The organism is Streptomyces sp. NPDC056231 (assembly GCF_048270745.1).
GTDB lineage: Bacteria > Actinomycetota > Actinomycetes > Streptomycetales > Streptomycetaceae > Streptomyces.
In genome coordinates this window covers 1-111,794 of the sequence record NZ_JBLVKW010000002.1, presented here as the reverse complement: position 1 = coordinate 111,794, position 111,794 = coordinate 1, and the positions used below count along the sequence as shown (strand labels likewise).

The window sequence follows — 111,794 nt, the reverse complement described above, 5'->3', positions numbered from 1 at the left end:
GGCCGGGTAGCCCCGCTCCGCGTAGCTGACCTGGGAGAGGACCCGGTACGGGCCGTCACCGGGCAGTACGCAGCCCTCGCTGTCGTCCTCGTTGAAGTGCGGGCAGATCCGGGCACCCGACTCGTCGGTGATCCAGGACAGGCTCTCGCCGTACACGGTCGTCTTGACCTTGTTGGTGATCCGCTCACCCGGTTTGCCCGCGAACGGCTGGCACTGGATCGCGTTCGCCCCGGCCGCCGAGCCGACGACGGGTGCGGTGTCCCAGGCGGTGCCGATCTCCGGGGCGCAGCCCTTGGTGGTGCCGAGGGGCACGACGGCGACGGTGGGCTTGCCCGGTTCGGACCAGTTGTTCGTCAGCCGGAGCGTGAAGTCGCCCGCGCGGGGCAGCCGGCACCAGCCGGCGCCCCACTCGGGGTCGTAGCAGTCGATCTCCGTATCGCCGTCGTAGACATGGGCGTACGTGTTCGCCGCGCTGTCGCTGACGACGACCTTGTGCAGGCCGGGCGCCTCGGCCGTGAAGGCAAGGCAGACCGTCCCGTCCGCAGGGATGGTCACGGTGCCTTCCGCCGGGGCGGCCTCACCGAAGCCGGAGAGCGGCAGAACGGAACAGTCCTCCTCGCCCGATGCGGCTGCCGTCGCCGCGGGGGCCGCCGCACCGGCGTACGCCTGGGCGGCGGTCGCGGGGATCAGCAACGAGACCAGGACCGACAAAGTGAGCAGCAGGGCGGTGTACGCCGCGGATCTCGCGGCCGTACGTGGATGGTTGGACATTCCGTTCCCCCCGGACCGGTGAAGTAACGGGTGCGCGCCGGGACTTCACGGACGACGCGCGAGCGCGCTGCGGTCCCAGGCGCACACCACATGTGTGCGGTGTGTAAAGAATGCATGCGATGATCGCACAGATACACCACCGGACAGATACCCATTCCCGCGGGGTGCCGGTGGGCCCACTCCGCGAGGCTCCCCGGAAATCCTTGGGCGGAGCACGACGGCCCCGTCGGAGGGTGGAGGCGGCCCTAGTCTCCCAGCACCGTCTGCATCACGCGCTTCGCGATCGGCCCGCCGAGGCGTCCGCCGGAGATGTCCGAGCGGGAGATGTCCCTGTCCGTCGGGTCGATGAAGCATCCACGTTGTCCTAGCCGATTCGGCAAGGACACCAGGTTCTGGACCACCGTCGCTCCCGCTCACTTCACAAGAACGAAGATGGCTGCGAGCGGACCGTAGGCAACCGCAAGCGCGCAGAGGAGCCGCTTCCACTCGAAGGACCATTTGAGCAGGGCCTGCCCCTCGCTGGTGCTGCCCTGCGCCTGGAGCGCTTTGAGGTGGGCTTCTCGGAGCAGCCGAAACGCCCTTTGGTGGGTCGAATAGCCAGTGAAGGCTCCCAGCCGCGACCCGGTGCGCCACGACCCGGTCGGCCGCGTCGCGGTGGCTCCCGACGTAAAGGCTTTAAAGGCATGGGGAAGAAGGACCTTCCCAACCAAACCCGTCCCCCCGCCTCAACCAGAGGCCCGTCACTCGCACGGGTGAGGTTTGCCAACTGAGCTGGAGTTCCCACCGGTTGGCTGGCATATGCTCGCCGCGACAACCACAGACATGCGTCGGCCCCCGGCCGGGACTGCAATCCCGATCGAGGGCCTGACCACCGAGGAAGAGAACCGCTTCCCGATGGATACCCAGCAGATTAGCGTGCCCTCGCACGCCCCGTCCCGCGTACCCGGGAGCGCCGCGCCGTCGTCCGGTGTCGTGCACATCAACTCCCGGCACACCAGCCGCTTCACCGTCGTCGGTAACCACCTCGCCCAGCACCGCGAGCTCTCGCTCCTCGCGATCGGGCTCGGCCTGCACATCCAGTCGCTGCCCGCCGGAGCGAAGGTCGGCATCAAGGTCCTCGCCGAACGCTTCCCGGACAGCGAGGCCCGCATCGCCGCCGCCCTGCGCGAGCTGGAAGCCCACGGCTACCTCCGGCGCACTCGGGAACGCCTCCCCGACGGCCGCGTCGTCACCCGCACCTGCTCGTACAACCAGCCGGGCGCCACTCCGCACGCACCCCCGGCACCCGAGCCACAGCCCCGACCGAGGCCACGCCCCGGACGCCCTTCTCCCGCGCCCGAGCCGTGTACGGCGCTCAAACCGGTCGCGTCGCCCGCACCCGTATCGCAACTGCCTGCCCCCCTGGCCCCCAACCGGCCCGCAGCGCCGCCCTCGCCGTTCCCCGCACCCCACGCCACCGGCACCGAGCTGCTCCGCACCGCCGCCGATCTCCTCGCCGACCTGCGTCGGGACACCCCGCAACTGGTTCTCTCCGAACGGGACGTCGACCACCTCGGCCCGGCCGTCGCCGCTTGGCTCGAACGCCAAGTCACCCCCGAGACCATCAGGCGCGCTCTGACCGCCGATTTCCCCGTGCCCCTCAAGCATCCCGCGAAGCTGCTCAGTCACCGCCTCGCCGCGCTCCTCCCCCCGCCGCTCCCCCTCGCCCCGATACGCCGAGAGGTGACGACCTTCCAGACCTGCGACGGCTGCGAGCGCGCCTTCCGCTCGCCTGTCCCCGGCCGCTGCCGGGGCTGCCGGACCGACGCCCCCCACCCGCCCAGATGATCGATTCCAAGGGGTAGGTGATCGCACGGGTCAGCGACCGAGCGATGTGAAGTAGCGGGCAGCCATGTGGCTGGTGGGACATCCGCCACGGCGTCGGCCCGCCTCAGAGGGCGGTCGGTGGGCGCCCGCGCTCGCCTTCGGTGCTCCGGTGCGTGAGCAGGTCGCCCGGCTGGCAGTCGAGGACCTCGCAGATGCGGGTCAGCGTGGTGAAGCGGATCGCGCGGGCCCGGCCGTTCTTCAGGATGGACAGGTTCACATTGGTCACGCCGACCCGGGAGGCGAGCTCCGCGAGGGTCATGCCGCGCTCGCTGAGCATGCGGTCGAGATGGACTTCGATCGCATGGCTGTCGTTGTCGTCCGGCGCCATCACACCGTCCCTTCCAGATCCTCCCGCATGGCCACCCCGGCGCGCATGATGCGGGCGAGCGTGAGGATGCCCAGAGCGGTGAAGACGAGTGAGTAGGGTGTCTGCAAGGTTCCCAGCCAGCTTTCCGCATTGAAGGTGTGGTCCTGGGCCAGGGTCGCCAGGAGAGCCGCGCGCGCACCGGCTTCCACCACTTCTGCGACCAGGCAGCCGAGCAGCAGCCACCAGCCTGCAACCCGCAGGTGTTTCACGGTCCGTGCGGTGAAGACTCCCTCGCGGGACGCGTCCTGTATCAAGCGGTTGAGCAGGAACAGGATGCCCAGGACCAGCAGCACCGAAGGGAAGCCGCCGAGGAAGTCGAACAGCCGCTGGGCACTGTCGACGTGATCGGTGCAGTACGACGGGCGGGCCATGACCTCGACTCCCGCAAGGGGCCGGAACATGCCGGTGAACCCGTCCGCGCTGAAGTCCGAGCGGGACTCGGCACACACGTACGGACCGCCCCACGGCAGGCCCAGCCTGGTGCCGACCAGGGGTCCCACAGCGCCGACGACGAGGCCCACGAGAAGCAGTCGATAGACGCCCCGGACCACAGTGGCGATCGGCTCCAGCAGCCTGGCCTCGGCACGGTCGTCATGCGAATGGGAGCTCTTTACCTCAGCAGACACCAGCAACCGCCCCTCATATCGAATATCGATGTTATCGAAGAACGATAAGGGCAACTGCACCCGTGGTCAACATCCCTGAGCACCCGTCAACTCGCATCGCGAGCAGAGGGCCTGGTCGCACATCTTCCGCGTGGACTTCGTCGGCTACGCCCCGACGGCGAACGGATCGAGCAGGTCTACGGCGACATCGAAGCGTTCGATCCGCTCAGGGAGTTCACCAGGATCCGGATGTCGTCCGGGGTGTCAGTTCCCTACCGCTGACGTGAGGAGGGAGGCGAGCAGGGGCAGGTCAGCGCGCTCCAGGGAGTCGAGGACGGTCCGGTTGGCCGCGGGCTGGATCGGTACGGTGGAGGGCACGGCCAGCACCGTGCACCCGGCGGCCTCGGCCGCGGCGACCCCCGTGGGCGTGTCCTCGACGACCACGCACGCGTGCGGTTCGACCCCCAGGGCGGCGGCCGCGGCGAGGTAGGGGTCGGGCGCGGGCTTCGTGCGGGCGGTGTCCTCGACTGCGAGGGTCAGAGCGAACCGGTCCTCGCCCAGCGCCTTGTGTACCAGGTCGACGACATGGCGCGGCGAAGCGGAGACGATCGCCGCGGGCACGCCTGCCGCGGCGAGTTGGTCCAGCAGGCGCAGTACGCCCGGGCGCGGGACGATCTCGCGGGCGACACGGGCGGCGAAGGCGGCATCCAGCTCGGTGGCGAGCGTGGCGAGGTCGGGGGTTGCCGGGCCGCCGGTGTGGTGCAGGTGGGCGGCGGTGTGTGCGGCGGGGCGGCCCAGCACATGAGGCATGTCCGCGTCGGTCAGTGGCCGCCCGATCCTGTCGGCGACCTGTTCCGCCGCGGCCCACCACAGCCGTTCGGTGTCGACGAGTGTGCCGTCCATGTCGAACAGGACGGCAGCGGGAAGACTGGGCGCTGCGATGCGATGGTTCAAGGTGAGTTTCTCCGGTGTGTGGCGAACGGGCAGAGGCGCGGACAGCCCTTGGGTGTCAGGTGGGTTGGTCCGAATTGACGGCGTCGTCCGGCTGGGCGCCGGCGGGACCGTCAGCTCCCGTCGCGGCCGCTGTTTCCTTGGCGGTGGCGGTCCACGAGCACGGGGCGGTCCGGCAGTGTCAGCGTCACCGCCGCACCGACCGGGAGCGTGGTCATGGCGTGGGTCGGCACATCGGCCATCACCTCGCCGCCGCCGGTCAGCCGCACGGTCAGCCGCGTCGTCGCGCCCAGGAACGCCGCCCCCACGATGCGGGACGTGCCCTTGCCGTCCGCCGTGACCTCGATGGCCTCCGGCCTTACCAGGACGTCCACTTCACCCGTTCCACCGGCGGCCTCGGCGGCGCCCGGGAGCCTCCCGTGGACGGGCAGCGTGCGGCCGAGCGCGTTCACGGTCCCGTCGTCGACCCCGGCCCGGGCCGGGATCCGGCTCATCACGCCCACGAACTCGGCGACGAACGCGGTCGCAGGGCGTTCGTACAGTTCTGCCGGAGGCGCGCACTGCTCCAGTTTCCCGGCACACATCACCGCGACCCGGTCGGCCATGGAGAGGGCCTCCTCCTGATCATGTGTCACGAACAGGGTGGTGATGCCCAGTTTCTGCTGGAGGCGGCGGATCTCCTCACGGAGCGTCAGGCGCACCTGTGCGTCGAGCGCCGACAGCGGCTCGTCGAGCAGCAGTACGCGTGGCCGCAGCGCCAGAGCCCGTGCCAGGGCGATCCGTTGCTGCTGACCTCCGGACAGCTGATGCGGAAACCGACCGGCGTGCTGCGGCAGTCCGACCAGCTCCAGGAGTTCGGCGGCGCGGGCCCGTCGCGTGGCTTTGCCGACGCCGCTCATCCGCAACCCGAAGGCGACATTGTCCATGGCAGTCAGGTGGGGAAAGAGGCTGTAGGACTGGAAGACCATGCCCGCGTCGCGGCGGTGCGCGGGGACGCCCGTGATGTCCTCGCCGTCCACGAGCAACGTGCCCGAGTCGGGCCGCTCGAATCCGGCCAGGGTCCGCAGCGCGGTGGTCTTGCCGCAACCGGACGGGCCTAGCAGCGCCACGAGCTCGCCCGGCTCGACCGTCAGGTCCAGGCCGTCCAGCGCCGTCGTGGCGCCGAAGGAACGATGCAGCCCGCGGAACTCGACGGTGGCGCCGGTCCGCGTTCGGCTGTTGGTTTCGGGATCGGTCATCAGGTCGGTCATGAGGTCTCCTTTGGACGGCGGGCGCGTCCGGCTGTGGCGATGATCAACAGCAGCACCCAGGTGACGAGCAGGCCCATCACCGAAACGGCCACCGACATCTGGGCCTGCGATCCGCTGATGGCGAGGATCCACACGGCGAAGGGCTGGTAGCCGAGGATCGCGGCGACGGTGTACTCGCCGAGCACCAGCGCCAGGGTCAGGAACGCCGTGTTGAGCAGCGCTCCGCGCAGGTTGGGCAGAACGACATGCAGAAGGGTGCGCGGCCATGACGCCCCGCAGGCCCGGGCGGCCTCGACGAGCACCCGCAGGTCGATCGCCGCAAGCCCGGTGTCGAGCGTGCGGTACGCCAGGGGAAGCGCCATCAGCGTGTACGCGAGAACCAGGACGAGGGGGAATTGCGGATTCTGGAGTGCGACCAGGGCTTGGAAGAGCGGCGTGCCGACGAAATGATCCGATCCCCAGCCCAACACCGCGCTGAGTCCGGCGACAAGGGCCACGGCAGGTACGACCAGCGGCAGCAGACACACGATCTCGACGAGTGTGCGCAGGCGTGGTGCTGCCAGCCGGACCGTGACCAGAGCGGGCACGAGCAGACCGAGAACGAGCACGATGGTGGCGGCGGCCAGCTTCAGGGTCAGAGCCAGACTGTCGGTGAAGCCGCCGGCGGTGAGGATGCCGGTGTAGGCCTCGAAGCCGATGCCTTGACCCGGGACGCCGGCCCCGATGCTGAAGGCGACGGCGCACGCGAGCGGGACGAGGAAGTACGCACCGGTGAGCATCAACACGGCGGCGCGCCCATATCGGAGCGTGATCAGGCGAGCCATCGCGCGCTCCTTCGCTGCAGCGGCAGTTGAACGGCCATGACGAGCCCCGCGACCAGCACCATGTCGACACCGAGCGCGAGCGCGATGTTGCCCTGGCCGACCAGGACGTTCCCGGACAGCGCGTCCGCGATCTGCATGGTGACCAGCGGTACCGAGCTGCCGACCATCGCTGCGGCGGTCGCGTAGGCGCTGAACGCGGTTCCGAACAGCAGCACATAGCCGCCGAGCAGCGATGGCATGAGGACCGGCAGCGCGACATGTGTCCAGTACTGGAAGGCGTTCGCGCCGTTGTTGCGGGCGGCTTCCCGCCACTGCCGTCGCAGCCCGTCCAGAGCCGGGGTGAGCGTGAGCACCATGAGCGGCACCAGGAAGTAGAGGTAGACCAGGGTCAGACCCCAGAAGCTGTACAAGCTCCAGCCGTGGCTGAGCAGGTTGAACCGGCTCGTCAGGACGCCGGCGTTGCCGAGCGTGGCCACGAACGCGAACGCGAGCGGCACACCGCCGAAGTTCGCCAGTACGCCCGATGCGGCCAGGACCGCCTCGCGCAGTGCGCGGAAGCGCGAGGTCACGACCACATGGGCGATCGGCAGGCCGACGATGGTGGCGATCAGCGCGGAGACGGCGGAGAGCTTGACGCTGCCGAGCAACGCGGTCAGGTAGGGGCCCTGCAGCGAGGAGCTCATGTTCGCGCCGGTGAGGCGGGCTCCTCCCGGCGCGGACTCCGGTGTCGTGAAAGCGCCGTAGACCATCGTCCCGAGAACCAGGCCGAACACCACGGCGGTGAACACGAGCAGCGGCGCGGCGCCGAGCCACCCCGCCGAGCGCGGAACGCGCCGCCAGGCCGACCCGGGTCCGGCCCTGTTGCCGTAGGCGCGGGTCCGGCTGTCGCCCCTGGCCGTCTGAATGGCGCTCATCCGGCGACTGCCTGGGCCCAGCCCTGGACGACGGCCTGCTTGGCCTTGCTGATCTGGCCCTCGGTCGGGAAAACGTTCGTGCCGTTGCCAGGTGTCGGCGGGAGTTTGGCGGCGAGGGCCGTGTCGAGGGTTCCGGACTGCTGCATGGCCGGCATCAGCACCGGGCGGGCGTGGCCCTTGAGCCACAGGTTCTGGCCCTCGGGGCTGTACAGGAACTCCTGCCACAGGCGGGCCGCGGCCGGGTGCGGAGCCCACTTCACGATCGCCTGCGAGTAGTACTCGGAGTACGCGCCGTCGGTCGGGACGCTGACCTTCCAGTCGACGCCCTTGGCGCGGAGATCGTCCGCGTAACCGGTGTTGAGGTAGTCCCAGGTGATGCTGATCGGCGTCTCGCCCTTCTGAATGGTCGCAGGGCTCGACTCGACCGGGTTGAAGTTGCCGGCCTTCTTCAGGTCGGCGAAGAAGTCCAGGCCGGGCTTGATGTCGTCGAAGGAACCCTTGCGGGCGAGGGCCGAGGCGTACACGGCGCCGAAGGCCGAGCCGGACTTCGTGGGGTTGCCGGTCAGCGCGACCTGACCCTTGTACTGCGGATCCAGCAGGTCGGCGAAGGTCTTGGGGCACTTCTTGACGCGGTTCGCGTCACAGCCGATCGAGGCATAGCCGCCGAAGTCGTTGTACCAGCGGGCCTGGGCGTCCTTCTGTGTCTTCGGGATCTGGTCGAACGCGCTGACCCGGTACGGCGCCAGCACGTTCTGCTCGGCCGCGCTGACGGCGAAGGCGCTGCCCACGTCGATGACGTCCGGAGACCGGTCCTGGCCCTTGCGGGAGGTGGCCGCGGTGATCTCGTCCTGGCTGGAGGCGTCGGGGTTCTCGACCTCGACCTTGATCCCGTACTTCTTCTCGAAGGTGTCGATGATCTCGCCGTAGTTCGCCCAGTCACGGGGAAGGGCGATGGCGTTCAACTTGCCCTCCTTCTTCGCGGCGGAGACGAGGGCGTCCATGCCGCCGAAGTCCTTTGCCGAGGTGGCGGTCGCGGCCTTGCTGCCGCCACCGTTGGCCTCATTTGCGCTGGTCACGCCGCATGCACTGAGTCCGAGCGCGGCGACGGCGAGGGAGCAGGCAAGGCCCGCCGAGCGAAAGCGGTGCAGTCTCACAGGGGTCTCCCGAAAGGGCAGAAGTTGGCTGTACAACTTGGCCCATTACGTCGGGGAGCTGTGTATGGAGAGTGAACGCCGAGGGACGGGCCGATGAGCCTCTCGGGAAGACACGCGCAGACCACGCAGCGAGAGCGCCCGGCCGGTTGGCCGGGCTCGGCAAGCGGATAGGGTCACGTCAGAGCGCCGATGGGCGGCCGAGAGAGGGAGAACGACATGGCGGTCGCGGGGGGCGGCACCACCGGAGCCCGGTATCGACAGTTGGCGGCCGACTTGCGTGAGGCCATAGCCGCCGGCTCCTTCGGATCGGACGGCCGGCTGCCCAGCGAGGAACGGCTCGCCCAGCAGTACGGCGTGTCACGCGGCACCGTCCGTCAGGCGCTGGCGGTGCTGCGCGCCAACGGCCTGGTCACGTCCAGACGGGGCACGCGGCGCGTCGTGCTCGGCACCGCACGCACCCAGAGCTTCTTCGAACTGCTGAGCTTCACCCGCTGGGCACGCGCGCTCGGCGAGGAGCCGGGCGGCCGCACGATCGACATCGAAATCTCTCCGGCCAACCCGTCGGAGTGCGAGCAACTCGGCCTCGAGCCCGGGGCGCAGGTCTACCGGGTGCTCCGGCTGCGGACGCTGTCGCGTGTCCCGATCATGATCGAGCGGACCCTCTACCCCGAGCACATCGGTGCCGTGATCGCCCGCCTTGAGCACGACGCGATGTCACACACCGAGTCGCTGACGGAGGAGGGCGTGGTGTTCGCGGACACGGAACACACCATTGACCTCGTCCACGCCGACGCCGACGATGCGCGCCTGCTCGGCTGCGCTCCCGACGCGCCACTGATGCGAGAGCGGCGGCGGGCCACGGACCAGGCGGGCAGACCGTTGCTGTGGTCGGACGACCGCTTTGTGCCGGGCACGATTGCCTTCACGGTGCACAATTCAGTGGCGACGACGGCTCTGCTGCGCCGCCGCGGCTGACCGATCGTCCCAAAGGCGGCCCGACGGGCGGACGACGCTGCCTTCGGAACACGCCCTAGCCTCCCAGCACCGCCTGCATCACGCGCTTCGCGATCGGCGCGCCAAGGCGTCCGCCGGAGATGTCCGAGCGGGAGATGTCCATGTCCGTCGGGTCGATGAAGACCGCGACCGCCACCGACTGCCCGTCGGCCCTCTTGCCGTAGGAGACGAACCAGCCGTACGGCACCTCGTCGTTCACGTTCACGCCGCGCTGCGCCGTGCCGGTCTTGCCGCCGACCGTGACCCCGTCGATGAGGGCCCGCTGCGCGCTGCCTTCCTTCGCGGTGAACTCCATCATTTCCTGGACCTTCTTCGCCGTCTCCTCGGACACGGCCTGGCTCTTGAGCTTCGGCTCGTGCTTCTCCAGGATCGTCACGTCGGGGCCGCGCAGCTCTTCGACGAGGTAGGGCTGCATCAGCTTGCCGTCGTTGGCGAGAGCGGCGGTCACCATGGCCATCTGCATCGGTGTGCTGGTCAGGCTGCCCTGACCCATGCCGGTCAGCGCGGTTCCGGGCTTGTCCAGGCCGGTCGGGTAGAGGCTCTTGGTGGCGAGCATGTCGCCGAACTCGTCCGAGTAGACATCGGAGTTGAAACCGAACTTCTCCGCTGCCTCGCGCATCTTGTCCGCGCCGACCTTGGACGCCGCGTCGAGGAAGACGTTGTTGCAGGAGTGCTGCATGGCCGTCTTCATCGATGCCTTGTTGCAGACGGCGTCACCCGCCTCGCTGCTGATCTTGTTCGAGGAGAGCGGCAGGGGGTACGGGGAGACCGCGTCGGACGCGGCGTCGACATCCGTGACCACGCCGTTCTCCAGGGCCGCGGCCGCCGTGAGGATCTTGAAGGTGGAGCCGGGCGGGAAGGTCTCGCGCAGTGGGCGGTTGGCCAGCGGCTTGCTCTTGTCCTTGACGAGCGCCTGGAACCGGTCGCCCTCCTTGAACGTGTTCCCGGCGAAGACCGACGGGTCGTACGAGGGGGTGGAGACGAGCGCCAGGACCTTGCCCGTACGCGGATCGAGCGCGACGACCGCGCCCCGGGCGCCGAGATCGGTCAGTCCCTTGTAGCCGGCTTCCTGCGCCTTGGGGTCGATGGTGGTGATCACATCGCCGCCGCGGCGCTGCTCACCGGTGAGGATGTCCTTGGCGTGCCGGAAGGCGAACCGGTCGTCCTGGCCGCTGAGGACGGAGTCGTACGTCTTCTCCAGGAGGGACATGCCCTGTGCCTGGGAGGCGTAGCCGGTGACGGGGGCGTACATCGCGCCCTGCTTGAAGGTCCGCTGGTACTTGAAGTCCGTGCCGTCGACCGCTTTGGAGCCGGTGATCGCCTTGCCGCCGACGATGATGTCGCCGCGCGGAGTGGCGAACTGGGCGATCTGCACCCGACGATTGTGCTTGTCGGTGGAGAGTGCCTCGCGCTGGAAATACTGAAGCCAGTTCGTCCGCAGCAGCAGGGCCATCACCAGCAGCCCGCAGAAGATGGCTATGTGCCGCAACGGCCTGTTCATCGTCCCCCGCTCCCCGAAGCCGATTCGATCTTCAACAGTGGAAGATGCGCATGCCGGGCGAATGGTTGCACCGGGGGCGGGCCCGCGGAAGGGGGCGCGGGCCCGCCCGGCCGGGGTTGTCGATCATTCCCGATCACCGGCCCCCGAGAGACATGGCGCGCCCGTCCTCCCGGAGGTGCGCAGCGGACATCACCCGAGCGGTCCCCGCCCGCGGTACCGTCCCGGCCCTGCCTCGGTCACAGATACTGTGCGTGCTCGTCGAGGCTGCGCAGGACCTCCGCCTCCCCTGCCGGAGGAAGCTGCGGCACCGCCCTCGGAGGCTGTCGGGCCACGTCTGGTGGCGCGACAGCCTCTAACGTTGTCCACTGTGAGCTTCGCGGACGCCGCACCCGGCAATGACGGCGGCACGGACCGGGCCGACCTGACGAAGACCGTGCGCGGCACCCTGCCGACCGGGGCGCCCGACGTCGTCTATCTGCCGGTCGATGTGCCTCGCGGCGTACGGGAGATCGCCGTCTCGTACACGTACGTGAAGACGCCCGTCCCGGCCGGCGCCCAGGGCAACGCCCTCGACATCGGCATCTTCGACGAGCGCGGCACGGAACCGGGCGGGCGCGGGTTCCGAGGCTGGTCCGGCGGGGCGCGTGCCGGCTTCTTCATCCGGGCGGACGAGGCGACGCCCGGCTATGTCGCGGGTCCGGTACGGGCCGGGATCTGGCACATCGCGCTGGGCCCGTACACCGTCGCACCGGAGGGTCTCCCGTACGAAGTGACGATCACTCTCCGTTTCGGCGAGGCCGGCACCACTCCGGCGCCCGTGTACCCGCCCGAGCACGCCAGGGGACGCGGCCGCGCCTGGTACCGCGGAGACTGCCATCTGCACTCCGTCCACTCGGACGGCAAGCGCACCCCCGCCGAGATCGCCACTGCCGCGCGCGCCGCCGGGCTCGACTTCATCAACAGCAGCGAGCACAACACCCATACCGCGCACGGCGCCTGGCAGGGGCTGTGGGGCGACGATCTGCTCATCCTGACGGGCGAGGAGATCACCACGCGCAACGGTCATGTGATCGCGCTCTCCACCGAACCCGGCACCTTCGTCGACTGGCGCTACCGGGCCCGCGACAACCGCTTCGGGCACTACGCGAAGGCCGTCCGCCGGGCGGGCGGTCTGGTCGTCCCCGCCCATCCGCACGCCACCTGCATCGGCTGCCACTGGAAGTTCGGCTTCGGCGAGGCGGACGCGGTGGAGGTGTGGAACGGGCCGTACACCCCGGAGGACGAGATCGCGCTCGCCGAGTGGGACAACTCCCTCGTCGCTGCCGCCCGCGCGTCGAAGCCGTGGATCCCGGCGATGGGCAACAGCGACGCACACCGCGAGCCGGACACGGTGGGGCTGCCGCAGACCGTCGTCCTCGCCGAGGAGCTCTCGCGCGACGCGATCCTCACGGGCATCCGGGCCGGGCACTCGTACATCGCCGAGTCGTCCTCGATCACCCTCTCCTTCGGCGTTTCGGACGGGCGCGGCAGGCACGCGGGGATCGGTGAGCGGCTGCGGGCCGACGCGGACACCCCGGTCACCGTACGGCTGGAGGCCACCGGGGTGCCCGGCTGCACCGCTCACTTCGTCACTGACCAGGGCACGCTGCTCAGCTCCACGCTGCCGGAGTCGGGCTCGGGCACGGTGGAGTGGCGTACGACCCCGATGTACGCCGCCTATGTCCGCGCCGAGGTCCGCCACCCGGCCACGGTGCCGAGGCTCCCGGGGGCACTGGCGGCGCTCACCAACCCGGTGTTTCTGGACATCTCCTAGCTTTTGCCGCGAGGAATTCAGGTTGGCCTCAACTGAATTCGAGCCCTGGGTCACTGGCGCACGGCTTGCCCGTCACGCCGCTCCGGCTGTCGGTGCCGGTCCTGCACCTTGGTCCGGTACAGCCAGAGCAGCACCCCGGTCGTCAGCACCGCCAGGGCGACGCTGAGCTCTTTGTAGCCGCCGTACCCGGTGACCGAGAAGCCGGTCGCGCCGACGACCAGCACGACCGACATCGATGCGGCCAGCAGCCAGGCCAGGGGGACGAAGAGCCGGTGCAGCCGGATCGGCCGGGGCAGGTCCGGCCGATCCCTGCGCAGCAGCGCGAACCCGGAGATGGCCAGGATGTGCGTGAGGATGTAGCCGAGGTTCCCGGTGACCAGGATGGCCAGCGGGGTCTTCAGCACCACCAGCACCAGCACATTGATGACGAGGGCGACCACCAGGGCACGGGCCGGGACGCCACGCCGGTCAAGGACGCCCATCTGCCGGATCGTCGTGCCTTCCTTGCCCATGTTGAACAGCACCCGTGAGCCGTCGGCCAGCCCGGTGATCATGATGAGCAGCAGTGAGGCGATGAGGAAGACGGTCATCAGACCGCCCGCCCCGCCGACGAGTTGACGGAATGCACCGACGTAGAACGTCGTCGGCTCCTCACCGATCTTCTGCTCCCCCAGGTATCCGGAGAGTGCGAGCGGCAGCAGGATGAACACGCCGAGGGAGAACAGCACTCCGGCGCGCAGGGCCCGGGAGGTGTCGCGGACGGTGTCCTTGTACTCGGGGGCGAAGGTCGCGCAGACCTCCACGCCGAACGAGGTCCATGCCATGACGTACAGCCAGACGAGCGCCTCCCGGACACCGCTCAGCCCGTGCAGGCCCCAGTGGAGTCCGGCCGTGGACCATTCGCCGCTGAAGAACGGCACCACCAGGAAGACCATGAGCGGCACCATCAGCATGCCGCCGGTCAGGTAGATCACCCACATCGCGACATGCAGCCCGATCATGGCGGCGCAGAACAGCAGCACGATGACGGCCAGGCCGACGACGATGGGGAAGCTGAGCTGTGCGGGCCCGAATTCAACAGTCCAGGTCTGGCCGGGGAACCACTGGGCCTGGACGAACGAGCCGATGATGCCCGCGTAGATGGCGAGCGACGTCGTCCACGGGAACCAGTAGCCGACGCTGGCCAGCGGACCGACGACCGGGGCACGGGACTTCCAGCCCTCGGTGGCGTAATGGGCGATGCCTCCGGACGATTCGGGGAACATCGCGGCGAGCTCGGTGTAGATCCAGTTGGTGGCCGTGGCCAGCACCATGGAGACCGCCCACAGGGCGATGGCGCCCCAGGCGCCGAGACCGCCTATCGACGCGCCGAGCGAGGCGACAAGGGCGGCGGGCATCGTCAGCGACATGGCGAAACCGTCGTACCAGCGCATGCGTTTGGCGAGGGCGGGCTGCTTCTGCCCGGTGCCTGCGGTGTCCTCGGACGTTGTGGCGAGGTGGGACATGGGTGACCCCTTGGGAGAGCGCACGGAGTGCGGGGAGGGGAAAGGGGGCCGACGGTTCCGGTGAAACACCGGAACCGTCGGCAGGGTGCGAGGAGGCGTGTCCGTCCGTCTCAGAGGTCGAGGACGAGCCGTGCCCCGCGGCAGCGGGATACGCAGATCAGCATCGTGGTGCCGGCTTCCTGTTCCTCCGGCGTGAGCAGTGCGTCGCGGTGGTCGGGGACCCCGTCGATCACCGCGGTCTCGCACGTGCCGCAGATGCCCGCCTCGCAGGAGGACGGCACCTCGCCGCCCGCGGCCCGGATCGCGTCCAGGACGCTGGTGCCTGCGGGCACGTGCAGATCCAGACCCGTGCGGGCCAGCCGCACCTCGAAGGCATGGTCGCCGTCCGGAGATCCGGCCGGTTCCGGGGCGGTGAAGCGTTCGGTGTGGACCGGGCCCGTGTGCAGTGCGCGCACGGCGTCGAGCAGGCCACCGGGGCCGCACGCGTACACCGTCGCGTCCGGCGCCGTGGCCAGGTATCCGGCCAGGTCAGGCCGGCCCGCCTCGTCCTGCGGGACGACGGTGACCCGGTCCGGCGGGAGCTCGTCCAGGAACGCCATCGTGGCGCGGGACCGGCCGCCGTACAGCATCCGCCAGGGCTTGCCGAGTGCGGTGAGGCGGCGGGCCATGGCCAGCAGCGGGGTGATCCCGATGCCGCCTGCCACCAGAAGGTAGTCGGGGGCGTCGACCAGTTCGAAGTGGTTGCGGGGCTCCGAGACCGCGACCATGGCCCCGGCCCGGATCCTCTCGTGCACCGCCGCCGAACCCCCGCGCCCGTCCGGCACGCGCAGCACGGCGATCCGGTAGTGGCCGGTGTCATCCGGGTCCGAGCAGAGCGAGTACTGCCGGACGGTCCCCGGCTCCACATGGAGATCCACATGAGCGCCGGGTGTCCAGGACGGAAGCGGGGCACCGGAGGGGTCGGCGAGCGTCAGGGACAACACCCCGTCTGCGGCGGCCACCGCCTCCCGTACCTCCAGCAGCCGGGTACCGGCCGGGGCCGCCACGTCACACACGCGGCTCATGGGGCCACGCCGCCCGCCGCCTCGACGTGCCGCGCCGTGCGGTTCATCAACTCGTTGAACGCGCGACGGTAGTTGAGGGTGAACAGATCGGCGGGGACGGAGAACTCCGGCACCTCCGCGTCCCAGGGCACCTCGCGCGGCGAGAGGTTCTCGACGACGGGCATGTCCTCCAGGTAGACCATTTCCTCGACCCGCAGGCACTCCTCCAGGGAGTCGCCCTTGAAGTCGCGGTCGTTGGCGACTGCCCAGAAGATCTTGACCTGCTCGTACGACACCGGGGACGGGAAGCCGGCGACGACCCGGAGCCCGGCCTGCTCGTAGTGGTAGCTGATACTGGCGAATCCGGGGGCCGTGCAGTGGTACGCCATCATGCAGTCGCCCTGGTTCGCCCAGTCGCCGTCACCGGCGTCCAGCGGGCGCTCCATGTGGACGTCGACACCGTCGCGCCGCACCTGGAGCGGTTCGACGACCTCCGGGGTCGGTCCCATCGACACCTGGTGGACGAACGGAAAGTGGGCGACGTCGCGGAAGTTCTCGATCGCGGCCGCGACACCGGTCGGCGAGTTCAGCGGGTCGGCGGCCAGCCAGACCAGGTCGTGGCCGTGCCACTCCTCGGGGTCGTACAGCTCGACGACCGGCTCCTCCAGCACCGTCCACACATGCCCGAACCGCTCCACGGCCGGGTAGCTGCGGATCGCCGCCTTCGGCGGGATCTTCGACTGGTCGGGCAGCGAGGGCACATACGTGCAGCCGCCGTCGGCGCCGTCGAACCGCCATCCGTGGTACGGGCAGCCGATCGACCCGCCGGTGACCTTGCCGAGCGACAGATCGGCGCCCCGGTGCGGACATCGGCGGGCGGTGACCCGGGCGGTCCCGTCGGCGTCACGGAAGACCACGAGCTGCTCGCCGAGCAGCACGGCGGGTTCCGGGGTGGCCAGGTCGACGGAGCGGGCCACCGGGAACCAGGAGTGGCGCATGGCGCGCTCGGCCTGCTCCCGTTTGGTCAGCGGAGCGGTGGTGAGGGGAGTGGACATGAGGGATCGTCCTGATTCGCGAGGGAGCCGCACGAACTACGGCCCGGGCAGATGGGGGTTGGGGCGGCTCAGATGCCGACGAGGAGGGCGCCGCCGTTGACGGGGATGGTCTGGCCGGTGACGAACGCACCGGTGTCGGCGGCCAGGAAGGCGACCGTCTCGGCGATCTCGTAGGGCTGGGCGAGTCGGCCGACGGGGACGGCGGCGACCTCGTCCGCGTAGTTCTCCGGCGGCACCATCCGGGTGGCGACCGCGCCCGGGGTGACCGCGTTGACGGTGATCCGCTCGGCCGCGAACTCCTTGGCGAGGGTCTTCATCAGGCCCAACTGCCCGGCCTTGGAGACCATGTAGCCGTAGGAATGCCCGTCGGGGACCTGGCCCCATTGGGAGGAGACGAACACGACGCGGGCGGCGGCGCTGCGGCGCAGATACGGCAGGGCGGCCCGGGTCAGGTACAGCGGGGCGCGGATGTTGACGGCGAGGAGCCGGTCGAAGTCGGCGTCGTCGGTGTCGGCGAGCCCGGTCATCGAGAACATCAGGCCGGCGTTGTGGACCAGGATGTCCAGCCCCCCGAGCGCCGCGGCAGCGGACTCGATCAGGGCGTCGGCGCCTTCGCGGGAGGTGATGTCGGTGGTGAAGGTGCAGGCCCGGCCGCCCGCCTGCTCGACGGCGGCGGCGGTCCCCGCCAGCTCCGCCGCGTCCAGGTCGGCGAGCGCGACCGTGGCCCCGCGGCCGGCGAGGGTCAGCGCGTGCGCGCGGCCCATGCCCCGTGCCGCACCGGTGATCAGTGCGGTCCGCCCGGTCAGATCGTGTACGGAGCCGGGGGCGCGGACCTCCCCGTGCACGGCGGCGCTCATGCGGCGGCCTCGGGGTGCGGCTCGGTGACGTACAGCATGTTGCCGTCGGGGTCGTAGAACGGCCGGTAGCGGTACCAGACGCCGCTCGGGTGCTTCCAGACGATCTGCTGGTCGGTGACCCACTCGACCTTGCCGTCCAGTTCGGCGACGGCCGCGTCGAGGTCGTCGACCTCGAAGGCGAAGGAGTCGAGGCCGGGCGCGTTCTCGGCGTTGACCTCGGTGCGGCGGGGGGCGTGCTCGCCGGTCTCGGACGTGAAGAGGTAGAGGGTGACGTTGCCCAGGTCGATGGCGGCCCAGCCCTCCTCCGGCTCGTACGGCAGGTGGAACGGAAGCCCGAGGACCCCGTGGTAGAAGTCCGCCAGCCGCGGCACGTCGTGGCTGAGGATGTCCATGTTGTCGATGCGCTTGAGCTGCAACACGCTGATCACTCCTTGTCGTTCGTTGCGTGATGGGTGCACGGGGGCCCGGGGAGCACCCGCAGGGCGCGGGCTCCCGTGTCGAGGAAGACGGTCGCCAGGGTCCGGAACTCGTGTGGGCCGGGCGCCGCGGGATGGACGCACACCCCGCCGGTGTGGTCACGGAGTGCGGCCAGTGCCTCGTCCGCGGTGAGGTCGGCGCCCCTGCCGTGGAGCCGACGGCGCAGCACCTCGTACCGGACGAGCGTGTCCGGGTCGGTGACGGGTTCGGTGTCGCCGTCCGCGCCCGGCCGGGTCAGGAAGTGGTTGGTGTGGATCAGCAGCCCGTCCGGGTCGGGCAGTGCATGCCCGATGCCGCCGGGTCGCAGCTCCGCCGAGATCGCTGTCTTTCCGGCTGCTTGCCCGCCGACCACGGTGAGGGTGGTGGATCCGGTGGCGCCGGCGGTCGCCGCGCTCCCGGCGATCCGCAGAGCGTCGGTGACGGTGTCCGACTCGTCGAGCAGCCGCCGCGCCACGACATGGACGGGAACACCCATCCCTGCGCCGTCATTGCCGTGGTGCAGGATGTTGAACAGGCAGCCCACGCCCCGGTCGTTGATGCCGATCTTGCCGACCACGCCGAACTCGGTGAGGGTGCGGGTGCGGCGGCCGTCCGGGTGCGGGATCTCCCACTCGACCCAGCTGTCCGCGAGGGACTCGTACCAGTCCCAGTTCTGCCCGGCGACCGGTTCCTGACCGGGTCCGCCCAGCGCCACCACGGTCGTGCACTCGCCCCGTCCGGGCCCGCGCCGCCCCGACGCCAGTATCTCCGTGCGGGCGTTGAGTGCGGCCACACGGTCCACCGGCAGTCCGGCGCCCTCGGCGATGCCCCGGATCTCCTGCGCCAGCTCGGGTGCCCAGGCGTGGATGCGGGTCAGGGCCCGCGCACCGGCGACGTCCGGATCCGCGACTCCGGCGCGTGCGAAGAGCGCCAGATACGCGTCGGCCGTCGCCCGCACCCGGTCCCGCCAGTGCGCGCCGAACTCCCGTCCCCGCGCGTGCGGTCCGAGGACCGTCGAGGTGAACCGGTGGTGTCCGTGCGGCCCGGCGCCGACGCCCGTCATGACGCCTCCAGCAGCGGCCGCACATGGGCGGCGACCTCTGCGAGCGGCGCCTGCCAGGTTCCGCCACGACGCCCCATCTCCTCGACCAGCCGCTCCAGTTCGGCGAACCGCTGCGGGCGGCCGATGACCTCCGGATGCATGGTGTACGTGACGTGCCGCCGCTCTGCGTGCGCCGACGCGAACTCCGTCAGCCAGGAGCTGTACAACTCGCCGGGGGCCGCGGTGTTTCCGCCGGTGTCGATGTTCCAGCCGTAGCGGGGCCAGTCGTCCAGGGACCAGTGCACCGGCAGCTCCAGCAGCGAACGCCCCTGCCAGGTCTCCCAGTACGGGCGGTCGTCGCCCATGCAGGAGGAGTCGTACGCGAACCCGTGCTCCACCAGCAGATCGAACGTTTCCGGGGTCAGCTCCCAGGAGGTCGAGCGGTACCCGGCCGGGACCGGGGCTCCCACCCGGTCGAGCGCTTCGAGCCCGCGCTCGATCTCCTCGCGCTGCTCCTTCGCGCCCGCCTTGTCGCTGCGCAGGTGCAGATGCCCGTGGTGGGCGACCTCGTGCCCGCCGTCGAGGATGGCGCGGACGGTGTCGGGGTGGAGTTCGGCGGTGTGCCCGGGCACGAAGAACGTGGCCCGGACGGAGTGGGCGGCGAGCAGCCGCAGAATTCTGGGCACCCCTCTGACCACCCCGTACCGCCCCTCCGAGAGGGTGGTCAGCCGGCGGGCGTACGAGGGGCCCTCGCCGAGCCAGCCGGCCTCGGCATCGACGTCGAAGGTGAGGGACACCGCCGCGTCGGCACCACCGGGCCAGGCGAAATCAACGGGTTCGGAGAGCTCTTTGACCGGCTCTGCCAGATGCATCGTCACGACTCTCTTCCGTACTGCGCAACCACCACGGACAACGACGGGCAACTACGCATTGCGCAGCACTTCAATGGAATAGCTACGCGTTGCCACGTGCGAGTCAGCGTACGATGCGCAATCCACCCCTCACAAGAGGATGAGCGCCACGTAATCCAGAGGAGAATCGGCCGTTTCTACGCATTGCCTGCCGCTGGTCGACCCACAGCTGCGCAATGCGCGGCAGACCGTCGCCGCCGGAATGCCTAGGATCGACACCATGACCGACCTGGACGACCTCGATCACGCGATCATCGCGGCCCTGGAAGAGGACGGCCGCCGCGCCTTCCGCGAAATCGCCCGCTCGCTCAATGTCTCCGAGGGGACCGTGCGGGCCCGCTACCGGCGGCTGGAGGAGACCGGCGTACTCAAGATCGCCGCCTTCGCCGACCCGGGCCACCTGCGCACCGGCCGACTGGCGCTGCTCTTCCTCCGGGTCGCCCCCGCCCACCACGACGCGGTGGTGGCGGCACTCTGCCGTCACCCGGAGATCAGCTACGTCTCCACGATGCTGGGCAGAGCCGACGTCTTCGCCCAGGTTCTCGTCCAGGACGACAACGAGCTGTGGAGGTTCCTGCAGAACCAGGTGCGCCCATTGGAAGGGGTGCTGGACACCGAGGCGGTGCTCGAAGTGGCCGTCCACAAGCTGTGGTTCAACGGCCGGGTGCCGCTGTCACCGACCTCCACGCCATGAATCGCCACGCATCGCACTGACCGGGGAACGAATCCCCGGCCCGGCTCCTCTGTGGGGTGACGCATCCCGTCACCCGTCCTTCGCAGAGGAGCCGTCATGCGCCCGCCCCGCCCCACCGCGCTCGCCGCCGCCATCGCCACGGTCCTGACCACGGACGCCCTGCTGCACCTCTTCTGGTCCACCGGCTCCACCTGGCCCGCGCAGGACGTCACGACGCTCTCGTACGCGGTACTCGGCGCCGACGTGCCGTTCACCCCGCCGGTCCTGCTTCCCCTGGCCACCATGCTGCTGACCGGATCCGCACTGGTCGTGGCCCGCGCCCGGCTCGGCCGCCACCACCGCCTCGGCCGACTTCTGCAGGCGGCGACACTGGCCGTCGGCTGCGGTACGGCGGTCCGCGGACTGGCGTGCGTCGCCTGGGCGTTCGGCGTACGGGCGGGTCTCGACGACGGGGCGGGAGACACGTTCTACTGGCTCAACGCGGCGCTGTACACACCCCTGTGCCTGGCCATGTCCATGGCCGCGTTCCGCCTGGCGGCGACGAATGACCCCACGGAGAACGAGACCGCGACGGAGGAAGCCCCCGCCCGTGTCCGATGACCACGACCGCGCGGTGCTGCTGGTGCGCGCCGCCCAGCGCGGCGACACGATCGCCATGAACGAACTCCTCGACCTCCTCAGCCCGTACGCGGGCCGCATCTGCACGCCCATCGCGCTCGCCGACGGACCGGACGCCGTGCAGGAGACCCTGGTCGCCGTCTTCCGCGGTCTGCGGACGCTGAAGGAACCGGCCGCGCTGTACGGCTGGGTACGCGCGATCGCCTGCCGCGAAGCGGTCCGTGTCGCCCGCCGCACCGCCCGCGCCGTCCCCGCCGACCTCACCTCGCTGCCCGGCCGCGGCGACCCGCAGCTGGCCGCCGACATCGACGACACCCTCGCCCGGCTCTCCCCCGAACACCGCGCGGTCCTCGTCCTGCGCGACATCGAGGGCTTCGACGAACAGTCCGCCGCCGCACTGCTCGGTCTGCGCGTGGGCACCGTGAAGTCACGGCTGCACCGGGCCCGGGACTCCTTCAGGAAGGCATGGTCGTCATGACCGACAACCACCCCGCCCCGGGCCCCGTCCCCTGGCCCACCGCAACCGCCCTCGACCCGGTCCGCCGGCTGCACGCCCTCGCGGCGGGCGTCCGCGGTGCCCGCGTCACCACCCGCGAGATCGCCGCCCCGTACGACACGATCGCCCCGCTCCTCGCGGACCTGGACGGCGAACTGGCCCGCCTGGTCCCGGACATGCGCGGCCTGCGCCTGACCCGTGCGGACGGCGACCACATCGAGGCCGTGGCCGTGGGCCGCCTCGGCCTGCGGGCCCGCTTCGACGGCATCCGCCGCCCCGGCTGGGTATGGCTGCAGAGCCGCTTCCTCCTGATCGGCATGGCGGCCGCTCCGTCCGCCACCGCTCCGGATCACACCCTGGTGGCGTTCACCGGCGGCGTACGCGTCCCGGGCCGCGCCGCTCTGCTGCCCGTGGCCGTGGGGCGTGTGGGGCGTCGGGTGCTGGGACGGCTGGAGGAGCGGGTGGTGGGGTGACCGCTCAGTCCTCGACGACGAGCGACGGGGTCTCCCTCGTCAGCACCTCGCCACGGAAGAACGAGGGGCTCCTGCGCTGCATCGCCACCATCAGCACCACGCCGAGCAGCAGCAACCCCACACCGATCACGAACACCGAACCGACCCCGAAGACCGACGAGCCGGAGCCGTACGCCGGGTTCCACATGTCGTAGAGGGTCTTGCCGAAGACGGCGGTGAGCAGGATGCCGCCGAGGACCGGGAAGAGGCCCTTGAAGACCAGGTCGCGGGCGGAGCGGGTGAGTTCGGCGCGGAAGTACCAGGCGCAGGCGAACGCCGTCAGCGCGTAGTAGAAGCAGATCATGAGGCCGAGCGCGTAGATCGTGTCGACCAGAACGTGCTCGCTGACCAGGGTCATGACCGTGTAGAAGACACCGGTCGCGACGCCCGCCGTGACGGTTGCCTTCCCGGGCGTCTTGAAGCGCGGGTGAACCCGGGCGTACGAGGCGGGCAGGGCCTCGTACGTGGACATGGCCAGCACCGTGCGTGCCACGGGGATGAACGTGGTCTGGAGACTCGCCGCGGCCGAGGCGAGGACGGCGACGAACAGCAGGACGCCGAGGCCAGGACCCATGATCGGGCCGGCCAGTGCGGCGAAGACGTTGTCGGAGGTGTCCGGGTTGGCCAGGCCGAGACCCGTGGTGCCGGAGCCGACGGCCATCTGGGCGGCGACGCCGGTCGCCAGGTAGGAGCCGACCAGGACGACCATCGCGATGAGTGCGGCGCGGCCGGGGGTCTTCTCGCTGCCGGTCGTCTCCTCGTTGGCGGTCAGGCAGGTGTCCCAGCCCCAGAACATGAAGATCGACAGCGACAGGCCGGCGGTGAATGCGGCGAAGGACTGCACCGCGAACGGGTTCAGCCACGACCACGAGAAGTGGACCGACGACGCGAAGTCACCGCTCGCCCCCTTCTGCACCGCCATCGTCACGAACAGGGCGAGGACCACGAGTTGGAGCCCCACCAGTGCGTACTGGATGCCCTTCGTGGCGGTCATCCCCCGGTAGCTGATCGCTGTGGCGACCGCGATCAGGATGAGGCAGGTGAGGATGTGGACGGCCTTGTTGTCGTCCAGGGCGGCGATCGAGTCGCTGCCGGTGATCTCGCCCGCGAGCAGCCAGAAGTACGAGGTCGCCACGCCTGCCAGGTTCGACAGCACGATGATCGTGGCGATGACCAGGCCCCAGCCGCACATCCAGCCGACGCGCGGGCCGAATGCCTTCACCGTCCAGGTGAAGGAGGTGCCGCAGTCCGGCATGACCTTGTTGAGTTCGCGGTAGGCGAAGGCGACCAGCAGCATCGGCAGGAAGCCGGCCAGGAAGACCGCGGGCATCTGGACGCCGACCTCGCCCGCGGTGGAGCCGAGGGTGGACGTGAGGCAGTAGACCGGGGCGACGGTCGAGATGCCGATGACCGCACTGCCCATCAGACCGACGGAGTTGCCGCCCAGGCCCTTGCTGCGAACACCACCGTCGGCCGAGGAGGCTCCCCGGCCCGTGTCTCCGGCCTGCGGCCGCACGTCCAACTGAGTCATAAAGAGGACGGTATGCGCTGCGATATCCACATCCGGAGTGTGAGACTCCGGTGCCTCATCCTTCGATTGACTGGTCAATCATCGCCAAACGGAGATGAATTGAATGTGAACTTCCCAGATCGCCACTCAATTGATGGCCCTGCTCGATTGGATCGCTGTACGAGAACCGCAGCACCGTCCGATTTATGGTGATTCGAAATTTTCCCGCGATTGTCCGATATCCGAACGGCCGCCCCGTCCTGATGCTCAGCCCGGCCAGACGATCGCCTGAAGTTCGCTGTACGCATGCAGCGCGTACGAACCCACGTCACGCCCCACCCCGCTCCTCTTGAACCCGCCGAACGGGGCCTCCATGTTCCGGCCGATCGTGTTCACCCCGACCCCGCCCGCACGCAGCCGGCGCGCCACCCGGAAGGCCCGCGCCACGTCCCCGGACCAGACGTAGTCGATCAGTCCGTAGTCGCTGTCGTTGGCGAGTGCGATGCCTTCCTCCTCGTCGTCGAAGGGGACGACCACGACGACCGGGCCGAAGATCTCCTCCCGGACGACCCGCATGTCGTTGGTGCAGTCGGCGAGCAGCGTCGGTGCGACATAGAAGCCGCGGTCGCGTCCTGCCGGCCGCTCGCCGCCCGTGACGACCCGGGCGCCCTCCTTCCGGCCCAGTTCGACGTACGACTCGATGCGGTCGCGGTGGGCCGCGGAGATGACCGGTCCGACGACCGTCCCCTTCGCCGCCGGGTCGCCGACCGGAAGACGGCCCGCGTACGCGGTGAGCCTCCCGATCAGCGCGTCGTGGACGCCCCGCTGGACGAGGACCCGCGTCGGAGCCGTGCAGATCTGGCCGCTGTAGAAGGAGAACGTCGTACCGATGCCCGCCACCGCCGCGTCCAGGTCGGCGTCGTCGAGGACCACCGCGGCGCCCTTGCCGCCCAGCTCCATCAACTGCCGCTTCATCCCGCGCCCGCACACCTCGGCGATGCGCTGCCCGACGGCCGTGGAGCCGGTGAAGCTGACCATGTCGACGTCCGGGGAGTCGACGGCCGCCTCGCCCGCCGCGGGGCCCGAACCGGTGACGACGTTGACGACGCCCGCCGGTACGCCCGCCTCCGCGAGCGCCTCGGCCATCCGGTAGACGGAGAGCGGGTCCTGCGGTGCGGGCTTCACAACGACCGTGTTGCCCATGGCGAGCGCGGGGGCGACTTTGCCGGCCGGGTTGGCCCACGGGTTGTTGTACGAGGTGATGCAGGTGACGACGCCGACCGGCTGGCGTACGGCGAGTGCGCCGAAGACACCTGCCCTGCCCATCGGTCCGGCCTCGTTGATCTGCGGGGGGACCGCCTCCTCGACCGGCTCCAGGGCGCCCCTCGCGTACCGCCGGAAGCGGGCTGCGCCGACCGCGACCTGCATGGACCGGGCCGTTCCCGTCGTCGCGCCGCTCTCCGCCCGGGCGAGTGCGGTGTGGGCGGCGAAGTCGCGCTGGATCAGATCGGCGGCGCGGTCGAGGATCGCCGCGCGCTCCTCGGGGCGGGTGCGGGACCAGGCGGGGAAGGCTTCGCGGGCCGCGGCGGCCGCCGCGTACACCTGTGCGCGGCTCGCCTCGGGCGCGAGACCGACGACGTCCTCCGTGGCCGGGTTGATCACCTCGTAGTGACCGTCGTCGGGTTCGGTCCACTCGCCGCCGATGAAGAGGCGCTGGGGTGTGGTCACCGGGTGCTCACCGTCCGGGTGTCGCGGCCGGAGCGGAGCACCGTGCCGGGGACCGCGCCGGTCACCTTGTCGTCGCGCAGCGTCTCCACGCCGTTGACGCGGACCGACACGATGCCGATGGCCTTGGAGTCGAGGCGCGGGCTGTCGCCGGGCAGATCGTGCACGAGGGTGGCGGGCCCGGCGTCGATGCGCTCGGGATCGAAGAGGACGAGGTCGGCGTGGAAACCCTCCTGGATCCGGCCGCGGTCGCGCAGCCCGAAGAGCCGGGCGGGGTCGTCGGTGAGCATTTTGACGGCGGCGGGCAGGGAAACGAGTTTCCGGCCGCGCAGGCAGTCCCCGAGGAAACGGGTGGTGTACGGGGCTCCGCACATCCGGTCCAGATGGGCGCCCGCGTCGGAGCCTCCGAGCATGACGTCCTCGTGTTCCCAGGTCCGCTGCCGCAGCGCCCAGGAGTCCGGATCGTTGTCGGTGGGTATGGGCCACAGCACCGTACGGAGTTCGTCGGCGGCGCAGATCTCGACGAGGCAGTGGAAGGGGTCCTGGCCGCGCTCGGCGGCGATGTCGCGGACGACGCGCCCGCTGAGCCCCTCGTTCGCCGCGCTGTATGTGTCGCCGATGACGTACCGGCCGAAGTGAGCGAGACGGCGGAAGACTCCTGCCTCCTTGCTGTCCGCGCGGCGGAGCATCTCGGCGCGGGTGCCGGCGTCGCGGAGTCGTTCGATCCGTTCGGGGACGGGGAGGGAGAGGATCTCGCCCCAGCCGGGGATGAGGTTGAGGGCACAGAAGGTGCCGAGTGACATGTTCATGGGGGTGAGGATCGGCATGGTGAGGGCGACGATCCGGCCGCCCGCGCGGCGGGCCCGTTCGCTGGGAACGAGCTGGCGCGGTACCCGTTCGGGGACGGCCGCGTCGATGGTGAGGACGTTCCAGTTCAGGGGGCGTCCGGCGGTCGCGGTCATGTCGACGAGGAGGTCGATCTCGTCGTCGGAGAACTGGTCGAGGCAGCCCGCGACGATCGCTTCGAGCTGGGTGCCCTCGTGTTGGCCGACGGCACGGGAGAGCGCGAGGAGTTCCTCGGGGAGGGCGTGCCGGGAGGCGACGGGCCTGCCGTCGCCGTCGGAGTGGGTGGCGGACTGGGTGGTGGAGAGCCCCCACGCCCCGGCGTCCATGGCGTCGTGGAAGAGGCGCAGCATCGCGTCGAGCTGGGCGGGGGTGGGCTGCCCGCCGACCGCGTCGGCGCCCATGACGTGCCGTCGCAGGGCGCAGTGACCCACCATGAACCCGGCGTTGACCGCGATGCGTCCTTCGAGGGCGTCGAGGTACTCACGGAAGCTGGACCAGGACCAGTCGACGCCTTCCTCCAGCGCCTTGAGGGCCATGCCCTCGACCTTGGACATCATGCGGCGCGTGTAGTCGGCGTCCTCGGGCCGGTCGGGGTGCAGCGGGGCGAGGGTGAAGCCGCAGTTGCCGCCGGCGACGGTGGTGACGCCGTGGTTCATGGACGGGGTGGCGTACGGGTCCCAGAAGAGCTGGGCGTCGTAGTGGGTGTGAGGATCGACAAAGCCCGGGGCGAGCACGAGTCCGGTGGCGTCCTCCGAGGTCACGGCCTCCTCGGCGAGGGTGCCGGGCTCGGCGATGACGGCGACGCGGCCGTCGCGGATGCCGAGGTCGGCGGTGTACGGGGGAGCGCCGGTGCCGTCCACGACGGTCGCTCCGCGGATGAGGTGGTCGAGCATGGCGGGTTCCCTTCTGCGGTGGGTGTGCAGCCGGGGTGCGTACGACCGCGGTACGCACCCCGGCTCGCGGAGCGACGGTCCGGGAAGACGCCGCTCGTGTGGGGGCGGGGGTGATCCTGCGGGGCTGCCCCCACCCGCCAGCCGGGGAGGAGGCCCGGCTCCGGCAAGGGCCGGGTGGGCGAACGGGCCCGCGCCGGGCGCCCCCGCCTAGGGCGTGTTTCGACAGTGGTGTCGTCCGCCCGTAGGGCGTGCCGGGCGGGACTTTCGAAACACGCCCTAGGCCGCCTCGCGGAACCGCGTCGTGCGGTGCACGGGATCCGTATCGATCTTCGGAATCACGTGCTCACCGATCAGCCGGATCGAGTTCATCGTGTCCTCGGGACTGATTCCGATCGGCAGCCCGAAGCTCAGCTGATCCGCCCCGGCCTGCTCCCACCGCCTGCACTGTCGCAGCACCTCGTCCGGATCCCCGCAGATCATCAGCTCCTCGGCGATCAGCAGCTCGATGATCTCCTCGCTGTACTCGGGCAGCAGCTCCGGCCACTCCGGAATGCCCTCGGGCCGCGGGAACGTGTCGTGGTAGCGGAACAGCAGCGACTGAAGGTAGTTCAGCCCGCCGCCGACCGCGATCTCGACCGCCTTGGCGTGCGTCTCGGCACAGATGGCCGTGGACGTCACCATGACGTTGTCGTTGACGAAGCCGCCGACCGGCTCCGCGTCCTTGACGGCCGTCTTGTACGACTCGACGACCCACTCCATGTCGGAGACCTTCTGCACGCTGAAGCCCAGCACGCCGAGGCCCTTCCGGCCCGCCATGGCATACGAGGACGGCGACCCCGCCGCGTACCACATCGCCGGGTGGGACGTCCCGTACGGCTTCGGCAGGATCTTGCGGGGCGGCAGCGACCAGTGCTTGCCCTGGAAGCCGACGTACTCGTCCTGGAGCCACATCTTGGGAAACTCGGCGATGGTCTCTTCCCAGAGTTCCTTGGTGTGGTTCATGTCGGTGATGCCCGGCATGAACCCGAGGATCTCGTGGCTGCCGGCCCCGCGCCCCGAGCCGAACTCGAAGCGTCCTTCCGACAGATGGTCGAGCATGGCGACCTTCTCAGCCACCTTCACGGGGTGGTTGACGGGGGCGAGGGGGTTGAAGATGCCGGATCCGAGGTGGATCCGTTCCGTGGCGTGCGCGAGGTATCCCAGGTACACGTCGTTGGCCGAGAGATGCGAGTACTCCTCCAGGAAGTGGTGCTCGGAGGCCCAGGCGTACTTGAAACCGGACCGGTCCGCCTGGATGACGTACTCGGTCTCCTCGATCAGCGCCTTGTGCTCCGCCTCGGGGTCTACCTCGGCGCGCGCGGCGGGCACGTACCCCTGTACAAACAGCCCGAATTCCAAGGGGGTTCACCGTCCTCAATCATTTCTGACACACCGTCAGATCGTGATGCGACCGACTGTTCCACCGGCCACCCGGCCCGTCAATACCTGATGCACCGTCAGCCCATGGTGCCCTCAGAACAGACTGACCCCGGCCAGCCAGCCTCCGTCGATGACGAACGGCTGCCCGGTGATGTACGAGGAGTCCTCCGAGGTCAGGAAGAGCGCCAGGGCCGCAACCTCCTCCGGCTGTCCGATCCGCCCCAGCGGCACGAGCTTCCGGTAGAGCTCCGCCACCGCCGCCCGGGACCCCTCCGGGTCCGCGGCCGGATCGAGCGCGGCCGGGTTCGTCATCGCCGTGTCCACGGCCCCCGGGCACACCGCGTTGACCCGTATCCCCTTGCCCGCGAGCTCCACCGCCGCGACCCTGGTCAGCCCGAGCACGGCATGCTTGGTCGCGGCGTACGCGCCGACGAAGGCCATGCCGGTGAGCCCGGTGTACGAGGCGGTGTTGACGATCGTCCCGCCGCCCGCGGCCTCGATCTCCGGCGCGACGTTCTTGATCCCCAGGAAGGCGCCCACCTGATTGACCTGCACCACCTGCTGGAACTCCTCCAGAGGGGTGGTCACCAGCTCGTTGAACCGGAGAATCCCCGCGTTGTTCACCAGCCCGTCGATCTTCCCGAAGGCGCCCTTGGCGGCGGCGACCGCGCCCTGCCACTCTTCCTCCCGGCTCACATCGAGATGCACGAACCGGGCGGCCCCCTCCCCCAGCTCCTTCGCCAGCGCCTCCCCCAGGTCGTCGAGCACATCGGCGATCACCACCCGGGCGCCCTCCGCGACGAAGAGCCGCGCCTCCTGCTCGCCCTGCCCGCGCGCGGCGCCACTGATGAGGACGACGCGCCCATCCAGCTTGCCCATGTCCGTACTCCTCACTGCTGGTCGAGGTAGGGAGCGACATCGGCGGCGAACGCCGCCATCTGATCGGTCAGTTCGCTGCGGCTCCGGCTGCGGAACCGCACCTGGATCTGGTGCACCCCCATCGCCCCGTACGCGCGCAGGGACTCGGCGAGCGCCTCGGGCTTCCCGCTGAGCGTGCGCCGCCCCACGGCCCAGCCCGGCTCCCCCACGTACAGCGGCTCGGTGATGGCACCGACGACCAGTGGTGCCTCGATGCGGGCCTCCTCCCGCAACGCCCGCACCCTGGCGATCTGCCGCGGCAGCCGGTCCCTGGGATCCCCCTGCGGCAGCCACCCGTCGCCCCGCAGCGCGGCCCGGCGCACCGCGGCGGGCGAGGAGCCGCCCACCCAGACCGGAACCCGCTCCTGCGCGGGCCGCGGCCGCTGCCCGAGTCCGGTGAACGAGAACCGTTCCCCGGCGAACTCCGGGTATTCCTCCGGCCCGAGCGCCGCCCTCAGTGCGTCGATGGTCTCGTCGAGCACGGCGCCGCGCCCGTCGAAGTCCGCCCCGAGCGCCTCGAACTCCTCCCGCACATGCCCGGCCCCGACCCCGAGGATCAGCCGGCCGCCGGACAGATGGTCGAGCGTGGCGTACTGCTTGGCGGTGGCGAGCGGATGACGCAGTCCGACGACGGCGACATGACTCATCAGCAGGACGTGCTCGGTGATCCCGGCGAGAAAGCCCAGGGTGGCCACCGGGTCGTACCAGACGGTGCCCATGACATCGGCGAGCCGCCGCGGAATCGCGACATGGTCGCAGCTCGCCAGATAGGCGAAGCCGGTGCGGTCGGCGGTGCGGGCGATCTCGGCGAGATCGCCGGGCCCGGCCGAGGCCTCCCATGCTTCCGTGTAGATGGTGCTCTGCGACTGGACCGGGAGCTGCATCCCGTACGACAGCCGCCCGGTGGGCAGTATCGGCACCGGGTCGCCTCCCTTCCTCCACTTCCGCCCCGACCGGATCCAGATCTGACGCTTCGTCATTTTCGAGGCGGCTGCCATCGTCATACCTGACGATGCATCAGACAAGAGAGGGGGAGAAGAACGGCGGATCCGTCACCCCGACCGGCCGCCGGACCGCCGTGGAGCACGGTTGAACCCGGGACTGACCTCCATCCTCAAGGACCTCGGCTGAGGCCGGCGGTCCGTGAGTGTCAGAGGTGCGCGGTACGGTTCCCACCACTCGCCCCGGACCGAGGAGGAGCCATGTCGACCAGGTGGACCGTGACGCTCGACTGCGCGCAGCCGAGCCGGCTCGCGGAGTTCTGGGCGCTCGCCCTCGGCTACGTGCCGACACCTCCGCCCGCCGGTTTCGGCAGCTGGGAGGAGTGGTTCGCCCACCACGGCGTCCCGGAGGAGGAGTGGGACGACGGCGCGTACCTCTGCGACCCGGACGGCGTGGGGCCGACGCTGTCCTTCCTCAAGGTGCCGGAGCGGAAGGTGGCGAAGAACCGGGTTCATCTGGACGTACAGGCCGGCGGCGGCAGGGACACGCCGTGGGAGGAGCGGTGGCCGCGCGTCGTCGAGGCGGTCGAGCGCCTTACCTCAGCGGGTGCGACGGTGGTGCGTGAGCACGACATGGACGGCAGGCCCGATCACGTGGAGATGGCCGACCCGGAAGGCAACGAGTTCTGCGTGCTCTGACTCCGGCTCCGTCACTCCGTGTGTGATCCACCGGACTCCGCGCGCTGACCCGATCCGCGCACACGCTCGCCGGGATGGTCCCGCCCGCCCCCTCCCGGGGACGGACGTGACCATCCATCGGGCCGTCAGCAGTTCGGAATGACCGTGCCGTTGTTGTCGCGCGCCTCGTCGTTGCCCCAGCGCGAGAGGTAGTACGCGGAGACGTACGCGCCGCGACCGTTCTTGCCCGCGTAGACCGTGTCCAGGTCGGTCTTCAGCCACCAGTGGTTGTAGGCGCTGCCCGAGCCGACCTGGGCGCCCCACACCTTGCAGTAGACGTAGTTCGTGCCCGCGTTCAGTACGCCCTGTGCGTCAGCGGTGTCGGCTGCGGCGTAACCCGTCGCATTGGCGAACGTGTCCACCCAGTATTTCCCGCCACCACAACCGTTGTCGCTGGTCAGGTACTTGCTGTTGTACGAGCCGGGGTACGGGGCCAGCGACCGGCCGTTGATCGCGATGGTCTGGCCGACACCGTTGTACAGCTGCTCGTAGTGGATGTGGGCGCCGGAGCTGTTGCCGGTCGTGCCCGTCACGCCTATCTGCTGGCCCTGGTTGACCGAGGCGCCGTCGGCGACGGAGTAGGAGGCGAGGTGGAAGTAGTAGGTCTGCCAGCCGCCGCCGTGGTCGATCACGATGTAGTTGCCCGCGCCGCTGGGCTGGGAGTAGCGGTGTGCGGTCCCGCCAGAAGAGGCGAGGACCGGGGTCCCGGCGGTGGCCCCGCCGTCCGTGCGCACGAAGTCGAGTGCCGATCTGACCTCCGCCGAATGGTGGCTGTAGGTCCAGGTCTGCCCGCAGGGGAACGGTGCCTTGAAGTTCGGCGCCGCTGCGGCGGGAGTTGCGGTGAGCAGTCCTGCGAGCAGAGCCACAAGGGCCAGCAGGGCGATACGTAGGGATCGCATACGTCCTCCGAGTCGAAATCCGGGCGTGGAGTGCGGTGCGGAGCATCAATCCGGGTCGAACGGGCTCAAGAGTGCCGGAGTTTCAGCCGTCCCCATAGACCCACCGGGCCCCCGGCAGACGGGACTTTCGGAACACGCCCTACGGGGCGGCGTCCGGTGACCGGAGCCCCGTCCATCCGTACCCGCTGACCGCCCGGCTGTTGGGCTTCCCGAGGGCCGTCGCGCACGGCAGGCGGACGGCCGCCTGCTGCCTGGCCGAAGCCGGCGATCCGGGCCGGATCCTTTCCGTACGCGCCGGCTTCAAGGCACCGGTCCTGCTCCCGGCGACGGTGACGTACGCGGCGCAGGGCTCAGGCACCGCCTTCCGGCTCCGCAGCGGCAGCCGGGTCCACCTCAGGGAGTCGACGACGCGGGACAGCCGGGGACCGGATTCGTGACCGTCCGCCGCTGCCTCTGACCGGCGGACTTGTCCGGCGGCAGCCACGGGCGGCCGTGCATGAGGTTCTCCAGCCCCGCCCAGGCAAAGTTCATCAGCGTGGCCGCGGCCTCCTTCGCCGAGACCCCCGGGGTGTCGTTCGCCCAGCCGGCGAGCGACTCGGCGGCACCCACGAGGGCCTGCGCCAGACCCGCCACGTCGCGGTCCGGGAGTGCCGGGTCATGGTGGGCCTCACGGGCCGCGGCACCGATCAGACCCGTCACGAACGCGACGATCTCGTCGCGCATCACCATCACCTCGGTGGCGAACGGTTCCCCGTGCGCACGCGGCTGCCGGTGCAGCACCGCCCAGCCGTCCGGGTTCTCCGCGGTGTGCGTGAAGAACGCCCGCAGCCCGGCCCACAGTTGCCGATCCGCCGGAAGCCCCGGCTCCACCCCTGACCGCACCGCTGCGACCAATGCTTTCGCCTCGCGCTGGATACAGGCGGTGAAGAGCTCCTCCTTGGAATTCAGATACAGATAGACCAGCGGCTTGGACACCCCGGCCAGCTCCGCGATCTCGTCCATCGAAGCGGCCCGGTATCCGCACCGCCCGAACGTCTGTACCGCGGCGTCCATCATCTGCTGCTCGCGCACGGCACGCGGCATCCGCTTGCCCTTCACAGCATCCACGTCCGGCTTCCTCCCGCCCCCACCGTCCTACTTCTCGGTAAGAGTACGGCGCGGGCCCCTGGCCCGTCGTACGGAGAGGATTTCCGCGGCCGCCGAGTGGCCGGTTATGGCCCCGACGAAATTCGGGTCTTCCGGAGCAGGGAACCACCTACGGCCGGACAGCGGTTCCCCGTGCGCGTGATGCTCCCGCACGGCCGGATCCGCAGCGTCTTCCCGTCGCGTCGCAGACGCATGTGCCGCTCAGAGCCCGAGTGCCACGTGCGTGCGGTAGTGGGGGCACCGGGTGAAGTCGTCGTGCTCGCAGTCCAGCGCGCACTCGACCAGGTCCAGCGAGGCCTGCACGTCAGCGATACGGGTGCGCAGCCGCGCCGCCTCACCGACGAGCACCGCCCGACGCTCGGCGGGGTCCGCGGCGGAGACCAGAACCCGGATCGCATCCAGGCCGAGACCCGCCCGCTTGGCACGGACGACGACCGCGACCCGGGTGAGGTCGTCCGTGCCGTAACGCCGTCTTCCCGCACCGTCCCGGGCGGGCGTCACGAGCCCCACCGCTTCCCAGTGCCGCAGCACGTGCGCGGGCAGCCCGAAGCGTGCCGCCGCGTCCCCGATGCTCAGCAGAGTCCCCGCCTCGCTTGACTTCATGCCGACATTAAGTCGCAGCCTGGCGGCCATGGACAAGTCCCGGACCACACCCCCGACCGCGCCCGTGCCGGCATCCCCGGCCACGCCTTCCACCACCTCATCCACCACGGCTCTCGCCGCGCTCCTCGATGCGGCCGAGCGGATCCCGGGCGCCGCCGCGCTCCGGCGCCACAGCTACGAACTGCTCCGGGCAGGAGCGGACACCACCGTCGTCGACATCGGCTGCGGGACCGGAACCGCGGTCGCCGAGCTGTCCGCGCGCGGTGCCCGGGTCGTCGGCGCGGACCTCGACGCGCGGATGGTCGCCGTCGCCCGGGAGCGGCTCCCCGGCGCGGACATCCGGAGGGCGGACGCGTATGCCCTCCCCTTCCCCGACCACAGCCTGCACGGCTACCGCGCCGACAAGGTGTTCCACGCCCTCGCCGACCCCGCCGCCGCACTGCGCGAGGCGCGACGCGTACTGATCCCCGGCGGGCGGGCCGTCCTCATCGGACAGGACTGGGACACCTTCGTCATCGACTCCGACGACCCCGCACTCACCCGCACCGTCGTGCACGCGCGGGCCGGTACCGTGCCGAGCCCCCGGGCCGCCCGCCGCCACCGGAATCTGCTGCTGGACGCAGGCTTCGATGACGTCGTGGCGGAGGTGCGCACGGCAGTCCTCACCGACGCCGCGGCGCTGCCGATGCTCACCGGACTGGCAGCGGCGGCCAGGGACACGGGCGCCCTCACCGCCGGGGAGGCCTCGGCCTGGACCGCGGACCAGCGCGCACGCGCCCGAACCGGGCGGCTGTTCCTCGCCCTCCCGCTCTTCGTCGCCGTGGGCACCGCTCCCTGAGAGGCCGGCCCGCGCCCGCGCAACGGCGAGCGCCCCCGGTCCGTCGGCTGACGGACCGGGGGCGCTCGGCGGAAGCCGTGCTCGTCACGCGGCGACCGGCACGCTCACCTGCTGCTCGGCGTCGCGCACCTCGACGTCGTCGATCGGGGAGGACGAGGCCGAGTGGTACGCGTCGAGGTCGAGGATCTTCTCGCGGGCCGAGACGATCACCGGGACCAGTGCCTGGCCGGCCACGTTGGTGGCCGTACGCATCATGTCCAGGATCGGGTCGATGGCCATCAGCAGACCGACACCCTCCAGCGGCAGACCCAGCGTCGACAGCGTGAGGGTCAGCATGACCGTCGCACCGGTGAGACCGGCGGTGGCCGCCGAGCCGATCACCGAGACGAACGCGATCAGGATGTAGTCACCGACACCCAGCTGCACGTCGAAGATCTGGGCGATGAAGATCGCCGCCAGCGCCGGGTAGATCGCGGCGCAGCCGTCCATCTTCGTGGTCGCCCCGAACGGGACGCTGAAGCTGGCGTACTCCTTCGGGACGCCGAGACGCTCGGTGACCTTCTGGGTGACCGGCATCGTGCCGACCGAGGAGCGGGAGACGAAGGCCAGCTGGATCGCGGGCCAGGCGCCCTTGAAGAACTGGACCGGGTTGACCTTGGCGACGGTGGCGAGCAGCAGCGGGTACACACCGAACAGCACCAGGGCGCAGCCGATGTAGATGTCGGCGGTGAACGTCGCGTACTTGCCGATCAGGTCCCAGCCGTAGTCGGCGATCGCATAGCCGATGAGGCCGATGGTGCCGATGGGGGCGAGCCGGATGACCCACCACAGGGCCTTCTGGAGGAGCTCCAGGATCGACTCGCTGAGGGCGAGGATCGGCTGGGCCTTCTCGCCGAGCTGGAGCGCGGCGATACCGGCGACGGCTGCCATGAAGACGATCTGCAGGACGTTCAGCTCGGTGAACGGGGTGATCACGCTCGTAGGGATGATGCCGGTCAGGAAGTCGAGCCAGGAGCCCGCGCCCTCCGGCAGCTTGCCGTCCTTCGGGGTCAGGCCGGTGCCCGCACCCGGGTTGGTGATCAGACCGATCGCAAGGCCGATGGCGACTGCGATCAGCGAGGTGATCATGAACCAGAGCAGCGTGCGGGTGGCCAGCCGGGCGGCGTTGTTGACCTTGCGCAGGTTGGTGATCGACACCAGGATCGCGAAGAAGACGAGAGGCGCGACGGCCAGCTTCAGCAGCTGGACGAAGATGTGGCCGACCTTGTCGAGCGTGGTGTAGAGCCAGCCGATGTCCTGGCTGCGGGCGAGCCACCCGAGCAGCACGCCGAGGACGAGACCGGCGACGATCTGGGCCCAGAACGGGACCTTGGGTATACGGAAGCCGGAGCCGGACGGCTTGCCGGCGGTGGCGGACGCGGGATTCGCGGACACGGACACACTCCTGATGTGACGCATCGGGGCGCACGGGAACGAGACGGGGGACGGGGGTGCGGCGCCCGCGCCAGGGGCGGCGCCGCTGCATGGTGCCGGTTCGACGTTGCGGCTAACAGACCGCGGACATACAGCGGCAGAGATCGACATGCAGGCGCGCCACGAGCGGAATGCTCGCCGAACGGCGGGGGCGCACAGCTGTCTTCATGCCGAACACGTTAACACTTGAACTTTGAGAGACTCAAAGGTCTTCTTTGGGAAACCATGGCCTGCCCGGCCCCGGAAAATGACGAAACCCCAGTACACGAGCGGGAAGCTCGGTTCTGGGGTCCAGAAGAAGATCTCTGCGGCTGTGAGGAACCTTACGTGCCCCACACCCGACACCCGCGCGGCCCTCGCGGGCTCCACGCGCTCGCTATGCGGCGTCGTCCTCCTGGCCCTGGTTCGCCGCCAGCCGCGCCTTGGCGCGGTCGATCCTGGGAGCGATCTGCGCGGACATCTCGTCACGCTGCTTGCGCAGCAGGACGTAGCTGAGGGGCGCGGAGAGAACCAGGGCCAGCAGGATGACCCACATGACGTTGGATCCGCCGAGCCCGGAGGGCAGCAGACCGTAGGTGACAGCCACGGCGACGACGGCGAGACAGCCGACGAAGATGCTGAGACGCATCAGGGTGTACCGGATCGTTGCGCTCGGCTTGGCAGCGGACACGGCTGGCCTTCTCTCTACGTACGGCAATCCTGCCCGACCAGTGAAGCATGCCCCGATATCGATCGCTTCGGCGGGCAGGTTCAGCCCGATGACCCCTGCGGTCAGCCCAGCGGGAGCAGCATGATGACGTCGTCGCGGTCGTCCCCGTCGGCGACCCGGATCCCGCCCGGCACCCGCCCGACCTCCTGGTAACCGCACGACCTGTAGAAACGGTCGGCGCCGGTGCCGCCCCGGCAGGTCAGCCGGATCGCCTCGATGCCCTCGAACCCGCGGGCCGCCTCCGCCACGGCGGACATCAGGCCCCGGCCGTAGCCCTTGCCCTGGTGCCGGGGGTGGACCATCACCGTGTAGATCCAGAGCCAGTGGGTCATCAGCCGGTGCGTGTTGTGGGTGAGGAAGGCGGTGGCGGCGACGGCGCCCTCCTCGTCGTACCCGACCAGCAGCCGGGTGTGTCCCTCGGCCATCGAGACGAGATGCTTGACCAGTTCGGGCCGGATCTCCTCGGTGGTGACGGGTGGTATGAAGCCGACGGCTCCGCCCGCGTTGGAGACATCGGCCCAGAGCGCGGTGATGCCGTCCCGCAGCGCGCCGTCGAACTTGGGGTCGAGCTCGAAAGTAAGTGCCATAAGGGCAGGTTACCTATTACCGAATGAGTGGCTCAAGAACCGTCCGGTACGCGAGAAAGCCCCGGCCGGGAACGGCGGCCGGGGCTTTCGTACGAAGTGGTGCGCAGGGACGTGCCGGACGTCAGACGCGCATCGGCTGCGGCGCCTCGCGACGCTCCGCGTCCGGCCCCGGGTACTCACGGATGATCTCGTACCGGGTGTTGCGCTCGACGGGGCGGAAGCCCGCGTCCCGGATCAGGTCCAGCAGGTCGTCACGGCCGAGCTTGTTCGGCGTGCCGTAGTTGTCCGCATCGTGCGTGATCTTGTACTCGACGACCGAGCCGTCCATGTCGTCCGCGCCGTGCTGCAGCGCGAGCTGGGCGGTCTGCACGCCGTGCATCACCCAGAAGACCTTGACGTGCGGGACGTTGTCGAAGAGCAGACGCGAGACCGCGAAGGTCTTCAGCGCCTCGGCGCCGGTCGCCATCGTCGTCCGCGCCTGGAGCTTGTTGCGGACCTTGCCGTCCTTCATGTCCACGAAGTCGTGCTGGTAGCGGAGCGGGATGAAGACCTGGAAGCCACCGGTCTCGTCCTGCAGCTCGCGCAGTCGCAGCACATGGTCGACGCGGTGACGCGGCTCCTCGATGTGCCCGTACAGCATCGTCGCCGGGGTCTTCAGACCCTTCTCGTGCGCGAGGCGGTGGATGCGCGACCAGTCCTCCCAGTGAGTGTCGTGGTCCACGATGTGCTGGCGGACCTCCCAGTCGAAGATCTCCGCGCCGCCACCGGTCAGCGACTCCAGACCGGCCTCGATCAGCTCGTCGAGGATCTCGGAGGCGGAGAGCCCGGAGATGGTCTCGAAGTGGTGGATCTCGGTGGCGGTGAACGCCTTGAGGGAGACCTGCGGCAAGGCTTCCTTCAGCGCACTGAGGGAGCGCGGGTAGTAGCGCCACGGGAGGGTGGGGTGCAGCCCGTTGACGATGTGCAGCTCGGTGAGGTTCTCGCCCTCCATCGCCTTCGCAAGGCGGACGGCCTCCTCGATGCGCATCGTGTACGCGTCCTTCTCGCCCGGCTTGCGCTGGAACGAGCAGTACGCGCACGAGGCGGTGCATACGTTCGTCATGTTGAGGTGCCGGTTGACGTTGAAGTGCACGACGTCACCGTTCTTGCGCGTGCGCACCTCGTGGGCGAGGCCGCCGAGCCAGGCCAGATCGTCCGACTCGTAGAGGGCGATGCCGTCCTCACGGGTCAGCCGCTCCCCCGCACGGACCTTCTCCTCCAGCTCGCGCTTGAGCCCAACGTCCATGCGGCTGCCTCCCAGATGTCTCTGACGTGCTGTTCGTTCCACCGGATTCCGCCGTGACACCGGCAGAAACCCCCGGTCCCCCGGGGGCTCCACCACGTTACGCCTACGACTCCTCGGGCAGTTCCCCGACCCGGTTCTCCCACTTGGTGGAGAGCACGATCGTCGTACGGGTCCGGGAGACGCCCTTCGTGCCGCTGAGCCGGCGAATGGTCTTCTCCAGGCCGTCGACGTCACCGACCCGCACCTTGAGCATGAACGAGTCGTCGCCCGCGATGAACCAGCAGTCCTCGATCTCGGCGAGGTCCTTGAGCCGGCGCGCGACGTCCTCGTGGTCGGCGGCGTCGGAGAGCGAGATGCCGATCAGGGCCGTGACCCCGAGCCCGAGCGAGGCGGCGTCGACAGTGGCGCGGTAGCCGGTGATGACACCGGCGGTTTCCAGCCGGTTGATGCGGTCGGTGACGCTGGGCCCGGAGAGCCCGACGAGCCGCCCCAGCTCGGCGTACGAGGCCCTGCCGTTCTCCCGCAGGGCCTGGATGAGCTGCCTGTCCACCGCGTCCATATGACTGAAACCTTCCATTGTTCAGCAGTACCGCGAGTCTACGTGTAGAATCTAAGGCATACAGAGCTCACGCCCTGTAAATCTTTCAGATATTCCAAAAAGTGCTTTCGAATCCTCAGGAGTGAAAACACCGTGTACACGATCGAGATGGCCTACGCCCGGATGCGCGAGCTGCAGGACCTGGCCAACCGCTCGCGTGCCCACCAGCCCGCCGCCGCGCACCGGGTCGACAAGACCCGCACCCCGCGCGCCCCGAAGAAGCGCTGAGTCCCGCCGGGACGAACCCGGCCTCAGTCACGGGAGCCACCGAGCTTCCCCTCCCACCGGCGGTACAGCTGGTGCGGCACCCCTGCCGCGTCCAGCACCCGCCCCGCGACGAAGTCCACCAGATCCTGGATGTGCGTCGCGCCCGCATAGAACGCCGGAGAGGCGGGCAGCACCACGGCGCCCGCCTCGTCCAGGGCCACCAGATGCTTCAGCGTCTGACCGTTCAGCGGAGTCTCGCGCACCGCGACAACCAGCTTCCGCCGCTCCTTGAGCGTCACGCTCGCGGCCCGCTGCAGCAGATCCTTCGAGAGTCCGAGCGCCACTCCGGCCACACAGGCCGTCGAGGCGGGAACGATCAGCATCCCCTTCGCCGGGTACGACCCCGAGGACGGCCCGGCCGCGAGATCACCGGCTGCCCAGTGCCGTACGCCGTCGAGCTCCGCATCACCCAGCTCGAAGGTGTCCGGCTTCCCGTCCGCGCCGCGCGCCAGCCAGCTCCGCAGGTCCTCCTGCCAGCGTGCGTCGCGGAAGGCGATCCCCGTCTCGTCCAGCAGCGTCAGCCGCGAGGCCCGGCTCACCACCAGGTCGACGCTCTCGCCCGCAGCCAGCAGACCACGCAGCACGGCGGCGGCGAATGGTGTGCCTGAGGCACCCGAAACCCCGACAATCCAAGGCTGCCGCTGCTGCTGACTCACTGAAGTCCCGGATTCCACACCCCCGAGCCTATCCGGCACGGGAGTTGCGGAACCGAGCGAGGGGCTCCGCGCGTTCCGACTGATGAAGGACAGGCCGTCGACGGCCAAGGACAGGGGGCGGCCGTGACCGGTACCCGTACAGGCACCTCCGCGCGGGCGACAACGGCCGGCGCGCTGATGCTGGGCTGGATCGCACTGCTGTGGGTGCTCGAAGGCATCGACACGGCGACCGGCCAGGCACTCGACACCTACGGCATCACCCCGCGCGAGCCGGCCGAACTCCTCGACATCGTGCCCGCCGCGTTCCTGCACAGCGGGTGGGAGCATGTCGCCTCCAACACCGTCCCGCTGCTGGTCCTCGGCTTCATCGCCGCCCTCGGCGGGATACGCCGGTTCGCCGCTGTCGTCCTCACCGTCATCGTCGTCAGCGGCTTCGGCGTCTGGCTGACCGCGCCGCCGCACACCGTCACGCTCGGCGCGTCCGGCGTCGTCTTCGGCCTCTTCGGTTATCTGCTGGTCCGCGGCTTCGTCGACCGGAGGCCACTCGACGTCGTGGTGGGTGTCGTGATCGCCGCGGTCTACGGCTCCCTGCTGTGGGGAGTCCTGCCGACCGACTCCGGGATCAGCTGGCAGGGGCATCTGTTCGGGCTGATCGGAGGGGTGGGCGCGGCGTTCGCGTTCCGCCGCCCGCGCGGTAGCACCCGCCCCGCACCCCCCGCCTTCACGGTGTGAGGCCGCGCACCAGCAGGTCCAGCAGGGCGCATGCGAACAGCGCGATCCCGATGAATCCGTTGACGGAGAAGAACGCCCGGTTCAGCCGGGACAGATCGTGCGGCCGCACCACGCGGTGCTCGTACACGAACGCCACGGCGACGATCACCATCCCGATCCAGTAGAGCAGCTCCGCACCCGTCGCCAGGCCGAACCAGACCAACAGCCCGGTCGTCACCGCATGGCAGACCCGAGCCCCCCACAGCGCGGCCGGGATCCCGAAGCGGGCCGGGACAGAGAACACGCCGTGCGCGCGGTCCGCCTGGACGTCCTGGCAGGCGAAGATCAGGTCGAAGCCGCCGATCCAGATGCCGACCGCGAGGCCGAGTATCACCGCGTCCCACGACCAGCTGCCGGTGACCGCCAGCCAGGCCCCGATGGGCCCCATGGCCTGCGCGATGCCGAGGATGGCGTGCGGGAAGTGGGTGAACCGCTTGCCGTACGGATAGACGACCATCGGCACGACGGCGATCGGCGCGAGCGCCAGACACAGCGGGTTCAGCAGCGCGGCGGCGCCGAGGAAGACGACGACCGCGACGAGCGCGCCCGTCCACGCCGACCTCACGGAGACGGCACCGGTGACCAGCTCACGGCCGGCGGTACGCGGATTACGGGCGTCGATCTCGCGGTCGATGATCCGGTTCGCGGCCATGGCGAACGTGCGCAGCCCGACCATCGCGATGGTGACGAGCAGCAGACGCACCCAGTGGATGGTCTCGTCGAGGTGGAACATCGCGGTCAGCGAGGCGATGTAGGCGAAGGGCAGCGCGAAGACCGAGTGCTCGATCATCACGAGCCGCAAGAACGCCTTGACCCTGCCGGTCGGTTGCGCGGGCCCGGGGCCCAGCGTCGCTTCGGCCGCACTCACAGCCCGTACTCCTTCCATCGGCGGTCGACCTTCGCCGCCGTCTCCGGGTCGGACTCGACCATGTCAGGCCAGCCGCCGTCCCGGGTGTAGCCCTCCTCGGGCCACTTCTTCGTCGCATCGATGCCCGCCTTGCCGCCCCAGAACTGCTGGTAGGAGGCGTGGTCGAGATGATCGACCGGGCCTTCGGTGACAGTGAGGTCCCGGGCGTAGTCGGTGTTGCCGAGCGCCCGCCAGGCGACCTCGTGCAGATCGTGGACGTCGCAGTCGGAGTCCACGACGACGATCAGTTTGGTCAGCGACATCATGTGCGCGCCCCAGATGGCACTCATCACCTTCTGGGCGTGCTTCGGGTACTTCTTGTCGATCGAGACGATCGCGCAGTTGTGGAAGCCGCCCGCCTCCGGAAGGTGGTAGTCCACGATGTCCGGCACGATGATCTTGAGCAGGGGCAGGAAGAACCGCTCGGTGGCCCGCCCCAGCGGCCCGTCCTCGGTCGGCGGCCGGCCCACCACGATCGACTGAAGCAGCGGACGCTTCCGCATGGTCACGCAGTCGATGGTCAGCGCGGGGAACGGCTCCTGCGGCGTGTAGAACCCGGTGTGGTCGCCGAACGGCCCCTCGGGAAGCATCTTCCCGGGCTCCAGCCACCCTTCGATGACGACCTCCGCCTGCGCCGGGACCTGCAGCGGCACGGTCTTGCAGTCGACCATCTCGATCCGCTTGCCCTGGATGAACCCGGCGAACAGGTACTCGTCGATGTCCCCGGGCAGCGGGGCGGTGGACGCGTACGTCACCGCGGGCGGCGCCCCGAACGCGATCGCGACGGGCAGCCGCTCCCCACGCTTGGCGGCGACCTGGTAGTGGTTGCGGCTGTCCTTGTGGATCTGCCAGTGCATCCCGATGGTGCGCCGGTCGTGGCGCTGGAGCCGGTAGAGCCCCAGGTTCCGTACGCCGGTCTCCGGGTGCTTGGTGTGGGTGAGCCCCAGGTTGAAGAAGGAGCCGCCGTCCTCGGGCCAGGTGAAGAGTGCGGGCAGCCGGTCCAGGTCCACGTCGTCGCCGGTGAGGACGACCTCCTGCACGGGGGCGCTGTCCGACTTCACCTTCTTCGGCGGCACGTGCACCATCGAGCCGAGCTTGCCGAACGCCTCGCGCACTCCGACGAAGCCGTGCGGCAGCTCCGGCTTCAGCAGGCCGCCGATCCTGTCGCTGATATCGGCGTACGACTTCAGCCCGAGCGCCTTCAGCAGCCGCCGGTCGGTCCCGAAGACATTCATGGCCAGGGGCATCGACGAGCCCTTGACGTTCTCGAAGAGCAGGGCGGGGCCGCCCGCCTTGTTCACCCGGTCGACGATCTCGCCGACCTCCAGGTAGGGGTCGACCTCGACCTTGATGCGCTTGAGCTCGCCCTCGCGCTCCAGCGCCCGGAGGAGGGAACGAAGATCGTCGTAAGCCATGCGGTCCAGTATCGGCCACCGGCTACCCTGGGCCCGTCACCGGGGCGGGACAGTGCCCCGCCATCTCTCCGCGGGGGGACCCTTCCACCATGTTCCGGGCCTTGATCTATCTCCTGCCTTTTGCGCTGACGATCTACGCGTTCATCGACTGTCTGAACACCCCGGAGGACGAGGCCAGGCACCTGCCGAAGATCGCCTGGGTCTTCATCATCCTGCTCTTCTGGGTCGTCGGCCCGATCGTGTGGCTGGCCGCCGGCAAGCTGCGTCAGGCACCCGCCGGAGGCCGTACGCCCTCCGAATGGCACCGCAATCACCGCCACGAGTGGGTGGCGCCGGACGACAATCCGGAATTCCTGAAGGCGCTGAAGGAAGAGAACAAGAAGGACGAGTCGCTCCTCAAGGACTGGGAGGCGGATCTGCGCCGCCGCGAGGAGGAGCTCAAGCGCCGGGAGAGCGGGGCGGGTCCCGAGGGGTCCGCTCCGCCCGCCTCGTAGCGCGCAGGCTCACAGATACAGCGGCCGCCCCGGCCGTTCGAGCACGGGCAACCGTGCTGTCCGCTCCTGCGGGCTGAGCGCTTCTAGGGCCGCGTGCACCACGCGCATCGATCGGCGGTCCGGGGGCGGCGACCACCCGGGGGCACCGCCCCCGCGCACCGACCACCAGGAGAGGACGCGCATGAACGACACGGCCATGCTCGCCACCGCCCTCGCAGAGGCCCGCGCCGGTCTCGCCGAGGGCGGCATCCCCATCGGCGCGGCACTCTACGCCGCGGACGGCACGCTCCTCGGCAAGGGCCACAACCGCCGCGTCCAGGACGGAGATCCGTCTGCGCACGCGGAGACCGCCGCCTTCCGCGCGGCCGGCCGGCAGCGTTCGTACCGCGGCACGACCATGGTCACCACGCTCTCACCCTGCTGGTACTGCAGCGGCCTGGTCCGCCAGTTCGGCATCTCCCGGCTGGTCATCGGCGAGGCCGCCACCTTCCACGGCGGCCACGACTGGCTGGCCGAGCACGGTATCCAGGTCGTACTGCTCGACGACCCCGAATGCACCGCCCTGATGCGGGAGTTCATCCGCGACCACCCCGACCTCTGGAACGAGGACATCGGCGCCGAATAGCGTTCGAAAATCCTCACCCTCCTCCCACACGCCGCCGATATCCTGGTGTTGACGATGTGACGCCGTGCCGCAACGTCACGGTGCGGTACGCGTCGCTCGCGCACCCGGACGCCTGGGCGGCGGGGAAGCCCCCGGCTCAGAACTGCTTGCAGCCGTCCTCCGCACCGTAGCTCTCGCGCAGTTCCCGCCATCGGGCCAGGGTCCACCGCGACCAGTCGGCGGGGTGCCCGTCCAGGGCGTCCACCAGGTACTCGAAGTGGTTGTGCCAGCCCGCCAGGCAGTCCAGCCGCAGCGCATCATCGCCGTGGAACTCGTTGCTGAAGCGCAGGAGCACGTGTTCGCCGCGCGGCGGTTCCAGGTGGAAGCGGATCCGGCCGTGCACCCCTTCGAGGGTGTACTCGGCGACGCGCTCGACGTCCCAGGCGGTGACGGTGCCGGAGGCGACCGTGGCGTTCCCGTCCGGGTCGGTATTGAGCCAGCGCAGTGTGATCGCCCCGCCGATGCGTGGCTCGAACGGGTCGGCGGCCGCGAGCCAGCCCCGCAGCCCCTCGGAACTGGCAACGGCTGCCCACACCCGTGGGACGGGGTGGGGCAGCCGGAGCACGAACCGCAGGAGGTGGTGGTCACCGTGGGTCTCGGCGGTACCACGTTCGATCACGGGGAGTGCGTCGGTCATGGTTCCAGCGTGGCCCGGTGGGGCGCGTTCCGCACCCGTACGCGGGAACGGTCAGACGCCGGCGTAGGAGTGCTTGCCGGTGACGAAGATGTTCACGCCGTAGTAGTTGAAGAGCCAGCAGCCGAACGCGATCAGCGCCAGGTAGGCAGCCTTGCGGCCCTTCCAGCCCGCGGTGGCGCGGGCGTGCAGGTAGCAGGCGTACGCGACCCAGGTGATGAAGGACCAGACCTCCTTGGGGTCCCAGCCCCAGTAGCGGCCCCAGGCGTCGCCCGCCCAGATCGCGCCCGCGATGATCGTGAACGTCCAGAGCGGGAAGACGGCGGCGTTGATGCGGTACGAGAACTTGTCGAGGGTCGCCGCGGCGGGCAGCCGGGACAGCACGGAGTGGGCGAAGGAGCCGGGCTCGGTGCCGTTCGCCAGCTTGTTCTCGTAGCTGTCGCGGAACAGGTAGAGCAGCGTGGCGACCGCGCCGATATAGAAGACGGCGCCGCAGATGATGGCGGTGGAGACGTGGATCCACAGCCAGTACGAGTGCAGTGCGGGCACCAGCTGGTCGCTGGAGGTGTACAGCACGGTGGTCGCGATGCCGAGGTCCAGCAGGACGGTGGTGACCAGCATCAGGCCCATCCAGCGGACGTTCTTCTTCAACGCCATCAGGATCAGGTACGCGGCGACGGCCACCGTGGAGAAGGTGATCGAGAACTCGTACATGTTGCCCCAGGGGGCACGCTGCACGGACATCGCGCGGGCGATGACACCACCGGCCTGGACGAGGAAGGCGACGACGGTCAGGGAGACCGCGATCCGCCCGTACAGGTCACCCTTGAACGTGCCCCCGGCGGCACCGGGGCCGTCCGGGACGTCCCGCGAGCCGGCGGCGGACCTCGTGATGATCTTCGGCCGGTCCAGTACGGCGGTGGCGCGGCCCTTCTGCGCGACCTGGACCTGGATCTTCGCCGAGGAGGCGGCGGCCTCGTCCCCGGTCAGCGCGGCGGCGGTCCGGCCGACCTTGCTGCGGCTGCCGAACACCCACTCCGCGATGTGCGCGAAGAAGGCCAGGGTGTAGACGGCCATCGACGAATAGATCAGCACATTGCTGGTGTGTGCCAGATTCTCGTTGGTTGCGGCGGCGAGATTCACTTCTCAGCCCCTTCGGCAGGTTCTTCGGAAAGTGCTTCGGCAGTTGCGTCGTCGTGCGCGGTGGGCGCCATGTCATGGAGGGTGACCGCGAGATCACTCAGCTCCTCGGGAAGCTTCGCGGACTCGCTGCGGCCCAGCCCCGCCATCTCCACGACGGTGACGCCGTCCGCTCCCCGTACGGCCCGGACCCAGACCCGGCGCCGCTGGATGAACAGCGATCCGGCCAGACCGGCGATGGCCCCGATGGCTCCGGTGAGCGCCCAGCCGCTGGCGGGCTGCTGCGAGATCTGGAAGCTGGCCCACTGCTCGACGCCTTCGAAGGTGATCGATCCGGCGCCGTCCGGCAGCTTCATCGTCTCGCCGGGCAGCAGCCGCTGCTTCAGCTTGTCGCCCTTGCTGTCCTTGAACGCCCACATCTTCGAGGTGTTCAGCTGGTACACGTTCTGCGGGAGTCCGGAGTCGACACCGAGGCTGCCGTGGTAGCCGTTGAGGGCCAGTACCGGGAAGTCCGCGGCCGGGAACTGGGAGAACATCGTCCCCTTGCCGTTGCCGGCGAACGTCGGCACGAAGAACGCCTGGAAGCCCAGCTGGTCCCTCTTGCCGGTCCCGTCCTTGTAGCCGTCCATCACCTTGATCGCACCGGTCGAGGTGACGTTCGAGTCGATCGGCAGCAGCGGCACGGCGGCCTTGTAGACCTCCTTGCCCCTGCCGTCCTTGACGGAGACGACCGGGGCGTAGCCGTGCCCGATCAGATAGACCTTGGAGCCGTCGACCACCAGCGGCTCGTTGACCTTGATGACCGCCTTCTTCGGCTTGCCGTACGCACCCTCGGCGTACGTGACGTGGGCCTCGTACTTGCGGGGCGTGCCGATCTGCGGGCCGCTGCGCTCGTACGTGCCGACGAACTTGTCGAGAGTGAAGCTGAACGGGGCGAGCGAGTCGGGGTCGTACAGCGAACCGGACTTGAAGTCGTCGTACTGCGTCAGCGTGTTGGAGAAGCCGTCGCCCTCGACGATCAGCTTGCCGCCCTCGGACTTGAAGAGCTGCCCGGTGGCGAAGGCCACCAGCATGACGATCAGCGCGATATGGAACATCAGGTTCCCGGCCTCGCGCAGATAGCCCTTCTCCGCGGCGACCGCATCGCCGTCCACGTGCGCCCTGAAGCGCCGCTTGCGCATCATCGCGAGCGCTGCCTCGCGGACCTGCTCGGGTTCGGCGTCGGTGCGCCACGTCGTGTAAGCGGGCAGCCGGGTCAGCCGCTTGGGGGCGCCCGGCGGCCGGCTGCGCAGCTGGCCGATGAACTGGCCGGTGCGCGGCACGATGCAGCCGATGAGCGAGATGAACAGCAGGATGTAGATCGCGGAGAACCACACCGAGCTGTAGACGTCGAAGAACTGGAGCTTCTCGTAGATCGGCGTGACGGTGGTGTGGGCTTCCTTGAAGGTCTGCACCTTCAGCTCGTCCACGCTGTTCTGCGGGATCAGCGAGCCGGGGATGGCCCCGAGCGAGAGCAGGAAGAGCAGGATCAGCGCGACCCGCATCGAGGTGAGCTGGCGCCAGAACCAGCGCGCCCAGCCGATGACGCCCATGGCGGGCAACGAGGCCAAGGCCTCTTCGCGCGGGGCGGTGGAGAGCTGCGAGCCGGCCGCGCCGAGCTCGGCCGCGTTCTCCCGCTCCTGCCGGCTCTCACGCTCGCGCTCGTTCGCGCGCTCTTCGGCCGCGTTGGTCTTGGTGTTGCTCATGGAACTCAGATCCCCACCGTGAAGCCGTCGGACCAGCCCTGCAATTCCTGCATCATGCTGCCCCACACACCGGTCAGCAGGAGCAGCCCGGTCACGATCATCATGACGCCGCCGATCCGCATGACCCATGCGTAGTGGCGCTTGACCCAGCCGAACGCGCCGAGCGCCTTGCGGAAGGCGACCGCGGCGAGCACGAAGGGCACACCGAGCCCGAGGCAGTAGGCGATGGTCAGTATCGCCCCCCGTCCGGCGGTGCCCTGGTCCATCGCGAGGATGCTCACCGAGCTGAGCGTCGGGCCGAGGCACGGGGTCCAGCCGATCCCGAACAGGGCGCCCAGCAGCGGTGCGCCCGCCAGCCCGGTCACCGGCCTCTTATGGATACGGAATTCGCGCTGCGTCATCCACGGCATCAGGCCCATGAAGAAGATCCCCATCAGGATCATCAGCACGCCGAGGATCCTGGAGAGCGTGGTGCTGTGCGCCTGGAGCGTCTGGCCGAAGAAGCCGAAGAGCGCGCCGCCGGAGACGAACACGGCGGTGAAGCCGAGCACGAAGAGCGAGGCTCCCGCGACCATGCGCCCTCGCCTGGCCTGCGCCAGATCAGTGCCGCTGACGCCGGTGACGTACGAGAGATAGCCGGGCACGAGGGGCAGAACACATGGCGAGAAGAACGAGACGAGCCCGCCGAGTACGGCGATGGGCAGGGCGACGACCAGCGCCCCGTTCATCACGGTCTCGTTCTGCCCCGGAAGTGTGGCAAGGGTGAGCACGGAATCACTTCTCCGCGATCAGCGGGTCGATCATCTTGTGCAGCTTGACGTCGTCGAGGGCGACGAGCGTGCGGGCCGCGATCTTCCCGTCCCGGTCGATGACCACGGTCGAAGGAATGGCCTGCGGGTTCAGCGTGCCCTTGGGGAAGCGCAGGATGAGCTTCCCGATCGGGTCGAAGAAGCTCGGGTAGGTGATGCTGTTGTCCTTCTCGAAGTTCACCGCCGGGCCCTTCGTGGCGTCCCGGGTGTTGATCCCGATGAACTGGACGCCCTGGCTCGCGGTCTCCTTCGACACCTTCGCGAAGTGCTTGGCCTCCAGCCGGCAGGGGCCGCACCACGAGCCCCATACGTTCAGCACGACGACCTTGCCCTTGTAGTCGGCGACGTCGAGGGGCTTGCCGTCCAGTGTCGTGCCGTCGAGCTTCGGCGCGTCCTGGCGGTCCGCCTTGGCCACGGTGGAAATTCCGCCACTGCCGGTGACGAAGTGCGAATTGCCGCCACCGCCGGCCTTGTTGCCGTCACCGCCGCAAGCAGTCAGGGTCAGCGCCAGTGCGGCGGCCGCTGCGGGGGCGGCGAGCAGGGTGAAGCGGCGTCGGGGTGCGCGGCCAGAGCTCATGTGAAAAGTTTCGCATGGCTGTTCCGGGGATCTTGCTCACCCCCCTCGGTGCCCGTAAAGCCCGTTGTCAGGCCCGTTTAAAGAAGGCGTTCCAGCCACCGTCGGGCGACTGGCCGACCTCCAGCGTGCGAAGCTTCGCGAGCACGGCCGGATCCTGGACGTCGAGCCAGTCGACAAACTGCCGGAAGGACACGAGCCGCACATCCGGCTTCCCGGCGATCCTTTTGAGGGTCTCTTCCACCGCATCCATATAGATGCCGCCGTTCCACTCCTCGAAGTGGTTGCCGATGAAGAATGGTGCTCGATTCGACCCGTACGCGCGGTGGAAGGCGGCGAGGTACGACCGAGTGGCCTGGGTGCGCCATTCCGGATAGCGCGACGGCATTCCCCGGGTGGTGTTCCGTGACTGGTTCGCGAGGATGTTGTAGTCCATCGACAGCACTTCGAAGGTGTGCCCGGGGAACGGCATGCCCTGCAGCGGAAGGTCCCATATGCCCTGGCGCTTCTCGGGCCAGACCTGCGTGCCGCCGGGCGAGCTCGCGTCGTAGCGCCAGCCCAGTCGGCGCGCGGTGGGCAGCAGATTGTTCTGGCCGAGCAGACAGGGGGTGCGGCCGCCGACGAGTTCCTTGCGGTAGTCGAAGGGCAGCGGGTCGAGATCGGTCCAGCCGGTATTGGTGCGCCATTCGGTGACGAAGGAGACCGCCTGAGCGATCTCGTTCTCCCACTGCGCGGACGTCCAGTGGGCGACCGATCCGGAACCGGCGCAGAAATGCCCGTTGAAGTGCGTGCCGATCTCATGACCGTCGAGCCAGGCCCTGCGTATGTGGCCCAGCGTCTCCTTGATGTGGGCATCGGTGAGATAGCCGATGTCGGAGGCGCCGATGCGGTTGTTCGGCGGCCGGTACAGGGACTTCTTCGACTCGGGCAGCAGGTAGATCCCGGAGAGGAAGAAGGTCATCGCCGCATCGTGTTCCTTGGCGAGTTCGAGAAAACGCGGGAAGAGCCCGGTGCCGACTTCACCCGCCCCGTCCCAGGAAAAGATCACGAACTGCGGCGGGGTCTGGCCGGGTTCCAGCGGAACCGGCGCGGAAGGCTGGTTCGGCTGCTCCCCGGTGTCCGCGGTGGAACCGTCCCCGATCTCGCGGACATCCACTTCCGCGGCACCGTCCCCCTCTGCCTTGCCGCCCGCCGTCTCCCCGGGGCCGGGTCCCGGCCGGCCGCGTTCGGAAGAGTGCCGGGAACCGCAGCCCGCCATCCCGATGGCAGCCGCGCCCCCCAGTCCGGCTCCGAGCAGGCTCCTTCGGCTGATGTCGCGCATGACGTCCCCATCTGCGGTCGTTCCGACCCAACTGCATACAAACTGGCGAAGGCTTAGATGCGCGGAACAACGCGGGGGTTCCGCCGTCTAACACACAATTCTGTGCGTGCCCAGACCCCACTCCTGACGTGGCCTTGTTCATGACCCGAACGCACCACGGGCCCCGGCCGACACATCGGCAGGGGCCCGTGCGGGTCGAGAAGTCCCGGCTACGCGCCGAACGCCTTGGACTTCCCCTTCACCGGCTTCGCGCCGGCCAGCAGGTGCGCAGGGACCAGATCGCGGGCCGGCTCGGTGTAGCCGACCGAGACGATCTTGTCGCCCTGGTACGTGAAGCTGGTCAGCGAGGCCAGCGTGCACTGCCGCTTGCGCGGGTCGTGCCAGAGCCGTCGTCGCTCGACGAAGCTCCGGACGATCCAGATCGGCAGCTGGTGGCTGACGCAGACCGCCTCGTGCCCACGGGCCGCGTCGCGCGCTGCGTCGAGTGCGCCCATCATCCGTACGACCTGCTCGATGTACGGCTCGCCCCAGGACGGGCGGAAGGGGTTGGTGAGGTGCTTCCAGTTGTCCGGCTTGCGCAGCGCACCGTCGCCGACCCCGAAGGTCTTGCCCTCGAAGACATTGGCCGCCTCGATCAGCCGCTCGTCGGTGGCCAGGTCGACGCCGTGCGCCTTGGCGATCGGCGTCGCCGTCTCCTGGGCGCGCTCCAGCGGAGAGGCGACAACATGGGTGATGTCGCGCTTCTCCAGGTGCTCGGCCACCCGGTCGGCCATCCGCCGGCCGAGCTCGGAGAGGTGGTAGCCGGGACGGCGTCCGTAGAGCACGCCCTCGGGGTTGTGCACCTCCCCGTGCCGCATCAGATGAACGACAGTGATGTCCTGACGCGCGCTGTCTGCACGGCTGGTACTGCTGGTCTCGCTCATGAGGTGGCCTCCGAGGCGGCGCGGGCGGCAGCGGGCAGGGCGGCGGCGATCCGCTCGACGGCCTGCGTGTCGTGGGCGGTGGAGACGAACCAGGACTCGAACGCGGACGGCGGCAGATAGACGCCCTGCGACAGCATCGAGTGGAAGAAGGCGGTGAAGCGGAAAGCTTCCTGCTTCTTGGCATCCTCGTAGTTGCGCACCGGCTGGTCCGTGAAGAACACGGAGAACATGTTGCTCGCCGCGGACACCGTGTGCGCGACGCCCTCCTTGGTGAACGCCTCGCTCACCAGGGACCGGATCTCCGCGGAGACCGCGTCGACCTTCGCGTACGCCGCGTCGTCGAGCAGCCGCAGCTGGGCGAGACCGGCGGCGGTGGCGATCGGGTTCCCGGAGAGGGTGCCCGCCTGGTAGACGGGGCCGACCGGGGCGAGGTGCGCCATCACGTCGGCGCGCCCGCCGAAGGCCGCGGCCGGGAAGCCTCCGCCCATGACCTTGCCGAAGGTCATCAGGTCGGGCCGCACGCCGTCGACGCCGAACCAGCCGGCCTTCGAGGTCCGGAATCCGGTCATGACCTCGTCGGAGATGTACAGCGCACCGCCCTCGGCGCAGAGCTCCTTGAGCCCGGCGTTGAAACCGTCCAGCGGCGGCACCACGCCCATGTTGCCGGGCGAGGCCTCGGTGATCACACAGGCGATCTCATTGGGGTGCGCGGCGAACGCGGCCCGCACGGCCTCCAGGTCGTTGTACGGCAGCACGATCGTGTCGCCGGCCTGCGCGCCGGTGACGCCCGGGGTGTCCGGCAGTCCGAAGGTCGCGACCCCGGACCCGGCGGCGGCAAGCAGCGCGTCGACGTGCCCGTGATAGCAGCCGGCGAACTTCACGACCTTGGCCCGGCCGGTGAATCCGCGGGCCAGCCGGATCGCGGACATGGTCGCCTCGGTGCCGGAGGACACCAGCCGCACCTGCTCCACAGGCTCGATCCGGGCCACGATCTCCTCGGCGAGCGCGACCTCGCCCTCACCGGGCGTACCGAACGAGGTGCCGCGGGCGACAGCCTCCTGGACTGCGGCGATGACCTCGGGGTGGGAGTGGCCGAGGATCATCGGCCCCCACGAGCACACGAGGTCGACGTACTCACGGCCGTCGGCATCGGTGAGGTACGGACCGGTGCCGGACACCATGAAGCGGGGCGTACCGCCCACGGCCCGGAAGGCGCGTACAGGAGAGTTCACGCCGCCGGGCGTCACGAGGGACGCGCGGTCGAAAAGCGTCTGCGAAACTGGGGCGTCATAGGGAAAGCTCACACATGCCATGGTGTCAGAGCCTCCGGCGATCTTGCGGACAGGTGTTTCACACCAAGCCCGCGGGGGAGGTCACTGGCACGATGATCAGGTTGCGCGGCGGGGGCTTTGTCTCCTAAGTAGTCGGGTGGATGAGATATGCATCGCGGTGGCGAAGTGGGCGAAGGGACCGGCGACCTGGGGCCCGAGCCTGCCCGCCGGGGTCGGCACCGGCGTGAGGCCGAGCGTCGGCAGGGCATACAGGCCGGCAGTGCGCAGTCCGGAAGCGGGAGTGGAGGCCGGGTGGGGGTGACGTACAAATACTTCGGGGCCCCCGACGGGGCCACAGCCGCACGGGTGCCCATTTCCATGCGCCCCGAGGAGCTCGGCGGCGACGAGCTGGGCATGGGCGGCATGTTCACCAAGATCAAACCGGAGACGGTGGCGGCCATGGTCCTCACCGGAATCCAGGGCATACCCCTGCACAGGGTCCCCCCGCTGGAACTGGTCGTCCTGCACCCCGACTACGCCGTGGTCAAACTTCCCATGACGGTCGTCGACCCGCTGCGCGGAGTCGGCGAGGAATCGGTCGGCGCCGCGGCCTTCATCTGGTCCACGGTCCCGGACCGCGGCGGCCCGCGCGACGCGTTCAACGTCTACCAACTGCTGCACGAGTGGCAGGATTTCAGCCATCGTCTGCATGATGCGGGGCATCAGGCGTACTGCCTGGTCTGGCCCTGAGCCGGGGCCGGTCTGCGGCGCGCCCACGGCGCTCGGCAACGGCACCCGGTACACATCGCCCAGGGACGGGGATGCTCTGCACGTGTGGACTCCGGACAACCGGAGGGTGTCCGGTTCACGCCCGCATCCGGCCATTCTTTGACCGAAGACCGATCTTCAGCCGGCCTGCCGCATGCCGATGCCCGCCAGGGCGTGTTTCGAAAGCCCCGTCTGCCGGGCGGACGACGCTGCTTTCGAAGCACGCCCTACAGCTCACGTGGTCGCGTACGGGGCTCGATATCGAGGAGCCTGCCATGGGTGACACGCCGCCGGCCCTGGCCATCCCCTTGCTGGTCTTCGCCGGCGGGATCTACGCAGGCTGCGAGAGCTGGTGGCGGCGCCGGCACCCGGCGCCGCCGTCGCCGTACACCCATCAGGCGGCCCGCCTGGCCGAGCGCGAGATGACCGAGGCGGCGAGGAAGATCGTCGAGGAGGCGTACGCGACGCTCAGTGCGCTCTACGGCTCCGCGGGAGCACCGGAACCGGCCGCGCAGTAGCCGACGTCGGCGGAAAACATCGGCTCCGCAAGCGCCCCGGGCGTCCCCGGGGTCACGCCCGGGGCGGCTGCCAGCCCGGGTCACGGCCGGTCGTACCCAGCATCCGCTCAAAAGGGCCAGCACTGTCCGGTACGGGGAAGGGTTCGCCGTACACCTTCGCCTTCCGCGCGTTCGGAGCCATGTCGGCGACACCGGGCCCCAGTTCGCTCACCACGGCCTCGTCCGGAACGAATTCCTGCCCGGTGGCGCGCGCCAGGTCCCATGCGTGCACGGTCAGATCGCCCAGCACCATCTGCGCGACGGTTCTGGCGGGGAACCCCATGGAACCCGCGGTCCCCTCGTCCGCACCCGGCGCGCCCCACGCCGCAACGAGCTTGGCCGTCTCCTCGCCGAAGCGGCTGCGCCAGTCGCCGGTGACCACGGTCGGCTTCGCGCCGAAGTCCGGCTCCTCCCTGGCCGCCAGGGCCTGGAAGTTGACGACCACCTGGAAGAGGTGGTCGACCAGGGCCCGCACGTCGTACTCCGTGCATGGCGTGGGGTCGTCCAGCTGGCCGTCGTCGATCCCGCGCACCACAGGAATCGCCCGCTCCGCGGCCATGTCCAGCAATTCACTGATCTTCTTCATCCTTCAACCGTGCATCCGGCAACCGCCCGCGTCTTGAAGAAACGCGACAAGGATGATTCGAACTGTTGTACGTCATAGGATCGCTGTCATGTCAGGTCCTCGACGCGACAACCGGGGCATCGTCGACGCCCCCGAACTCTTCTCGCACGTGCATTTCCGCCGCCGCGAGCCCGCTCCCGGGCTGCGGACGCAGGTGGCGTTCTACTGGCTGATCGACTGGGACCTGCCGGAGCCGTACACCTCGCACGTGGTGCCGCACCCTTCGGTCAACCTGGTCTTCCAGCACTACGAGGGCACCGGCGAGGCCGCCTTCGCGGAGGTCGCGGGCATCGGGCTCCAGCTCTTCAGCCAGAAGCTGGAGGGCCGGGGACGGGTCTGCGGGGTGAAGTTCCGGCCGGGCGGCTTCCGGCCGTTCGCACCGGACCACCCGGTGTCGCGGTGGTCGGGCCGACGGCTCATGGCGGACGAGGTCCTCGCCGTACCCGCACCCGTGACGGCCGTGCTGGACCCGGCCGAGGAGGACGCACGGGTCGCGGCGCTGGACGCCTACCTGCTGGCGCTCGCCCCGGAACCCGACCCGCAGGCCGAGCGCGCGGTGGCGCTGGTCGAGCGCGTCCGCACGGACCGTACGATCCGCCGCGTCGACGAACTCGCCCGCGCCGAAGGGCTGTCGGCACGGTCGCTGCAGCGGCTCTTCGCCACCTATGTGGGCGTCGGCCCCAAGTGGGTGATCCTGCGCTACCGCATCCACGAGGCACTGGAACGCGCCGAGACCGACCCCGAGGTGGACTGGGCCACGCTCGCGGCGGAACTCGGTTACAGCGACCAGGCGCACCTGGTCAGGGACTTCACGACGACGCTCGGAGTGCCGCCGACGGCACTCGCCCGGCGCTGATTGTCAGCGCCACGTCCTACTGTTGCCACATGGAGCACACTCCCCCGTCATCGGCATCTCCCGTGCGGATCGAGCCCTGGTCGGACGGCGACCTGGAGCTCCTGCGCCGGGTCAACGCGCCGGAACTGATGGATCATCTGGGCGGTCCCGAGTCGGAGGAGCAGCTCATGGTGCGCCACGGACGCTATGTGGAGCTGAGCGCGGACCGGACGGGCCGGGGCAGGATGTTCCGGATCACCCTGGCCGACGGAAGCGGGGGCGAGGCCGTGGGGACGATCGGCTTCTGGGAGCGCACCTGGCAGGGCCAGGAAGTGTACGAGACGGGGTGGGCCGTCCTCGCCGGCCACCAGGGGCAGGGCATCGCCACGGCCGCGACCAGGGCCGTCGTCGAGCAGGCGCGCGCCGAACGCAAGCACCGCTATCTGCACGCCTACCCGTCCGTCGACAACGGCGCGTCGAACGCGGTGTGCCGCAGGACGGGCTTCATCCTGGTCGGCCAGTGCGACTTCGAGTACCCGCCCGGCCATGCGCTGCTGACGAACGACTGGCGACTGGACCTCACTCCGGAGCTCGGTTCCGGGTCCGGCCCCGGGATCAGTCCGAATTCCGGGCCAGAGGCTTGTTGAAGCTGAACGCGACGATGTCCAGCCGCTCCCGCAGATAGAAGCGGTGGGCATCGGTGCGATGCGTGCCCGAGTCCAGACTCAGGTCCAGGCAGCCGGCCTCCCGGGCACGCTGCTCCAGATACCCCAGGAGCCGGTGGCCGACACCGGTGGACCGGGCGTGCTCTGCGGTGACCAGATCGTCGACGTACAGCTTGCGGATCTGGCTGGTGTTGTCGACGATCCGCCATCCGGCCGCGCCCACGCATGCGCCGTCGCCGTCGTGGACGGCGGTGAAGCGGAGCCCCTGCGGGTACCCCTTTTCGTACACCTCGCGGAAGAGGTCCTCCGTCAGATGCGGACGCAGTTCACGCAGCACGGGAAGTAGGTCCGTGATCAGTCGGGGGTCGCCGGGTTCGAGGTCGGTGATCTTCATGCGGGAACTGTAGGCGCAGCCCCGGGAGCTTGCGAGGGGGATCCGGCAACCACTCTCATGGTCGACAGCCCATCAACCATGAGAACCGATTCACCGAGCGACGGGGGACCCGATGCTGCTGGCACACATCAGCGATCTGCATCTCGACGGAACGGCCCGTGCCACGGACCGCGCGAGCAGGGTGGTGAACTACCTCAACTCCCTGGCCCGGCAGCCGGACGCGGTCCTGGTCACCGGCGACATCGCGGACCACGGCGCACCCGAGGAGTACGCCGAGGCGGCCCGCCTGCTGGCGGCGCTGACCGCGCCCGCGTTCCCGTGCCCCGGCAATCACGACGACCGTTCCGCATACCGAAAGATCCTGCTGGCCGAAGAAGCGGGAGGGGGGACGGGCGACGGCACCGCGCCCATCAACCGGCTGCACCACGTGGCCGGTTACGCCCTGCTGCTCTGCGACTCGACGATCCCCGGCGAGGACCCGGGCCGGTTCGACGACGAGACCCTGGAGTGGCTCGCGCACACGCTCGACGAGCTGGGCGACACCCCGGCCATTCCCGCGTTCCACCACCCCCCGGCCGCCGTCCACCACCCGTACCTGGACTCGACGAACCTGACCAACGCGGCACGGTTCGCCGAACTCCTCGCCGCGCGCTCCGTCGACAGCGTTCCGGCGATCCTGACCGGCCACGCCCACACCCCGATGGCATCGACGTTCGCCGGGCGGCCTCTGCTCGTGGCACCCGGAGTCGTGTCGACGCTGCGGCTGCCCTGGGAGAGCGGCGAGGGGCTGATCGATCCGGAGGCGCCGCCCGGGGTCGCCTTCCATGTCCTGGACGAGGGCGACCCGGGCGCGGGTGGCCGCGTCACCACGCACTACCGCGTCGTGCCGTAACCGGCAGCCCTCAGCCCGGCGTGACCCGCGGGCCCGCCCAAAACGTTTGACGGGCGGGCCCTCCTCTTGAATAGTTATCTGCGTGACACAGCTTATGCGTTACACATAAAACGACTCAAGGAGCTCACCCCTCATGCTCACTCTCGTCACCGGAAGCCGCGGCCGCGTCGGTTCCGCACTCGTTTCGCTCCTGCACCGCGACGGCCACGCCGTGCGCGCCGCCTCCCGTGACCCCGCCCGGCTCGACCCGCCCGCCGGAGTGGCGGCCGCGGCATGCGATCTCACCGATCCCGCCACCTTCGCCCCCGCACTGGACGGCGTCGGCTCCGTCTTCCTGTACGCCGAACCGGCCGGGATCGACTCGTTCCTCACCCGGGCGGAAGCAGCCGGAGTCCGGCACATCGTGCTGCTCTCCTCCAGCTCGGTACTCGGCCCGGACGCGCAGGAGAACCCGATCGCCCGCCCCCACCACGCGGTCGAGCAGGCGCTCGCCGCCTCACCTCTCACCACGACCTTCCTGCGCCCGGGCGCCTTCGCGGCCAACGCATACCAGTGGTCCGCGGCGATACGGAGTCACGGCGTCGTGGACCTGCCCTTCCCGCGCAGCCACACCAGCCCGATCCATGAGGCGGACATCGCCGAGGCCGCCCTCGCGGTCCTCACCGAGCACGGGCTGCAGGGCTCGGCGTATCACCTGACCGGCCCCGAATCGCTCACAGCCGCCGAACAGATCGGCCTGCTGGCGGCGGCTTCGGGACGCCCCGTCGCGGTCAACGCCGTGAGCCGGTCGGCCTGGAAGGAATCCGTGACCTCGTACCTCCCCGAGGAGGTCGCCGAGGGGCTGCTCAGCTACTGGGCGTCAACGGACGGTTCACCCGCCGAGGTGACCGGCGAGACCGAGAAGCTGACCGGCCGACCGGCCCGTACGTTCGCCGCCTGGGCCGAGGAGCACGCCGACGCGTTCCGCGCCTGAGAGGCTGTCGGGCTGCCTTCGATCGCCCGATCAGAGGCAGCCCGACAGCCTCTGAGCCGGGCCATCCGCCTCCGGCTGCCCCTCGCCCGTGAATTCCCTGGCTCACGCAGACCGCCCGGTGTCATGCTGACGAAGTGAACGGACCGGAGATCCACCTCGAAGTCGACCCTGAACTGCGGCTCTTCGTTGCCCATGAACGCCGCAACGGACGCACGTCAGTGACCACCGACGGCGCCTCGACACTCGGCCATGTCGTGGAATCGCTCGGCGTCCCGCTCACCGAGGCCGGCCAACTGCTCGTGGACGGCCGCCCCGTCCCCGTCTCGCACATCCCGGGCGCGGGCGAACTGGTGGAGGTGCGCGCGGTGGCGCGCCCCCAGCGCGTCGAAGGCGCGCCGCTGCGCTTCCTGCTCGATGTCCACCTCGGCACGCTCGCCCGGCGGCTGCGGCTGCTGGGCGTCGACGCGGCATACGAGAGCGAGGACCTCGGCGACCCGGCGCTGGCCGCCCTGTCGGCGAGGGAGCAGCGGGTACTTCTCTCCCGGGACCGGGGACTGCTGCGGCGGCGGGAGATCTGGGCGGGGGCGTACATCTACAGCGACCGTCCGGACGATCAGCTGCGGGACGTGCTGGAGCGGTTCGCACCGGAGCTGGCCCCGTGGACCCGGTGCACGGCCTGCAATGGGCCGCTGACTGACGCGGACAAGGAATCCGTCCGGGAGCAGCTGGAGCACGGCACACAGCAGTCGTACGACGTCTTCGCGCAGTGCACGGGGTGCGGCCGGGTGTACTGGCGCGGCGCCCACCACTCCCACCTGGAGACCATCGTCGCCGACGCAGTGCTCGAGTTCGGCGCCCGGGATCAGGCCGGTCCGGTCCGGTAGGGCTGTCCGGCGAGGCACGGCCGGACCTCATCCGCACGGCACACCTGACGAATCGCCCTACGACCCGCCTTGCGCCGCATCGAACTCCCCGCTCCGCAGCCGCGCGATCTGGCCCGCACCGAGCTCGACCGTCCGCCGCATATGAGCGATGAGGAGTGCCACCTCGTCGTCGTCATACGCCTCGAACATCGCCGCCCAGTCCCCACTCAGCCTCTCCCAGACCGCACCGAACTCCGCCATCCGCTCCGGCACGGTCGCAACGAGCACCCGCCGTCGGTCCGCCGTGTCGCGCTCACGTGTCACATACCCGGCCCGTTCCAGCCGGTCGACGAGCCGGGTCGCCGACCCGGTGGTGAGCCCGGTCAGCTCCGCGATACGCCCGATAGTGACGGATTCCGCTTCGAGGCCGAGCAGGTTGAGGCACTGCAGATCGGTCGGGTGGATCCGCAGATGGTCGGCGACGGCCTGATTGAAGAGGGCGTACGCAGCCATATAGCGGCGCGACTCGGTGGACAGCTCGGCCAGCAGAGCATTGCGCCGGACCGGGGACTTCTGCGGCATGCAGAGAGTGTACGAAGCAGATGCTGCCCCCGCGTCATCCCCACGGGCCCCGACCACCGCACCCACTACGGCTGCTCGGCGGTCAGATAGCGCTGGACGGTGGGTGCGAGCCAGGCGATCACCTCGTCACGAGGCATCGAGACAGCGGGGGCGATGCGCAGGACGTAGCGGGCGAGCGCCATCCCCAGGATCTGGGACGCGACGAGCGCTGCGCGGCGCGGGGCCTCGGCGGGGACCGGACAGACACCGGCAGCCACCGGACCGAGCTGTTCCGCGAAGACGGCCCGCATGCGCTCGGCCCCCGCGTCATTGGTGACACCGACCCTGAGCAGACCTGTCAGCACGTCGTCCTGCTCCCAGCGGTCCAGGAAGTGCGCGACCAGCACGGCCCCGATGTGCTTCCCGGGCAGCGCCCCGAGCTCCGGCACCCGCAGGTCGATCACGGACGCGGCCGCGAACAGCCCTTCCTTGCTGCCGTAGTAGCGCATCACCATCGACGGGTCGATGTTCGCGTCGCGTGCGATGGCCCGGATGGTGGCGCGCTCATAGCCATCGGCGGCAAACCGCTCACGGGCGGCTTCGAGGATCGCGGCCTTCGTCGCGTCCGAGCGGCGGGGGGATCCGGGGGCTTTCGTCGTCATGCCAACAATCGTAGGCCAACAAGTGTTGACACACCAGTCGCGCCGGTTCTAGATTTATCAACAAGCGTTGACCCACGCCTGTTGGCCAACAATCGTTGGTATCGGATGACCGTTGGCGAACGGCTTCAGGAGGTCGCCATGACCAGCAAGCCCCGTACCCGCACGAACACCGGCCCCACCCCTGACACCGTCGATGTACTCGTCGTGGGTGCAGGACCCACCGGAATGCTGCTCGCCGGCGACCTCGCCGCACGCGGCCTGTCGGTCACCGTCGTCGAGCGCCGCCCGCAGAGCACCAGCAACATGACGCGCGCCTTCGCCGTCCACGCCCGCACCCTCGAAGCGCTCGACACCCGCGGTCTCGCCGACGAGCTGGTCAAGACGGGCTCCGCCCTCACCGGGCTGCGGCTCTTCGGCCGCCTCTCGCTCGACCTGTCCCGGCTCGCGTCCCGCTTCCCCTTCCTGCTGATCACCCCGCAGTACGAGGTCGAAAGCCTGCTGAAGCGCCGCGCGCTGTCCGCGGGGGTGGACTTCCGGTACGGCACGAGGCTGACGGACCTGCGCCAGTCCGCCGACGCGGTCACTGCCGAGGTGGAGAGCGCCGACGGGGCGCAGACCATACTCTCGGCCCGCTACGCCGTGGGCACCGACGGAGTGCGCAGCGCCGTGCGTGAGGCGCTCGGACTGCCCTTCCCCGGCAAGTCCGTGATCCGCTCCATCGTCCTCGCCGACGTCCGGCTCACCGAAGCGCCCGCCGGCCTGCTCACGGTCAATGGTGTGGGGGACGCCTTCACCTTCATCGCCCCCTTCGGCGACGGCTGGTACCGCGTCATGGGCTGGGACCGCAGGCACCAGGCCGCCGACAGCGACCCCGTGGAGCTGGACGAGCTGCGCGAGATCGCCAGGCTGGCCCTCGGCAGCGACCACGGCATGCACGACGCCCGCTGGATCTCACGATTCCACAGCGATGAGCGCCAGGTGCCCGCCTACCGCGTGGGCCGGGTCTTCCTCGCCGGAGACGCCGCCCATGTCCACTCCCCCGCGGGCGGGCAGGGCATGAACACCGGACTGCAGGACGCCGCCAACCTCTCCTGGAAGCTCGCCGCCGTCCTGCGGGGAGAGTCGCGGGCCCCGGAGGCACTCCTCGACAGCTACCACGCCGAGCGGCACCCGGTCGGCACCAAGGTGCTGCACAGCAGCGGTGCGATGATCCGTCTCGCCATGGCCCGCACCCTGCCGCAGCGAGCGGTCCGCACGGCCGTCGCCGGCCTCCTGGCCAGGGTGCGGCCGGCCGGGGACAAGGCCATGGGCCTGATCTCCGGCATCGGCATCGCGTACCCGGCGCCGCGCGGCTCCCACCCCCTCACCGGCAAGCGGGCCCCGGACCTGGGACTGGTGGAGGGCCGCCTCCAGGAGCTGCTGCGCGACGGCACATTCGTCCTCGTCACCCCCGCCGACACCCCCACACCGACGTCCCGGACCCCGCTGGTGCACGCCCACTGGACGAGCGACCGTGCGACCACGCTGCTCGTCCGCCCCGACGGCTATGTCGCCTGGGCGAGCGACCGGCCCGACCCGGCGGCGCTGCAGACCGCTCTCGCCCGATGACCTCCGGCCGGTCGGCGCTCCGCGCACGTCACGCGCCCGCCGCGCCCGCCGCGCCGGCCCCTCGCGGCGCCAGGAGCTCAGAAGACGTACTCGTCATCGGTGGCGGGCGCCAGCACCTCATACCGGTTGTTGCCGGGGTTCCGGTCGGTCGCACCACCGTTCCAGGCGGTGTCGATCCGTACGACCACCTCGTTCGGCCGTCCCGCGAGCTGCAGCTCGAGCGCGAGCTGACGGCCCGCCGACCCGTCCGCCCTCAGCGGACCCGTCCGGCACAGTACGGATCGGGCGCTCGCCTGCAGACACTCGACCGGCATCTCCTGCCGGCCGCTGAGGGGCACCGAGAAGCGGAACCGTACGGTCACGCTCGCCAGATTCGACGGGCCGTGGTTCTCGCTGCGCAGCCAGATCCCGAGCCCCCTGCCCCACAGCGAGACATGCCCGTGGTGCGAGACGTCCGCCTCCCGCGCCACCCGCCGGTCCACCGGCGCCGGCACGGGCCCCGTCGCGACCGCCTGCCCTGCCCCCCATGCCGCTGTCGACACTGTTGCCGCCATCGCCGCTGCGGCGGAGACCGCCAGCCGAGCCTTACGCGTGACTACCATGCCCCGAAGATACCGATCGCCACGAATTATCCGTATTTACACACCTGTTCCGCGCTCCACTCCACCCGCTTGCCCCACCCGTCCGAACCCACCCGCCCCGCATGAAACGCTGCTCCCATGGTCGTCGCCCGCTCTGTCGCACTCTTCGCCGTTGCCGCGCTCTTCGAGATCGGCGGCGCCTGGCTCGTCTGGCAGGGCGTGCGGGAACACCGGGGCTGGATCTGGATCGGCGCCGGAGTCATCGCCCTGGGTGTGTACGGCTTCGTCGCCACGCTGCAGCCGGACGGCGAGTTCGGCCGCATCCTCGCCGCGTACGGCGGTGTCTTCGTCGCGGGCTCGATCGCCTGGGGCATGGTCGCCGACGGCTACCGCCCCGACCGCTGGGACGTCACCGGCGCGCTGATCTGCCTGGCCGGCATGGCCGTGATCATGTACGCCCCCCGGAACCACTGAGAAGCACCGCCCCACCCGCAAGGCCGACACCCGCCACCGGCCGACAACCAGCCACACCGACAGCCCCACCGAGCCGACAGCCCCATCGATCGGGCGCCGACCGCCGAGAACGGCCGAACTCCGGCGGCGTCGCTCCCCTTCGCCCCGGACGCCGCGGGAAACGCGGCCGCCGGACGCCGCATACAGCGCGGCCGCCGAACGGGACCTCGCGCCGCCTGCCTATCCTGACCCCGTACCGATCAGCTGTCCGAGGAGTCGAGTCCGCATGGCCGCCACCCCCATCGCCGTCATCACCGGAGCGAGCAGCGGCATCGGTGCCGCGACCGCCCGGCAGCTCGCCGCCGCCGGCTACCGCGTCGTCCTGACCGCCCGCCGCAAGGACCGCATCGAGGCGCTCGCCGCCGAGATCAACGAGGCGGGCCACGAGGCCACGGCGTACGCCCTGGACGTGACGGACCGCGAGGCGGTCGACGCTTTCGCCACCGCCTTCCGCTCTCTCGCCGTCCTCGTCAACAACGCGGGCGGCGCGCTCGGCGCGGACCCGGTCGCCACCGGCGACCCGGCCGACTGGCGCCAGATGTACGAGACGAACGTCATCGGCACGCTCAACGTCACCCAGGCCCTGCTCCCCGCCCTCACTGCGGGCGGCGACGGCACGATCGTGATCCTTTCCTCGACGGCGGGCCTGTCCACCTACGAGGGCGGCGGTGGCTACGTGGCCGCCAAGCACGGCGAACACGTCCTCGCCGAAACCCTCCGCCTGGAGATCGTCGGCACCCCGGTCCGCGTCATCGAGGTCGCCCCCGGCATGGTCAAGACGGAGGAGTTCGCCACCACCCGCTTCCGCGGCGACACCGAGAAGGCCGCCAAGGTCTACGCCGGCGTCGACGCCCCCCTCACCGCCGACGACGTGGCCGACACGATCACCTGGGCCGTCACCCGCCCCAGCCACGTCAACATCGACCTCCTGGTGGTCCGCCCCCGCGCCCAGGCGTCCAACACCAAGGTCCACCGCACGCTCTGAAGCCATCGGCCCGCACGGAAGAGCCCCGGACCACCACCACAGGGTCCGGGGCTCGTCTTCGTAGCGGCGTCAAGGGCGCTCAGCCCTTCACGCACACCACCTGCTTCAGCTTCGCGACGACCTCCACCAGGTCCCGCTGCCGCTCGATGACCTGCTCGATCGGCTTGTACGCACCCGGGATCTCGTCCACGACACCGGAGTCCTTACGGCACTCCACACCCCGTGTCTGCTCCTCCAGGTCCCGCGTCGAGAAGCGCCGCTTGGCCGCGCTGCGGCTCATCTTCCGGCCGGCCCCGTGCGAGGCCGAGTTGAACGACTTCGCGTTCCCGAGCCCCTTCACGATGTACGAGCCGGTTCCCATCGACCCCGGGATGATGCCGAAGTCACCCGAACCGGCACGGATCGCCCCCTTGCGGGTGACCAGCAAATCCATGCCCTCGTACCGCTCCTCCGACACATAGTTGTGATGGCAGGAGATGACCGGTTCGAAGGTGACCCGGGCCTTCTTGAACTCCTTGCGGACGACGTCCTGGAAGAGCCCCATCATGATCGCGCGGTTGTGCTTCGCGTACTCCTGGGCCCAGAACAGGTCGTTCCGGTACGCCGCCATCTGCGGGGTGTCCGCAATGAAGACCGCCAGGTCACGGTCGATCAGGCCCTGGTTGTGCGTCAGCTTCTGTGCGACCCCGATGTGGTACTCGGCGAGCTCCTTGCCGATGTTCCGGGACCCGGAGTGCAGCATCAGCCACACCGAACCCGACTCGTCGAGGCAGAACTCAATGAAGTGGTTTCCGGATCCAAGCGTTCCCATCTGCTTGGTGGCACGTTCATGACGGAATTTAACCGCATCCACAATCCCGTCGAACCGCCCCCAGAAGTCGTCCCAACCCGCGGCCGGGAAGCCGTGCAGCCGGCCGGGGTCCACGACGTCGTCATGCATGCCCCGGCCCACCGGAATGGCCTGCTCGATCTTCGACCGAAGCCGCGACAGATCGCCCGGAAGGTCATTGGCCGTCAGGGAGGTCTTCACCGCGGACATGCCGCACCCGATGTCCACACCCACCGCCGCCGGACAGACCGCACCACTCATCGCGATCACCGAACCGACGGTCGCACCCTTGCCGTAATGCACGTCGGGCATGACGGCCAGCCCCTTGATCCAGGGCAGCGTGGCAACATTCCGCAGCTGCTGCATCGCACCGTCCTCGACCGAAGCCGGGTCGGCCCACATGCGGATGGGGACCTTCGCCCCCGGCACCTCTACGTACGACATAGTCCCTCGATTCCCCCGAAAAGCCTGAAAGCGCAAAACCGGTGCCAAGGTCGGCAAAAGAGTCGGCCGACCGGCAATCACAGCGGCGCGTGCGATACACATTGTGTCCACCAGCCGCCACCGAGCGGCAACTTCTTTTCGCTCGAAGGGAGCCCGGATCGTGCGACGAATGGCGTACGTACCCGGCGTCGCACTCCTCGGAGTGCTGACCGCCGGCTGCACCGGCGGCACCGGTACCGAAGGCCCCGCCGCCGACAGCAAACCCGGCAGCCCGAGCATCGCCGCCGCTCCGGCGGGCAAGTACCACACGCTTCCCGAGCCCTGTCGCTCCATCACGCGATCCACGCTGAAGGACCTGCTTCCGGGCATCGCCGATCTGCCGGAGAACCAGCAGGAGAAGGCATTCACGGGCACGGCCGCCGTCACCTATGACACCGACCGCCGGGTCGGCTGCCAGTGGAAGTCGGAGGCCGCGGCGTCGTCCCGTTCCGTCGTGCTCGACTTCGAGCGTGTCGTCTCGTACGACACCTCGGTGAGCGACGAGGACCGTGCCCGCGAGGTGTACGGGACGAAGGAGACCGCGGCCCACTTGCCGTCCGGCACCTTCGCCCCCGGCGACGCGGAGAAGGTGTCGGCCTCGCCGTCGGACTCCCCCTCCGGCTCGGCACAGGACACCGGCGGCGCCGCGGGCGCGGGCTCCGAGGACCTCCGTCCGCGGACCCTCGACGACCTCGGAGATGCCGCATTTCTGGATGATCTGCTCACTCGGGCAGGATCCAGCGCACAACACCGCACGGTGAGCGTGGTATTTCGCACATCGAACGTCATTGTGACCGTCCGGTACACCGAGCAGCCCGCCTTCGCGAGCCAGGTCCCGGACAGCAAGGAACTGCAGGAGAAGGCCCAGGAACTCGCCCGGAAGCTGGTCGACAAGTTCGGCGAATAGCCCGCTGCCGGACGCCTCCGACCCGCACCGCGCCGGTCGGCGGAGCGTCCGGCCGAGGCGGCATCCGGCCGCCGTCCGTCGTACCGTGGCCCTCCGGAACACCTGCCGAGCATCCTGCCAACCGCCCGTCGCGCCACCCGAGTGAAGGAACCATGCACCGATCAGCCCCGCGACTCACCCGCATACTCGCCTGCGCCGCCGTTCCGGTGATGCTCGTCGTCGCCGGCTGCTCGTCGGACTCCGACAGCAAGGAGAAGTCGGGCTCGCCCTCGGCCTCCGCATCGAGCGCACAGAAGCCGAGCGCACAGAAGACGGAGGCGACGGTCGAGCCGGCGAAGTTCGCCAAGCTGCCCGACCCGTGCGACGCGATCACCGCGAAGACGATCACCTCGCTGGTGCCCAAGGCCAAGAGCAAGGCCGGTACCCCGGCCCGGTCCAGCGACACCTCGGCGCGCGCCGGCTGTTCCTGGAACGGCCTCGACGACAACGGCGTCAACGGCTCGCAGTACCGCTGGCTCGACGTCGGCTTCACCCGCTTCGAATCGGACCAGGCGCTCGGCAGCGGCGCCAAGCGCGCCCAGGAGGACCTCGCGAGCCAGGTCGCCAAGGCCAAGGCGGCCGAGGGCGCCAAGAAGGTCGTCGAAGCCCCCGTCAGCGCTATCGGCGACCAGGCCACCGTGGTCACGTACGACCTCACCAAGACAAAAGAGGACTTCAAGTACGCGACGGTCGTGGCCCGTACGGGGAACGTCGTCATCACCCTGACCTACAACGGCGCGGGTTACGCGGGCGCGAAGACGCCGTCCGGCGACGACATCCTGAAGGGTGCCGAGAAGGCCGCCAAGGAGACCGTCACCGCGGTCGCCGATGCCAACGAAATGAAGTCGAGCCCGTCCACGAGCATGTCGAAGTCTCCGACGGCGAAGAAGTCCGCGTCGCACACGTCGTAACACCGCACCACCGCCCGCCGGGCATTCCCGCGATGCCCACGGCAGATACCCCAACAACCCTGCACAGAAGCAGTTTTACGAAGCCCGGCACTCCCCCGAGAGCCGGGCTTCCCCCCTCCCCGCGCACCGCACCCCACGCGCATGTGCCAGGCTGTGCCCGCCAGAAGTCGAAGTCGGGAACACAGAGAGGGGATCGCGGGTGGCCGCGATTCAGCTGACACGCACGCACCGGATACTCATCGGGGTCGTCGTCGCCGGCGCGGCAGTCATCGCCGCGATCGGCTTCGCGGGCTCGTACGCCGCAGTGCGCGCGCTCGCAGAGGACAAGGGCTTCGGGAACTTCTCCCTGGTCTTCCCGATCGGCATCGACGCGGGCATCTGCGTACTGCTGGCGCTGGACCTGCTGCTGACCTGGATGCGGATCCCGTTCCCGCTGCTGCGCCAGACGGCCTGGTTGCTGACCGCCGCGACGATCGCCTTCAACGGCGCCGCGGCCTGGCCGGATCCGCTGGGTGTCGGCATGCACGCCGTGATCCCGGTGCTGTTCGTGGTCGCCGTCGAGGCCGCCCGGCACGCGGTCGGCCGGATCGCCGACCTCACGGCCGACAAGCACATGGAGGGTGTCCGCCTCACCCGCTGGCTGCTCTCCCCGGTCCCGACGTTCAAGCTGTGGCGCCGGATGAAGCTCTGGGAGCTGCGGTCGTACGAGCAGGTCATCAAGCTCGAACAGGACCGGCTGATCTACCAGGCACGGCTCCAGGCCCGCTTCGGCCGCCACTGGCGCCGCAAGGCGCCCGTCGAGTCCCTGATGCCGCTGCGGCTGGCGAAGTTCGGTGTCCCGCTGGCCGACACCGGCCCTGCCGGGCTGGCCGCAGCGGGCATCGAACCGGCCCTGCTGCCACCGGCTGCGGCGGCCGTCGAAACGGTGGCCCCTCAGCCCGAGCTGCCGATGCCGTACGCCGCACAACAGCAGCAGTACGCCGAGCCCCGGCAGCACCCGCAGCAGCCCCAACAGCAGTACGCCGGCCCCTCCGGCCCGCCCGCCGAGGAGTGGCCCCAGGAGGGCCCCGGCGCGCACGAGAGCCCCTGGTTCGCGGCGCCGCAGGCCGCGGACGGCACGTACGAGGGCGCGTACGACCCCACGTACGCCGAGGACCCGGAGCCCGCCCCGGTCATGATCCCGTCGGGCCCCGGCGGCCGCACCCGTCCCCTGGGCGACGTGGGCACGATCGGCGCGGTCCCTCGTCCCCGCAGCGAGCAGCCCCTGCCGGAGCAGCCGGAGCAGCCGCCGGGCCCGCCCCAGGAGGAGCCGCAGCCCCAGCAGGAAGCTGATCCGGCGGAGTGGGCCGAGGCGGAGGTCGAGTTCGGCAACATCGCGTACAAGGTGTTCTCCGACCTCACGCACGAGCACCAGGTCCACCCGAGCGTCGAGGTCCTCGACATAACGCTCTCGGACGTCCACGGCGTCAGTCACCCGCGCAGCACGGCCCTGCTCCGGCGCCTGCTGCCGGGCTTCAAGCAGCGCTTCGACAACGAGATGGCCGAGAACCACATCGCGTAACCACCCCCGAGTCCGTCCGCCGCACGAGAACGGACCGGGACCGGCAGGACAAAGGGCCGTCACCCGCATCACCGGGTGACGGCCCTCCGTACGACCGGCTCCTACGCGCCCAGCAGCTTCCGCACCCTGTCCGCGCCGACGGCGAGCAGCAGCGTGGGCAGCCGCGGACCGGTGTCACGGCCGACCAGGAGCTGGTACAGCAGCACGAAGAACGACCGCTGCGCGGCCTTCAGCTCGGGCGTCGGCTTGGCGTCCGGCTCCAGCCCCGCGAGGACCTTCGGCACCCCGTAGACGAGTGTCGTCAGCCCGTCCAGCGACCAGTGCGTGTCCAGCCCGTCCAGGAGCAGCCGCAGCGACCGGCGCCCCTGGTCGTCCAGTGAGCCGAGCAGTTCCTTGTCCGGCTCACTGCGGACGATGGTGCGGGCGTCGGCGGGGACCTGGTTGGTGATCCAGCTCTCCGCGCGGTCGAGGCGCGGCCGTGCCTCGTCGAGCGAGCCGATCGGGTTCTCCGGGTCCAGCTCGCTCAGGATGCGCAGCGTCTGCTCGTCGTGGCCGGCGGTGATGTCGACGACGGACGCGAGCGTGCGGTACGGCAGCGGGCGCGGCGTGCTCGGCAGCTCACCGGCGGCCGTGCCGATGGCACGCGCGTACGCGGCGGCGTCGGCGGGCAGCACGGAGCCGTCGGCGACCTTGCGCGCCAGCGAGTCCCACTCGTCGTACAGCCGCTGGATCTCCTGGTCGAAGGCGATCTTGAAGGACTGGTTGGGCTTGCGGCGCGCGTACAGCCAGCGCAGCAGCGGTGCCTCCATGATCTTCAGCGCGTCGGCCGGGGTCGGCACGCCGCCCTTGCTGGAGGACATCTTCGCCATGCCGGAGATGCCGACGAAGGCGTACATCGGGCCGATCGGCTGCACACCGTCGAAGACCTCGCGGACGATCTGGCCACCGACGACGAACGACGAACCGGGCGAGGAGTGGTCCACGCCGCTGGGCTCGAAGATCACTCCTTCGTACGCCCAGCGCATCGGCCAGTCGACCTTCCAGACCAGCTTGCCGCGGTTGAACTCGTTGAGCCGGACGGTCTCGGCGAAGCCGCACGCGTTGCAGGCGTAGTTCATCTCGGTCGTGTCGTCGTCGTACGACGTGACCGTGGTCAGGTCCTTCTCGCAGTTGCCGCAGTAGGGCTTGTACGGGAAGTAGCCGGCCGAGCCGCCGCTGCCGTCGTCCTCGCTCGCCGCGCCGGAACCCGCCTCGGCCTCCAGCTCGGCCTCGTCGACCTTCTTCTGCTGCGGCTTCTTGCCGCCCTTGGCGCCTGCCGCCGGGTCCTTCTTCGTGCGGTACCGGTCGAGGACCGCGTCGATGTCGGCGCGGTGCCTCATCGCGTGCAGGATCTGCGCGCGGTACGTCCCCGCCGTGTACTGCTCCGTCTGGCTGATGCCGTCGTACTCGACACCCAACTCGTCCAGCGCAGCCGTCATCGCGGCCTTGAAGTGCTCCGCCCAGTTCGGGTACGCGGACCCGGCCGGCGCGGGCACGGACGTCAGCGGCTTGCCGATGTGCTCGGCCCACGACTCGTCCACGCCGGGGACACCGGCCGGAACCTTGCGGTACCGGTCGTAGTCGTCCCACGAGATCAGGTGGCGGACCTGGTACCCGCGGCGGCGGATCTCGTCCGCGACCAGGTGCGGGGTCATGACCTCGCGGAGGTTGCCGAGGTGGATCGGGCCCGACGGGGAAAGACCGGACGCGACGACGACCGGTTTGCCAGGCGCACGACGCTCCGATTCGGCGATGACATCGTCCGCGAAGCGGGAGACCCAGTCGGCCTCGGTGCTGCTCTGACTCTGAGCCACGGTCGGCACGTCCTTCTCTCTGGTAGGGCTCGTAGGGGCGCTGTCCATTCTCCCAGGTCCACCCGGCAGTGCGAAAACGGCTTTACAGTGCGTGGGATACTGGGCGTGATCCCTTGTACCCCTACGGAAACGGCAGCCATCCCATGGCCTCGGTCAATTCCCTCGCTTCGACGCTCCAGCAGCAGCTGGCGGACGCCCTGACGGCAGCACTGCCGGATGCCGGCACCGCGGACCCGCTGCTGCGCCGAAGCGACCGGGCCGACTTCCAGGCCAACGGGATCCTGGCCCTCGCCAAGAAGCTGAAGGGCAACCCGCGCGAGCTGGCGTCCCAGGTGACGGCCGCGATCCCGGCGGGCGACCTGATCAGGGAGATCGAGGTCTCCGGCCCCGGCTTCCTGAACATCACGCTCAGCGACAAGGCCATCATCGAGACCCTCGCCGCACGCGCCGCGGACGACGAGGGCCGGCTCGGTGTGCCGTACGCGCAGAACGCCGGCACGACGGTCGTCGACTACGCCCAGCCGAACGTGGCGAAGGAGATGCACGTCGGGCACCTCCGCTCCGCCGTGATCGGTGCCTCGATGGTGGAGGTCCTGGAGTTCACGGGCGAGAGCGTGGTCCGCCGCCACCACATCGGCGACTGGGGCACCCAGTTCGGCATGCTCATCCAGTACCTGATCGAGCACCCGCACGAGCTGGACCACAAGGACGCCGACGAGGCGGACGGCGAGGCCGCCATGTCCTCCCTCAACCGGCTCTACAAGGCGTCGCGGGCGCTCTTCGACTCCGACGAGGAGTTCAAGGCCCGCTCCCGGGACCGGGTGGTGGCGCTCCAGGCCGGTGACGAGGAGACGGTCGCGCTCTGGCAGCGGTTCGTCGACGAGTCGAAGATCTACTTCTACTCGGTCTTCAACAAGCTCGACATGGAGATCCGCGACCCCGACATCGTCGGCGAGTCCGGCTACAACGACATGCTCGAGGAGACCTGCCGGATCCTGGAGGAGACGGGCGTCGCCGTCCGCTCCGAAGGTGCGCTGTGCGTGTTCTTCGACGACGTGAAGGGCCCGGACGGCAACCCGGTCCCGCTGATCGTCAAGAAGACGAACGGCGGCTACGGCTACGCGGCGACCGACCTCTCCGCGATCCGCGACCGGGTCCAGAACCTCAAGGCGAACACCCTGCTGTACGTCGTGGACGCGCGGCAGTCGCTCCACTTCAAGATGGTCTTCGAGACGGCCCGCCGGGCAGGCTGGCTGAACGAGGACGTCAAGGCGCACCAGCTGGCGTTCGGCACGGTCCTCGGCAAGGACGGCAAGCCGTTCAAGACCCGTGAGGGCGAGACGGTCCGGCTGGTCGACCTGCTCGACGAGGCGATCGAGCGGGCGACGGCAGTCGTGCGCGAGAAGGCCGAGAAGGTCGGCCTGACCGAGCAGGAGATCGTCGAGAACGGCGAGTACGTCGGTATCGGCGCGGTGAAGTACGCCGACCTCTCGACGTCCGCCGTCCGGGACTACAAGTTCGACCTGGACCAGATGGTGTCGCTGAACGGCGACACCTCCGTGTACCTCCAGTACGCGTACGCCCGGATCAAGTCCATCCTCCGCAAGGCGGGCGAGACCCGGCCGGTCGCGCACCCGGAGCTGCAGCTGGCCCCGGCAGAGCGGGCGCTGGGTCTGCACCTGGACCAGTTCGGCGAGAACCTGGCCGAGGTGGCGTCGACGTACGAGCCGCACAAGCTGGCCGCGTACCTCTACCAGCTGGCCTCGCTCTACACGACGTTCTACGACCAGTGCCATGTGCTGAGCGAAGACAACCCCGCCGAGGTGGTCGAGAACCGGCTCTTCCTCTGCGACCTGACCGCCCGCACCCTCCACCGGGGCATGGCGCTGCTCGGCATCCGGACCCCCGAGCGCCTCTGACCGGGACACCCGCCCGTACGCAACGGCCCGGTGGCTGTGACCCGTTACTCCTTGGTCACCCACTGGGCCGTGTCGTGCCGGTACACGTACTGCGGCCGCACCTTGATGCTGCTGGTACGGAACGGCTTCCCGCCGTCGTCGATGCGCAGCGTCCCCTCCCGGCCGCCGCTGCTCCACTCCAGCTCCAGGTACCAGCTGACGTCGTGCCCTTCGACATGGGCGTCGAGATCGAACACCTCCACGTCTGTGGAGGACACCCGGAACGGGAAGTGCTTCGGCGGCACGCGCTCGTCCCTCTGCTGCCCCGCCACCGGGGTGAGGATCGGCCGGCTGTCGTCGAGGTCGATGTCGAAGGACTGCGGTGTGATGCCGCTCCCGCAGCCATCCCCCATCGAGTACGCCGACCACGGCAGCGGCGCCTTCCGGGACAGCGTCCGCACGTGCAGTCCGTTCAGCACGACAGCCTGCCCCGACTTCCCCTGCACGGTGAGTTCGAGCAGCATGCTGCCGCCGTCCACCCCGCCGAGCGCCCTGGCCCAGCCACGGGTGTCCTGCGGTGCGGGGGGCGGAGGTACGTCGTCCGGCTTCTGGTCCAGTACGTAGTACTGGCCGCAGGGCTCTTCCCAGTTGTACGAGCTGATGGTGGCGGTCAGCGGCACGCCCCCGCTCTGCTGCCCACCCGGCCCGGCTCCCGCGCCGTGTCCGCCGGACGGGGCGGAGGCGTCGCCGCGCGCCGGGGACGAGGCGCTCGCCGAGCCGGACGGTACGGGTTTGCCCGACTTCTTCGCGCCGCCGGGCGAGGCGGTGACGCTCGCGCCGAGGCGGGGCAGGGCGGACGCGGTCCCGTCCGCTTCCTTGCCGTCCACGGCGGCGGCGTTGCTGAGCTCGTCGGCGTCCGTGCCCGACATCTTGCTGACGACGATCGACGTGGGCACGGCCAGCGCGACGACGGCGACGGCCGCGAGCAGCACACGCGCCCGCGGGGAGGACAGGAACCGCCGGGGCCGGCTCGTCCCACCGACCACGATCGCGGCTTCGGAAACGGCTTCGGAAGCGGGCACGGGTGCGGGTGCGGGCGTGGGCATCGACGCGGGCATCGTCGCGGGCGTGCCGCCACCGTGCCCGCCCGCTTCCGCGTCCCGGCCTTCAGGCGAATCCCCGGCCCCGACCCCGTCCCCCGCCTCGGAGCCACGAACCGCACCCGGAACCATGTCCGAAACCGCATCCCGAACCGACTCCGCAGCCACGCCCGAAACAGTGCCCCGGACCGGCTCCGGGACAGGCTCCGCAGCGGCGGCGCGGCGCCGTCGGGCCGCATCGGCCACGATCCACCGCCGGTGCAGCTCCACCAGCTCATCCGCGTTCGCCCCGCACAGCCGAGCCAGCCGTTCCACCGGGGCGTACTCATTGGGCACGGCATCACCGTTGCAGTACCGGTGGAGCGTCGAGGTGCTGACGTGCAGTCTTCCGGCGAGAACCCCGTAGCTGCGCCCTGAACGGTCCTTCAGTTCCTTCAGCAGAGCCGCGAATTCCACGGCTTCCGGCGTCGCCACTGCGGCGTTCCCCCTCCTGGTCCGTCCCGGAACACCGTTCCAGGGACGTGGAATCTGCCCAGGTCACGGTACGCGCAAGCATTCCGGCTTCCCCAATGGGCCAGTCGGCGTTGCGTCCGAATTCCGGCGTCCCACAGTCTGTGATCACACCGCAGAGACCATCGGGACGACGCAGTGCGAATCCGTTTCCGCATCGAGCTGATCGATGCCGTGGCGATCGTCGCAGTGATCGTGTCGACCGCGATCCTCATGGTTCTGATCTGCCGGCACTGACTGAACAGCCTCACCAACACACACGGGGAGTACCACCACCATGCGCAGCATCCGCACCACCGCCCTCGCCGCGACCGCCCTCCTGGCCGCCCTCTCGCTCACCGCGTGCAGCGACAACAACGGCGGTGACAACGGAAAGGCGGGAGCGGCGGCTCCGGCAGGGAGCATCGTCGACCAGCAGTCCCCGGCCGCCGCCGCGCCGGACTCGGGCAAGGACGCCAAGGACACGGACAGCACGTCCGACGCCCCTGCCGACAACACGGCGGCCCACTCCAAGGGCTCCACCTCCGGCACGGACGGCCAGAAGAGGAACACCGGCAACAAGGGCACCGGCAACAGCTCCCCCGTCACCTGCATCGGCGAGAACACCAAGGTCACCGTCAGCAAGGTGAGCCGCCCCATCAACCACCTGCTGCTCACCATGACCAACAGGGGCTCCCGCGCCTGCAACGCGTACCACGCGCCCAAACTCCGGTTCGACGACGCGCAGTCCGTCTTCCGGATCCTCGACGACAGCAAGCCACAGGCCGTGGTCACGCTCGCCCCGGGCCAGTCCGCGTACGCCGCCATCGGGCTGACCGGTGGCACGGACCTGAAGAACCAGTACAAGGCCACCCATCTCTCGGTGTACTTCTCCGCCAAGAATCCCTCGGGCTCCACGGACACCGCCCCGGCCGAGCTGACGCTCCCGGCCGACACCTACGTGGACGATCAGGGCTTCGTCACCTACTGGCAGAGCGACATGGCCGACGCCCTCACCTACTGATTCCGCACTCGTCGAACCGACAACTCACCGCCCCCCAAAGGCAGTAGGTCGTAGGATCTGAGATCGAAACCTGTAGGGGGCGACGTGCGGACAGACAAGGGTGGCAGACCAACCACCTCGGCCATACGGGCAGCGGCAGCCATTGCGGCCGTATCGCTGGTACTGATCAACGGCTGCGGCCGGGCGACGGGGTACCGCGCGTCGGACAAGGAGTCCGGCAGCCCCACCGCCTCGCCCACCCCGAGAGTGAACCCGTCCTACGGCACCAAGTTCCTTGCCATCAACGAGTGCGCTGCCCCCGAACCCGGCCGGACGGACGTCTACCGCGAGGTCCCGTGCGGCGACCCCGAGGCCGTCGCACGGGTGACCGACCGGGTGAGCACCGGCAACGCCGAGCCGTTGTCGGGCACCACTTGCTCGGACTACACGGACTTCGCGATCGATGCGTCGATCAGTCTCACCGCCTTGGAGGGCACACAGGTGGCAGGTGACGGCTACGCATGCATGCGCAACCTGAAGCCTCCGCACCCCGGCGAGCCCGGCGGGGGCGGCGGCCCCAGGATCGAGCTCGGCGACTGCGTGCACAGCGGCCCAAAGAAGGGCGACGCGATCACGGAGGCCGCCTGCCGGACCAAGGGCAAGAAGAACGGCGCAACCCACAAGATCATAAAAATCGTTCAGGACGGGTTCGCATTCGGCTTCGACGACCCGTGCGAGTACAAAGCCGACGCCGTATTCACCGAGGACCCGATGTTCGACTCCGACCCGGCCAGGAGCGACCGCATCCTGTGCGGCAAGAAGCTCTGACTCACGCCACCGGGAGCAGCCCCGCCATCGGCCACGGCCCCTGCCACCCCGGATGCCCCTGATCCGCCGCATCCTCCAGATCAGTCCCGGTAGTCCGGCGCCACCCGGTCCAGCAGACGCAGCATCGCCGCCCAGGCCAGGTCGTACGCCCCGTCGTCCTGGAAGTCCGCGTCCGCCTCGCCCGCGAGCTGGCGGGCGGTGTACTCGCAGGTCTCGGGGGAGGGGACGATCAGCGGTCCGCCGCCCGCCTGGGCGGTGACCTGGATCTCGCACGCCTTCTCCAGGTAGTACATGCGCAGGAATGCCTGGGCGGCACTCTCTCCCACCGTCAGCAGGCCGTGGTTGCGCAGGATCAGCGCCGGGTGGCTGCCCATGTCGTCGACCAGGCGCTTCTGCTCGTCGAGGTTGAGGGCGACGCCCTCGTAGTCGTGGTAGCCGACGCGGTTGTAGAACTCCATCGACATCTGGTTGAGCGGCAGCAGCCCGTCGCGCTGCGCGGCCACGGCGCAGCCGGCCTTGGTGTGGGTGTGCAGCACGCAGTGGGCATCCTCGCGAGCGGCGTGGACGGCGCTGTGGATGACGAAGCCTGCGGGGTTGACCGGATAGGGGGTGGGCTCGACCGGGTTGCCCGCCAGATCGATCTTGACGAGGTTGGAGGCGGTGATCTCCTCGAAGAGGAGACCGTAGGGGTTGATGAGGAAGTGGTGATCGGGCCCCGGAATCCGCAGCGAGATGTGCGTGAAGATCAGGTCGGTCATCCGGAAGTGCGCCACGAGCCGGTATACGGCGGCGAGTTCACGCCGCAGCCGCGTCTCCTGGTCGACGGATGCGTCGGCGGCTGCGTCGGCGGTCTGCACGTCGGTCATGAAGGGGCTCCTTCGAGGGTCGGGTCGACCACGGGGGTGAGGGGTCGCCCGGTGCGGTGCCAGGCAATGACGTTCTCGGCGGGTGCGCACACGTACGCCCGCTGCGACGCGTCGGACAAATAGGCGCTGTGCGGGGACAGCTGGATGCGCGGGTGGCTGCGCAGCGGGTCGTCGAGCGGCGGGGGTTCGACCGGGAACACGTCCAGCGCCGCCGCACCGAGCCGTCCGCTGTCCAGGGCGGCCAGCAGGGCAGCTGCCTCGACGAGTTCGCCGCGGGCGACGTTCACAAGAAAGGCCCCGGGCCGCATCCGGGCGAGCAGCACCGCGTCGACCATGCCGCGGGTCTGCGGAGTCAGCGGTGTGTGCAGGGAGAGCACGTCGGAGGCGGCGACCAGTTCGTCCAGGCCGAGCCGCTCGACGCCGTCGGGCCACCCGGCCGCGTCGGCGTGCGGGTCGTACGCGGCGACCCGGCCGAAGACGGGGGCCGCGATGCGGGCCAGGACCCGCGCGATGCGTCCGAATCCCAGCAGTCCGAGCGTCAGCTCCCCCGCCCTGCGCGGCAGCGCGGCAAATTCGGTGTTCCAGCCGCCGCCGCGCACGGTGGCGTCGGCCTGCGGCAGCGCGCGCACCAGGCTGAGCGCGCTGGCGAGCGCGTGCACGGCGACGTCCTCGGTCGCGGCGTGCGGAAGGTTACTCACCCACAGCCCACGTCGCCGCGCCTGCGCCGTGTCGATCATGTCGTACCCGGCGGACATGGTGGCCAGCATCCCGACACCGGGGAGGCGGTCGAGCAGCGCGGCGTCCACGGGCGCGTAGCCGACGATCAGCGCGACGGCGTCACGCGCGGCGGCGGCGATGGCGTCCGGGTCCCGGCTGCCGACGACACGTGTGTCGAATCCTGCGTCGGTCAGCAGTCGTACGCCCGGACCGACGTCGAGTTCCTCGGGGTCCGTGAACACCACCAGGGGCCGACTCATCCCATCCTCCTCAAGATCCTCAGAGCGCCACACGAAGATGATTCGTTCGCCACGCTCGCGCCGAACCTACGTTTCATTCGACAGAATTGTCCAGCGATGGTGATGCGATCGTCAGCGGTGCACGCTGTCCGGGTCCGGCCCCCGTATCCCGGTGGTCGAGAATGGACCCCGCCCCGGGCGCACCCGCCCCGGGCTGTCGAGCCGAGGGGAACCGCTCAGGTGGATCTGGACCACACCGATCTGGCCGTCGTCCGCGAACTGCAGACGGACGGCCGCCTGACGTACGAGACGCTGGCGCAGCGCGTCGGCCTCTCCCGGCCCGCCACCCGCGCCCGGGTGCAGCGGCTGCTCGCGGGTGGTGGCGTGCGGGTGGTGGCCGTCGTGCATCCCGCCGTACGGGAGCTGACCGCATCGGCCCACCTGTCGATCGGCGTGAGCGGCCCGGCCGAGCCGGTGGCCCGCGCGATCGCCGCCATGCCGCAGGCACCGTTCGTCACGCTCACCGCGGGCAGCCGCGCCATCATGGCGGAGCTGCGCACCAAGGGACTGGCCGAGCTGGACCGGGCCGTGGAGTCCATCCGCTCCCTGAAGGGTGTGGACGTGGTGGATCCACTGATCTCCCTGGAACATCTCAAGGATCCGTATCTGCTGGCAGGCCGGCCCGAGGTGCCTGAACTGGACGAGACGGACCGGCTGATCCTGGACGAGCTGGAGCGCGACGGGCGGCTACCCTTCGCGGAACTCGCCGAGCGCGTGGGCCTCTCACCCGGCGCCGCCCGCGCCCGCACGCTGCGCCTCCTCGACGGCGGCGTCGCCAAAGTGCTCGCACTGGTGCGCCCGGAGCTGCTGGGGCTGGGCTTCCTGTGCGGGTTCGCCGTGCGGCTGGACGGCGAGCGGGACCCGGTCGCCCGACACCTGGCGGCCTGGGACCGGGTCTCGTTCCTCTCCGCCTGCGTGGGGCGCGCGGAGCTCGTCGGAACGATCAGCGCGGAGTCGCTCGCGGCGGTGCGCGACACGCTGGAGGGCATGCGGGCCTGTACGGGCGTACGGGCGGTGGAGAGCTGGATCCATCTGGAACTGATCAAGGAGCGCTACGACCTCACCACCCACCCGTCCTGACGAGAAGCCCCTCCCCCTGCGGCCGCGCCGGACGATACGGAAGCTAGACCCGCCATCACATTCCGAAAAATTTGCAAGTGAAGGGTCTAGGCAAGGCATCGTCCGTTGCATATCGTCCATGCGAACGAATCAGCCGTTGCGGACTCCCCGCACGTACGGCTCCTCATGGACGTCCCCCGGTCGAAAGCAGGCCCCCTCATGCACCACCCCCTCGACGACGCCGACCGCACGCTCCTGGTGACCGGCGCGGCCGTCGCCGCGCCCGGCACCTCCGTACGCGCCGAGGCGCTGGCCGTCCGCGGCGGCCGGGTCGTCCACGTCGGCACCGCCGCAGACGCCCGCGCAGCGCTCGGCGGCCGCGCCGACGACGTCCTCGACCTCGACGGCGGCCTCGTCCACCCCGGATTCGTCGACGCCCACTGCCACCCGGTGATGTACGGGCAGGCACTCGCCTGGGTCGACTGCCGCCCCGAACGCGTACCCGACATCGAGACGCTCGTCGCCGTTCTCACCGACGCCGCCCGCGAACTGCCCGCCGGGGTCCCGGTGCGCGGCTTCGGCTACGAGCACCGCCGGCTCGCCGAGCGCCGCCACCCCACCTGCCACGACCTGGACCGCGTCGCCACCGACCGCGAGGTGTACGTGATGAACGCCTCCGGCCACGGCGGCGTCGTCAACTCCCACACCCTGCGCACCTGCGGAGTCACCGCGGGCACCCCCGACCCCGAGGGCGGCAGCATCGGCCGCTTCACCTCCGGCGAGCCCGACGGCCAACTCTGGGACGCCGCCTGCGACCTGCTCACCGGCCCCGGCGGCGTGAAGATCGGCAACCATGGGCCGAACTTCCACCTCTCCGAGCCCGACGCCATCATGGCCGACCACCTCCAGCGCGCCCAGGATGTCTTCCTCGCCGCCGGAGTCACCACGGTCGGCGACGCCCAGGCGTCCCGCCGCGAGATGGAGACGTACCTGCGCGCCCGCGCCGACGGCTCCCTGCGCATGCGCGTCTCCGCCTACCTCACCTCCGCCCTCCTGGACACCGCGCTCGAACTCGGTGTCGTGAACGGCTTCGGTGACGACCTGTTCCGCGTCCAGGGCGTCAAGTTCTACGCCGACGGGACACTCGGCGGCTGGACCGCGTACTTCCCCGAGGGGTACGCCGCCGACTGCTGCCACCACGGGCAGCTGTACCACTCGTCGGAGGAGTACGCCGAGATCGTCGCCCGCGCCCACCGCGCCGGACTCCAGACCGCCACGCACGCCCAGTCCCCGTACGCCATCGGCATGGTCCTCGACGCCATCGAGAAGGCGCAGGCCGGCCGGGAGCGCCCCGACATGCGCCACCGGATCGAGCACTCCGGGCTGCCCACCGACGAACAGATCGCCCGAATGGGCCAGTTGGGCGTCATCCCGGTCATGCAGCCCCAGCACCACCTGCGCACCGGCGACGGCACCCTGACCGCCGTCGGCGACCTCGGCCACCGCTACAACCCGGCAGGCACCTGCCTGGCGGCGGGCGTCCCCGTCGTCTTCAGCTCGGACGCGCCCGTCGCCCCGCCCGCCCCGCTGGAGGCCGTCTCCGCCGCCGCGACCCGGCGCACCGTACTCGGCACCGTCCTCGGCGACGCATCGCTGCGGATGCCCGTGGCGGACGGGCTGCACGCACACACCGCCTCGGCCGCCCGCGCCCTGCACCGCGATCACGCCGTCGGCGCCCTGGCCCCCGGCATGCTCGCCGACTTCGTCGTCCTGGCCGGCGACCCGCTCACCACCGACCCCGCCGAACTCGCCTCCATCGGCGTACGCGAGACCTGGATCGGCGGCACCCGCGCCTGGGCAGCCCCCGGCCGCTGACCCACCGCACCATTCCCCTCGGCTCCCCCGCTCCCCCTCCCCGCTCTCCCCTTCCGCCGCTCCTCCCGTCCCCCGGAGGCCCCCGTGTCCCCGTCCCCGCAATCCACCACCGGGCAGAGCCCGTACAGAGCCGCCGTCGCGGCGCTGGCAGGCACCTCCATCGAGTGGTACGACTTCTACGCGTTCGCCACCGCCGCGGCGATCGTCTTCAACGACGTGTTCTTCCCACCGGACATGTCGCCGTACCTCAGGACCCTGTCCGCCTTCGCGACGTTCGCCGTGGGTTTTCTGCTGCGCCCACTCGGCGGCATCGTCTTCGGGCACATCGGTGACCGCGTCGGGCGCAAGAAGACCCTGGTCATCACCTTGGTGATGATGGGCGTCGCGTCCTTCGCCATCGGCCTGCTGCCCACATACGCCCAGGTCGGCGCCCTCGCCCCGATCCTGCTGATCGTGCTGCGCCTGGTCCAGGGCATCGCGATCGGCGGGGAGTGGGGCGGCGCGGTACTGATCGCCGTGGAGAACGCCCCGCGCGGCAAGGCCTCCTTCTTCGGCTCGTTCGCCCAACTCGGCTCTTCTGTCGGCGCGTTGCTTTCGACCGGCGCCTTCAGCCTGATGAACCTCTTCGGTGACGAAGCGTTCATGAGCTGGGGCTGGCGCGTGCCGTTCCTGGCCTCCGCCGTACTGGTGATCGTGGGACTGGTCGTCCGGGTCAAGCTGGAGGAGTCCCCGGTCATGGAGGAGGTGCGCAAGGAAAAGGAGGCGAAGGAGGACGGGGCGGCCAAGCTGCCCGTCGTGGAGGTCTTCCAGAAGGCCTGGCGGACGGTTCTCATCGGCGTCTTCGCGCTGGCCACCGCGACCGGCGGCTACTACGTCGTCACCAGCTTCCTGCTCTCGTACGGCACCGGCGACCTCCATCTGTCGGAGTCGATGCTGCTCAACGGCCTCACCCTGGCGGCCTTCCTGGAACTCCTCGTCACGCCCTGGCTGTCGTGGCTCGCCGACCGGGTCGGACCGCACAAGGTCGTCATCGCCGGGCTCGTGGGCGTCGTCGTCCTGGCCCTGCCGCAGTTCATGGTGCTGGGCACCGGCAGCGTCTTCCTCATCTGGCTGATGATGCTGGCCATGCGCCTGGTGATGTCCGCGCTGTACGGTCCGATCGCCTCGATCCTTGTCGAGGGCTTCGCCCCGCACGTCCGCTACACCGGCATCTCCCTCTCCTACCAGATCTGCAACATGGTCTTCGGCGGCCTCGCACCGCTGGCCGCCGTCTCCCTCGCGGCGGCCGCGGGCGGCCACTACTGGCCGCCGGCCGTAATGCTGATGGTGATCTCGGCGATCGGCATCGTCTGCACGGCACGCCTGCGCCGGCTCGGCAGGACACAGGCCGAGGGACGGCCCCAGGCACCGGCGGCACGCGAGGCGGTACCGACCGCTACATGACCGGCTGCGGACGCGCGTTCCCCTGCCCGCCCCGCGGGCAGGGGAACGCGTACGTTCAGGCACTCGCGGCCGCCTGGCTGAACCGCCGCAGACACCCTGGCAGGCCCGCCCACCGTTAGCATCGGCCGCATGGCGATGTTCGTGCACCTGACACCCACAGCGAACGCGGCACGCATCCGCCGTTCCGGGATACGGGCCACCAACCACGGCCACGACGGCTCACGGGGCCTCTACTGCTTCCCCGTCCTCCCCTCGTACACCCTCACCCACCAGTGGCTGCGCGAACTGGCCCGGCACGGCGGCCCGCGCGGTCTCGTCGCCGTACACATACGGCTGCCCGACGACGAACCCGTCACCGTGGGCCGCTACAACAACCGTCCCGCAGTCACCACGGCCGCCGAGGCCGTCCGCCGCACAGCCGCCCTGGACGACCCACGCGGCTGGGAAGTGTTCGTCCCCCGCGCGGTCACCAAGCGGGAAGTGCACCGCCTCCGCGCCGTCAAGCAGGTCACCGGCTGGCGCTACTTCCCCGACTCCAACGGCAGGACGCCCTGCACCTGCATGGGTTGCAGGGTGCGCGGCGAATACGGATCACAGCGCCTGCGCCGACGCCGGCCGCACCCCCTCGACGGCCCGGCGCCCGCAACCCCGGTCCTCCTGCGCCGGATCGCCGCAGCGGGAAACCCGGGCGACGCATCACAACTCACCGAAACACTCAACTGGTTCGGCCTGCGCCGACGCGGTCCGGTCGATCAGCTGACCCACCTCGCCGACCACCCGGACCCGCAGGTCCGGGTGGCTCTCGTCGAGGCCGTCGCCAACTGGTCGACACCGGGCGTCGCGGAACTCCTCCACCGCCTCGCCCAGGACCCGGACGCGGATGTCCGGGAAGCCGTCGAATACACCGCGCCCGAGCAGCAGCCCCAGTAGGCGAGGGGTTCGGCCTTCCGGTCGGTGCACCCCGCGTTCGAAAACCCGCATGCGTCGCCCCGCGTGGTTCTGGAACCATGCCCGGATGGCCCACCCTCTCGAGCCCCTGGTCATCCGGCACACCCACCGCTTGCCTGCCCCGTCCGGACCTGCCGGGCAGGGAGGCGTCGCGGCGCGGCAGTTCGACGCTGCACTGATGTCCGTGGGCTTCAAGCTCTCGGCAGCCCTGCTGGAGCGTCTGTCGGAACTGTCCGAGGAAACGGTTGTCGCCACCGCCGCGCGCACGCTGGACACCGTCCGTGAGATGGCCGGTAACCACGTCCAGCACAACGTCTACTTCATCGACTTCCCGGCCAACGTGCCGGACGCGTTCGACTTCTGGATGCGGTGCATCGCCGAGGCGCTCGCCGACGACACGTCGCGCAACGGCACACTCGCACAGCTCCGCACCGGTGTGGTCGACCTGCTGACCCTCCCGTCGTACGGCAACTACCAGCACACGTACGCCGAGATGCTGGCCGCTCACGACGAGCTGATCGCAGCCGCAGGCGACCGCACGACCGTCGTGCACCTTGGCGGCTCTCCGGACGACGAGGTCACCGCCCTGTACCTGGCCCTGGCGGGCAGCACCACTCCGCTCGGCGAAGAGGACCTGCGCGACCTTCGCTCGCTCGCCGAGCACTGCGTCGACAGCCCCCAGCCCGAGGCGATCCCGGTACGGGAGAGCCGCGCCGTCATCAACGTCGCCCGCCTGCATGCCGGCCGGGACCTCCTTCTGGACACCGTCACCGACGTACTCCGTCTGGCCTGCGCACTCTCGGACGGCGACGTGGCTCTCGTGGAGCCGACCCGCTTTCGGTCGCTGCCCCGACCGGTCCGCCGCGCCCTGCTCGCCGGCCTCGACTCAGTGGTCGCGGCCACCCCCGCCAAGCTCGCCGACGTCGCCGCGCACCGCGAGGCTTTCAAGCGCCTCGGCGAGCGCCTCCACCCGCACGAGTACCCGCGATGGCCGCACGCCGCTGATGTGTTCGCCGTCGCCCGGGGCGAGAAGGAAGCCCGGTCCTTCGACAGCCACATCGAGGAACTGCTCCGCTCGAACGACGTCACCGGGGCGACGCAGCTGCTGAAGACCGCCCCGGGCAAGCTGTTCCGCTCCCTGGACCGCCTGCTGCGCGAGAGCCTCACCCAGGACGAGCGCGATGCTGTCGTGGCCGCTGCCGAGCAGGTCGCCCCGCAGGTCTCCGGCCGGGTCCTGCTGTCCGTGCGCGAGCACCTGCACAACCGTGCCCGGGAGGCCGGCGAGCGCCGCGTCTTCGTCAACCGCCGCGGCGGCGCCTGGGCCACCGCCGACAACCGTCCCCCCTTGCTGCCGCCCGAGTGCAAGCGCCTCATCGACGTCCTGGACGCCGACACGCGCCGCCGCCTCCCGCAGCCGGGGCACCTGTTCATCGACCCCGACATCCTCGATGTCGCGCTCCCGCTCAGCGGAAAGGCGACGGCAGCCGGCCTGGGAGTGCTGCCCCGCGGCTCCCTCTCCCCCGTCGACGGTGAACTGCTGCGCTTCTTCGTCTACTGGAAGCAGAAGAGCGACGACACCGACTACGACCTGTCGGCCCTGATGCTCGACGCCGAGTACGCGACCGTCTGCTGGCTGTCGTACACCGCCCTCACCGAGGTCGAGGGCGAGCACTCCGGTGACATCACGGAGGCACCCCTCGGCGCCTGGGAGTTCATCAACCTGCGCCTGAACGCCGTACGCGGCACCTTCATCGTCCCGCAGGTCAACATCTTCTCGGGGGAGGGCTTCGAAACGGTCGAGGAGTCGTTCTTCGGCTTCATGCTGCGCGATGCCGAGCAGCGGGGCCTCCCCTTCGAGCCGCGCACCGTGCGCATGAAGTCGGAGCTGCGCGGGCCGGGCCGGGTCGCGCTGCCGTTGGCGTTCCTGCTCGGCAGCGACGGCCGCTGGCGCGCCAAGTGGCTCCACCTGTACCTCCGGGGCAACCCGAACGCCAACCGGGTCGAGGAGAACCGGGTGTCGGTCGCTGCGCTGCTGCGCGGCATCGTCGAGCGCGACTACCTCACGGTGCGCCACCTCACCGACCTGATGGCCGACCGCGCCACGGCCATCACACTGTGGGACGGCACGACGATCCCGGACGGCCCCGTCACCTACATCGGCCTGGAACGCCCGGACGGACTGCATCCGGACTCCCTGATCGTCACCCCGGAAAATCTGCGCGCCCTGATCCCCGGCTGACTGCTAGCGTTGGCCCCGGCGAGGCCATGGACGGACTTCCTTCTCATTCCTCCCTGAAACTAGTCCCTCCGCTTTCCTCGCCCTCGACGTCACGCCGGGGTGCCGAACGGCACTCCTTGCTTTTGCTTTGCGAGCAACTGCTGCGATCTGCGTGGCTGTGCCCGTTCTAGGCTCAGCGCATGAAGATCAATGTGCGGTCAGCGGCTGAGGCGGACCTGTCAGCGTTGCTGACTCTCTACAGCGAGTTGAATCCGGACGACACGCCGTTGCCACAGGCGTCCGCAGATGCCATCTGGGCAGCCATATCAAGGCAGCAGGGACGGACGATCCTGGTGGCTGAAGCTGACAGCACTGTGGCCGGAACAGCAGATTGCATCGTCTTGCCGAACCTCACACGCAGTGGCCGGGCCATCCTGTTCGTGGAGAACGTCGTGGTGGCCAGCTCCTTCCAGCGGCGGGGTGTCGGCCGTTGCCTGATGGAGTCTGCCGTTCAACTGGGTGAGTCGGCTGGCTGCTACAAGGTCCAGTTGCTGGCGGCGGATGACGAGTATGTCCACACCTTCTACGAAGCATGGGGTTTCAAAGCCCTGGCAGAGGGCTTCCGCCGCTACATCCCTCAGGGGAGCCGCTGTTGAGGCGATGCTTGCCCAGGCGGTGGCATGGCCTGTGCCGTCTTGAGCGCGGGCTTCCCGGCCCCTCGGCTGCTCTTCTGCCTCTTGGTCTGATTGAGGACCCAGCGGCCGGGCTCGACTGTGTCCCGGCCAGCGCGGGTCCGGAGCACGGGCCATCAGTTGGGTGTTCTGATCGCGCGGGGGTAGTTCCGGTTACGACGGGGCGGGAGCAGTCGACTGCGTGCCTCAGATACCGATCCGTACTCGTTCCCTACCACTGCTCGGCTCCTCCACGCGAGGTCAACAGCACTTGACGCTCTGGGGGTACGGGGCGCATCGAGCGGTAGCTCCTCAGCCCTGGCGGGCTTGCGGCGCCCCGCCGGAGCAGCTGTTCGCAGAGGTTGAATCTCAAGCTCACTGCTTGAGGCTTGACATCAGGTCACGCATGTCGCTGATCATGGCCGATTGGTACGGGGACAGGTCAGGGATGTCCGGCCCATTACCGGCCACGGCTTCGCTGTATTCGTCGCTCTGGTACTGCGTGAAGGCGGAGAGACGCAGCGAGAGGACGGCTCCGCCCTCCAGCACCCGCAGCTCCGAGTTACCGTCGTCCCGGGTCAGCAGATACGCCTTGTCGCCAAGGTCCGGAACCGTCTCCAGCTTCGCTTCAGGATCAACGCCGAATTCAGTCACCCGTTGCAGCGCCTCGAATTCGGCGCCGGGGTCGGTCTTCTTGTGCAGTGCCACCGTGATCCCGACGGTGTAGTCGATGGACCAGCCGTTCCCGGGCCGCTCCGCCCTGGCCCGAGACCGAAGAGGAATGAAGCACTGGACCTGGTCGAGGGCAGCATGGTTCAACAGCTCCCCTGATTCGAACTTGGTGGTGGACTCTCTCGGTTCAATCGCCGCGCCGATCGACTTCAGCTGTAGAGACGGGCAAGGGTTTTGGTCCAGCCGGTACCCATGCATGTCCGGTTTCCGATCGCCCAATCCATACAGGAACAGCGCCGCCGCCCAGAGAGCCGACGCCATGACCATCCCGCCCAGCGCCCACAACCACGGCTTTCCGGGCCGACGTTCCCCAACGAACACCCGGTCGAAGTCGCCCATCACCTCGCGGGTTTCAACCGCACCGAACTCCCCCGCCATCTCCGGCTCAGAAATCATCCTGCTCCCCCTCCGCCGCGCCTTCCGCCCGCGTCATGATGATCGCAGCACTGAACCCGCCCCCGCAGAGGCGGTTGGAAGGATCCCGGACACGGTGAACCTATGGTCACAGCACTAGAGTCGCGGCCATGGCAACGCTCCCGAACCCGCTCCCGTCCCTGGCGAGACCAGGGCTTCAACTCCCGTCCGGATCGCTGGTGGACGCCACAATCGACGGCCCCTGGCACGAACCGCTGCTCTGGGTGGCCGACGAGCCCGCGTCCTCGGGGACGTGGGACGCTCTGCGCGCGGCCGGGCGGGCAATGGGACTGCTTCCCGTGCTGATCGACGGCGGCAGGCGCGGCCAGTGGCCCGACACCTGGGATCTGGACCCGGACAGCACGTCGTACCCCGGTGACCACGACGCCGAGGAGGTACTCGGCGAGTACTGGGACGACTGCGCGCCCGACGAACTCGACGCCGACGAAGAGGAATGGCCGGGTCTGGCACCCGTCCCGGCCGCCGAGGAGCGGGTTTCCCCCGACGATCTGGCGGCCGAGATCGCGGACGAGTGCACCGGTCCGGACGGCTGGTACCCCGGCTCGCGGGCGGCGCTCGTCCCGGCCCGCCGCAGTGCGGACATACCGGCAGCGATCGGCTGGTCGGGACCGGTCAACTACGAGGACGACGTGGCACGCCTCTGCGCGGTGCTCCGCTCCTGGGAGGACCGCTTCGGCATACGGGTCGTGGTGCTGGGCTTCGACACCCTGACCGTCTCGGTCGGGCGACCGCCCACCACACTCGCGGAAGCACGGGCGCTTGCCGTCGAACACTTCGCGTTCTGCCCGGACAACATCGAGCAGAGCCCGCCGTACGACCTGGACGTCTACGCCGAGAAGATGGTGCTGAACCAGGAGACCTGGTCGTTCTGGTGGGACTGAGCAGGACGTCAAGGGACTGAGTACGACAACTCATGCGACCTTCCCTGAAGCGGAGTTGACTCCTGTGCATGCCCGAAGACGTCATGAACGCCCGTCCCCAGCGTGCCTGGATCGCGTCGCTGATCTCCACGATCGTGACGCTCCCGCTCGCGCTCTTCGCCCTGGTTTTCGGCGGGATGTCGCCGATGACCTGCGACTCCTGCTCGCAGGCTGATTCCGACCGGTTCGACAGCAGCTTCGGTCCTGCCTGGACCGCTCTCTGCTGCGGTCTGGTTCTGGCACTCGTCGTACTGGTGGCGAGCTGGGTGTTCTGCCGTCGCAAGCCTCCGGCCGGTGTCGTCCTCGCCGTGTCCGCACCCGGAACCGTGTTCTTCGCGTGGGTGACGTTCATGGCCCTGGTCGACTGGCCCTGATTCTTCGGGAGCCCGCTGCCACCCACAGGGCCTCTCGTCCGGATCACGCCGGGCTCGCGTGATCCGGACGAAAGACCGTGCGGACGGTGCCCGCTACTGAACCCTGAAACTGTCGACGATCATGTAGTCGCCCGTCTTCATCACGCCCTTGATGGTGTGCACACCGGGAGCGAGCCCGGTCGCGCTGAAGACGGTCTTCTGGTGCACGCGCGTGGCGTTGTGGTTGTCGATCGTGCCCACGGACCGGCCGTCGATGAAGAGCTCGACCTCGCCCTCGTCGGTGTTGACCTGGGTGAGGAGATCGATCGCGGTCCCGTTGAAGGCGAGCTCGAAGGAGTCCCCCTTGTTCTGGGTGGCGTGCACGTCGTCGACCCAGCCGCCCGCGCCGCCCCGGTGTCTGTTCTTCCAGTCCCAGCCGGTGCCGGTGTAGACGACGCCGGAGGTGTTGTTGATCTGCTGAACCCCGGTGGGCTTGCGCAGGGTCACCTCGACGGACGCCTGATTGCGCCAGACCTTCAGCACGACATCGGCCCCGGGAGCGGTCTGGTTGTACGCGAGCCAGAAGCTGTTGCGGTCGGTGACCGGCCGGCCGTCGATCTCCCGGATGACGTCATTGGTGCGGAGCCCCTGCCGGTACGCCTCCGAGGTGCTCGGCACGGAAGCGAAGTGCAGACCGTTGGTGTCGGTCAGCCCCGTGGCGGACTTGATCGTGTCGGAGTAGATCCGGGTGACCGGCACGCCCAGCAGCGGTTCCGGAAGGGCGTCGAGGGTGTCGGTGTCAGGTGCCTCCGTGGACCAGGTGAGCGGCGGCGGAGTGGGGGATCCGGCCTTGCCGAAGCCGCCCATCGCAATGTTGTGGAAGCCGAGGGCCAGGGCGGGCGAGTCGGGCTGGACGGTGTAGTCGAGCTTGGCCGGATCGGCGAACGGGGAAGCGCCGGTGAACTTCGGGTCGGCGATCACCGAGCGGGTGTCCAGCCCGTTCGCCCGCCAGGTGTCGCTGAGGCCCTGGACGGCTTTGCCGTTGTTCCAGAACAGGTTGTCGTTGATGACGGGCCTGCTCCTGGCCATGTCGACCTGGATCAGGCTGTAGGGGGTGTCGGTGACGAAGACGTTCTTCTCGACGGTGTCGCCGCTGTCCGCGAACCAGACGTGGAAATGCGCGCCGCCGTTGACGAAGACGTTGTTGCGTACGGTCCGGTAGAAGCCTTCGCGAAGCTTGACCCCGCCGTTGAGCAGCACGTTGTCCTCGATGAGGTAGTTCGAGCTGCCGTCGTCGAGGTCGATGTCCCAGTGCGACGAGTGCCGGATCCGGTTGTGCCGGATGACGGTGGTCTCCATCGCGTCCAGCTTCGCGTACGACTTCTTCGTGGCGTCGTCGGCGGACAGCGGCCAGAAGCGGTCCCGGCCCCAGGAGTTGAAGGGGCCGTGGTCGGACGTCTCCTTGACGCAGTTGAAGATGTCGTTGTTCTCGATGAGGTGACCTCCCCAGGTGCCGTCGTTGATATCGACGCAGGCGCGGGGACCGTCGTGGATGGTGTTGCCGTCGACGGTGACGCGGCGGCTCATCGATATCTGCACACCGGAGGTCTGCTTCTCGAACTGTCCGTTGTCGTGCAGGTAGTTGTCGCGGATGGCGATGTCGCGCGGGTAGTTCTCGCTTTTCGGTCCGGGCCGGATGTCGCTGATGGTCCTGCGCATGCTGTCCCAGGTGGACGGCTCGCGGACCGCGTCCGGGTTGCCGATGACCGCGACGTCGGAGGCCCCCGAGTGGCTGAACTCGTTGCCCGAGACGACGCCGTGGCTGTTGTACCCGTCGATCAGGAGGGCGTTGCCGCCGAGCTGGTCGAAGTGTGAGTCGCGTACGGAGACGTTCTCGGTGTTCTTCAGATGGACGGCGGCCACCCGCGCCAGAGCCCAGTCACCGAGCTGGAGCTTCTCGTACGGCTGGTTGAACAGGGTGCGGTGGGTCCGGGCGAAGGTGAACCCGGAGAAGGTCAGGTCGCGGACGGCGTCGCCCGGCCCGTTGCCCTCCACCCGGACCAGCTCGTTCTGCTCGGCCGTGTCGACCTGGGCCCGTGCGGGGTCGACCCCTGCCGGGGGATAGAAGTACAGCTTCCCGGCGGGCTTGTCGTAGAACCATTCGCCGGGCGCGTCGAGCTCCTCGAAGACGTTCTCGACCATGCGGTACGTGGCGTGCAGTCCGCTACCCCGGTTGTTGTCACCGACCCAGGCCAGCTCGGGCGTGCCGTCCGCCTTCACACCGGTGACCTTGAAGGAGTTCCCGCCCCACATCCCGTCGTGCAGACCGCGCACGAGTGCCGTCGTCGGATTCTTCCAACGGGCCACACGCTCGGGGGAGATGGCGTCCGGCGCGTACCCGCCGAGAATCGCCGTGTCCGGGTCGTAGTCGGGGTAGCGGGCCAGCGTCTGCCGCTGCCCGTCGACGAAGAGCCCGTCGAAGTCGAGGCCGGCTCCGATGTCCGCGACCTTGATCGAACCGGAGAAGGACCTCCAGCGGGGCGCGAGCGAACGGCCGCCGCTGATGACGACACGCTCACCGGGCGCCGCGAGGTACCGGACCGGAGCCCCGGCCGTACCGGAGTCGGCCGTGGTGAACTTCAGGGCGGACCGCAGCCGGTACGTACCACCGTGCACCACGACGTCGACCGGTCTTCGCTGCGCCACCCCCTGGTGCAACGCCGTACGGACGGCCTTCTGGGCCCGCTCCAGTGTCCGGAACGGCCGGGCGGCCGAGCCGTTGGCGCGGTCACTGCCGGTGGCCGACACGTGGAGGACGACCGGTTTCGCGCCCTTGTCGTGGGCGGAGGCGGGGACGACGGGCAGGACGGCCAGCCCGGCCCCCGTCGCCGCTGCCACGAGCGCAGTCAGCACCGGGGGCGGGGTCGGGCGGCTGGAACTCGAACCTGGAACAGTGCGCACGGGCACTCCTCATCGACGGTCACGTCGTGTTGGCTTCCATGAAAGCCAGGCATCCAATGTCTATGCCCAACTTCTGCGAGTTGTACGGGGATCACCGCGCCGCAAGCTATAAATACATCGGATGACCGTCAAGGGCTTGAACTAAAAAGAGTCCCCGCCCGTCCCGGCATCGGGACAGACGGGGACTCACTGGACCGGCAGCGATCACTCAGGACAGCGATCGCTCAAAGGCAGTCACCGACGCCGAGGACGACCCGCGCCCAACGCCTGCTTCGCCTCCGCTCAGCGCCGCCCCAGTCGCTGCGCGACCTCCGTCGCCCAGTACGTCAGGATCATCTGCGCACCCGCGCGCCGGATCCCGGTCAGGCTCTCCATGATCGCCGCGTCGCGGTCGATCCAGCCCTTCTCGGCGGCGGCCTCGATCATCGCGTACTCGCCGCTGATCTGGTACGCGGCGACCGGCACGTCCACCGAGTCCGCGACCTTCGCGAGGATGTCCAGGTACGGTCCGGCCGGCTTGACCATGACCATGTCGGCGCCCTCTTCGAGGTCGAGCGCCAGCTCGCGCAGGGACTCGCGGGCGTTCGCCGGGTCCTGCTGGTACGTCTTGCGGTCGCCCTTGAGCGAGGAGCCGACCGCCTCACGGAACGGCCCGTAGAACGCCGACGAGTACTTCGCCGTGTAGGCGAGGATCGAGACGTCCTCGTGGCCCGTCTGGTCGAGCGCGTCACGGATGACGCCGACCTGGCCGTCCATCATGCCGCTGGGGCCGACCACATGGGCGCCCGCATCCGCCTGGACCTGGGCCATCTCGGCGTACCGCTCCAGCGTCGCGTCGTTGTCGACGCGGCCGTCGGCGGTCAGGACGCCGCAGTGACCGTGGTCCGTGTACTCGTCCAGACACAGGTCCGACATGACAACGAGGTCGTCACCGACTTCTTCACGCACCGCGCGCAGACCGACCTGAAGAATGCCGTTCGGATCGGTACCCGCCGTCCCCCGGGCGTCCTTCTTCTCGTCCGCCGGGACACCGAAGAGCATGATCCCGGAGACCCCGGCCGAGACCGCGTCGACCGCGGCCTTCCGGAGGGTGTCCAGGGTGTGCTGCTGGACACCGGGCATGGCCGAGATGGCGACGGGCGCCGTGATGCCCTCGCGTACGAACGCGGGCAGGATCAGGTTCGCCGGGTCGAGCCGTGTCTCGGCGACCATGCGTCGCATCGCCGGGGTCGTCCGCAGTCGCCGGGGGCGGGAGCCGGGGAAGTTTCCGTACACAGTCATCCTTCGACGATAGACCCGTACACATCACCGTCTTACCGACACCTGTGCCGGAAAAACGGCTCTTTGTAGATCGGCCCGGGGCGGCTCCTTCGGCCGACCGAGGCCTCGTACCGTCTCGCCCTCGCACCACGTCGTGGACCCGGACACCACGGGACGGCTCATCCAGGCTCGTCCACGAGTGCCAAAAAAATCGGAGGGTGATGTCGAGAAGCGGTGACTGGCTCCGTCCCAGCGGTGAACGCGACCAGAATGGGTCGCACAGCACCGAGGAGAAACACGATGGCCAAGTACTTGCTGCTCAAGCACTACCGCGGCGCTCCGGCTGCGGTCAACAACGTGCCGATGGACCAGTGGACGCCGGAGGAGATCTCGGCGCACATGCAGTACATGCGCGACTTCGCGGCCCGGCTCGAGGAGACCGGCGAGTTCGTCGACGGTCAGGCGCTCGCCCCCGAGGGGACGTTCGTCCGGTACGACGGCGAGGGCCGCCCGCCGGTCACCGACGGCCCGTTCGCCGAGACCAAGGACCTCATCGCCGGCTGGATGGTGATCGACGTCGACAGCTACGAGCGCGCCGTCGAGCTGGCCGGGGACCTGTCGGCCGCCCCTGGGGCGGGCGGGAAGCCGATCCACGAGTGGCTTGAGGTGCGCCCGTTCCTGGCCTGTCCGCCCACCATCACGGAGTGACCTCATCGATGAACGAGGCCCTGCTCCGGAGCCTCATGCCGAGCGTGCTCGGGATCCTCGTCCGCCGCGGTGCCGACTTCGCGGCGGCCGAGGATGCCGCGCAGGATGCGCTGGTCGAGGCGGTCCGCGTCTGGCCGGCCGACCCACCGCGGGACCCGAAGGGCTGGCTGGTCACCGTGGCCTGGCGCCGGTTCCTCGACGCGACCCGGGCGGACGTCGCCCGCCGCCGGCGTGAGGACCTCGTCGACGAGGAGCCGGCGCCCGGGCCCGTGCCCGCGGTGGACGACACGCTCCGGCTCTACTTCCTGTGCGCCCACCCGTCGCTGACGCCGTCGTCCGCGGTCGCGCTCACGCTGCGCGCCGTCGGCGGGCTGACCACCCGCCAGATCGCCCAGGCCTACCTGGTGCCCGAGGCGACCATGGCGCAGCGCATCAGCCGTGCCAAGCGCACCGTCTCAGGCGTGCGGTTCGACCAGCCCGGCGATGTCGCCACCGTGCTGCGCGTCCTCTACCTGGTCTTCAACGAGGGCTACTCCGGCGACGTCGACCTCGCCGCCGAGTCCATCCGGCTCACCCGGCAGCTCGCGGCCGCGATCGACCACCCCGAGGTGGCGGGACTGCTCGCCCTCATGCTGCTCCACCACGCCCGGCGCGCCACCCGGACCGCGCCCGACGGCAGCCTGGTGCCGCTCGCCGAACAGGACCGCGGCCGGTGGGACACCGAGTCGATCGCCGAGGGCGTCGAGATCCTGCAGGCGGCCCTTGCCCGCGACCGGCTGGGCGAGTTCCAGGCCCAGGCCGCCATCGCGGCACTCCACGCCGACGCACCCACCGCCGAGGAGACCGACTGGGTGCAGATCGTCGAGTGGTACGACGAGCTCGCGCGCCTGACCGACAACCCGGTCGTCCGGCTCAACCGCGCAGTGGCCGTCGGTGAGGCCGACGGACCGCGCGCCGGGCTGACGGCGCTCGCGGCGCTGAACGACTCACTGCCCCGCCACGCCGCGGTGGCGGCGTACCTCCACGAGCGCGACGGCGACCTGGCGACGGCGGCACAGCTGTACGCCGAGGCGGCCCACAAGGCACCCAACCTCGCCGAGCGCGATTACCTGACCCGTCAGGCCGCCCGGCTCAACGCCCGCCGGCGTCGATAACGGGTCGCGCCCGGATTTTCCCGCGGCACCTGGCGCGGCCCCGTGGCCAGAGCAATCGCCTCACAGAAAGCAGGCAGATCGAACGGGCAGGGGCCCGGCTGCCGAAGCAACCGGACCCCTGAACACTTCCGACCCGGCCGGTCAGGTAGTCGTACGACGCCTGCGCGCACCTGGACGCCGCTCGCTCGGACGCGTCACCGGGTCACCGGCCTCCTTCGCCGCCTCCCGGCGCTGCGCACCGAACTCGGCGAGCGCCTCGGCCAGCTTGTGCACCGACGGCTCCGGGGAGAGCACGTCGACCCGCAGGCCGTGCTCCTCCGCGGTCTTCGCCGTGGCGGGGCCGATACACGCGATGACCGTCACGTTGTGCGGCTTGCCGGCGATACCGACCAGGTTCCGGACGGTCGACGACGAGGTGAAGAGCACCGCGTCGAACCCGCCGCCCTTGATCGCCTCACGGGTGTCGGACGGCGGCGGCGAAGCGCGGACCGTGCGGTACGCGGTGACGTCGTCGACCTCCCAGCCCAGGTCGATGAGGCCGGCGACGAGCGTCTCCGTGGCGATGTCGGCGCGCGGCAGGAAGACGCGGTCGATCGGGTCGAAGACCGGGTCGTACGGCGGCCAGTCCTCCAGCAGACCGGCGGCGGACTGCTCACCGGACGGCACCAGGTCCGGCTTCACACCGAAATCGATCAGTGCGGCGGCGGTCTGTTCGCCGACCGCGGCAACCTTGATCCCGGCGAAGGCACGGGCGTCGAGCCCGTACTCCTCGAACTTCTCCCGGACCGCCTTGACCGCGTTGACACTGGTGAAGGCGATCCACTCGTAGCGGCCCGTGACAAGGCCCTTGACCGCGCGCTCCATCTGCTGGGGCGTACGCGGCGGCTCGACGGCGATCGTCGGCACCTCGTGCGGCACGGCACCGTACGAACGCAGCTGGTCGGAGAGCGACGCCGCCTGCTCCTTCGTCCGCGGCACGAGCACGTTCCAGCCGAAGAGCGGCTTGGACTCGAACCACGAGAGCTGGTCGCGCTGGGCGGCGGAGCTGCACTCACCGACCACGGCTATGACCGGCTGGTGCCCGTCCGGCGACGGCAGCACCTTCGCCTGCTTCAGGACCTGGGCGATGGTCCCGAGGGTCGCCGTCCAGGTGCGCTGGCGCGTCGTCGTGCCGGCGACCGTCACGGTCAGCGGGGTGTCGGGCTTGCGGCCCGCAGAGACCAGCTCGCCCGCGGCGGCCGCGACCGAGTCCAGCGTCGTCGAGACGACCGCCGTGGCATCGCTCGCGCCGACCTCGGTCCAGCAGCGGTCCGAGGCGGTCCGGGCATCGACGAACCGGACGTCGGCGCCCTGCGTATCACGCAGCGGCACGCCGGCGTACGCGGGCACGCCCACGGCGTTCGCGACACCCGGCACGACCTCGAAGGGAATGCCGGCGGCAGCACAGGCGAGCATCTCCGCGCCTGCGTTCCCGTCCAGGCCCGGGTCCCCTGAGACAGCACGGACGACCCGCCTGCCGCCCTTCGCGGCCTCCATGACAAGATTGGCCGCGTCCCTGAGAACGGGCACCCCGGCGGCTGTTGACGCCACGTCAACAACAGCCAGCTCGGGCGTGCTGACGCCTGCCCGCGCATGGCCGCGGACGACGCCGAGAACGTCCGGCTCGGCGACAAGGACGTCCGCGCTCGCGAGCGCCTCGACAGCGCGCAGAGTCAGCAGTCCCGGATCGCCGGGACCGGCGCCGAGAAAGGTGACGTGCCCTGCGGACAGGACCGGAAAGTCGGATGCGGCGGGGCCGGTGGGGCTCAAAGTGCTCGCTCCCCCATAAGACCGGCCGCACCCTTGGCAAGCATCTCGGTCGCGAGCTCGCGACCGAGGGCCGCCGCGTCGTCGGGCGACGTGGGGACGGGACCGGTGGTGGACATCTGTACGAGCGAGGAACCGTCGGTGGAACCGACGACACCGCGCAGGCGCAGTTCGTTGACAACCTGTCCGTCGACCAGGAGGTCGGCCAGTGCACCCACAGGTGCGGAGCAGCCGGCCTCCAGGGCGGCGAGCAGGGCGCGCTCGGCGGTCACGGCGGCCCGGGTGTACGGGTCGTCGAGCTCGGCGAGTGCTGCGGCGAGGTCCGCGCTGGTTGCAGCGCATTCGATCGCCAGTGCTCCCTGGCCGGGAGCGGGCAGAACGGTGTCGACCGACAGGAATTCGGTCACCTCACCGGTCCGGCCGAGGCGGCTGAGCCCGGCCGCGGCGAGAACCACCGCGTCCAGTTCACCGCTTCGTACAAATCCGATACGCGTATCGACGTTGCCACGGATCGGCACGGTCTCGATGTCGAGGCCGTGGCTGCGGGCGTACGCGTTGAGCTGCGCCATGCGGCGCGGCGAACCGGTGCCGACGCGGGCACCGGACGGCAGCTGCTCGAAGGTCAGCCCGTCCCTCGCCACCAGCGCGTCGCGCGGGTCCTCGCGCACCGGCACGGCGGCGAGGACGAGGCCCTCGGGCTGTGCGGTCGGCAGGTCCTTCAGCGAGTGCACGGCGAAGTCCACCTCGCCGCGCAGCAGCGCCTCGCGCAGCGCCGCGACGAACACACCGGTGCCGCCGATCTGCGCGAGGTGCTCGCGGGAGACATCTCCGTACGTGGTGATCTCGACGAGCTCGACGGCGCGCCCGGTCACCTCACTGACCGCGTCGGCGACGAGGCCGGACTGCGCCATGGCGAGTTTGCTGCGCCGGGTGCCCAGCCGGAGCGGCACGTCGGTCTGCACGCGCTGGGATGAGTTGTCGGTCATGACCGCCCTCTATTCGGGTCGTTCAGGTCTGCCCGGGAGACGGCGGCGACCGTCTGCGGGTCGAGGTCGAAGAGTTCCCGCAGCGCATCGGCGTACCCGGCGCCGCCGGGCTCGCTGGCGAGCTGCTTGACCCGCACGGTGGGCGCGTGCAGGAGCTTGTCGACGACGCGGCGCACGGTCTGCGTGATCTCGGCGCGCTGCTTCTCGTCCAGGTCGGGGAGGCGTCCGTCGAGCCGTGCGATCTCGCCGGCCACCACATCGGCGGCCATCGTGCGCAGGGCGACGACGGTCGGTGTGATGTGGGCGGCGCGCTGGGCGGCACCGAACGCGGCGACCTCGTCGGCGACGATGGTGCGCACCTGGTCCACATCGGCGGCCATCGGAGCGTCCGCGGATGCCTCGGCGAGCGACTCGATGTCGACGAGGCGCACACCGTCGAGGCGCGTCGAGGCGCCGTCGATGTCGCGCGGCATCGCGAGGTCGAGCAGGGCGAGCCTGACCGGTCCGGCGGACGGGGACTGCGCGGGCACGGTGGCCCGGCGGACGGCCTGTACCTGCGCGGTCGTGGTGGCGGAGCCGTTCTCCACCCACGCGGCGTGCTGGTCCAGGTCGGCGGCGGGCACGGCGGGCGCCGGGGGCACGGTGACGGCCGCATCGAAGGGCAGCCCGAGCGCTCCGGCGACGGCTTCGGCAGTCAGCACGAGACCGGTCGCACCGGTGCAGGAGACGACGACATCGGCACGTGTCAGTTCGTCGGAGACCGCGGCCATCTCCACGGCGCGGGCAGTCACTCCCGTTCCACCGGGCTGCTGAAGGATCTCGACGAGCCGGTCGGCGCGGGCCCGGGTCCGGTTGGCGACGACGATCTCGGCGACACCGGTACGGGCCAGCGTGGCGGCAGCCAGCGAGGACATCGAACCGGCGCCGATCACCAGGGCGCGCTTGCCCTTCGCCCAGACGGCGACATCGGCGCCGTCGGCGAGCTGCTGCAGACCGAAGGTGACGAGCGACTGCCCGGCCCGGTCGATCCCGGTCTCGCTGTGGGCACGCTTACCGACCCGCAGGGCCTGCTGGAACAGGTCGTTCAGCAGCCGGCCGGCGGTGTGGAGCTCCTGCCCCAGCGCGAGCGCGTCCTTGATCTGGCCGAGGATCTGGCCCTCGCCGACGACCATCGAGTCCAGCCCGCACGCCACCGAGAAGAGGTGGTGGACGGCCCGGTCCTCGTAGTGCACATAGAGATACGGAGTGAGCTCGTCCAGCCCGACCCCGCTGTGCTGGGCGAGGAGCGTGGACAGCTCGGCGACACCGGCGTGGAACTTGTCCACGTCGGCGTACAGCTCGATGCGGTTGCAGGTGGCCAGCACGGCGGCCTCGGCCGCGGGCTCCGCGGCAAGGACGTCCTGCAGCAGCTTCGCCTGCGTCCCGGCAGCCAGCGAGGCCCGCTCCAGTACGGAGACGGGAGCGCTGCGGTGACTCAGTCCGACGACAAGAAGACTCATGCCGGCATCACGGCGGGAACGTCCCCGTCGGGTCCCTTCCGGCTGCTGTCCGTGGCGGCACGCACGGGCGGCGCGGCCGGGTCGACACCGCTCCCGCCTGGGGCTTCATCGACCGCCTTCCGCTGCTCGTGGAAGGCGAGGATCTGGAGCTCGATCGAGAGGTCGACCTTGCGGACGTCGACACCGTCGGGCACGGAGAGCACCGTCGGCGCGAAGTTCAGGATGGAGGTCACGCCCGCGGCGACGAGCCGGTCGCAGACCTGCTGTGCGGCACCGGCGGGGGTCGAGATGACACCGATCGACACGCCGTTGTCCCTGACGATGTTCTCCAGCTCGTCGGCGTGCTGGACGGGGATCCCGGCGACGGGCGTACCGGCCATCGCGGGGTCGGCGTCGATCAGCGCGGCGACCCGGAAACCACGGGAGGCGAAGCCGCCGTAGTTGGCGAGCGCGGCGCCGAGGTTACCGATACCGACGATGACGACCGGCCAGTCCTGGGTGAGCCCGAGTTCGCGGGAGATCTGGTAGACGAGATACTCGACGTCGTAGCCGACGCCACGCGTCCCGTACGACCCGAGGTAGCTGAAGTCCTTGCGCAGCTTGGCGGAGTTGACCCCCGCCGCCGCGGCGAGTTCCTCGGACGAGACCGTGGGGACCGAGCGCTCGGAGAGCGCGGTCAGTGCGCGGAGATACAGCGGAAGCCGGGCGACGGTGGCCTCGGGAATTCCTCGGCTACGGGTCGCCGGTCGGTGAGTTCGGCCAGTTGCCACGGTGCTCCTGCGGGATGAGCGGGGCTGCAGGCGGCCGTATGTTCCAAGACCGCCCCGTCGAATGCAGGCTATGTCTTTGTGAACGTGTGCACAAAGATAGTGTCCGTTTTGTCCGGTCAAAGTGACCGGGGTCACGCACATTCGTCGTGCGATCCCGGAACCATGGATCGCATCAGCCCGTTGCAGGCCCGAAGGGGGCAAGACGGTACACACTCCTCACAACGACACCCCCGAGATCACCCAAAACGCCCATGATGGTAACCGGGTTTCACTCAGGAAAGCAGCGCCCTGCGCAGCCTCGCCGGGTCCACCCGCCAGAACGTGTGCTGTTCGTTATCAATGAGGACGACCGGAATCTGCTCCCAGTACTCCCGGTGCAGCTCCTCGTCCTGGGCGATGTCCTTCTCCTCCCAGGACGCGCCGGTCTCCTCGCAGATCTCCCTCACCACGAGCCGAGCGTCGTCACAGAGGTGACAACCGGGCTTCCCGACCAGGGTCACGACACGGTCCGCGGGCTTCTTCTTCGTACGACGCAGCAAGGCACTCATGCCTTTATTCTGCGCCGCCGGCCAGCCGTTTCCGGAGCCCGTCGGGCGCCGATGCGTTACGTCCGGAATCGCCCGCTTAACAATTCGGTCCGCGAGAGTTCACGCCACCGCATCCCAGCACGTCGGGAAAGGCCGAACGGACTGGCTATGCTCACGACATGGCCGCTCTTGGATGGCTCACACCCCGTAGGCGTTCCGCGACAGCACTGAGCGTGCTGGCAGGCGAGGCAGCAGCCGAGGCAGCGCGGAAGTCGTCACTCCCCGCCGGACGATCCGCCGGCACGGTCCCCGTCACGACCGAGGAGCCGGAACCGGCCTTCCCGGTCGTCGGCGACGAACGGGCCGCCGCCTTCTTCGACCTGGACAACACCGTCATGCAGGGCGCGGCGATCTTCCACTTCGGCCGCGGCCTGTACAAACGCAAGTTCTTCCAGCGCCGCGAGCTGACCCGGTTCGCCTGGCAGCAGGCCTGGTTCAGGCTGGCCGGCGTCGAGGACCCGGAACACATGCAGGACGCCCGGGACAGCGCCCTGTCCATCGTCAAGGGCCACCGGGTCTCCGAGCTGATGTCCATCGGCGAGGAGATCTACGACGAGTACATGGCCGACCGCATCTGGCCCGGCACCCGCGCCCTCGCCCAGGCCCACCTCGACGCCGGGCAGAAGGTCTGGCTGGTCACGGCCGCCCCGGTGGAGACGGCCACGATCATCGCCCGCCGCCTCGGTCTGACCGGCGCGCTCGGCACGGTCGCCGAGTCCGTCGACGGCGTCTACACCGGCCGCCTGGTCGGTGAACCGCTGCACGGGCCCGCGAAGGCCGAGGCGGTCCGCGCCCTGGCCGCCGCCGAGGGCCTCGACCTGGCGCGTTGCGCGGCGTACAGCGACTCGCACAACGACATCCCGATGCTGTCCCTGGTCGGACACCCGTACGCGATCAACCCGGACACCAAGCTCCGTAAGCACGCCCGGGCCCTGGACTGGCGACTGCGCGACTACCGCACGGGCCGCAAGGCGGCCAAGGTCGGCATCCCGGCCGCCGCCGGTGTCGGTGCCCTCGCGGGCGGCACCGCGGCCGCGGTCGCTCTGCACCGCCGCCGCCGCTGACCCCCGGACGCACCGACCACGTGGCCCGGCCCCGCCTCGGGGGGCCGGGCCACGCCCGACCGCGCCGCCAAACGGGACCCCTTACCCACCGACCGCTCCCGCCAGTCGGATTGCGCGCACCCGACCACAACCCGTCGCGGCCCCAGCCAGATCACGAAGTATTCCGATCAATATCTGGTCACGATGTGCTACTTGATGCGCCTCAAAGTCGCTACAGAAGCGACGGAATCGGTGATTTGAGCAACTGGGTGTAGCGCTGCCTGTACGAAGCGTTATTCTCCTCAGACGCATTCCGGAACACCCACTCACTACGACGAGTGACGGTTTCGCACTGCACGTGATGGAAGCTCTGCCTCTGGGAGTCCCGTGTACCCACACGTCGGGGTTGACGCCTCGGGCCTGGCTACGCTGCGCGCAACGGTCGTCGACCGCTTGCGCGGCTTCGTCCCCACCGCGTACGCCGTACCCGCCTTTGCCACCCCTGCACCTGTCGGCCCTTGCTATGCCCTGGCCGAACGCGGTGCGGCGGTCGGAAGACGCAGCAACCGCGGCGCAACGACCACGTCCACCGTTCGTCGGCCGACCGCCGACAGCGACAGCGCGCGCATGATGGATCTCGTCGAGCGCGCACAGGCCGGTGAGGCTGACGCCTTCGGCCGTCTCTACGACCAGTACAGCGACACCGTCTATCGATACATCTACTACCGGGTGGGCGGCAAGGCGACGGCTGAGGATCTCACCAGTGAGACCTTCCTGCGCGCCCTGCGCCGCATCTCGACCTTCACCTGGCAGGGCCGCGACTTCGGCGCCTGGCTCGTCACGATCGCCCGCAACCTGGTCGCCGACCACTTCAAGTCCAGCCGGTTCCGGCTGGAAGTGACGACCGGTGAAATGCTCGACGCCAACGAGGTCGAGCGCAGCCCCGAGGACTCCGTCCTGGAGTCCCTCTCCAACGCCGCACTGCTGCAAGCCGTGCGCCGACTCAACCCCCAGCAGCAGGAATGTGTGACGCTGCGCTTCCTGCAGGGCCTCTCGGTCGCCGAGACGGCCCGCGTGATGGGCAAGAACGAGGGCGCGATCAAGACTTTGCAGTACCGCGCCGTCCGCACCCTCGCCCGACTGCTGCCGGACGATGCCCGCTGAGAACACCGTCGGCGACTCCGCGATCACGCACTGGTCCGATCATCTTTCGTGCGTAACCCAAGTGCCGCGCCACTCGTTGTGCCGGTTGCAGGCCCCCTGTCGTCACTCCATGTCCGCCTACACTCACTCATTCGTGTGGAAGCGCTCAAGGTGTGCAACCTTCCGGACCCCCAGGGGAGTCGACCGTCATGACGAGAGGAGGTGCCGCCAGTGATCGCAAACGTTTCGACACACCGGCGGGCGAACGCCTTCGCCCAGGCTCTGGAGGAGCAGGAGCTCCAGGGTGCGGCGGCCGTACAGCCCGAGGAACCGGCCGAACCGGCCGACCACGGAACGCTGTTGGCCCTGGCGAACGGCCTCGGTGAGCTGCCGAGGCCGGAGTTGGATCCCGAGGTCAAAGTGGTGCAGCGAGCGCGGCTCGTGGCAGCCATGGAGGCCATGTTTGCCGAGGGCGGCGCGTCCACGGGCCCTACGGTGCCCGAACAGCGGAGCAAGGGGGCCCACCGGGCCTCCCCGCTCCAAAAATTGCGCCCCCGCTCCCGCTGGACGAAGGGGCTCGCCGCCGGCGGGCTCACCGTCGGCGTCGCCGCGGGAGCCTTCGGCGGAGTAGCCGCTGCCAGTTCCGACGCCCTTCCGGGTGATTCGCTGTACGGGCTGAAGCGCGGCATGGAGGACATCCACCTCGGTATGACCAACGGCGATACCGACCGCGGCGAGGTCTACCTCGACCAGGCATCGACGCGGCTGAGCGAGGCCCGCAGGCTCATGGAACGCGACCGCGCGGGCGATCTGGACCACGAATCACTGGGCGAGATCAGGCGCACGCTGAACGGCATGACGCACGACGCCACCGAGGGCCACCGCCTGCTCCACGCCGCGTACCAGCGCGATGGAGCACTCGGCCCGATCCAGACCCTGGATTCCTTCTCCCGCAACCACCGCGGGAGCTGGAGCAACCTGCGCGACCGGCTTCCGGTCCAGCTGACGGACGTCGGGGACGAGGTCAGCTCGGTCTTCGAGGCCATAGACGAAGAGGTCGCACCACTGCAGTCTCTGCTGCCCCGCACCCCGGACCGGAACACCGACTCGGAACAGTCCGGGTCGTCGCAGCAATCCGACGACCCGTCCGTCACGGACAGCCCGGCACCCTCGTCCCCCGAATCCTCACAGGGCCGACGGGGCGACACCGGCACCCCGGACCCGTCCGGTTCGGCCTCCACTCCCGCCGACGGCCTGATCGCGGGCGGCACGGACGGCCTCCTGGACCCCCCGTCACCGGGCGCCACCCCGTCCACAACGGGCAGGGGATCCACCTCACCCACCCCGGACATCACACTGCCCCCGCTGCTCCCCGGGCTGCTCCCAGGCCTGGGAATCAACAGTGAGAGCGAAGACAACTAATGCCGTGACCGGCAATGTTTGCCCCGGGAGGGGCACCAGGGCGTGTTTCGAAAGTCCCGTCTGCCGGGTTACGGGCGGACGACGCCACTTTCGAAACACGCCCTAAGGGCTGTCCCGTAATCCCTGGTGGATCAGCGCGCGGCGTCATGTGGTGCATCGCAAGGCGGAGGGGCGTCCTCATACTGGGCGTATGCGGGCGCTCCGACAACGCAGCGAGGTGCCGCAGCTGTCGTCGCGTGCCCGCCAGGGATTACGGGACAGCCCTTAGGGGGAGACCCCTGGCCCCAAGCGTCCTCGATCGCCGGTACATCAAGCCCGTCCGACGATTGAGGACAAACCGGCGGCCGGACGCTCCGGGCACACACCGCACGCACCGTCAGAAGAACACCGACCGCCGCTCGACCAACAACTTGTACAGCGTGTGCTGAATCTGTTCCCGCACCTGGTCCGTCAAGTTGAACATCAGCATCGGATCCTCCGCCGCCTCCACCGGATACCCATCCGTAGAAATCGGCTCCCCGAACTGAATCGTCCACTTCGTCGGCAGCGGAACCGCGCCCAATGGTCCCAACCAGGGAAACGTGGGTGTGATCGGGAAGTACGGAATCCCCAGCACCCGCGCCAGCGTCTTCGCGTTGCCGATCATCGGGTAGATCTCCTCCGCCCCCACGATCGAGCACGGCACGATCGGCACCCCGGCCCGCAGCGCCGTCGACACGAAACCGCCCCGCCCGAACCGCTGCAGCTTGTACCGATCGCCGAACGGCTTGCCGATGCCCTTGAAGCCCTCGGGCATCACGCCGACGACCTCGCCCTGCCTCAGCAGCCGCTCCGCATCCTCCGCGCAGGCCAGCGTGTGCCCGGCCTTCCTGGCCAGTTCGTTCACCACCGGCATCATGAACACCAGGTCCGCGGCGAGCAGCCGTAGATGCCGGCCGGCCGGATGGGTGTCGTGCACGGCGACCTGAAGCATCAGCCCGTCCAGCGGCAACGTCCCCGAGTGGTTGGCCACGATCAGCGCCCCGCCGTCCGACGGGATGTTCTCAATGCCCTTCACCTCGACCCGGAAGTACTTCTCGTACATCGGTCTCAGCACCGACATCAGAACCTGATCGGTGAGTTCCTTGTCGTACCCGAACTCGTCGACCTCGTACTCACCGGTGACCCGCCGCCGCAGAAACGCGAGCCCACCCGCGATCCGCCGGTCCCAGCCGCCGCGCCGAGCCCCTTCTTGAGCCTGCGCACCCTCCACCCCCTGCACCGCCTTCTGGGCCTGCATGGCGTCCTGCTGCCCCGGCAGGGCGCTGAGGGCCGCGGTGCCCACCGCGGGTCCCGCCGCCCTCCGGCGGGCGGACCGCTGCGCGCCACCCGACCGTGAACGGTCGTCATCGAACGGAATGACCTTGGCATCCGCCATCGTCGGTGCGCTCCTCTACCTGGCGCCGGGAGTCGGTTGTGTGTCGCCTGCCCCGGTGCTCACCGGAACCTCGCCGGTCCCACCGGCGAACGGCAGCGCCGCCAGCCGGTCGACGGCCCTGCCCACCGTCTCGGGCGGCAGCAGTCCGGGACCCACGCCGCGCACAAACGCGGCGAACGTCTCCGCGGTGGTGAATCGCGGGTGGAAGCCAAGCGTCTCGCGCATCTGGACGGTGGAGACCACCCTGCCATGAGTGAGCAGCCGGATCTGCTCCGGCGAGAAGTCCGTCATGCCGATCGTGCGGAGCGCCTGGCCCACCCAGGTGACGGCGGGCAGGGGCACCGGCATCGTCGGCCTCCCGAGCCGCCGCGCGCACTGCGAGAGCAACAGCACCCCGTCGCCGGCGATATTGAACGTGCCACTGTTCAGCGTCCCGCGCCGCGGCTCGTACGAGGCGATCCTCAGTACGTCGATGACATCGTCCTCGTGGACGAACTGGAGCCGTGGGTCGTACCCGAACACCGTCGGAAGCACGGGCAGTGCCAGATAGTCGGCGAGCGGCGAGTCCGCGTCCGGCCCCAGGATGTTCGCGAACCGCAGCACGCACACGGCCACGTCGGGCCGGCGGCGTGCGAAGCCCCGTACGTATCCCTCGACCTCCACCGCGTCCTTCGCGAAGCCCCCGCTCGGCAGGGACTTGGGCGGGGTGGTCTCGGTGAAGACCGCCGGATCGCGCGGCGCGGAGCCGTACACACTCGTGCTGGACTTGATCACCAACCGCCGGACCGTCGGCGACTTCTGGCAGACACCGAGCAACTGCATGGTGCCGATGACGTTGGTCTCCTTGATGGTGGTCCGGCCGCCCGCGCCGAGCGTCTTGCCGCTGACGTCCAGATGCACGACCGTGTCGACGGCGTGCGCGGCCAGGACTCTGGCAATCGCGGGCTGGCGGATGTCCACACGTACGAAGTCGGCGTCACCCAACTGCTGTGACGGCGCGACTGCGTCCACGGCGATCACCCGGTCCACGTCCGGATCACGCTGGATGCGCCGCACGAATCGGCCACCCAGTTGCCGGGCCGCTCCTGTGACGAGCACGACCTTCCCCAAGATCAGCGCCTTCCGTCGAAGAAGTTTCCCCTGGCCGTCACCGTAGCGGGTGGATGTTGCCCTGGGATGACTGCGCGGCGGCCTTCTGCCGAGTCTTTGGCCCGAATGTGCATCACAAGGCCCACACACGCCCGCGGAGACACCCTCCCGCAAACGCACCGCAGCCCTCCCGCCGTTTCGGCGGGAGGGCTGCGGATTCACGAACTGCGTTCGCTTACTTCTTGTTGCGACGCTGAACGCGCGTGCGCTTGAGCAGCTTGCGGTGCTTCTTCTTGGCCATCCGCTTGCGCCGCTTCTTGATAACAGAGCCCACGACTACCCTCGCTCACTTCTCTTCACTGGTGCGGGGCGTCTGGGCCCACACGACCTACGTCGGCCTAGCCTACCCGCCACCGCGCGAGGGGCGTAATCCGAGGTGACCGTCAGGCGGACTCCACCCCCACAAAGGACTCGCGGAGATACTCGTGAACCGCTTGCTCCGGGACCCGGAAGGACCTGCCCACCCGGATCGCCGGCAGATGACCACTGTGCACCAAGCGGTACACGGTCATCTTCGACACGCGCATGACCGAGGCGACTTCCGCCACGGTCAGAAACTTGACCTCGTTGAGAGGCCTCTCGCTGCCAGCACCAGCCATGACCCACCTGTACCTTCCGCACGAGACGCGCACCGGCTTCCCCTCCGGTGACTCTTCGTCGTTGTGCGCTCACTCCCCAGATTAGGGGCGGGTGATGCGAGTGGGGAAGAGGAGGGACCATCGGCCGCCTACTGTGACAGACATGCCCGATTGAGTACATAGCGAGTAAGCGGACGGTAATAAGCGGACGGCACGGCGTCGTCGAGCGGAACGGCGACCGAGACCCGCCCCTCGGCCTCCCCGACGAACAGCGCGGGATCGTCCGTGTCCGCCAGACCGATTGCCTCAATGCCCAACTGACCTGCACCGCAGACCCAGCCGTGGTCTCCGACAACCAGCTCCGGAAGCCGTCCGTGGACCATCACCGCCGCCTCCAGCGCGACCCGGACCGGCAGCGGCGAGTGGGTATGTGCGCCCGGCTCACCACCGTGGGGCCGCACGCCGGGTTCGCGCACCATGGCAACTCCCCGTACGTAGTCGAGCTTGTACGTGCGTACGCCGAACCGGGTCGTTATGTCGATACATCTGCCCTGCGCTGGGGTGAGTACGGCGCACCCCGCCGCCGACATGGCGTCTGCCAGCGCGACGTAGAACCCGAGCAACCGGTGCGGATGACCGGTCCCGAACAGCACCGGCGCCCGCCGGACCGCCGCGCTCGACAACCGCTGGGCAAACGCGTCCAGACCGGCCAACGTCCGCTCCGGATCGATCACATCAGGACCCGCAACGTGAGCGGGATCGTTCGAAACCCCGCACTTGTCGGCCATCAGTCGAAGCAGATCGGGCGCCTCCCACCCCCATGCGGGGTCGAGCCCGAGCATCACCCGCGGATCCCTGGCCGCGAACAGCCGATAGCTCCGCAGACTCACCTCCCGCGAGGTGGCCACGGGCCCGGCCAGCCGGGCCGACAGCAGATGCGCGCGCAGCGCTCCGGTGCTCAACACCCTGCCGATGCTGCCTCAATCACCCGGACGGAGGGCCAAAAGAGAGGTCCGGCCCCACAGTTGGCGTAACCCCGCCCCCTCGCCGCGCGGAAACGGCCGAACCGGACCGCTCCCACCTGCCTCAGGCCAGCAGCCCGCGCAACGGGAACGCCGCCCGCCTGGTCGCCCGCACCGCCTGATCCAGCCGGTCCGCCGGGTCGTACCCCGCCTCCCACGGCTGCCACGACGGCATACGTCCGTCGGTCATCCGGCCCGGTCCCAGCTGCCGGGTCCGGGCATAGACCTCGTCCTGCCACGAGGAAGGAATCACCGCCTCGGGGTCCACCGGCGCATGCGCGGCGATCCCCACCAGATGGGTCCAGGATCTCGGCACCACATCGACGACCGCATACCCGCCCCCGCCGAGCGCCACCCACCGCCCGCCCTCCGTGTGCGCGTGGGCGAGCTCATGGCACGACTCCATGACCGCCCGCTGCGCGTCCAGCGACACCGCCAGATGCGCGAGCGGATCCTCGAAGTGCGTATCGGCCCCGTGCTGGGTCACCAGCACCTGCGGCCGGAAGTCCGCGATCAGTTCCGGCACCACCGCGTGGAAGGCCCGCAGCCACCCCGCGTCCCCCGTACCGGCGGGCAGTGCCACATTCACTGCGGCCCCCTCCCCCGCACCGGAACCGGTCTCCTCCGGCCAGCCGGTCTGCGGGAAGAGCGTCCGCGGATGTTCGTGCAGCGACACGGTCAGAACCCGCGGGTCCTCCCAGAACACGGCCTGCACCCCGTCACCGTGGTGGACGTCCACGTCGATGTACGCGACCCGCTCCGCACCCAGCTCCAGCAGCCGGGCAATGGCCAGCGCCGGGTCGTTGTAGATGCAGAACCCTTCCGCAGCGCCCGGCATCGCATGGTGCAGCCCGCCTGCGAAGTTCACCGCATGCGCGGTGTCCCCGCGCCACACCGCCTCGGCGGCGGCCACCGACTGCCCGGCGATCAGCGCCGACACCTCGTGCATCCCCACGAACGCCGGATCGTCCACCGTCCCGAGCCCGTAGTTCTGGTCGGCCGCCCGGGGATCCGCGGAGGCCGCCCGCACGGCCGCCACGTAGTCCTCACGGTGCACGAGCCGCAGCGTGGATTCCCCGGCCGGCTTGGCGGCCACCACATCCACCGCGTTGTCGAGACCGAACGCCCGCACCAGCCCCATCGTCAGGGCAAGCCTGACGGGGTCCATCGGATGACTGTCCCCGAAGTCGTATCCCGTTACTGCGTCATCCCACATCAACTGTGCGCGGCCGCTCATGCCCGCCACCGTATCGGGCAGACTCCGAACCGAACGACTTGGCGTACGCGAGCGTCGCGAGCACCAGCGCCATCGGGACAAGCATCGCGCCCCGGTAGCTCCACGCGTCCCCGAGCGCACCCACCAGAGGCGACCCCACCAGGAACCCCACGTAGTTGAAGACATTCAGCCGGGCGATCGCCGTGTCGCTCGCCCCGGGGAACATCCGCCCGGCGGCCGCGAACGTCTGCGGAACGATCACACAGAGCCCGAGCCCCAGCATGGTGAACCCGAGCATCCCGATCCACGCCCCGGAAGCCACCGCCACCACCGCGAACCCGGCCGCGGCCAGCACACTCCCGAACCGCACGACAGCCACAGCCCCGAACCGTCGCACCCCGAAGTCCCCCACGGCCCGCCCCAGGAGCGTCGTCACCATGTAGACGTTGTACGGAACGGTCGACAGCTGCTCGGAACTCCCCAGCACGTCCTGCAGATACTTCGCACTCCAGTTGGAGACCGTCGAGTCCCCGATGTACGCGAAGCTCATCACCAGGCAGAGCGGCATCAGCAGCTTGAACGAGACGGAGCCACCCTGACGCTCTGCCCCCTGCCCGTCGCCCTCAGCCTTCCCCTCGACGTACCACCGGCTCCCGATGAACGCGGCAGGCAGCAGCAGAACGACCGCGGGAAGGTACGACACCAGCAGCGTGAGATCCCAGTGCGCCCCGGCCCACGCCATCGACGCCCCGGCGATCCCGCCCAGGCTGTATGCGGCGTGGAACCCGAGCATGATGCTGCGCCCGTACGCCCGCTGAAGGCTGACTCCCATCATGTTCATGGAGGCGTCGAGCGCCCCGACGGACAGTCCGAACACCCCGAGCGCGACGGCTGCCTGCCACAGCTCGCTGCCGGCCCCGACACCGAGCAGCGCCAGCAGCACCACGGGCTGAGCCCACCTCAGTACGACCCGTGGCCGTACCCGCGCGACCACCTTCTCGGTGATCACACTGCCCATACCGGCCAGGATCGGCACGGCGGCAAGGAACACGGGCAGCAGCCCGTCGGATATCCCGTACCGGTCCTGAATGGCAGGAATACGCGTCACGAGCAGGGCAAAGGTGACCCCTTGCACGAAGAAGCTCAACGCCAAGGAAGCCCTACCGTGCCGCAGCCGCGCATCCGTCATGGCGGCAGCGTAGGGCTCTGGCCTACCCATGGGTAGATGGATCAGGCGAGCAGTTCCCGCAGTTGGGCCATGTCGGAGAAGTGCCCGGTCACTCCGGCGAGCCGGTCGGCCGGCATCATCGACGTGAACCCGTACACATCCATCCCCGCGGCCCGGGCCGCCTCCACCCCGAGCGGGCTGTCCTCGATGACGACACACCTCTCGGGCGGAACGCCCATCCGTTCAGCGGCGAGAAGGAACAGATCGGGTGCCGGCTTCCCGTGACCGACGTCCTCCGCGCTGAAGATCCACTCCTCCTCGAACCACTGGTCGAGCCCGGTCTTGCGGTGCCCGACCCGGATCCGTTCGTGGCTCCCGGAGGAGGCGACGCAGTACGGCACGCCGTCGGCGACCAGCTTTCCCAGCACGTCGTCGATTCCTTCGACCGGTTCCAGCTCCTCCTGGAACGCGGCGAAGATCCGGGAGTGGAGCGTCTCGTCGAAGTCCGCGGGCAGCTTCTCCCCGGTCCTTTGCTCGACGAGGTCGTGCACCCGGTGCACGGCGGACCCCATGTAGTCATGGAGTGATTCCTCGTACGAGGTGGGGTGACCGAGCTCGGTCAGGTAGCCGGAGAGGATGGCGTTGGAGATCGGCTCACTGTCGACGAGCACACCATCGTTGTCGAAGATGACCAGTTCGTAGCGCATGGTTCGAGCCTAGACGCTCAGAACGCAGAAAAGCCCCGTGCCACAAGGGCACGGGGCTTTCCCGGAATAATTGTTCGGCGGCGTCCTACTCTCCCACAGGGTCCCCCCTGCAGTACCATCGGCGCTGAAAGGCTTAGCTTCCGGGTTCGGAATGTAACCGGGCGTTTCCCTAACGCAATGACCACCGAAACACTATGAAATTAACCAACACCGGACAACAACACGGCCGTTCGTTATTTCAGAACTAACACAGTGGACGCGAGCAACTGAGGACAAGCCCTCGGCCTATTAGTACCAGTCAGCTCCACCCGTTACCGGGCTTCCACATCTGGCCTATCAAC

General features: G+C 69.6%; 109 protein-coding genes, 2 rRNA genes and 1 pseudogene (1 of these 112 running past the window's edge). 43 read left to right on the top strand and 69 right to left on the bottom strand.

Annotated elements, in window-relative coordinates; genetic code table 11:
- Window positions 1-771, bottom strand: the 5' end (the start) of a protein-coding gene (locus ACNPQM_RS02455; RefSeq protein ID WP_418082674.1) for a hypothetical protein. The gene continues 2,727 nt to the left of window position 1, outside the view; the window shows 771 of its 3,498 coding nt (coding positions 1-771); its start codon is at window positions 769-771; its stop codon lies off the left edge, out of view.
- A gap of 894 nt (window positions 772-1,665) precedes the next feature.
- Between ACNPQM_RS02455 and ACNPQM_RS02450 the strand changes: the two genes are divergently transcribed.
- Window positions 1,666-2,598 (top strand): helix-turn-helix domain-containing protein, encoded by a 933-nt coding sequence (locus tag ACNPQM_RS02450; protein WP_418082830.1) that lies wholly within the window; start codon window positions 1,666-1,668, stop codon window positions 2,596-2,598.
- A 103-nt stretch (window positions 2,599-2,701) separates the two neighbouring features.
- Here the strand turns inward: ACNPQM_RS02450 and ACNPQM_RS02445 are convergent, their stop codons facing one another.
- The 7 genes from ACNPQM_RS02445 to ACNPQM_RS02415 form a co-directional block, all read right to left on the bottom strand.
- Window positions 2,702-2,965, bottom strand: coding sequence for a helix-turn-helix domain-containing protein (locus tag ACNPQM_RS02445; RefSeq protein ID WP_418082673.1), 264 nt, complete (start codon window positions 2,963-2,965; stop codon window positions 2,702-2,704).
- Window positions 2,965-3,630, bottom strand: coding sequence for a DUF2975 domain-containing protein (locus ACNPQM_RS02440; protein ID WP_418082672.1), 666 nt, complete (start codon window positions 3,628-3,630; stop codon window positions 2,965-2,967). Before ACNPQM_RS02440 ends, ACNPQM_RS02445 begins: the two co-directional genes overlap by 1 nt.
- Before the next feature lie 243 nt (window positions 3,631-3,873).
- A complete protein-coding gene (locus ACNPQM_RS02435; RefSeq protein ID WP_418082671.1) occupies window positions 3,874-4,563 on the bottom strand; it encodes an HAD family hydrolase in 690 nt (229 codons plus the stop codon).
- Between the two features lie 110 nt (window positions 4,564-4,673).
- Window positions 4,674-5,810, bottom strand: a complete 1,137-nt coding sequence (locus ACNPQM_RS02430; protein WP_418082670.1) for an ABC transporter ATP-binding protein — start codon at window positions 5,808-5,810, stop codon at window positions 4,674-4,676.
- Window positions 5,807-6,634, bottom strand: a complete 828-nt coding sequence (locus ACNPQM_RS02425; RefSeq protein ID WP_358858329.1) for an ABC transporter permease — start codon at window positions 6,632-6,634, stop codon at window positions 5,807-5,809. The genes ACNPQM_RS02430 and ACNPQM_RS02425 overlap by 4 nt, the downstream gene beginning before the upstream one ends.
- Window positions 6,622-7,548, bottom strand: coding sequence for an ABC transporter permease (locus tag ACNPQM_RS02420; protein WP_418082669.1), 927 nt, complete (start codon window positions 7,546-7,548; stop codon window positions 6,622-6,624). The genes ACNPQM_RS02425 and ACNPQM_RS02420 overlap by 13 nt, the downstream gene beginning before the upstream one ends.
- Window positions 7,545-8,702, bottom strand: a complete 1,158-nt coding sequence (locus ACNPQM_RS02415; RefSeq protein ID WP_418082668.1) for an ABC transporter substrate-binding protein — start codon at window positions 8,700-8,702, stop codon at window positions 7,545-7,547. The genes ACNPQM_RS02420 and ACNPQM_RS02415 overlap by 4 nt, the downstream gene beginning before the upstream one ends.
- 216 nt (window positions 8,703-8,918) lie before the next feature.
- Between ACNPQM_RS02415 and ACNPQM_RS02410 the strand changes: the two genes are divergently transcribed.
- The gene (locus tag ACNPQM_RS02410) at window positions 8,919-9,677 is read left to right on the top strand and encodes a GntR family transcriptional regulator (protein ID WP_358858331.1); all 759 of its coding nucleotides are present in this window, start codon (window positions 8,919-8,921) and stop codon (window positions 9,675-9,677) included.
- Window positions 9,678-9,732: 55 nt separating this feature from the next.
- Here the strand turns inward: ACNPQM_RS02410 and ACNPQM_RS02405 are convergent, their stop codons facing one another.
- On the bottom strand, window positions 9,733-11,217 hold the full coding sequence (locus ACNPQM_RS02405; RefSeq protein ID WP_418082667.1) for a peptidoglycan D,D-transpeptidase FtsI family protein: 1,485 nt from the start codon (window positions 11,215-11,217) through the stop codon (window positions 9,733-9,735).
- Between the two features lie 334 nt (window positions 11,218-11,551).
- Here ACNPQM_RS02405 and ACNPQM_RS02400 point away from each other — a divergent pair, with 334 nt between their 5' ends.
- A complete protein-coding gene (locus ACNPQM_RS02400; protein ID WP_418082829.1) occupies window positions 11,552-13,030 on the top strand; it encodes a CehA/McbA family metallohydrolase in 1,479 nt (492 codons plus the stop codon).
- A gap of 50 nt (window positions 13,031-13,080) precedes the next feature.
- On the opposite strand, the gene ACNPQM_RS02395 is transcribed toward ACNPQM_RS02400, so the two are convergent.
- From ACNPQM_RS02395 to ACNPQM_RS02365, 7 genes are all read right to left on the bottom strand, one after another.
- Window positions 13,081-14,535: an APC family permease gene (locus ACNPQM_RS02395; RefSeq protein WP_418082666.1), complete on the bottom strand. Its 1,455-nt coding sequence runs from the start codon at window positions 14,533-14,535 to the stop codon at window positions 13,081-13,083.
- 110 nt (window positions 14,536-14,645) lie between these two features.
- Window positions 14,646-15,599 carry a PDR/VanB family oxidoreductase gene (locus ACNPQM_RS02390; RefSeq protein ID WP_418082665.1) on the bottom strand — a complete coding sequence of 318 codons (954 nt, stop codon included), beginning with the start codon at window positions 15,597-15,599 and terminating at the stop codon, window positions 14,646-14,648.
- Entirely contained in the window at window positions 15,596-16,633 is a 1,038-nt protein-coding gene (locus tag ACNPQM_RS02385) for an aromatic ring-hydroxylating dioxygenase subunit alpha (protein WP_358858335.1), read from the bottom strand. Before ACNPQM_RS02385 ends, ACNPQM_RS02390 begins: the two co-directional genes overlap by 4 nt.
- A 68-nt stretch (window positions 16,634-16,701) precedes the next feature.
- On the bottom strand, window positions 16,702-17,490 hold the full coding sequence (locus ACNPQM_RS02380; protein ID WP_418082664.1) for an SDR family NAD(P)-dependent oxidoreductase: 789 nt from the start codon (window positions 17,488-17,490) through the stop codon (window positions 16,702-16,704).
- A complete protein-coding gene (locus ACNPQM_RS02375) occupies window positions 17,487-17,909 on the bottom strand; it encodes a VOC family protein (protein ID WP_345517608.1) in 423 nt (140 codons plus the stop codon). The genes ACNPQM_RS02380 and ACNPQM_RS02375 overlap by 4 nt, the downstream gene beginning before the upstream one ends.
- 5 nt (window positions 17,910-17,914) lie before the next feature.
- A complete protein-coding gene (locus ACNPQM_RS02370; protein WP_418082663.1) occupies window positions 17,915-19,009 on the bottom strand; it encodes a C45 family autoproteolytic acyltransferase/hydolase in 1,095 nt (364 codons plus the stop codon).
- A complete protein-coding gene (locus ACNPQM_RS02365) occupies window positions 19,006-19,860 on the bottom strand; it encodes a polysaccharide deacetylase family protein (RefSeq protein WP_418082828.1) in 855 nt (284 codons plus the stop codon). The genes ACNPQM_RS02370 and ACNPQM_RS02365 overlap by 4 nt, the downstream gene beginning before the upstream one ends.
- Window positions 19,861-20,119: 259 nt before the next feature.
- Between ACNPQM_RS02365 and ACNPQM_RS02360 the strand changes: the two genes are divergently transcribed.
- From ACNPQM_RS02360 to ACNPQM_RS02345, 4 genes are all read left to right on the top strand, one after another.
- A complete protein-coding gene (locus ACNPQM_RS02360) occupies window positions 20,120-20,593 on the top strand; it encodes an Lrp/AsnC family transcriptional regulator (RefSeq protein ID WP_358858339.1) in 474 nt (157 codons plus the stop codon).
- Between the two features lie 96 nt (window positions 20,594-20,689).
- Complete coding sequence (locus tag ACNPQM_RS02355) at window positions 20,690-21,193, top strand: DUF3995 domain-containing protein (RefSeq protein WP_418082662.1); 504 nt, start codon at window positions 20,690-20,692, stop codon at window positions 21,191-21,193.
- On the top strand, window positions 21,183-21,689 hold the full coding sequence (locus tag ACNPQM_RS02350; RefSeq protein WP_358858341.1) for an RNA polymerase sigma factor: 507 nt from the start codon (window positions 21,183-21,185) through the stop codon (window positions 21,687-21,689). Before ACNPQM_RS02355 ends, ACNPQM_RS02350 begins: the two co-directional genes overlap by 11 nt.
- Window positions 21,686-22,180, top strand: a complete 495-nt coding sequence (locus tag ACNPQM_RS02345) for a hypothetical protein (RefSeq protein WP_418082661.1) — start codon at window positions 21,686-21,688, stop codon at window positions 22,178-22,180. The genes ACNPQM_RS02350 and ACNPQM_RS02345 overlap by 4 nt, the downstream gene beginning before the upstream one ends.
- 4 nt (window positions 22,181-22,184) lie before the next feature.
- Here ACNPQM_RS02345 and ACNPQM_RS02340 read toward each other — a convergent pair whose 3' ends face one another.
- The 6 genes from ACNPQM_RS02340 to ACNPQM_RS02315 all read right to left on the bottom strand — a co-directional run bounded on the left by ACNPQM_RS02340 (window position 22,185) and on the right by ACNPQM_RS02315 (window position 30,450).
- Entirely contained in the window at window positions 22,185-23,750 is a 1,566-nt protein-coding gene (locus ACNPQM_RS02340; RefSeq protein ID WP_418082660.1) for an APC family permease, read from the bottom strand.
- Between the two features lie 246 nt (window positions 23,751-23,996).
- On the bottom strand, window positions 23,997-25,457 hold the full coding sequence (locus tag ACNPQM_RS02335) for an aldehyde dehydrogenase family protein (RefSeq protein WP_418082659.1): 1,461 nt from the start codon (window positions 25,455-25,457) through the stop codon (window positions 23,997-23,999).
- Window positions 25,454-27,193 (bottom strand): N-acyl-D-amino-acid deacylase family protein, encoded by a 1,740-nt coding sequence (locus ACNPQM_RS02330; RefSeq protein ID WP_418082658.1) that lies wholly within the window; start codon window positions 27,191-27,193, stop codon window positions 25,454-25,456. The genes ACNPQM_RS02335 and ACNPQM_RS02330 overlap by 4 nt, the downstream gene beginning before the upstream one ends.
- A 276-nt stretch (window positions 27,194-27,469) precedes the next feature.
- Window positions 27,470-28,591 carry an LLM class flavin-dependent oxidoreductase gene (locus ACNPQM_RS02325; RefSeq protein WP_366136148.1) on the bottom strand — a complete coding sequence of 374 codons (1,122 nt, stop codon included), beginning with the start codon at window positions 28,589-28,591 and terminating at the stop codon, window positions 27,470-27,472.
- A 114-nt stretch (window positions 28,592-28,705) separates the two neighbouring features.
- On the bottom strand, window positions 28,706-29,491 hold the full coding sequence (locus ACNPQM_RS02320) for an SDR family NAD(P)-dependent oxidoreductase (RefSeq protein WP_358858347.1): 786 nt from the start codon (window positions 29,489-29,491) through the stop codon (window positions 28,706-28,708).
- 11 nt (window positions 29,492-29,502) lie between these two features.
- Window positions 29,503-30,450 (bottom strand): LLM class F420-dependent oxidoreductase, encoded by a 948-nt coding sequence (locus ACNPQM_RS02315; protein WP_418082657.1) that lies wholly within the window; start codon window positions 30,448-30,450, stop codon window positions 29,503-29,505.
- 282 nt (window positions 30,451-30,732) lie between these two features.
- Between ACNPQM_RS02315 and ACNPQM_RS02310 the strand changes: the two genes are divergently transcribed.
- The gene (locus tag ACNPQM_RS02310; protein WP_418082656.1) at window positions 30,733-31,170 is read left to right on the top strand and encodes a VOC family protein; all 438 of its coding nucleotides are present in this window, start codon (window positions 30,733-30,735) and stop codon (window positions 31,168-31,170) included.
- Between the two features lie 125 nt (window positions 31,171-31,295).
- On the opposite strand, the gene ACNPQM_RS02305 is transcribed toward ACNPQM_RS02310, so the two are convergent.
- Window positions 31,296-32,108, bottom strand: a complete 813-nt coding sequence (locus ACNPQM_RS02305; protein WP_418082655.1) for a M23 family metallopeptidase — start codon at window positions 32,106-32,108, stop codon at window positions 31,296-31,298.
- Between the two features lie 140 nt (window positions 32,109-32,248).
- Between ACNPQM_RS02305 and ACNPQM_RS02300 the strand changes: the two are divergent.
- Window positions 32,249-32,545: pseudogene (locus ACNPQM_RS02300) on the top strand (MaoC/PaaZ C-terminal domain-containing protein); the annotation flags it as partial.
- Here the strand turns inward: ACNPQM_RS02300 and ACNPQM_RS02295 are convergent.
- The gene (locus ACNPQM_RS02295) at window positions 32,502-33,191 is read right to left on the bottom strand and encodes a TetR/AcrR family transcriptional regulator (RefSeq protein ID WP_418082827.1); all 690 of its coding nucleotides are present in this window, start codon (window positions 33,189-33,191) and stop codon (window positions 32,502-32,504) included. The pseudogene ACNPQM_RS02300 and the gene ACNPQM_RS02295 overlap by 44 nt on opposite strands.
- 264 nt (window positions 33,192-33,455) lie before the next feature.
- Entirely contained in the window at window positions 33,456-33,857 is a 402-nt protein-coding gene (locus ACNPQM_RS02290) for a MerR family transcriptional regulator (protein WP_418082654.1), read from the bottom strand.
- Between the two features lie 28 nt (window positions 33,858-33,885).
- Here ACNPQM_RS02290 and ACNPQM_RS02285 point away from each other — a divergent pair, with 28 nt between their 5' ends.
- Entirely contained in the window at window positions 33,886-34,695 is an 810-nt protein-coding gene (locus tag ACNPQM_RS02285; protein ID WP_418082653.1) for a methyltransferase domain-containing protein, read from the top strand.
- Window positions 34,696-34,779: 84 nt separating this feature from the next.
- Here ACNPQM_RS02285 and ACNPQM_RS02280 read toward each other — a convergent pair whose 3' ends face one another.
- From ACNPQM_RS02280 to ACNPQM_RS02260, 5 genes are all read right to left on the bottom strand, one after another.
- Entirely contained in the window at window positions 34,780-36,129 is a 1,350-nt protein-coding gene (locus ACNPQM_RS02280; RefSeq protein ID WP_418082652.1) for a dicarboxylate/amino acid:cation symporter, read from the bottom strand.
- Between the two features lie 415 nt (window positions 36,130-36,544).
- Window positions 36,545-36,838, bottom strand: a complete 294-nt coding sequence (locus tag ACNPQM_RS02275) for a DUF4229 domain-containing protein (RefSeq protein ID WP_358858354.1) — start codon at window positions 36,836-36,838, stop codon at window positions 36,545-36,547.
- Window positions 36,839-36,939: 101 nt separating this feature from the next.
- Window positions 36,940-37,464 carry a GNAT family N-acetyltransferase gene (locus tag ACNPQM_RS02270; protein WP_418082651.1) on the bottom strand — a complete coding sequence of 175 codons (525 nt, stop codon included), beginning with the start codon at window positions 37,462-37,464 and terminating at the stop codon, window positions 36,940-36,942.
- Window positions 37,465-37,585: 121 nt separating this feature from the next.
- Window positions 37,586-38,749, bottom strand: a complete 1,164-nt coding sequence (mqnE, locus tag ACNPQM_RS02265) for an aminofutalosine synthase MqnE (RefSeq protein WP_418082650.1) — start codon at window positions 38,747-38,749, stop codon at window positions 37,586-37,588.
- 103 nt (window positions 38,750-38,852) lie between these two features.
- A complete protein-coding gene (locus tag ACNPQM_RS02260; protein ID WP_266984550.1) occupies window positions 38,853-39,308 on the bottom strand; it encodes an Lrp/AsnC family transcriptional regulator in 456 nt (151 codons plus the stop codon).
- A gap of 132 nt (window positions 39,309-39,440) precedes the next feature.
- Here ACNPQM_RS02260 and ACNPQM_RS02255 point away from each other — a divergent pair, with 132 nt between their 5' ends.
- Window positions 39,441-39,575: a hypothetical protein gene (locus ACNPQM_RS02255; protein ID WP_358858358.1), complete on the top strand. Its 135-nt coding sequence runs from the start codon at window positions 39,441-39,443 to the stop codon at window positions 39,573-39,575.
- A 23-nt stretch (window positions 39,576-39,598) separates the two neighbouring features.
- Here the strand turns inward: ACNPQM_RS02255 and ACNPQM_RS02250 are convergent, their stop codons facing one another.
- Window positions 39,599-40,270, bottom strand: a complete 672-nt coding sequence (locus ACNPQM_RS02250; RefSeq protein ID WP_358858421.1) for a UbiX family flavin prenyltransferase — start codon at window positions 40,268-40,270, stop codon at window positions 39,599-39,601.
- A 177-nt stretch (window positions 40,271-40,447) separates the two neighbouring features.
- Here ACNPQM_RS02250 and ACNPQM_RS02245 point away from each other — a divergent pair, with 177 nt between their 5' ends.
- Entirely contained in the window at window positions 40,448-41,002 is a 555-nt protein-coding gene (locus ACNPQM_RS02245; RefSeq protein WP_418082826.1) for a rhomboid family intramembrane serine protease, read from the top strand.
- On the opposite strand, the gene mqnP is transcribed toward ACNPQM_RS02245, so the two are convergent.
- Together mqnP and ACNPQM_RS02235 are read right to left on the bottom strand one after the other, a co-directional pair.
- Window positions 40,992-41,909 (bottom strand): menaquinone biosynthesis prenyltransferase MqnP, encoded by a 918-nt coding sequence (gene mqnP / locus ACNPQM_RS02240; RefSeq protein WP_358858359.1) that lies wholly within the window; start codon window positions 41,907-41,909, stop codon window positions 40,992-40,994. The two genes, ACNPQM_RS02245 and mqnP, sit on opposite strands and share 11 nt — an antisense overlap.
- Complete coding sequence (locus ACNPQM_RS02235) at window positions 41,906-43,363, bottom strand: menaquinone biosynthesis decarboxylase (protein ID WP_418082649.1); 1,458 nt, start codon at window positions 43,361-43,363, stop codon at window positions 41,906-41,908. The genes mqnP and ACNPQM_RS02235 overlap by 4 nt, the downstream gene beginning before the upstream one ends.
- 89 nt (window positions 43,364-43,452) lie before the next feature.
- Here ACNPQM_RS02235 and ACNPQM_RS02230 point away from each other — a divergent pair, with 89 nt between their 5' ends.
- Together ACNPQM_RS02230 and ACNPQM_RS02225 are read left to right on the top strand one after the other, a co-directional pair.
- Entirely contained in the window at window positions 43,453-43,857 is a 405-nt protein-coding gene (locus ACNPQM_RS02230) for a PLD nuclease N-terminal domain-containing protein (RefSeq protein WP_418082648.1), read from the top strand.
- A 181-nt stretch (window positions 43,858-44,038) separates the two neighbouring features.
- Window positions 44,039-44,482 (top strand): nucleoside deaminase, encoded by a 444-nt coding sequence (locus ACNPQM_RS02225; protein WP_418082647.1) that lies wholly within the window; start codon window positions 44,039-44,041, stop codon window positions 44,480-44,482.
- A 136-nt stretch (window positions 44,483-44,618) separates the two neighbouring features.
- Here the strand turns inward: ACNPQM_RS02225 and ACNPQM_RS02220 are convergent, their stop codons facing one another.
- The 8 genes from ACNPQM_RS02220 to hemL form a co-directional block, all read right to left on the bottom strand.
- Window positions 44,619-45,158, bottom strand: a complete 540-nt coding sequence (locus ACNPQM_RS02220; RefSeq protein WP_418082646.1) for an SRPBCC domain-containing protein — start codon at window positions 45,156-45,158, stop codon at window positions 44,619-44,621.
- 51 nt (window positions 45,159-45,209) lie between these two features.
- Window positions 45,210-46,298 carry a c-type cytochrome biogenesis protein CcsB gene (gene ccsB, locus ACNPQM_RS02215; RefSeq protein WP_418082645.1) on the bottom strand — a complete coding sequence of 363 codons (1,089 nt, stop codon included), beginning with the start codon at window positions 46,296-46,298 and terminating at the stop codon, window positions 45,210-45,212.
- Window positions 46,295-48,040, bottom strand: a complete 1,746-nt coding sequence (resB, locus tag ACNPQM_RS02210; RefSeq protein WP_418082644.1) for a cytochrome c biogenesis protein ResB — start codon at window positions 48,038-48,040, stop codon at window positions 46,295-46,297. Before resB ends, ccsB begins: the two co-directional genes overlap by 4 nt.
- A gap of 5 nt (window positions 48,041-48,045) precedes the next feature.
- A complete protein-coding gene (locus tag ACNPQM_RS02205; protein ID WP_418082825.1) occupies window positions 48,046-48,768 on the bottom strand; it encodes a cytochrome c biogenesis CcdA family protein in 723 nt (240 codons plus the stop codon).
- Between the two features lie 46 nt (window positions 48,769-48,814).
- Window positions 48,815-49,426 carry a TlpA family protein disulfide reductase gene (locus ACNPQM_RS02200; protein WP_358858367.1) on the bottom strand — a complete coding sequence of 204 codons (612 nt, stop codon included), beginning with the start codon at window positions 49,424-49,426 and terminating at the stop codon, window positions 48,815-48,817.
- Between the two features lie 67 nt (window positions 49,427-49,493).
- Window positions 49,494-50,744: a hypothetical protein gene (locus ACNPQM_RS02195; RefSeq protein ID WP_358858368.1), complete on the bottom strand. Its 1,251-nt coding sequence runs from the start codon at window positions 50,742-50,744 to the stop codon at window positions 49,494-49,496.
- 209 nt (window positions 50,745-50,953) lie between these two features.
- Window positions 50,954-51,667: a histidine phosphatase family protein gene (locus ACNPQM_RS02190; protein WP_358858369.1), complete on the bottom strand. Its 714-nt coding sequence runs from the start codon at window positions 51,665-51,667 to the stop codon at window positions 50,954-50,956.
- Entirely contained in the window at window positions 51,664-52,980 is a 1,317-nt protein-coding gene (hemL, locus tag ACNPQM_RS02185) for a glutamate-1-semialdehyde 2,1-aminomutase (RefSeq protein WP_418082643.1), read from the bottom strand. Before hemL ends, ACNPQM_RS02190 begins: the two co-directional genes overlap by 4 nt.
- A 126-nt stretch (window positions 52,981-53,106) precedes the next feature.
- Here hemL and ACNPQM_RS02180 point away from each other — a divergent pair, with 126 nt between their 5' ends.
- Window positions 53,107-53,688: a hypothetical protein gene (locus tag ACNPQM_RS02180; RefSeq protein ID WP_358858371.1), complete on the top strand. Its 582-nt coding sequence runs from the start codon at window positions 53,107-53,109 to the stop codon at window positions 53,686-53,688.
- 293 nt (window positions 53,689-53,981) lie between these two features.
- On the top strand, window positions 53,982-54,224 hold the full coding sequence (locus ACNPQM_RS02175) for a hypothetical protein (RefSeq protein ID WP_418082642.1): 243 nt from the start codon (window positions 53,982-53,984) through the stop codon (window positions 54,222-54,224).
- Between the two features lie 52 nt (window positions 54,225-54,276).
- On the opposite strand, the gene ACNPQM_RS02170 is transcribed toward ACNPQM_RS02175, so the two are convergent.
- Window positions 54,277-54,849 (bottom strand): TIGR03086 family metal-binding protein, encoded by a 573-nt coding sequence (locus ACNPQM_RS02170; protein WP_418082641.1) that lies wholly within the window; start codon window positions 54,847-54,849, stop codon window positions 54,277-54,279.
- A gap of 88 nt (window positions 54,850-54,937) precedes the next feature.
- Between ACNPQM_RS02170 and ACNPQM_RS02165 the strand changes: the two genes are divergently transcribed.
- Together ACNPQM_RS02165 and ACNPQM_RS02160 are read left to right on the top strand one after the other, a co-directional pair.
- Window positions 54,938-55,744 (top strand): AraC family transcriptional regulator, encoded by an 807-nt coding sequence (locus tag ACNPQM_RS02165; RefSeq protein WP_418082640.1) that lies wholly within the window; start codon window positions 54,938-54,940, stop codon window positions 55,742-55,744.
- Window positions 55,745-55,773: 29 nt separating this feature from the next.
- Window positions 55,774-56,370, top strand: coding sequence for a GNAT family N-acetyltransferase (locus tag ACNPQM_RS02160; RefSeq protein ID WP_358858374.1), 597 nt, complete (start codon window positions 55,774-55,776; stop codon window positions 56,368-56,370).
- Here ACNPQM_RS02160 and ACNPQM_RS02155 read toward each other — a convergent pair.
- On the bottom strand, window positions 56,339-56,782 hold the full coding sequence (locus ACNPQM_RS02155) for a GNAT family N-acetyltransferase (protein ID WP_418082639.1): 444 nt from the start codon (window positions 56,780-56,782) through the stop codon (window positions 56,339-56,341). The two genes, ACNPQM_RS02160 and ACNPQM_RS02155, sit on opposite strands and share 32 nt — an antisense overlap.
- Window positions 56,783-56,894: 112 nt before the next feature.
- Here ACNPQM_RS02155 and ACNPQM_RS02150 point away from each other — a divergent pair, with 112 nt between their 5' ends.
- From ACNPQM_RS02150 to ACNPQM_RS02140, 3 genes are all read left to right on the top strand, one after another.
- Entirely contained in the window at window positions 56,895-57,674 is a 780-nt protein-coding gene (locus tag ACNPQM_RS02150) for a metallophosphoesterase (RefSeq protein WP_418082638.1), read from the top strand.
- A gap of 133 nt (window positions 57,675-57,807) precedes the next feature.
- The gene (locus ACNPQM_RS02145) at window positions 57,808-58,647 is read left to right on the top strand and encodes an NAD(P)H-binding protein (RefSeq protein WP_418082637.1); all 840 of its coding nucleotides are present in this window, start codon (window positions 57,808-57,810) and stop codon (window positions 58,645-58,647) included.
- 134 nt (window positions 58,648-58,781) lie between these two features.
- A complete protein-coding gene (locus ACNPQM_RS02140; protein WP_418082636.1) occupies window positions 58,782-59,531 on the top strand; it encodes a Mut7-C RNAse domain-containing protein in 750 nt (249 codons plus the stop codon).
- Between the two features lie 57 nt (window positions 59,532-59,588).
- On the opposite strand, the gene ACNPQM_RS02135 is transcribed toward ACNPQM_RS02140, so the two are convergent.
- Entirely contained in the window at window positions 59,589-60,092 is a 504-nt protein-coding gene (locus ACNPQM_RS02135) for a MarR family winged helix-turn-helix transcriptional regulator (RefSeq protein ID WP_418082635.1), read from the bottom strand.
- A gap of 65 nt (window positions 60,093-60,157) precedes the next feature.
- Window positions 60,158-60,733: a TetR family transcriptional regulator gene (locus ACNPQM_RS02130; protein WP_418082634.1), complete on the bottom strand. Its 576-nt coding sequence runs from the start codon at window positions 60,731-60,733 to the stop codon at window positions 60,158-60,160.
- Between the two features lie 138 nt (window positions 60,734-60,871).
- Here ACNPQM_RS02130 and ACNPQM_RS02125 point away from each other — a divergent pair, with 138 nt between their 5' ends.
- On the top strand, window positions 60,872-62,341 hold the full coding sequence (locus tag ACNPQM_RS02125) for an FAD-dependent oxidoreductase (protein ID WP_418082633.1): 1,470 nt from the start codon (window positions 60,872-60,874) through the stop codon (window positions 62,339-62,341).
- Window positions 62,342-62,418: 77 nt separating this feature from the next.
- Here the strand turns inward: ACNPQM_RS02125 and ACNPQM_RS02120 are convergent, their stop codons facing one another.
- The gene (locus ACNPQM_RS02120) at window positions 62,419-62,943 is read right to left on the bottom strand and encodes a hypothetical protein (protein WP_418082632.1); all 525 of its coding nucleotides are present in this window, start codon (window positions 62,941-62,943) and stop codon (window positions 62,419-62,421) included.
- A 117-nt stretch (window positions 62,944-63,060) separates the two neighbouring features.
- Between ACNPQM_RS02120 and ACNPQM_RS02115 the strand changes: the two genes are divergently transcribed.
- Both ACNPQM_RS02115 and ACNPQM_RS02110 read left to right on the top strand, forming a co-directional pair.
- Window positions 63,061-63,396: a YnfA family protein gene (locus tag ACNPQM_RS02115; protein ID WP_358858382.1), complete on the top strand. Its 336-nt coding sequence runs from the start codon at window positions 63,061-63,063 to the stop codon at window positions 63,394-63,396.
- Window positions 63,397-63,661: 265 nt separating this feature from the next.
- Window positions 63,662-64,420 (top strand): SDR family NAD(P)-dependent oxidoreductase, encoded by a 759-nt coding sequence (locus ACNPQM_RS02110; RefSeq protein ID WP_398957185.1) that lies wholly within the window; start codon window positions 63,662-63,664, stop codon window positions 64,418-64,420.
- 79 nt (window positions 64,421-64,499) lie between these two features.
- On the opposite strand, the gene ACNPQM_RS02105 is transcribed toward ACNPQM_RS02110, so the two are convergent.
- Window positions 64,500-65,693 (bottom strand): RtcB family protein, encoded by a 1,194-nt coding sequence (locus tag ACNPQM_RS02105; protein WP_358858384.1) that lies wholly within the window; start codon window positions 65,691-65,693, stop codon window positions 64,500-64,502.
- 169 nt (window positions 65,694-65,862) lie between these two features.
- Between ACNPQM_RS02105 and ACNPQM_RS02100 the strand changes: the two genes are divergently transcribed.
- The 3 genes from ACNPQM_RS02100 to ACNPQM_RS02090 all read left to right on the top strand — a co-directional run bounded on the left by ACNPQM_RS02100 (window position 65,863) and on the right by ACNPQM_RS02090 (window position 69,150).
- Window positions 65,863-66,639 carry a DUF3558 domain-containing protein gene (locus tag ACNPQM_RS02100; RefSeq protein WP_418082631.1) on the top strand — a complete coding sequence of 259 codons (777 nt, stop codon included), beginning with the start codon at window positions 65,863-65,865 and terminating at the stop codon, window positions 66,637-66,639.
- Between the two features lie 152 nt (window positions 66,640-66,791).
- Window positions 66,792-67,589 (top strand): DUF3558 family protein, encoded by a 798-nt coding sequence (locus ACNPQM_RS02095; RefSeq protein ID WP_418082630.1) that lies wholly within the window; start codon window positions 66,792-66,794, stop codon window positions 67,587-67,589.
- A gap of 199 nt (window positions 67,590-67,788) precedes the next feature.
- Window positions 67,789-69,150, top strand: a complete 1,362-nt coding sequence (locus ACNPQM_RS02090) for a DUF2637 domain-containing protein (protein ID WP_418082629.1) — start codon at window positions 67,789-67,791, stop codon at window positions 69,148-69,150.
- 101 nt (window positions 69,151-69,251) lie between these two features.
- On the opposite strand, the gene lysS is transcribed toward ACNPQM_RS02090, so the two are convergent.
- The gene (lysS, locus tag ACNPQM_RS02085) at window positions 69,252-71,012 is read right to left on the bottom strand and encodes a lysine--tRNA ligase (protein ID WP_418082628.1); all 1,761 of its coding nucleotides are present in this window, start codon (window positions 71,010-71,012) and stop codon (window positions 69,252-69,254) included.
- A gap of 134 nt (window positions 71,013-71,146) precedes the next feature.
- Between lysS and argS the strand changes: the two genes are divergently transcribed.
- Entirely contained in the window at window positions 71,147-72,922 is a 1,776-nt protein-coding gene (gene argS / locus ACNPQM_RS02080) for an arginine--tRNA ligase (RefSeq protein ID WP_358858389.1), read from the top strand.
- 44 nt (window positions 72,923-72,966) lie between these two features.
- Here argS and ACNPQM_RS02075 read toward each other — a convergent pair whose 3' ends face one another.
- Window positions 72,967-74,475, bottom strand: coding sequence for a helix-turn-helix domain-containing protein (locus tag ACNPQM_RS02075; protein ID WP_418082627.1), 1,509 nt, complete (start codon window positions 74,473-74,475; stop codon window positions 72,967-72,969).
- Between the two features lie 313 nt (window positions 74,476-74,788).
- On the opposite strand from ACNPQM_RS02075, the gene ACNPQM_RS02070 reads away from it, so the two are divergent.
- The gene (locus ACNPQM_RS02070; protein WP_418082626.1) at window positions 74,789-75,514 is read left to right on the top strand and encodes a DUF4232 domain-containing protein; all 726 of its coding nucleotides are present in this window, start codon (window positions 74,789-74,791) and stop codon (window positions 75,512-75,514) included.
- 84 nt (window positions 75,515-75,598) lie between these two features.
- Window positions 75,599-76,321 carry a hypothetical protein gene (locus ACNPQM_RS02065; RefSeq protein WP_418082625.1) on the top strand — a complete coding sequence of 241 codons (723 nt, stop codon included), beginning with the start codon at window positions 75,599-75,601 and terminating at the stop codon, window positions 76,319-76,321.
- An 80-nt stretch (window positions 76,322-76,401) separates the two neighbouring features.
- Here ACNPQM_RS02065 and ACNPQM_RS02060 read toward each other — a convergent pair whose 3' ends face one another.
- On the bottom strand, window positions 76,402-77,187 hold the full coding sequence (locus ACNPQM_RS02060; protein WP_418082624.1) for a class II aldolase/adducin family protein: 786 nt from the start codon (window positions 77,185-77,187) through the stop codon (window positions 76,402-76,404).
- Window positions 77,184-78,164, bottom strand: a complete 981-nt coding sequence (locus ACNPQM_RS02055; RefSeq protein WP_418082623.1) for a C-terminal binding protein — start codon at window positions 78,162-78,164, stop codon at window positions 77,184-77,186. The genes ACNPQM_RS02060 and ACNPQM_RS02055 overlap by 4 nt, the downstream gene beginning before the upstream one ends.
- A 219-nt stretch (window positions 78,165-78,383) precedes the next feature.
- On the opposite strand from ACNPQM_RS02055, the gene ACNPQM_RS02050 reads away from it, so the two are divergent.
- The 6 genes from ACNPQM_RS02050 (at window position 78,384) to ACNPQM_RS02025 (ending at window position 86,402) form a co-directional block, all read left to right on the top strand.
- The gene (locus ACNPQM_RS02050) at window positions 78,384-79,283 is read left to right on the top strand and encodes an Lrp/AsnC family transcriptional regulator (RefSeq protein ID WP_418082622.1); all 900 of its coding nucleotides are present in this window, start codon (window positions 78,384-78,386) and stop codon (window positions 79,281-79,283) included.
- 198 nt (window positions 79,284-79,481) lie between these two features.
- Complete coding sequence (locus ACNPQM_RS02045; protein WP_418082621.1) at window positions 79,482-81,137, top strand: amidohydrolase; 1,656 nt, start codon at window positions 79,482-79,484, stop codon at window positions 81,135-81,137.
- An 84-nt stretch (window positions 81,138-81,221) separates the two neighbouring features.
- The gene (locus tag ACNPQM_RS02040) at window positions 81,222-82,580 is read left to right on the top strand and encodes an MFS transporter (protein WP_418082620.1); all 1,359 of its coding nucleotides are present in this window, start codon (window positions 81,222-81,224) and stop codon (window positions 82,578-82,580) included.
- Between the two features lie 129 nt (window positions 82,581-82,709).
- Window positions 82,710-83,510, top strand: coding sequence for a HEAT repeat domain-containing protein (locus tag ACNPQM_RS02035; protein WP_418082619.1), 801 nt, complete (start codon window positions 82,710-82,712; stop codon window positions 83,508-83,510).
- 85 nt (window positions 83,511-83,595) lie between these two features.
- Window positions 83,596-85,767, top strand: a complete 2,172-nt coding sequence (locus ACNPQM_RS02030) for a hypothetical protein (protein ID WP_418082618.1) — start codon at window positions 83,596-83,598, stop codon at window positions 85,765-85,767.
- Window positions 85,768-85,946: 179 nt separating this feature from the next.
- A complete protein-coding gene (locus ACNPQM_RS02025; RefSeq protein WP_418082617.1) occupies window positions 85,947-86,402 on the top strand; it encodes a GNAT family N-acetyltransferase in 456 nt (151 codons plus the stop codon).
- Between the two features lie 390 nt (window positions 86,403-86,792).
- Here ACNPQM_RS02025 and ACNPQM_RS02020 read toward each other — a convergent pair whose 3' ends face one another.
- Complete coding sequence (locus ACNPQM_RS02020; RefSeq protein ID WP_418082615.1) at window positions 86,793-87,545, bottom strand: hypothetical protein; 753 nt, start codon at window positions 87,543-87,545, stop codon at window positions 86,793-86,795.
- Between the two features lie 128 nt (window positions 87,546-87,673).
- Here ACNPQM_RS02020 and ACNPQM_RS02015 point away from each other — a divergent pair, with 128 nt between their 5' ends.
- The gene (locus ACNPQM_RS02015; protein ID WP_418082614.1) at window positions 87,674-88,465 is read left to right on the top strand and encodes a DUF4253 domain-containing protein; all 792 of its coding nucleotides are present in this window, start codon (window positions 87,674-87,676) and stop codon (window positions 88,463-88,465) included.
- 68 nt (window positions 88,466-88,533) lie between these two features.
- Entirely contained in the window at window positions 88,534-88,878 is a 345-nt protein-coding gene (locus ACNPQM_RS02010) for a DUF983 domain-containing protein (RefSeq protein WP_358858400.1), read from the top strand.
- Window positions 88,879-88,971: 93 nt separating this feature from the next.
- Here ACNPQM_RS02010 and ACNPQM_RS02005 read toward each other — a convergent pair whose 3' ends face one another.
- Window positions 88,972-91,818, bottom strand: a complete 2,847-nt coding sequence (locus ACNPQM_RS02005) for a right-handed parallel beta-helix repeat-containing protein (RefSeq protein WP_418082612.1) — start codon at window positions 91,816-91,818, stop codon at window positions 88,972-88,974.
- Between the two features lie 282 nt (window positions 91,819-92,100).
- Complete coding sequence (gene hemB, locus ACNPQM_RS02000) at window positions 92,101-93,099, bottom strand: porphobilinogen synthase (protein WP_358858402.1); 999 nt, start codon at window positions 93,097-93,099, stop codon at window positions 92,101-92,103.
- 279 nt (window positions 93,100-93,378) lie between these two features.
- Between hemB and ACNPQM_RS01995 the strand changes: the two genes are divergently transcribed.
- Window positions 93,379-93,786 carry a YciI family protein gene (locus ACNPQM_RS01995; RefSeq protein ID WP_358858403.1) on the top strand — a complete coding sequence of 136 codons (408 nt, stop codon included), beginning with the start codon at window positions 93,379-93,381 and terminating at the stop codon, window positions 93,784-93,786.
- 8 nt (window positions 93,787-93,794) lie between these two features.
- Complete coding sequence (locus ACNPQM_RS01990; protein ID WP_418082824.1) at window positions 93,795-94,940, top strand: RNA polymerase sigma factor; 1,146 nt, start codon at window positions 93,795-93,797, stop codon at window positions 94,938-94,940.
- A 141-nt stretch (window positions 94,941-95,081) separates the two neighbouring features.
- Here the strand turns inward: ACNPQM_RS01990 and ACNPQM_RS01985 are convergent, their stop codons facing one another.
- From ACNPQM_RS01985 to ACNPQM_RS01965, 5 genes are all read right to left on the bottom strand, one after another.
- Window positions 95,082-96,749 (bottom strand): uroporphyrinogen-III synthase, encoded by a 1,668-nt coding sequence (locus ACNPQM_RS01985; protein ID WP_418082609.1) that lies wholly within the window; start codon window positions 96,747-96,749, stop codon window positions 95,082-95,084.
- Window positions 96,746-97,732: a hydroxymethylbilane synthase gene (gene hemC, locus ACNPQM_RS01980; protein ID WP_358858405.1), complete on the bottom strand. Its 987-nt coding sequence runs from the start codon at window positions 97,730-97,732 to the stop codon at window positions 96,746-96,748. The genes ACNPQM_RS01985 and hemC overlap by 4 nt, the downstream gene beginning before the upstream one ends.
- Window positions 97,729-99,231 (bottom strand): glutamyl-tRNA reductase, encoded by a 1,503-nt coding sequence (locus ACNPQM_RS01975; RefSeq protein ID WP_358858406.1) that lies wholly within the window; start codon window positions 99,229-99,231, stop codon window positions 97,729-97,731. The genes hemC and ACNPQM_RS01975 overlap by 4 nt, the downstream gene beginning before the upstream one ends.
- On the bottom strand, window positions 99,228-100,001 hold the full coding sequence (locus tag ACNPQM_RS01970; RefSeq protein WP_358858407.1) for a redox-sensing transcriptional repressor Rex: 774 nt from the start codon (window positions 99,999-100,001) through the stop codon (window positions 99,228-99,230). Before ACNPQM_RS01970 ends, ACNPQM_RS01975 begins: the two co-directional genes overlap by 4 nt.
- A 272-nt stretch (window positions 100,002-100,273) precedes the next feature.
- A complete protein-coding gene (locus ACNPQM_RS01965; RefSeq protein WP_418082607.1) occupies window positions 100,274-100,549 on the bottom strand; it encodes a glutaredoxin family protein in 276 nt (91 codons plus the stop codon).
- Between the two features lie 158 nt (window positions 100,550-100,707).
- Between ACNPQM_RS01965 and ACNPQM_RS01960 the strand changes: the two genes are divergently transcribed.
- The 3 genes from ACNPQM_RS01960 (at window position 100,708) to ACNPQM_RS01950 (ending at window position 104,196) form a co-directional block, all read left to right on the top strand.
- Complete coding sequence (locus tag ACNPQM_RS01960; RefSeq protein WP_418082606.1) at window positions 100,708-101,652, top strand: HAD family hydrolase; 945 nt, start codon at window positions 100,708-100,710, stop codon at window positions 101,650-101,652.
- 366 nt (window positions 101,653-102,018) lie between these two features.
- Window positions 102,019-102,795 (top strand): ECF subfamily RNA polymerase sigma factor, BldN family, encoded by a 777-nt coding sequence (locus tag ACNPQM_RS01955; RefSeq protein ID WP_418082604.1) that lies wholly within the window; start codon window positions 102,019-102,021, stop codon window positions 102,793-102,795.
- A 210-nt stretch (window positions 102,796-103,005) separates the two neighbouring features.
- Window positions 103,006-104,196, top strand: a complete 1,191-nt coding sequence (locus tag ACNPQM_RS01950; protein WP_358858410.1) for a DUF5667 domain-containing protein — start codon at window positions 103,006-103,008, stop codon at window positions 104,194-104,196.
- Between the two features lie 376 nt (window positions 104,197-104,572).
- Here ACNPQM_RS01950 and ACNPQM_RS01945 read toward each other — a convergent pair whose 3' ends face one another.
- From ACNPQM_RS01945 to ACNPQM_RS01900, 10 genes are all read right to left on the bottom strand, one after another.
- The gene (locus tag ACNPQM_RS01945) at window positions 104,573-105,613 is read right to left on the bottom strand and encodes a lysophospholipid acyltransferase family protein (RefSeq protein WP_418082603.1); all 1,041 of its coding nucleotides are present in this window, start codon (window positions 105,611-105,613) and stop codon (window positions 104,573-104,575) included.
- Window positions 105,614-105,628: 15 nt separating this feature from the next.
- Entirely contained in the window at window positions 105,629-106,723 is a 1,095-nt protein-coding gene (locus ACNPQM_RS01940) for an NAD-dependent epimerase/dehydratase family protein (RefSeq protein WP_418082602.1), read from the bottom strand.
- Between the two features lie 214 nt (window positions 106,724-106,937).
- On the bottom strand, window positions 106,938-107,036 hold the full coding sequence (locus ACNPQM_RS01935) for a 30S ribosomal protein bS22 (protein ID WP_003948845.1): 99 nt from the start codon (window positions 107,034-107,036) through the stop codon (window positions 106,938-106,940).
- 109 nt (window positions 107,037-107,145) lie between these two features.
- Complete coding sequence (locus ACNPQM_RS01930; RefSeq protein WP_266984444.1) at window positions 107,146-107,361, bottom strand: helix-turn-helix domain-containing protein; 216 nt, start codon at window positions 107,359-107,361, stop codon at window positions 107,146-107,148.
- Between the two features lie 128 nt (window positions 107,362-107,489).
- Window positions 107,490-108,305 carry a phosphatase gene (locus tag ACNPQM_RS01925; protein ID WP_358858413.1) on the bottom strand — a complete coding sequence of 272 codons (816 nt, stop codon included), beginning with the start codon at window positions 108,303-108,305 and terminating at the stop codon, window positions 107,490-107,492.
- A 121-nt stretch (window positions 108,306-108,426) separates the two neighbouring features.
- Window positions 108,427-109,599: an acetoin utilization protein AcuC gene (locus ACNPQM_RS01920; protein ID WP_418082601.1), complete on the bottom strand. Its 1,173-nt coding sequence runs from the start codon at window positions 109,597-109,599 to the stop codon at window positions 108,427-108,429.
- Complete coding sequence (locus tag ACNPQM_RS01915) at window positions 109,568-110,767, bottom strand: MFS transporter (RefSeq protein ID WP_418082599.1); 1,200 nt, start codon at window positions 110,765-110,767, stop codon at window positions 109,568-109,570. The genes ACNPQM_RS01920 and ACNPQM_RS01915 overlap by 32 nt, the downstream gene beginning before the upstream one ends.
- Window positions 110,768-110,808: 41 nt before the next feature.
- On the bottom strand, window positions 110,809-111,453 hold the full coding sequence (locus ACNPQM_RS01910) for an HAD family hydrolase (RefSeq protein ID WP_358858416.1): 645 nt from the start codon (window positions 111,451-111,453) through the stop codon (window positions 110,809-110,811).
- A 72-nt stretch (window positions 111,454-111,525) separates the two neighbouring features.
- Window positions 111,526-111,642, bottom strand: a 5S ribosomal RNA gene (gene rrf / locus ACNPQM_RS01905).
- Between the two features lie 79 nt (window positions 111,643-111,721).
- Window positions 111,722-111,794 (bottom strand): 23S ribosomal RNA (locus ACNPQM_RS01900); the annotation flags it as partial.

What these genes read in the sequence shown, in the direction of transcription:
- ACNPQM_RS02450 (WP_418082830.1), top strand. Translation starts at nt 1,666, where the DNA reads ATGGATACCCAGCAGATTAGCGTGCCCTCGCACGCCCCGTCCCGCGTA.
- ACNPQM_RS02445 (WP_418082673.1), bottom strand. Translation starts at nt 2,965, where the DNA reads ATGGCGCCGGACGACAACGACAGCCATGCGATCGAAGTCCATCTCGAC.
- ACNPQM_RS02430 (WP_418082670.1), bottom strand. Translation starts at nt 5,810, where the DNA reads ATGACCGACCTGATGACCGATCCCGAAACCAACAGCCGAACGCGGACC.
- ACNPQM_RS02425 (WP_358858329.1), bottom strand. Translation starts at nt 6,634, where the DNA reads ATGGCTCGCCTGATCACGCTCCGATATGGGCGCGCCGCCGTGTTGATG.
- ACNPQM_RS02420 (WP_418082669.1), bottom strand. Translation starts at nt 7,548, where the DNA reads ATGAGCGCCATTCAGACGGCCAGGGGCGACAGCCGGACCCGCGCCTAC.
- ACNPQM_RS02410 (WP_358858331.1), top strand. Translation starts at nt 8,919, where the DNA reads ATGGCGGTCGCGGGGGGCGGCACCACCGGAGCCCGGTATCGACAGTTG.
- ACNPQM_RS02405 (WP_418082667.1), bottom strand. Translation starts at nt 11,217, where the DNA reads ATGAACAGGCCGTTGCGGCACATAGCCATCTTCTGCGGGCTGCTGGTG.
- ACNPQM_RS02395 (WP_418082666.1), bottom strand. Translation starts at nt 14,535, where the DNA reads ATGTCCCACCTCGCCACAACGTCCGAGGACACCGCAGGCACCGGGCAG.
- ACNPQM_RS02390 (WP_418082665.1), bottom strand. Translation starts at nt 15,599, where the DNA reads ATGAGCCGCGTGTGTGACGTGGCGGCCCCGGCCGGTACCCGGCTGCTG.
- ACNPQM_RS02385 (WP_358858335.1), bottom strand. Translation starts at nt 16,633, where the DNA reads ATGTCCACTCCCCTCACCACCGCTCCGCTGACCAAACGGGAGCAGGCC.
- ACNPQM_RS02380 (WP_418082664.1), bottom strand. Translation starts at nt 17,490, where the DNA reads ATGAGCGCCGCCGTGCACGGGGAGGTCCGCGCCCCCGGCTCCGTACAC.
- ACNPQM_RS02370 (WP_418082663.1), bottom strand. Translation starts at nt 19,009, where the DNA reads ATGACGGGCGTCGGCGCCGGGCCGCACGGACACCACCGGTTCACCTCG.
- ACNPQM_RS02365 (WP_418082828.1), bottom strand. Translation starts at nt 19,860, where the DNA reads ATGCATCTGGCAGAGCCGGTCAAAGAGCTCTCCGAACCCGTTGATTTC.
- ACNPQM_RS02360 (WP_358858339.1), top strand. Translation starts at nt 20,120, where the DNA reads ATGACCGACCTGGACGACCTCGATCACGCGATCATCGCGGCCCTGGAA.
- ACNPQM_RS02355 (WP_418082662.1), top strand. Translation starts at nt 20,690, where the DNA reads ATGCGCCCGCCCCGCCCCACCGCGCTCGCCGCCGCCATCGCCACGGTC.
- ACNPQM_RS02345 (WP_418082661.1), top strand. Translation starts at nt 21,686, where the DNA reads ATGACCGACAACCACCCCGCCCCGGGCCCCGTCCCCTGGCCCACCGCA.
- ACNPQM_RS02340 (WP_418082660.1), bottom strand. Translation starts at nt 23,750, where the DNA reads ATGACTCAGTTGGACGTGCGGCCGCAGGCCGGAGACACGGGCCGGGGA.
- ACNPQM_RS02330 (WP_418082658.1), bottom strand. Translation starts at nt 27,193, where the DNA reads ATGCTCGACCACCTCATCCGCGGAGCGACCGTCGTGGACGGCACCGGC.
- ACNPQM_RS02320 (WP_358858347.1), bottom strand. Translation starts at nt 29,491, where the DNA reads ATGGGCAAGCTGGATGGGCGCGTCGTCCTCATCAGTGGCGCCGCGCGC.
- ACNPQM_RS02310 (WP_418082656.1), top strand. Translation starts at nt 30,733, where the DNA reads ATGTCGACCAGGTGGACCGTGACGCTCGACTGCGCGCAGCCGAGCCGG.
- ACNPQM_RS02305 (WP_418082655.1), bottom strand. Translation starts at nt 32,108, where the DNA reads ATGCGATCCCTACGTATCGCCCTGCTGGCCCTTGTGGCTCTGCTCGCA.
- ACNPQM_RS02295 (WP_418082827.1), bottom strand. Translation starts at nt 33,191, where the DNA reads ATGCCGCGTGCCGTGCGCGAGCAGCAGATGATGGACGCCGCGGTACAG.
- ACNPQM_RS02290 (WP_418082654.1), bottom strand. Translation starts at nt 33,857, where the DNA reads ATGAAGTCAAGCGAGGCGGGGACTCTGCTGAGCATCGGGGACGCGGCG.
- ACNPQM_RS02285 (WP_418082653.1), top strand. Translation starts at nt 33,886, where the DNA reads ATGGACAAGTCCCGGACCACACCCCCGACCGCGCCCGTGCCGGCATCC.
- ACNPQM_RS02270 (WP_418082651.1), bottom strand. Translation starts at nt 37,464, where the DNA reads ATGGCACTTACTTTCGAGCTCGACCCCAAGTTCGACGGCGCGCTGCGG.
- mqnE (WP_418082650.1), bottom strand. Translation starts at nt 38,749, where the DNA reads ATGGACGTTGGGCTCAAGCGCGAGCTGGAGGAGAAGGTCCGTGCGGGG.
- ACNPQM_RS02260 (WP_266984550.1), bottom strand. Translation starts at nt 39,308, where the DNA reads ATGGACGCGGTGGACAGGCAGCTCATCCAGGCCCTGCGGGAGAACGGC.
- ACNPQM_RS02245 (WP_418082826.1), top strand. Translation starts at nt 40,448, where the DNA reads ATGCTGGGCTGGATCGCACTGCTGTGGGTGCTCGAAGGCATCGACACG.
- ACNPQM_RS02235 (WP_418082649.1), bottom strand. Translation starts at nt 43,363, where the DNA reads ATGGCTTACGACGATCTTCGTTCCCTCCTCCGGGCGCTGGAGCGCGAG.
- ACNPQM_RS02230 (WP_418082648.1), top strand. Translation starts at nt 43,453, where the DNA reads ATGTTCCGGGCCTTGATCTATCTCCTGCCTTTTGCGCTGACGATCTAC.
- ACNPQM_RS02225 (WP_418082647.1), top strand. Translation starts at nt 44,039, where the DNA reads ATGAACGACACGGCCATGCTCGCCACCGCCCTCGCAGAGGCCCGCGCC.
- ACNPQM_RS02220 (WP_418082646.1), bottom strand. Translation starts at nt 45,158, where the DNA reads ATGACCGACGCACTCCCCGTGATCGAACGTGGTACCGCCGAGACCCAC.
- resB (WP_418082644.1), bottom strand. Translation starts at nt 48,040, where the DNA reads ATGAGCAACACCAAGACCAACGCGGCCGAAGAGCGCGCGAACGAGCGC.
- ACNPQM_RS02205 (WP_418082825.1), bottom strand. Translation starts at nt 48,768, where the DNA reads ATGAACGGGGCGCTGGTCGTCGCCCTGCCCATCGCCGTACTCGGCGGG.
- ACNPQM_RS02200 (WP_358858367.1), bottom strand. Translation starts at nt 49,426, where the DNA reads ATGAGCTCTGGCCGCGCACCCCGACGCCGCTTCACCCTGCTCGCCGCC.
- ACNPQM_RS02195 (WP_358858368.1), bottom strand. Translation starts at nt 50,744, where the DNA reads ATGCGCGACATCAGCCGAAGGAGCCTGCTCGGAGCCGGACTGGGGGGC.
- ACNPQM_RS02190 (WP_358858369.1), bottom strand. Translation starts at nt 51,667, where the DNA reads ATGAGCGAGACCAGCAGTACCAGCCGTGCAGACAGCGCGCGTCAGGAC.
- hemL (WP_418082643.1), bottom strand. Translation starts at nt 52,980, where the DNA reads ATGGCATGTGTGAGCTTTCCCTATGACGCCCCAGTTTCGCAGACGCTT.
- ACNPQM_RS02180 (WP_358858371.1), top strand. Translation starts at nt 53,107, where the DNA reads ATGCATCGCGGTGGCGAAGTGGGCGAAGGGACCGGCGACCTGGGGCCC.
- ACNPQM_RS02175 (WP_418082642.1), top strand. Translation starts at nt 53,982, where the DNA reads ATGGGTGACACGCCGCCGGCCCTGGCCATCCCCTTGCTGGTCTTCGCC.
- ACNPQM_RS02170 (WP_418082641.1), bottom strand. Translation starts at nt 54,849, where the DNA reads ATGAAGAAGATCAGTGAATTGCTGGACATGGCCGCGGAGCGGGCGATT.
- ACNPQM_RS02165 (WP_418082640.1), top strand. Translation starts at nt 54,938, where the DNA reads ATGTCAGGTCCTCGACGCGACAACCGGGGCATCGTCGACGCCCCCGAA.
- ACNPQM_RS02160 (WP_358858374.1), top strand. Translation starts at nt 55,774, where the DNA reads ATGGAGCACACTCCCCCGTCATCGGCATCTCCCGTGCGGATCGAGCCC.
- ACNPQM_RS02155 (WP_418082639.1), bottom strand. Translation starts at nt 56,782, where the DNA reads ATGAAGATCACCGACCTCGAACCCGGCGACCCCCGACTGATCACGGAC.
- ACNPQM_RS02150 (WP_418082638.1), top strand. Translation starts at nt 56,895, where the DNA reads ATGCTGCTGGCACACATCAGCGATCTGCATCTCGACGGAACGGCCCGT.
- ACNPQM_RS02145 (WP_418082637.1), top strand. Translation starts at nt 57,808, where the DNA reads ATGCTCACTCTCGTCACCGGAAGCCGCGGCCGCGTCGGTTCCGCACTC.
- ACNPQM_RS02135 (WP_418082635.1), bottom strand. Translation starts at nt 60,092, where the DNA reads ATGCCGCAGAAGTCCCCGGTCCGGCGCAATGCTCTGCTGGCCGAGCTG.
- ACNPQM_RS02130 (WP_418082634.1), bottom strand. Translation starts at nt 60,733, where the DNA reads ATGACGACGAAAGCCCCCGGATCCCCCCGCCGCTCGGACGCGACGAAG.
- ACNPQM_RS02125 (WP_418082633.1), top strand. Translation starts at nt 60,872, where the DNA reads ATGACCAGCAAGCCCCGTACCCGCACGAACACCGGCCCCACCCCTGAC.
- ACNPQM_RS02120 (WP_418082632.1), bottom strand. Translation starts at nt 62,943, where the DNA reads ATGGTAGTCACGCGTAAGGCTCGGCTGGCGGTCTCCGCCGCAGCGGCG.
- ACNPQM_RS02115 (WP_358858382.1), top strand. Translation starts at nt 63,061, where the DNA reads ATGGTCGTCGCCCGCTCTGTCGCACTCTTCGCCGTTGCCGCGCTCTTC.
- ACNPQM_RS02110 (WP_398957185.1), top strand. Translation starts at nt 63,662, where the DNA reads ATGGCCGCCACCCCCATCGCCGTCATCACCGGAGCGAGCAGCGGCATC.
- ACNPQM_RS02105 (WP_358858384.1), bottom strand. Translation starts at nt 65,693, where the DNA reads ATGTCGTACGTAGAGGTGCCGGGGGCGAAGGTCCCCATCCGCATGTGG.
- ACNPQM_RS02100 (WP_418082631.1), top strand. Translation starts at nt 65,863, where the DNA reads ATGGCGTACGTACCCGGCGTCGCACTCCTCGGAGTGCTGACCGCCGGC.
- ACNPQM_RS02095 (WP_418082630.1), top strand. Translation starts at nt 66,792, where the DNA reads ATGCACCGATCAGCCCCGCGACTCACCCGCATACTCGCCTGCGCCGCC.
- argS (WP_358858389.1), top strand. Translation starts at nt 71,147, where the DNA reads ATGGCCTCGGTCAATTCCCTCGCTTCGACGCTCCAGCAGCAGCTGGCG.
- ACNPQM_RS02070 (WP_418082626.1), top strand. Translation starts at nt 74,789, where the DNA reads ATGCGCAGCATCCGCACCACCGCCCTCGCCGCGACCGCCCTCCTGGCC.
- ACNPQM_RS02060 (WP_418082624.1), bottom strand. Translation starts at nt 77,187, where the DNA reads ATGACCGACGTGCAGACCGCCGACGCAGCCGCCGACGCATCCGTCGAC.
- ACNPQM_RS02055 (WP_418082623.1), bottom strand. Translation starts at nt 78,164, where the DNA reads ATGAGTCGGCCCCTGGTGGTGTTCACGGACCCCGAGGAACTCGACGTC.
- ACNPQM_RS02045 (WP_418082621.1), top strand. Translation starts at nt 79,482, where the DNA reads ATGCACCACCCCCTCGACGACGCCGACCGCACGCTCCTGGTGACCGGC.
- ACNPQM_RS02035 (WP_418082619.1), top strand. Translation starts at nt 82,710, where the DNA reads ATGGCGATGTTCGTGCACCTGACACCCACAGCGAACGCGGCACGCATC.
- ACNPQM_RS02030 (WP_418082618.1), top strand. Translation starts at nt 83,596, where the DNA reads ATGGCCCACCCTCTCGAGCCCCTGGTCATCCGGCACACCCACCGCTTG.
- ACNPQM_RS02025 (WP_418082617.1), top strand. Translation starts at nt 85,947, where the DNA reads ATGAAGATCAATGTGCGGTCAGCGGCTGAGGCGGACCTGTCAGCGTTG.
- ACNPQM_RS02020 (WP_418082615.1), bottom strand. Translation starts at nt 87,545, where the DNA reads ATGATTTCTGAGCCGGAGATGGCGGGGGAGTTCGGTGCGGTTGAAACC.
- ACNPQM_RS02015 (WP_418082614.1), top strand. Translation starts at nt 87,674, where the DNA reads ATGGCAACGCTCCCGAACCCGCTCCCGTCCCTGGCGAGACCAGGGCTT.
- ACNPQM_RS02010 (WP_358858400.1), top strand. Translation starts at nt 88,534, where the DNA reads ATGCCCGAAGACGTCATGAACGCCCGTCCCCAGCGTGCCTGGATCGCG.
- hemB (WP_358858402.1), bottom strand. Translation starts at nt 93,099, where the DNA reads ATGACTGTGTACGGAAACTTCCCCGGCTCCCGCCCCCGGCGACTGCGG.
- ACNPQM_RS01995 (WP_358858403.1), top strand. Translation starts at nt 93,379, where the DNA reads ATGGCCAAGTACTTGCTGCTCAAGCACTACCGCGGCGCTCCGGCTGCG.
- ACNPQM_RS01990 (WP_418082824.1), top strand. Translation starts at nt 93,795, where the DNA reads ATGAACGAGGCCCTGCTCCGGAGCCTCATGCCGAGCGTGCTCGGGATC.
- hemC (WP_358858405.1), bottom strand. Translation starts at nt 97,732, where the DNA reads ATGACCGACAACTCATCCCAGCGCGTGCAGACCGACGTGCCGCTCCGG.
- ACNPQM_RS01975 (WP_358858406.1), bottom strand. Translation starts at nt 99,231, where the DNA reads ATGAGTCTTCTTGTCGTCGGACTGAGTCACCGCAGCGCTCCCGTCTCC.
- ACNPQM_RS01965 (WP_418082607.1), bottom strand. Translation starts at nt 100,549, where the DNA reads ATGAGTGCCTTGCTGCGTCGTACGAAGAAGAAGCCCGCGGACCGTGTC.
- ACNPQM_RS01960 (WP_418082606.1), top strand. Translation starts at nt 100,708, where the DNA reads ATGGCCGCTCTTGGATGGCTCACACCCCGTAGGCGTTCCGCGACAGCA.
- ACNPQM_RS01945 (WP_418082603.1), bottom strand. Translation starts at nt 105,613, where the DNA reads ATGGCGGATGCCAAGGTCATTCCGTTCGATGACGACCGTTCACGGTCG.
- ACNPQM_RS01930 (WP_266984444.1), bottom strand. Translation starts at nt 107,361, where the DNA reads ATGGCTGGTGCTGGCAGCGAGAGGCCTCTCAACGAGGTCAAGTTTCTG.
- ACNPQM_RS01920 (WP_418082601.1), bottom strand. Translation starts at nt 109,599, where the DNA reads ATGAGCGGCCGCGCACAGTTGATGTGGGATGACGCAGTAACGGGATAC.
- ACNPQM_RS01915 (WP_418082599.1), bottom strand. Translation starts at nt 110,767, where the DNA reads ATGACGGATGCGCGGCTGCGGCACGGTAGGGCTTCCTTGGCGTTGAGC.
- ACNPQM_RS01910 (WP_358858416.1), bottom strand. Translation starts at nt 111,453, where the DNA reads ATGCGCTACGAACTGGTCATCTTCGACAACGATGGTGTGCTCGTCGAC.